Genomic DNA, 96,610 nt, shown 5'->3' on the forward strand with positions numbered 1-96,610 from the left:
AACACCCGCAGCAATGGCTGCGGGCACCCCAAGTCTACAGGTACGCGTATCTCGACTTCATGATGAAGACGAGGCCGATTCAGTTTGTCGGGTGAATCGCGACAACAGCACACGATCCAACAGCCACACCACCACCAGCGAAGCGCCCACCAGCGGAAACGCCACCGCCAGTGCGAACATGATCACCATCGCGGTTTTCCATTTCGGCAGGTCGTGACGCAGCGGCGGGACACCGAACTTGCCTTGCGGACGGCGCTTCCACCAGATCACCACGCCACTGACCGCACTGAGAAAAATCATCAGGCAGATCAGCAGGACAATGATCTGGTTGAGCGTGCCGAACATCTTGCCTTCGTGCAGCATTACGCCGATTTCCGTGGCGCGGGCGACGGCACCGTAGTGCTCGTAGCGTACGTCGGCAAGAACGTTACCGGTGTACTGATCGACATGCAGGGTGGCGTCGTTGCGCGGGTCATCGGCAAACACGGCGATGGTGAACACGCCGGTGTCCGTGGTCGGCAACGTGATGCTGTAGCCAGGCTCGACCTTGCGTTGCACAGCGATGTCCTGCACGTCCTGCAGGCTGATGGTCGGTGCGGCCGGGCCGGCTTGCGCTGCACCATGGGCCATGTGTTCGGCGTGATCGCCGGACATCGGCATCGGGGTATTTTCCATGGCCCACGGCACCGTCTGGCGGGTGGCACTGTTGAGGCTGCGCGCTTCGACGTCGGACTTGGGCACGTTGTCCCACATCGCCGCCGGAAAGACGTTCCAGACGGCGGCGTATTGCTGGCCCCAGAAACCGGTCCAGGTCATGCCGCTGAGCAGCATCACCAGCAGCAACGAAGCACCCCAGAAACCGGTGACGGCGTGCAGGTCACGCCACAACACACGGCCTCGACTGCTCAGGCGTGGCCAGAGAATGCCCGCGGCCTGACCGCGCGGCCACCACAGGAACACCCCGGACACCACCAGCACCACCCCCCAACCAGCGGCCAGTTCCACCAGTCGGTCGCCGACGGTGCCGATCATCAGCTCGCCGTGAATCGCCCGCGCGACCGCTTGCAGGTTTTTCTTGGCGTCTTGCTCGCCGAGGATGTCGCCGTGGTACGGGTCGACGAACACGTTCAGCTCGTTACCGCCGTTGAGCACGACAAACTGCGCGCTGCGCTCGGCGGTTACCGGCGGCAGGTATTGTTTGATCGTGCCTTGTGGATACGCGGCCTTGACCCGGTTGAGCAGGTCATCGGCCGGCACCGTGTGGTGCCCGGCAGGTACGTTGAGCAGGCTGCTGTACATCAGTGAGTCGAGTTGCGGTTTGAACAGATAAATGGTGCCGGTCAGGGCCAGCATCACCATGAATGGCGCAACGAACAATCCGGCATAGAAGTGCCAGCGCCAGGCCAGGTTGTAGAAATTCACTTTGGGCTGTTTCATCACGTGTGCTCCGCTTGGCTGAATCTTTTAGTTGTTTGTTTGCGGTTGCTGCGCAACCGATCGCGAGCAGGCTCGCTCCCACAGGGGAGCGGGCTGCTCGCGAAGCATCTAGAAACTCATATCCACCTTGGTCCAGAGCGTGCGCCCTGGTTCCTTGATGGCTTGCGGGTCATTGGCCGGGTAGCCGAAACCGGCGTTGCCGGCCAGGTTCAAGTGTTCGGCGTAGGCCTTACCGAACAGGTTGTCGACGCCGCTGCTGACCTTCCAGTGCTGGTTGATCCGATAGGCGCCGTTGAGCGAGAACACGGCAAAACCCGGGGTCTTGTCGAAGTCCTTGCCGACCACGTTGCCTTTGTTCTGGTCGATACGGTTTTGCGCGGCAACCACTCTCCACAGTGCGCCGGCGCTCCAGTTGTCTTCGCTGTAGGTCAGGCCGAAACGGGCGTCCAGCGGCGGCATTTGCGGCAAGGCATTGCCATCGCTGCTGTTCTTGCCCCAGGCGTAGGCCAGGGTGGCGTCGGCTTTCCAGCGTTCGGTGAGTTCGTAGGCGGCGCCCAGTTCGCCACCCATGATTCGCGCATCGATGTTCTGCGCTTGCGAAGTCATGCCCATCATGGCGGGCGTGTAGTTGAACAGGATGTAATCGCGTACCTGGCCGATGTATGCCGAGGCCCAGGCATCGAGGTCTGCGGACTTGTATTGCAGGCCGAAGTCGAGCTGGGTAGTTTTTTCGGGTTTGATCGAATCGAAGGCATTCACCGATCCGGCGGGGCCGGAATTGGGCGAAAACAGTTCCCAGTAATCCGGGAAACGCTGGGTGTGGCCCAGGCCCGCATACAGCGTGGTCGGGCTGTCGGCCAGGTCATGTTCGTAGCGGATGAAGCCACTGGGCAGGGTATCGGCACGGGTGTCGTCGGCGGTCGGGTTGGGGCGGGTCATCATCCCCGAACCGATGGTTTGCCGGTAATCCTTGGCCGAAGCGCGGTCCAGGCGTGCACCGCTGATGAGTCGGTCACGCTCGGCGGCGTACCAGGTCAGTTCGCTGAACACCCCGTAATTGTGGAAGTCGGCATCCTTGGTGTACGGCAGATCCTGGTAAGTGTCGATGCCCATGGCTCTGCGTTGGCGGTGTTCGTTGGTCTGCGCGTCAATGCCGCCGATCAACTGCACATCGGCCCAACGCCAGGTGGCCTTGACTCGCGCGCCAAGGGTGCGACGGTCGACGTTCGACGCCATCGGGCCAGCCATCATCCCAGTGCCGGACGGCGTGCGCAGCGTGTAGTTGTCCATCACATGGTCGGCGTAGTTGTAGTAGACCTGTGCCTCGAGCTTTTCCAGGACGTCGCTGATGTTGGACTTCTCGAAGCGAAGGCCCAGGCTCTCGCGCTTGAACTGCGAACCGTCCATGCCGCGCCCGGCGTAACGCGCCTCGCCGTCACCCTTGCCGGCGGTCAGCTCCAGCAGGGTATCGGCGTCCGGGGTCCAGCCGAGCGCGACGTCGCCGTTCCATTTGTCGTAGCGCGATGCCACGGTGTCGTTGTTGCCATCCTTGTAGTCGTCGGCCTGGGCGGTGTTGCCGATCACCCGCACATAGCCCAATGACCCGCCGGCGGCTGCGTCGACCAATTTATCAAACCGGCCGTTGGAGCCGGCCAGCACATTGGCGTTCACCCGCGTGCCGAGCTCACCGAAACGTTCCGGTTCGCGGTCGAAGAGGATGGTGCCGGCCGAGGCACCCGGTCCCCAGAGCACGGTTTGCGGACCTTTGATGACGGTCAATGTGTCGTAGGTTTCCGGCGAGATGTACGAGGTCGGTGCGTCCATCCGGCCGGGGCACGCGCCGAGCATCATGCCGCCGTTGGTGAGGATGTTCAGGCGCGAGCCGAACATGCCGCGCAGCACCGGGTCGCCGTTGGTGCCGCCATTGCGCACCTGGGCGAAACCCGGAATGGTTTTCAGATAGTCCGAACCGTCGCTGGCCGGCACGGGTTGGCGCGGCTCTTTGGGGTTGGTGACGATGGTCAGTGGCGAGCTGGGGGCAATGGCGGTGATGACCGTCGGGCTCAGCTCTTCACCATGATCTGCGTGTTCATCGGCCAGCGCGGACGGCGCCAGCAAGGCACCGCACAGGATGGCGGTGGCGTGCCTGAAGCGAATGCTGGATTCGTTCAGGGCAAGGGAAGCTTGGGCAGCGCTCAAGCAAGGGACAGCAGCAATCCTGGACATGACAATTTCCATCGAACAGTCGTAAACGACACGGTCGCTCCTACAGGACCGTGTGAAACCAGCAGTGGGTGTTTACGCGACGACGGGCGGGGCGCGGGTGCGGGCGCCAGGGAAGAAGGTTTGCCGGGCATGACCCAGGCGAGGGGATGGCGTGGTGTACGAGTTGGCGGGCGGGGTGTCAAACGCGGTGAATGCCCCGCCACCGGTGAGCGCCGGGCAATTGAACAGCAGGCTGCAATAGCCGCATTTTTCCCAGATTGCGTGATGCCCGGACGCTGGCGGGCAATGCTCGGCATCCGGTTGTGCGGCGTGGTCCGCGTGCTCCATCGCCGACATGTCCATGCTCATGTCCATCGACATGTTCATGGACATCGAGGCGCGCTGATCCATCGGCATCGACTGGGAAATCAGCGGGCCGATAAAGATCATCAACATGGCGAACAGGCTGATCCAGCTGCCGCGCGTCAGGCTCAATGGCTGACGACGGTGGGCGGATGACCTGGTGCCTGGCGGGCGCATGGGCGGCTTCAGCTCGGCGGATTACTGAACGTGCGCGTGCTTTTGCGTGGCCTCGGGCGCCTGCTTCTGCACCGCCACTTCGACCGTCACGTCACCGGACTTCTCGAAGTGCAGGGTCAGCGGGAAGCGTTTGCCATCGATGAGCAGGCCGCGGTCCTTCAGATTCAGCAGCATCACGTGATAGGCCATCGGCGCAAAAGTGACTTCGCCGCCAGCGGGGATTTCCACGTTCGGTACGTGCTGCATTTTCATTACGTCGTTTTGCATCAGATGCTCATGCAACTGGGCCTCGCCTGAAATCGGCGAATCGACGCTGAGCAGGCGGTCGGCGGTCTTGCCTGCGTTGTGGATCACGAAGTAGGCCGCGACGTTCGGCGCATTGGGCGGCAACTCCTGCGACCAGGGATGAGCGATTTCCAGCTCGCCGACTTTGTATTCGTGGGCATTGGCAAAGCAGGCAGGCAGCAGCAACGCGGCCAGAACGATGAGTCTGTTCAACATGGCAGTTCTCCAGGCGATTCAAAACGCAGATCAATTGCGAGAAACAATCACACCAGAGGGGAGGCACGGGGGTTGAGGCTGGGCCATTGCTGGCGGGGTGTCGGGGTATTGAATGCGGCGGGAGGCAGGCTTCGATTCGCTTCGAACTGCGTGTAATACAGTTGTGGCTCATGTGCGGGCAACGCCACCAATGGCGCGGAGCCGCTGCAGCACCAGCAATGCTGCATGTTGGAATGGTCGTCGCTTTGCGGGGCTTTCTGCTCGATATCGCCCAGGGAAATCGCCACCATCCTGGTGCCGCTGGACGAGCAGAAGCTGCCCCACAGCAATTGTTCGGCTGGCGACTTCGCCGTCTGCGCCATCGCTCCGGACATCGGCATGGCGAGCATGTTGAACAGCACTGCGAAGCAGGCGATCCAGGCAATTGCGAGCCGTTGTCGGGACATGGGACAAATCCGGTGGGTGGGCGATCAGGCGCGGCTATTTAGCCTGATCAGGGCCGATAAGTAAAAACACCGTGTGCGGTGTGGTGTCGCAGTGCAATCAATCAGCAATGGCATGCAAGCGCAGGCCCAAGGCTTTCATAACCTTCATGATAGTCGCGAATTCCGGATTGCCACTACTGCTCAGCGCTTTGTACAGACTCTCGCGTCCCAGGCCGGCATCACGGGCAATTTGTGTCATACCCTTTGCTCGGGCTATATCGTTCAGAGCTGCGCGTATCAGTACACCGTCGCCAGCATCCTCTTCAAAGCAGGCGTCCAGATAAGCCGCCATTTCTTCCGGCGTTTTGAGAAACTCGGCGGCGTCAAAACGGGTGAATCGTTCGGCCATGACTTACTCCTCATTACCGATGTTTTGTGCCATTTGAATAGCACGTTTGATATCTCGTTTTTGAGTCGATTTGTCGCCTCCGATCAACAGTAGGTAAATCACCTCATCTTTGCGAGTGAAGTACAGCCTGTAACCAGGACCGTAATGAACACGCATTTCATGAACAGCAGCGCCTACTGATTCACAATCACCAAAATTTCCATGTTCAGCGGCACGGAGCCTGGCGATTATTCGAGCTTTGCCGATGGTGTCCCTCAACGAGTTGAGCCAGTCGGCAAACACTCGTGATCGTTCAAACTCGATCATCTCGAATCGTATTCCTTGGGATACATTGTGGCAAGCAACACTTTTCTCCAGGCGAGGCCATTCACCTGTGGATGGTGGGTGTGCTTGATAGGATCAGGAGGGAGAGGACTATAGGGTTAGAGTCCTGGCGCGGACAGTCAGATCAGTCCGAGAGTGTTGTGAGCAAAGTCGCAGGGCTCAGCAGGTCTCAGGAATAGTCCGACTCCGCTAGGGCGTCCAGCAAATCTACCACCGACCCGAACTCTCGATCTGACGCCGGCAACTTCGGCCGCTTCAACACCAGTACCGGCACCCCACGCTCGCGCGCCACTTCCAGCTTCGGCTCGGTAGCCGTGCTGCCGCTGTTCTTGCTTATCAGCACATCGATCTGCCGACGTTCGAACAACTCGCGCTCATCAACGATCTGGAACGGTCCACGAGCGCCGATCACTTCGCAGCGGTCATTGCCGGGGTACACGTCCAGCGCGCGCAAGGTCCAGAATTGCTCGGGCGGAATTTCGTCCAGGTGTTGCAAGGGCTCGCGACCCAGTGTGAACAGCGGTCGACGGAAGGGTTTCAGGGCCTTGATCAACTCGGCCCAAACACTGACTTCGCGCCAGTCATCGCCGGGCTGTGGTTGCCATGCCGGACGTCGCAGCGCCCAGCAGGCGATGCCGCTCAAGCGAGCCGCCAGCGCGGCGTTGCGACTGATCTGGGCGGCGTAGGGATGAGTCGCATCCAGCAACAGATCAATCCGCTCATTGCGGATGAACTGCGCCAGGCCTTCGGCACCGCCGTAGCCACCCACGCGAACCTGGCAATTCAAGTCCGTCGGCACTCGACCGACACCCGCCAGGCTATAGATGTGTCGTGGGCCGAGGGTCCGGGCAATCGCCAGGGCCTCGGTCACGCCGCCCAGCAGCAGAATGCGCTTCATTGAAAAGCTCCCGCATGGCCGACAATCCCGCCCTGGCGATCGATGGCAAACACTTCAACCTGAACCTGCGCCGGCACCACGCTGCGGGCAAAGTCCAGGGCGTGTTGGCACACGGTATCGCCGAGGGCGATTCCTGCGGCGCTGGCCATCGCCAGGGCCTGTTGACTGGTGTTGGCTTCACGGATGCTTTGCTGCAGCGCCGTATCGGCGCCGACTGCGGCGGCCCATTCGGCCAGTTGCGGCAGATCGATGCTCGAATGCCGGCTGTGCAGGTCCATGTGCCCGGCGGCCAGTTTGCTGATCTTGCCGAAGCCGCCGCACAGGCTGAGTTTTTCCACCGGGACTTTGCGCAGGTGTTTGAGCACTGCACCGACGAAATCGCCCATTTCGATCAGGGCGATTTCCGGCAGGTTGTAGACCCTGCGCATGGTGTCTTCGCTGGCGTTACCGGTGCACGCGGCGATGTGCAGATAGCCGTTGGTCTTGGCCACGTCGATACCCTGGTGGATCGAGGCGATGTAGGCCGCGCAGGAAAACGGCCGGACAATGCCGCTGGTGCCGAGGATCGACAGGCCGCCGAGAATGCCCAGGCGCGGGTTCATGGTTTTCAACGCCAGGGCCTCACCGTTCTCGACATTCACCGTGACCTCGAAACCGCCGCGATAGTCGAGTTCTTCAGCGAGCAGCGCCAGGTGATCGCTGATCATCTTGCGCGGTACCGGATTGATCGCCGGCTCGCCGACGCCCAGCACCAGCCCCGGTCGAGTGACCGTGCCAACACCACGCCCGGCAATGAAACCTGTACCCGGCTCACTGCGCAGGCGCACCTGGGAGTAGAGCAGTGCACCGTGGGTCACGTCGGGATCGTCCCCGGCATCCTTGATCGTCCCGGCCTCGGCGCCGCCGTCGATCAATCGGCAGAATTCCAGGCGCATCTGCACCTGCTTGCCTTTGGGCAGGACGATTTGCACGGCGTCCGAACTTACACCGGCGAGCAGCAAGCGAGCCGCTGCCAGGCTGGTCGCGGTGGCGCAGCTGCCCGTGGTCAGGCCGCTGCGCAATGGGGCAGGTTGTTCGGCGGTTTCGTCACGCATCGAGGGGTTTGACCACGTCCAGCAAGGTAATCGGCAACGCCTGGCGCCAGGTGTCGAAGTCTCCCAGGGGTTGTGCCTGGGCGATATGAATACGCGTCAGCTCGCCGCCGTGCTGTTCGCGCCAGGCCATCAGGGTCATTTCACTTTGCAAAGTGACCGCATTGGCAATCAGGCGGCCGCCGGGTTTGAGCGCTGCCCAGCAAGCGTCGAGCACGCCTTCACGGGTGACCCCGCCGCCGATGAAAATCGCGTCTGGGCGTTCGAGTCCCGCCAGGGCTTGCGGTGCACTGCCGCGAATCAGTTGCAGGCCGGGCACGCCGAGTGCGTCGCGGTTGTGCTCGATCAACAGCTGCCGACCTTCATCGGCCTCGATGGCCAGCGCCCGGCAACCTGGATGAGCGCGCATCCATTCGATGCCAATGGAGCCGCTGCCAGCGCCGACATCCCATAACAGATCGCCGGGAACCGGTGCCAGTCGAGCGAGTGTGATCGCGCGCACATCGCGTTTGGTCAGTTGTCCGTCGTGCCTGAAGGCGGAGTCCGGCAGGCCGGCTAGTCGCGACAGGCGCGGTGTGTTGGGTTCTGCGATGCACTCGATGGCGATCAGGTTCAGGTCGGCGAGAGTCGGGTCGGCCCAGTCGTTGGCGGTACTGTCGATGCGTCGCTCGGCCTCACCACCCAAGTGTTCGAGCACGCTCAGGCGGCTCGGCCCGAACCCGCGTTCGCGCAACAGCGACGCGATCGCGGCAGGGCTTTGGCCGTCATTGCTCAGCACCAGTAGACGAACGCCACTGAACAAGTGCGCATTAAGTGCGGCAATGGGGCGGGCGACCACCGACAGCGTCACCACATCCTGCAGCGGCCAGCCCATCCGCGCGGCGGCGAGTGAACAGGACGATGGCGCGGGCAAGACCAGCATTTCATCGCTGGGCAATTGCCGGGCGAGGCTGGCGCCGACACCGAAGAACATCGGGTCGCCGCTGGCCAGCACGCAAACCGGTTCGCCGTGCCGTTCCAGCACCGGGGCCAGCGAAAACGGGCTGGGCCACAATTGCCGCTCGCCACGAATGCACACCGGCAGCAAATCCAGTTGCCGCTGACCGCCAATGATCCGCGAAGCGCCCAGCAGGGCGTGCCGAGCGTTCTTGCCCAGGCCCTTGAAGCCGTCTTCACCGATGCCTACCACTGTCAGCCAAGGGGGCATGCCATTCCTCTTCTATCGACCAAAGCCAAATCATCACCGCGCTCAAGTCCGTCTCGGCCGGCGCGGTTGCGCATCATAACGCGGTGTCGATTGTATTCGCCCGTCGTCAGTCGATGAAATCGCGGTCAAGGCCGATGGCTGCCCTGCAAAATGATGGGATTTATCCTGATTATCTTATGGGCTGTTTTTCAGAAGGTCGAATCTCTTCATTCTGATCTCGCGACGCTTTTTATCAATAAGCGTTCTTTTTGTTTCAAGTATTCTTTTATCCAGTTTGAGATAGGCCCGTTGCTGAATGATTGTGGCAGAGCGCTTTTCCGACTCGATGTACAGGAAGTTGCTTTCTTTTGTAGACGTTACCAATTCAAGATTGAATACTGCGATTTCAAGAAACCCCTTGGCGTCATAGCGGGCGGGGATAACCTGGAAGTGCCGCCCCAGCAGGCTTTCCTGGTCCAGGGAGAGCAGCGCCGGCTTGTCGGGTTTCAGTGCGTCGAGCGTGTCGATCATTGCGTTCCCCTGTCGGCTGTCGGGCATCTTTCCAGCGCTCTCGACCAGGAAATCCGCAACGCTCCTCAGGACGTCGTGACGGGTGCGGGTAAAGATTGCATCCTGGAAGACGGACCAGCCGAGGAAGCTCAGCGTCGTCACATATTCATTCAGCCACTTTGTCGAATCGACAAAGCGGCTGCAGGCCTTGTCGGCGGATTGGGTGGCGATCTGTGTGCAGTGGGTCAGGTCGTCATGATCCGCAAGTGACAAATCTTCTATGCACGAAAGCAGATTGGGGCCGGTCAATACGCCGGAGAAGTTGTTATTGTTCATATTCAGTCCTTGAATAAAGATAGTGTTGGGAGAAGTGGTTTTCCTGTTGGTGAAAGTACAACAGCCTGTTTGCGGTTGAAATGAAGTTGGCGTGAAGAACTGATACTTGCTGTTAAATGCACCGGGGTTCAGATTTCAGCAAAGCGACCATTGACCTTTGCGCGAGCGCGCTTCGTCGTCAATCCACTTGAGCTTTTTCATCCCGCCGGGCAAAGCAGGCATAATGCGCCCCTTCGTCCCGTTGCCGGTCATCCCTGTGAATTCACCCCAGACATCCAGTCCCTTGCGCCCATCGGCCTGTCCCGGGTTGTTGCGTGTCGTCCAGGCGCTGGATGGCGGCATTTGTCGAATCAAACTCGCCGGCGGGGCTATTCGTGCAGATCAGGCCGTGGCGGTGGCTGATGCCGCCGAACGCTATGCCGGGGGCGTGATCGAGGCGACCAACCGCGCCAATCTGCAAATTCGCGGAATTGGCCAGCAGTCCGCCGCGTTGATCGACAGTCTGCTGGCCGTCGGGTTGGGACCTGTCAACGTCGCAGGCGATGATGTGCGCAACCTGATGCTCAGCCCCAGCGCCGGCATTGACCGGCACATGCTGATCGACAGCGGGCCCTTGGCCCGGGAAATCCTCGACAGCTTGCAAACCCATGCGCGTTTCCATGAGTTGTCGGCCAAGTTCGCCGTGCAACTGGATGGGGGTGAAGCCTTGGCCATGCTCGAACATCCCCATGACCTCTGGCTGAGTGCGGTTGAGCGAAACGGCGAGCCAGTGCTGGCTTTCGGTCTGGCGGGGTGCCCCACCGAGACGCCGGTAGCAGCGGTATTGCTGCGCGACGGGCATGCCTTGGTGGTGGCGGTGTTGGAGTTGTTTCTCGAACTTGCACGGCCGGATCAGACCCGGATGCGACATCTGCTGGCTGAGCATTCGCTTGATTCGCTGCTGCAACGGCTGGCTGAGCGCGTGCCCTTGTTTGCCATCGAGCCATGGCCGCGCCCGACGGCCCCTGCGGGATTACACATCGGCTGTTATCCACAGCGTCAGGAAGGCCTGGTCTATGTCGGCGCCGTGCCACCTTTGGGGCGGCTGGACCCGACGATGCTCAGGGGGGCGGCTCATCTGGCCGAGGCGTTTGGTGATGCCAGCCTGCGCATGACGCCTTGGCAAAGCCTGTTGCTGCCCAATATTCGCGATGAGGATTCACCCGCCCTGCGCCAACAATTGCAGGCGTTGGGTTATCTGGTCGACGCCGACCAGACCCTGGCCCATCTGGTGGCCTGCACAGGATCGGCCGGTTGCGGCAAAGGCCTGGCGGATACCAAGGGCGACGCGCGGCAACTGGCCGAACGGCTGCATGATCAATCCGCGCAGGTGCAGGTTCACTTGTCGGGCTGCCCACGCTCATGCGCGTGCGCACACACGGCGCCCGTCACCTTGTTGGCGACGTGCCCTGGTCACTACGACCTCTATTTTCGCGATGCCGCGCAGCCGGGTTTCGGCGCGCTACACGCACGCAATCTTACTATCGACGCGGTCGCGGCCTTGCTCGACGCCCGCTCACGGAGCCCCCTTGATGCTTGATTACATCCGCGACGGTCAGGAGATCTATCGCAATTCCTTCGCGATCATTCGTGCCGAGGCCAACCTCGAGCGCATTCCGGCCGATCTGGAAAAACTCGCCGTCCGTGTGATCCACGCTTGCGGCATGGTCGATGCGATCGACGGCCTGCAGTTTTCCGCAGGCGCGGGCAAGGCCGGGCGCGATGCGCTGGCTGCCGGCGCGCCGATCCTGTGTGATGCGCGGATGGTGTCAGAGGGCATCACCCGCACGCGCTTGCCAGCGAACAATCCGGTCATCTGCACCCTGCGTGATGAAAGCGTTCCCGAGCTTGCCCGTGAATTGGGCAATACCCGTTCCGCCGCTGCGCTGGAGCTTTGGCGTCCGCATCTGGAAGGCAGTGTGGTAGTGATCGGCAACGCACCGACGGCATTGTTCTACCTCCTCGAAATGCTCGACGCTGGCGCCCCGAAACCGGCGCTGATCCTGGGCTTCCCGGTGGGCTTCGTTGGCGCCGCCGAATCCAAGGCAGCGCTGGCCGCCGACAGTCGCGGCGTGCCGTTCGTTATCATGCAAGGCCGGCTGGGCGGTAGCGCCATGGCCGCCGCCGCCGTCAATGCCCTCGCCACGGAGATCGAATGATGCAGCAACCTGGACGCTTGATCGGCCTTGGCGTGGGACCCGGTGATCCGGAACTGATTACCGTCAAGGCCCTGCGCTTGCTGCGTGAATCGCCGGTGGTGGCGTACTTCGTCGCCAAGGGTAAAAAGGGCAATGCTTTCGGCATCATCGAAGCGCATTTGCAGGACGCACAAACCTTGCTGCCACTGGTGTATCCGGTGACCACCGAGGCATTGCCGGCACCGCTGTCCTATGAGCAAGTGATCAGCGATTTCTACGATGCGGCCGGTGAAGAGCTGGCAGCGCATCTCGATGCGGGTCGTGACGTGGCAGTGATTTGCGAAGGCGATCCGTTTTTCTATGGTTCCTACATGTACCTGCACGATCGACTGGCGGAGCGTTACGAGGCTGAAGTGGTGCCGGGTGTCTGCTCTATGCTCGGTGGCGCTTCGGTGCTGGGTGCGCCGTTGGTGTATCGCAATCAGAGCTTGTCGGTGCTGTCCGGCGTGCTGCCTCACGATGATCTCAAGCGCCGTCTGGCCGACGCCGATGCGGCAGTGATCATGAAGCTGGGACGCAACTTCCCGAAAGTCCGTCAGGTGCTGGAAGAGCTCGGATTGGCCGAGCGTGCGCTGTACGTCGAACGCGCGACCATGGCCAACCAGAAGATCGTGCCGCTGGATCAGGTCGAGCCGATGTCATCGCCGTACTTCTCGCTGATCATCGTTCCCGGTGAAAGGTGGCAAGGCTGATGACTCGTCCAGCTCCGGCCATTGTCATTCTCGGCAATGGCAGCCTCGCGACCGCGCGCAGGATTCAACAGCTGTACCCCGGCGCCTTGATCCACGGCCTGGCCGAACGGGTCGTCGGTGCCGATCGCACGTACCACGAATTCGGTGCGACGTTGCGCGAGCTTTATCAACAAGACACGCCGATCATCGCCCTGTGCGCAGCCGGCATTGTCATTCGCACCCTCGCGCCGTTACTGCTGGAGAAGGGGGCTGAGCCGCCCGTGCTCGCCGTCGCCGAAGACGGTAGCGCCGTGGTGCCGCTGCTCGGTGGGTTGGCAGGCGTGAACGTGCTGGCGCGGGAGATTGCGGCCGGGCTGGACGTGTCGGCGGCGATCACCACCAGTGGCGAATTGCGTTTTGGCACCTGCCTGCTGAACCCGCCCAGCGGCTACGCCTTGGGTGATCTCGAGCTGGGTAAACGCTTCGTTTCCGATTTGCTCGCCGGTGAATCGGTGCGAATCGAAGGCGCGGCACCCTGGCTGGCGCAGGTGCAGTTACCGGAAAGCCCGCAAGCGCGGCTGGCCGTGCACGTCGGTCATGCCGAGCGTCCGCCGATAGCCAATGAACTGCTGATTTATCCACGCAACGTGTTGGTGGCTGTCAGTGCCAGCGTGGCCGATGTGCCAAGTGCGGTTCGCGAGGCTTTGCATCAGGCAAAAATCGCCGTGCAGTCGTTGGCCTGCCTGCTGGCCGCCGATAGTGAAATGTCCAGTGCGACGCTGCGTGAAGCGGCGCTTGAGCTGGGTGTGCCCCTGCGTTTTGCCAGTGATGTCGGCGCAGTCAGCCAACTGCTGCGTAACGCCATCGACCAGCCTGTTGTCATGTTCGGCGATGAGGCCGTTGCCATCGCTGTTGCCGAGCAGCCTCTGGACCCCTTGTCCATTGGCCGTCCTCGCGGTCGTCTGGCAGTGATTGGTCTTGGTCCTGGCGCTGCCGATCTGATGGTGCCCGCGGTCAAGGCGGAGCTGGCCCGTGCCAATGACGTTCTCGGTTACGAAACCTACGTGCGCATGGCGGGACCGTTCCGTGCGGATCAGGTCCTGCACTGCACCGACAACCGTGAAGAAATGCAGCGTGCACGCCACGCGTTTGAGCTCGCGGCGCAGGGCCGTTGCGTAGTGGTGGTCTCTTCCGGGGATCCCGGTGTATTTGCCATGGCCGCGGCGGTGCTCGAGGCACTGCATGAGTCCCGCGATCCAGCGTGGCACAACGTTGACCTTGAAATCCTGCCGGGCGTTTCGGCATCGCTGGCAACAGCTGCCCAAGCGGGTGCACCGTTGGGGCATGACTTCTGCGTACTGTCGCTATCGGACAATCTCAAACCGTGGGACATCATCGAGAAGCGTCTGGACCTGGCGGCGCAAGCCGACCTGGCGATGGCCTTCTATAACCCGATCTCGCGTTCCCGGCCTTGGCAGTTGGGGCGTGCGCTGGAAATCGTCGCCCTGCATCGGACTGCTGACACGCCGGTCGTATTGGGGCGTGATGTCGGGCGCCCGGGGCAGACGTTGCGGGTCACGACACTCGGCCAATTGACGCCGGATCAGGTCGACATGCGAACCATGGTGTTGATTGGCTCATCCACGACTCGGGTGTTTCCTCGGCCTCAAGGATCGTTGTGGGTGTACACGCCGCGTAGCTACGGTGACAAGTTGGTTGATATCAACTAGTCAAGTCGCAGTTCTATAGGTCGGATTATTCGGGTTGTTCTGCTCGAATAATTCGCCTGTTGGCGGGTTGGTGCAGGTTTTACATATATGGAAATTTAATTGGGTTTGTTGCTCGGTAAGGGGGTGGGTTAAATTCGGTTTTATGCCCAGGAGGGCTGTAGACGAATTTAAAGGAATGTTGGATATGGAAAGTTTTGAAAATTCAAGCACTCCCAAGGGTTGCACTGATTTGGGCAAGGCACGTCTTGCCAGGGCCAAGGAGCTGTTGGTTAATGTCCCTCGTGCAAGAGGTTTAGTGGATTCGGCTGCTTCGAGTCCTACCAAGGAACTGGATGCCTTGGTCTTGGGTAATTCACTCATCGGTTACGGCGATGGTATTTCGCTTGAAAACATGATGATTGTCGAAAACCTCATAAGTTTTTCGAAGCTGGAAGCCGATCACGAAACTAAAAATGATCCGAACCCTGCTGCCTGGCATCGAGCATTCATCAATTGCATGCTGGACATGGGGTGTGCTGTTCCCGTCCATGCGAGCGTGGAATACAACAAGCAGTCTGGGTCGGGGACGATGAAAAATGTCGTCACGTCTATTGTCCAGGCCGGTATTGCTGCAGCAAAAGCCGCCATTCCCGGTGCAACGGTGTTGAGTGCCGTGGCAGACACCACCTTGACTGCTTTGGAAAAAGAGCCTGAAACAGTCAAGCTGTTCAATTACGAAGTCGTGACTGCAAAAGGTGTGAAGCTGGCCATAATGCCATGCGAGCAAGCGAAGAATGGTCTTATTATTATTTCCTTTTCGTCTGTTAATCATGAAAGTAATAAGTTTGGCGGCGAAGTTCTGTTCTTTGATCTCAAAGTCACGAATGTTGATATTTATCAGGGTTCAAATTTTCTCACCTTCAATCCTTTTGCTTACGCTGAAGTAAAAGATGATATTGAATCTGTCCTTGGGCTGCGTCGCAAGGACGTGCGGGCCAAACGCTTTGCACGGCACAGGAAGTAAAAATAGTCAGACTGGGCCAGAGGTGTTTACCTCAGGTTTGAACGAAGGATATAGACCTATGGACTATTCGATTTACATCAATGGATGGTGCGTGCTGGCTGTATCAAAAGCGTTGTCGTCCGCCACTAAACAAGATGTGATTGATGCTTTGCTTTTTACTCAGCTTGCTGCTGATGAAGACTTCCCTGACGAACCGAACGGTCTGGATTGGTTCGAGGCTTACAAAAGTATCTTGTATGAGTGTGGCTGGGTCTACGACCGGCAAAACGTGACGACCGGTACCTTTACATCCATTGCCGAAAAGGCGTTCTCGTTGAAAGAGGCATTTGCGACGGTCCTTGAAAACAATCTGGATGGTGAGCAGGCGACTGTTTTACTGGCAGCGTTGGATAGAGTCGCCGAGTTGCCGGACAAGCTGAACGTGGAGCAGATCTTCCGTCAACAGGCAGCACTGAATGTGAAGGGGCTGAAGCGCATCAGGGCGTGCATTGGCGTGGTCAATGAATGTGGATTCTTGAGCAGCGCTTCGGTTTTTTTTGATACCCGCGGATCAGTCGGCAGGCTTTTAACGGGGCGTGAGTTTGCTTTTAGTGATCTGCATGGCGCGGTGAACGCCTATTTCTACACCGCTCGTTTCAATGCGGGCATCTATGGCGAGTACAGAGAGGATACCGTGCAGTGGCTAGGTGCACGGCGACAGTTTGAACCTCTGGAGATCGCCAGGCTGACGATTTAGCAGGTCCTGGCAGGTGCCTTGTGCAATCAGGGCACCAAATACCCCTTCACCCCGGTAAAGATAATCTGTGCCGCCAACGCACACACGAACAAGCCCATCAACCGGCTGACGATCTGCAAACCCTGATCGCCGAGAATGCGTTCGATACGGTTGGACAGGTACAGCACCACGCCGACGGTGAAGCTGGCCAGGGCAATACTGACAATGGCCGTGAGCTTGTCGTCCCAGTGCGGCTGACTCACGCCCATCACCAGCAGGGCGCCAATGGTGCCGGGCCCGACGGTCAGGGGGATGGTCAGCGGGACGATGGTCACGTCCTGCTGCACGTTATCGGTCTGCACTGCCGACTTGCCTTGCGCCATGCCCAGCGCCGAGATGAACAGCACGCTGCCGGCGCCGATGCGGAAGGCGTCCACGGTGATGCCGAAGACGCTGAAAATCACCCGCCCGAACAGGTACAGCAAGACGCTGGAGACCAGCGTGGCAATGGCCACTTTCCACGCCAGTCGACGTTGTTCCTTGCGCGAATAACCGCGGGTCAGGCTGATGAAGCAGGACAACACGAAGAACGGGCTATAGAGCACCAACATCTTCAGGTAAACGCTGAACAACACGTGGAGCATGGGGCAGGCTCACTGGTGAGGGAAGTCGAAGGGGAGTCTAACAGGCGTCGCGGAGTCTGTCGGCTCAGGGCGTTGGCGTCGTCGCGCGATTCTGCTGATCGCGCTGGGCAACCCAGTGTTCGATCAATTCGCGCAATTGCGAGAGTTCGACCGGTTTGGCCATGTGCCCATCCATGCCAGCCTGGCGTGCGCGCTCCTTATGCTCGGCGAGAATGTGCGCGGTCAACGCCACCACCGGGGTGCGAGTGCGCTGATTGCCGACTTCCCAGGCACGTAGCTGCTGGGTCGCCGAAAAACCGTCGAGGATCGGCATTTCACAATCCATCAGCACCAGGTCGTAGCGATTCGCTTTCATTGCCACCAAGGCTTCTTCGCCATTGCTGGCGGTGTCCGGTTGCAGATTGAGCTTGCCCAGCATGCCGCGGATGACCTTGGTCGAAATGCTGTTGTCCTCGGCCACCAGTATGCGGAAATCGCTGGGAACCTTGACCGGAAGGGGCGGGCCGGATGGCAGGTGCTGCGGCACCGCCAGCCCTTTGTTGCGCTGGGTCAGTTCGTCGGCCAGGGTGGTCTTGAGGGTATAGCCGGCCACCGGTTTGGCAAGGATGCGCTTGATGCCCGAGTTGCGCGCGATGATCTTGCTCGGCGCATTGCTGATACCGGTCAGCATGATCAGCAGGATGTCGTGGTTCAGGCTCGGGTCTTCCTTGATCTTGGCGGCCAGTTGCATGCCGGTCATTCCGGGCATGTTCTGGTCCAGCAGGACCACATCGAAGTAGTCACGCAGGTGCGCCTTGGTGCGCAAGAGCGCCAAGGCCTCCTTGCCCGAGGGCACCGCGCTCACGTTCAGGCCCCAGGCGCTGCACTGCTGCACCAGCACCTTGCGGCACGTGTCGTTGTCATCCACCACCAACACCCGTGCACCCTGCAGCGGGCTATCGAGGTCGCAGGTTGGATGCTCCAGGCGGTCCGGGTCCAGGGGTAAGGTCAGCCACAAGGTGCTGCCCTGGTTGTTGCCACTCTTGATGCCGAATTCACCCTGCATCAGGCGGATTAGCTGACGGGCGATCACCAGCCCCAGATTACCGCCCAGGTGGTTGGTCGAGAGGAAGTGCTTGCTGTGCAGTTCGGCGTGCATCAGCGCGTCGCGTTCTTCGGCGTCCATCGGTTCGCCGCTGTCCTGCACGGCGATGCGCAGGCGTGGATGGCTGCTGCGTTCGTCGAGGGCGACGACGATCAGGATCTCGCCTTCGTCGGTTTTCTTCAGGGCGTTTTCCAGCAGGCTGAGCAATGTCTGGCGCAGGCGCGTCGGGTCACCGCTGATGACACGCGGTACCTGTGGCTGAATGAAGCTGATCAGTTCGACGTTCTGCTGCTCGGCCTTGGCGCGGAAGATGCTCAGGCAGTCTTCGATCAGTGCGTTGAGGTCGAACTGCACATCGTCGAGTTCGATCTGTCCGGACTCGAGTTTGGAAATGTCGAGAATTTCGTTGATCAATGTCAGCAGTTCGTTGCCGGCGCTGTGGATGGTTTGCACATAGTCGCGCTGCTTGACCGACAGCGGCGTGCCCAGCAACAACTCGGTCATGCCCAGCACGCCATTCATCGGGGTGCGGATCTCATGGCTGATCTTTGCCAGGAACTCGGCCTTGGCATTGATCTCGGCGTTGCTGGCTGCCAGGTCACGACTGATGCTGAAACGCGCTTCGGTGATGCTGCGCTGGCGTTCGCTCAGGGCAATGCTCATCAACAGGCCGCTGATGCAGATGAACGCCAGCAGGGTGGTGATCAGGTCGTGGGGTTCGATCAGGGTCAGCCCCAGCAAGGCGGGCAGGATGATCAGGGTGCCAAGGTTGAACACCACCATGGCCGCCACGAAGAACCGCGCCGGGCGATAACCTTTTTGCCAGTGAAAGGTGCTGACGAACAACATGCTCAGGCCTGCCAGGGCGACCAGTGCATAGGTGATGATGTTGAGCGGCAGCGTGTTGACGAACAGCAGCAGCAGGCTGCAGATCATGATGAACAGGATATCGCCCACGATCAGCTTGTTCAGCGGATGAGGTCCCAGGGGCTTGAAGAAGCGATAGGCAAATATCAGCCCGCTGGGGGCCGTCAGCAGCAGGGCGAGGTAGGCGCCGGGCGTCTGCACGGCCTGCCAGTCCGGGATCCAGGGGCCCGCCAGGTTCAACAACAGCACCAGGCTGAGCATCAACAAGGCTTCGCACACTGCCAGCCAAAGACTGCTGGTCGAGCGGGTATAGGCATAGCGGATGAGGTTGTGCAGGATCAGCATGCAAATGCAGCCCAGCAGCAGACCGTAGATCAGTGTCTGGTTCTGGTTGGCCGCGGTGATGACCGCCGATTGCAAGGTGATGTAGGGTCGCAACTGGTGTTCGGAAACCAGTCGCAGGTAGACGTCCAGGGTCTTGTCGCTTTGCGGTAGCGGCAGCATGAAGTCGCTGCTGGGTAGGGGCCGGTCCGCCAGGGGCTGTTCATTGCCTGTCTGTGACTGGTCGATCAGCTTGTCGCCGTCCAGCACATACATGTTGAAGTGCAGCAGATCGGGCGCGAACACCCGCAGCAATTGTTCATGCTTGCCCGGTGCCAGCCGGAAACGCAGCCATAGCGCACCGTCGGGCTCGGCCGCCGTGAGGTGGTCGAGTTCGATGGGGCTGAATTGATTGGTGTAGCGGGCGGAGCGGATGTCGCTCAGCTGCAGGTCACCCTGTTCGTCGAGCAATACCGCCCAGCCACTGCCTTGCGCGGCCTGGGCCGGGAGCATGCAGAGCAAGGTCAGCAACGTGACGGTTAGACTTATGGCAATCCTGAGCCAGCGCACGGCGAAATCCCTTCGTAGGTTAATGCCAGAATATAACTATGCGCGGCGCCGGAATAGCCAGGCAAGGGTCGCAAGCCCCTGCCTGTCGAATTGTTGCCTTATTCCTGTTCGCCGCGCTCGCGGGCAATGGCACGGTAACCAATGTCCTTGCGATAGAAACAGCCTTCCCAATCGATGCTGGCCGCCAGTTTGTAAGCCTGCTGCTGGGCTGCATCGACGCTGGCGCCCATGGCCGTGGCGCAAAGCACTCGGCCACCGGCGGTCACGACTTGACCGTCCTTGAGTGCGGTGCCGGCATGAAAGACCTTGCCGTCCAGTGCTGCCGCTGCATCCAGGCCCTTGATGGCCGCACCCTTGGCGTAGTCACCAGGATAGCCGCCTGCCGCCAGGACGATGCCGACGCTCGGACGTGGATCCCATTGCGCTTCGACCTTGTCCAGTGCCTGCGCCAGGGCAGCTTCCACCAGCAGGACCAGGCTCGACTGCAAGCGCAGCATGACAGGTTGGGTTTCCGGGTCACCGAAACGGCAGTTGAATTCGATGACTTTCGGGTTGCCGGCCTTGTCGATCATCAGGCCCGCATACAGGAAGCCCGTGTAAACGTTGCCTTCCTCGGCCATGCCGCGCACGGTCGGCCAGATCACCAGGTCCATGACGCGCTTGTGGACTTCGCTGGTTACAACCGGGGCAGGGGAGTAGGCACCCATGCCGCCCGTGTTCGGGCCGGTGTCGCCGTCGCCGACGCGCTTGTGGTCCTGGCTGGTGGCCATCGGCAGGACGTTCTTGCCGTCGACCATCACGATGAAGCTGGCTTCTTCGCCGTCGAGGAACTCTTCGATCACCACGCGCGAGCCGGCATCGCCGAAGGCATTGCCTGCCAGCATGTCACGCACGGCGTCTTCGGCTTCGACCAGGGTCATGGCGACGATCACGCCTTTGCCGGCGGCCAGGCCATCGGCCTTGATCACGATCGGTGCGCCTTTTTCACGCAGATAAGCCAGGGCTGGCTCGATCTCGGTGAAGTTCTGGTAGTCGGCGGTCGGGATCTTGTGGCGAGCCAGGAAGTCCTTGGTAAATGCTTTCGAACCTTCCAGCTGAGCGGCGCCAGCTGTCGGACCAAAGCAGTCCAGGCCACGGGAGCGGAACAGGTCGACCACGCCGGCGACCAGCGGCACTTCCGGGCCGACGATGGTCAGGGAAACGTTTTTCTCGGCGAAGTCCGCGAGTTGCTCAAGGGCCAGCACGTCGATGGCGACGTTCTCGCATTTGGCTTCGATGGCGGTGCCGGCGTTACCGGGTGCCACGAACACTTTCTGCACGCGAGGATCCTGGGCCACTTTCCAGGCCAGGGCGTGTTCACGGCCACCGCTGCCAATGATCAAAACATTCATTTCAAAAACCTCGGATGACGCTAATTCTGTAGGGACTGATCGTTCCCACGCTCTGCGTGGGAATGCCTCTACGGACGCTCTGCGTCCGAGGGACGCGGAGCGTCCCGGGCTGCGTGCCCACGCAGAGCGTGGGTACGATCAAGCAAAGAAATCAGTGACGGAAGTGGCGCATGCCGGTGAACACCATGGCGATGCCGGCTTCATCGGCAGCAGCAATCACTTCAGCATCACGCATCGAGCCACCTGGCTGGATCACTGCAGTGATACCGGCCTTGGCCGCATTGTCCAGACCGTCGCGGAACGGGAAGAAGGCGTCGGAAGCCATCACCGAACCGGCTACCTGCAAGCCGGCATGCTCAGCCTTGATCGCGGCGATGCGCGCGGAGTTCACGCGGCTCATCTGGCCCGCGCCGACACCGATGGTCTGACGGTTCTTGGCGTAGACGATGGCGTTGGACTTGACGTACTTGGCGACTTTCCAGGCGAAGATCAGGTCATGGATTTCCTGTTCGGTCGGCGCACGCTTGGTCACGACCTTCAGGTCATCGGCGCTGATCATGCCGATGTCGCGGCTCTGCACCAGCAGACCACCGTTGACGCGTTTGTAGTCCCAGGCGGCGGCGCGATCAGCCGACCACTCGCCACAGGCCAACAGGCGCACATTGGCCTTGGCGGCGACGATGGCGCGGGCTTCTTCGCTGACGCTCGGGGCAATGATCACTTCGACGAACTGACGCTCGACGATGGCCTTGGCGGTCTCGGCGTCCAGTTCGCGGTTGAAGGCAATGATGCCGCCGAATGCCGATTCGGTGTCGGTGGCGTAGGCCAGGTCGTAGGCCTTGCGGATGCCGCCTTCGGCGTCCGGGCTGACGGCCACGCCGCACGGGTTGGCGTGCTTGACGATCACGCAGGCCGGCTTGACGAAGCTCTTCACGCATTCCAGCGCGGCATCGGTGTCAGCCACGTTGTTGTAGGAAAGCTCTTTGCCTTGCAGTTGGGTCGCGGTGGCGATGCCGACTTCGGCAGGCTTGGCTTCAACGTAGAACGCCGCGCTCTGGTGCGGGTTCTCGCCGTAGCGCATTTCTTGGGCCTTGACGAACTGGCTGTTGAAGGTGCGCGGGAATTCGCTGCGACCTTCAGTGCTGAGGGTGTCAGCGGCCTGGTTCACGGTGCCCATGTAGTTGGCGATCATGCCGTCGTACGCAGCAGTATGTTCGAAGGCCTTGAGCATCAGGTCGAAACGCTGGGCGTAGGTCAGGCCGCCGGCCTTGAGGTTTTCCAGGACGCTGGCGTAATCGCTGGCGTTGACCACGATGGCCACGTCCTTGTGGTTCTTGGCTGCCGAGCGAACCATGGTCGGGCCGCCGATGTCGATGTTCTCGATGGCGGTCGGCAGGTCGCAGCCAGGCTTGTTGATGGTGGCTTCGAACGGGTACAGGTTGACCGCTACCAGGTCGATCGGCTTGATGCCGTGCTCGTTCATGATGGCGTCGTCGATACCGCGACGACCGAGGATCCCGCCGTGGATTTTCGGGTGCAGGGTTTTCACCCGGCCGTCCATCATTTCGGCGAAGCCGGTGTAATCCGCGACTTCCACTGCGGCAACGCCGTTGTCCTGCAGCAGCTTGAACGTCCCGCCGGTGGAGAGGATCTCGACACCCAGGGCTTCAAGCTCCTTGGCGAACTCGAGGATCCCGGTCTTGTCGGAAACGCTGATCAGGGCGCGGCGGATCGGCAGGCGGGTAGTCTGGTCGGTCATCTCAATTTCCATCAAAAGCAAAGGAGTCAGCAAAAAAGGCGACCGGTCTTACGCGGGCGCCTTTCTGGTTTGATTGAATGCTTACAGCAAATCGTACTGCTTGAGTTTCTTGCGCAGCGTGCCCCGGTTCAATCCGAGCATCTCGCTGGCCTTGGTCTGGTTGCCCTTGACGTAGTTCATCACGCACTCGAGCAGGGGAGCCTCGACTTCGGAGAGCACCAGGTTGTACACGTCCGTGACGGCAGCGCCCTCAAGGTGGGCGAAATAATTGTGCAGCGCCTTCTCGACACTCCCGCGAAGGGTCTGGCCTTCTTCGCTTGGCGTATTGAGGTGCTGTTTCAAATTCACGTTGTCGCTCACGGGTGTTGTTCCACTCACTAAAGTCTCGGTCATCATCGTCATGCGGCCACCCACTCTCCGTCCCCTGTCAGGCTCTTGTAACGCCCGGCAAAGAACTCCCGAACGTTGGCGCATTGTGCTTCCGTACCATCCAAACGATTGAAGTGGGCGCGAAACTCCCTGGCGCCCGGCAAGGTTGCGAGATACCAGCCCACATGCTTTCGAGCAATGCGTACGCCCATCACGTCTCCATAGAAGACGTGCAGCGCAGCCAGATGCTCTAGCAGGATGCGTTCCACCTCGATCAGGTCCAGCGCCGGGAGCTTCTCGCCGGTACGCAGGAAATGGTCGATCTCGCGAAAAATCCATGGCCGCCCCTGGGCAGCCCGGCCCACCAACAGGCCATCGGCACCGGTCGCGTCGAGCACGTACCGGGCTTTTTCTGGCGAATCGATATCGCCATTGGCGAAGACCGGCATCGACACTGCCTGCTTGATCGCGGCAATGGTGTCGTACTCGGCTTCACCGGTGTACAGGTCGGCACGGGTGCGGCCATGCACCGCCAGCGCCGTAATGCCTGCCTGTTCAGCGATCTTCGCCACTGTCAGGCCGTTCTTGTTGTCCCGGTCCCAGCCGGTACGGATCTTCAGGGTAACCGGCACATCGACCGCGGCCACGACGGCCTGCAGGATCTCGGTTACCAATGCTTCATCTTTCAACAGCGCGGAGCCGGCGGCCTTGTTGCAGACCTTCTTGGCCGGACAGCCCATGTTGATATCAATAATCTGCGCACCCAGCTCGACGTTGGCCCGGGCTGCATCCGCCAGCATCTGTGCATCACCACCGGCGATCTGTACCGAGCGTGGCTCGGGATCACCTGCATGGATCATGCGCATGCGTGACTTGCGGGTGTTCCACAGACTCATGTCGCTGGTGACCATTTCCGAGACTACTAGCCCCGCGCCCAATCGCTTGCACAGCTGACGAAAGGGTTGGTCGGTGACACCCGCCATCGGGGCGAGAATCAAGCCGTTGTGTAATGTGTATGGACCGATGCGTACCGCCGACATAGGACTTCCCTGGTGTGGGGCCGGATCATGAGAGTTCGAAAAAGGGTTGGCATGATACCCGCTCTCGATGACTGGATAAAGGCTGAATTGAACAAAATCTGAACAGTTATTCTGTTATTGCCAGCGGTTTGGTCTCGGCGGGCAAAGTCATAAAGCCGTCGTCAATAGCCGATCAGTGAATCGTTTCACTCGGGCGAGTGGAAGCTCAGGCTGTAATTCACCGCCTTGGCGCCAGGGTCGAGGATGTCGAGGGCGATGTGGATGGGCGTTTGTGGAGGCATTTCCACCTTGCCTTCGAGGTCGCCGTTGAGGTACTCGCCGGGTTTGAAGCGGCGGCTGGCGATCAGGTGGCCGTTGAGGTCGGCAAAGCGCAGCTCCAGCAGCGGGAAGGGCTGCGAGAAGGGTGCGCGGTTGTAGATGATCGCATCGACCACCAGGGCGCCGCTGAACTCAGGGTGGCTGCGGACCACCAGGTTGCTGCTCTTGATTTTCGCGATGTCGACCTTGGAGGGCACCGTGCAGCCGATTTGCGGGCACAGTTGCTGGAACCAGGGACGGTACTGGTCCTGGCGCGCCAATTCATCGAAGTGGTAGGCGACGTATTGGCCGACGAGTGCGCCGGCTCCCAGCAGGATCAACAACAGCCAGAACAACCGCCGACCCCATGGCGAGCGACGTTTCTGCCAATCCAGTTGCAGTGGGTCGTCGGTCAGGTCCTGCAGCGCTTCGGCACGAACCCCTGCTTCGCTGCGCTCGCGACGCTTGCGCGGCAGTTCGATCGAAGGCAGGTCGTCGTCGATCTCGGCGGTCGCCGTCATGCGTTCGTGGTGCACTGGGGGAACGAGCGGATCGTTCAGGCGCAGTTGCGGAGCCTGCGGTTCATCGTCCAGGTCCACCGGTTCCAGTGATAGCGACGGTTCGGTGCGCGTGGGTTCGCTCGGTGGCGGCGGTGTGTCGAGCACATCGAGCACATCGAGTGCGTCAAGCGTGTCGGCCGCTTGGGCGCGATCGGCAGCTGACTCGCTGAACAGGCTGTCGGGCCACGGGGCTTCGTCGTGCTCGGCGCTGTCGCGGCGAGCGCTGAGCGTATCTTCTCGGTGCCGGCCGAATTCGGTGATTGGCTGGATTTCCCGCTGTTCAAGCCGGGCGAGCTCTTCGTCCAGGTCGAGACTGTCCAGGTCCAGCTCGGTGGCGCTCCATTGCTTTTGGCTGATGGCGCGCTGCTGCGGCGGTTCGACCGTCTCCCGAGGTGCCGGCGTCGGCACGGGTGCTTCCTTGCCGGCCTGCTCCAGCAGTTGCTTGGCGGCGTTGAACACCTGCAGGCATGAGCCACAACGAACGACCCCGCGCGCCACGCTCAACTGGGCATGGCTGACGCGGAAGCTGGTTTGGCAATGCGGGCACTGGGTGACGAAGCTGTCGGTCATGCGGCGATCCGGTAGATGCAGGCGTCCATTCTAGCGCCGACGGCCAGTGATGCGCACCCAGCCATCGCGATTGGCGATCGGGTCCAGATCGAAGTCCTTGGCATAGGCTGCGGCCACTTCATCGCCTTGCTCGGCGAGGATGCCCGACAGCGCCAGGCGACCGCCCGTCCTGACCAGGCCCGACAACTGCGGCGCCAGCGAAACCAGCGGGCCGGCGAGGATATTGGCTACCAGCACATCGGCCTGGACCTGCGGCAGATCTTCGGGCAGGTACAGCGGGAACAGTTCGTCGGCGATGCCGTTGCGCCCGGCGTTGTCACGGGAAGCTTCCAGCGCCTGCACATCGATATCGGTGCCCACGGCCTGTTTGGCGCCCAATAGCAGCGCGGCAATCGCCAGGATCCCCGAACCGCAGCCGAAGTCCAGTACGTTGCAGTCCTTCAGGTCCTGGCCGTCGAGCCATTCCAGGCACAAAGCGGTGGTCGGGTGCGTGCCGGTACCGAAGGCCAGGCCCGGATCCAGCAACAGGTTCACGGCGTCTGGCTCGGGCGCTGCGTGCCAGCTCGGCACGATCCACAGGCGCTGGCCGAAACGCATCGGCTGGAAGTTGTCCATCCAACTACGCTCCCAGTCCTGATCTTCGATCACTTCGCTGTGATGTTCAGGGAGAGGGCTGCCGGTCAGCAACTCAAGGTGGGCCAGGACCGGGCCTGGCTCGGTGCCGCCTTCGAACAGCGCCAGCAGGTGGGTGTGAGACCACAGCGGCGTGGTGTTGAGTTCGGGCTCGAAGATCGGCTGATCTTCGGCGTCCATGAAGGTCACCGACACGGCGCCCACTTCAAGGAAAGCGTCTTCGTAGGTTTCGGCTTGTTCTGGGCTGATGGCGAGACGGACTTGCAGCCAAGGCATGGCGGGCACCTTTGAAAAATATTGATTGCAGCCTAGCGGGCTGCGAGAAGCGCGCAAGTTTACGCGAGCGCGAGGAAGAAGACGACAGTAGCGACGTAGGAGCGAGGCTTGCCCGCGAAGAACGATGACGCGGTACTACTGATACACCGCGGCGTCTGGTTCGCCGGCAAGCCTGGCTCCTACGGGGGTGCGTGTAATGTTCAGAAACAACAAAGCCGCCCGAAGGCGGCTTTGTCATGTGCCGGTCGAAGCTTAGTGCTTCTCGCCAGCCAGCTTGTGCTCGAGGTAGTGAATGTTCACGCCCCCTTTGCAGAAGCCTTCGTCGCGGGTCAGGTCGCGGTGCAGCGGGATGTTGGTCTTGATCCCGTCGACAACGATCTCGTCCAGCGCATTGCGCATGCGCGCCATGGCTTCGTCACGGGTTGCGCCGTAGGTGATCAGCTTGCCGATCAACGAGTCGTAGTTCGGCGGAACGGCATAACCACTGTACAGGTGCGAATCGACGCGAACGCCGTTGCCGCCTGGTGCGTGGAAATGCTTGACCGTGCCCGGGCTCGGCATGAAGGTTTTCGGGTCTTCGGCGTTGATCCGGCATTCCAGCGCGTGACCGCGGATGACCACGTCATCCTGGGTGAACGACAGCTTGTTGCCGGCGGCGATGCTGAGCATCTCCTTGACGATGTCGATACCGGTGACCATTTCCGATACCGGGTGCTCTACCTGGACACGAGTGTTCATCTCGATGAAGTAGAAGCGGCCGTTCTCGTACAGGAACTCGAAAGTACCGGCGCCACGGTAGCCGATGTCGATGCACGCCTTGACGCAGCGGGCGAGGACTTCTTCACGCGCGTTTTCGTCGATGCCCGGTGCCGGCGCTTCTTCGAGAACTTTCTGGTGACGGCGTTGCAGCGAGCAGTCGCGGTCGCCCAGATGGATCGCCTGGCCCTGGCCATCGGACAGAACCTGAACTTCGACGTGGCGCGGGTTGGTCAGGAATTTTTCCAGATAGACCATCGGGTTGCCGAACGCTGCGCCCGCTTCGGAGCGGGTCAGTTTCGCCGAGGAGATCAGGTCTTCTTCCTTGTGCACCACACGCATGCCGCGACCACCACCGCCGCCAGCGGCCTTGATGATCACCGGGTAACCGACTTCGCGACCGATGCGCAGGGCGGTTTCTTCGTCTTCCGGCAGCGGGCCGTCGGAACCTGGAACGGTCGGTACGCCAGCGGCGATCATCGCGTGCTTGGCCGAAACCTTGTCGCCCATCAGGCGGATGGTTTCAGCTTTCGGGCCGATGAAGGCGAAGCCGGAGTTCTCGACCTGTTCGGCGAAGTCGGCGTTTTCCGCGAGGAAACCGTAGCCTGGGTGAATGGCGGTGGCGCCGGTCACTTCAGCCGCGGCAATGATTGCCGGGATGTGCAGGTAGGAGTGGGCGGCCGATGCCGGACCGATGCAGACGGACTCGTCTGCCAGGCCCAGGTGCATCAGTTCCTTGTCAGCCTTGGAATAAACGGCGACGGTCTTGATGCCCATCTCTTTGCAGGCGCGCAGAATCCGCAGTGCGATCTCACCGCGGTTGGCGATCAGAACTTTTTCCAACTTCGCAGTCATCAAAGGCTCTCCGCGGTTCAAACGATGGTGAACAGCGGTTGGTCGTACTCAACCGGCTGGCCGTCTTCGACGAGGATGGATTCGATCACACCGCTGGTTTCAGCTTCGATGTGGTTCATCATCTTCATGGCTTCAACGATGCACAGGGTGTCGCCTTTCTTCACGGTCTGGCCGACTTCAACGAAGGACGGCGAGGTTGGCGAAGACTTGCGGTAGAACGTACCGACCATCGGCGAACGGGCAACGGCGCCGTTCAGGGCTGGCGCGGCGGGAGCTGCAGGAGCGGCAGCGGCAGCCGGAGCGGCGGCAGCGGCAGGCGCGGCAACCGGAGCAGGCATCGGAGCTGGCGCGTAGTACTGCTGGGCCGGGGTCTTGCTATGACGGCTGATGCGTACGGACTCTTCGCCTTCCTTGATCTCGAGCTCGTCGATGCCGGACTCTTCCAGCAATTCGATCAGTTTCTTAACTTTACGGATATCCATGAATCATCAACTCCCAAGGGTCGGTCAGGGGCGTTTAGCTTGTTGTTCAAGCTGCTCTAGTGCGGCCTCCAGGGCCAGTCGATAACCGCTGGCGCCAAGGCCGCAGATCACTCCTACCGCTACGTCGGAGAAGTAAGAGTGATGGCGGAAAGGTTCGCGTTTGTGCACGTTAGACAAATGCACTTCGATGAATGGGATGCTCACCGCCAGCAGCGCGTCACGTAATGCGACACTTGTATGCGTAAAAGCTGCTGGGTTGATCAGAATGAAGTCCACGCCTTCGCTGCGGGCGGCATGGATGCGATCGATCAATTCGTACTCGGCATTGCTTTGCAGGTGCAGCAAATGGTGGCCGGCTTCACGGGCGCGGCGTTCCAGGTCCTGGTTGATCTGCGCCAGCGTCGTAGCGCCATAGGTGCCCGGTTCGCGGGTGCCAAGCAGGTTCAGGTTGGGTCCGTGCAGTACGAGTAGCGTCGCCATCGGCTGTTCCTATGTTATCTGTGTGCAATTGTCAGAACCCGGCGACTATGCCGCAAAGCCTTTATGACTGTCCAGTTCTCTGCAATAGCCAGCACGATGACCGATGTTTGCGCGAAATATATGACCGCCTGATTAAATCCGGTCATTAGCCTTGTCGACACGTTCGGCGAAGTCCCTGGCATTGATCTCGCCAATTACCCGCACATCGACGCGTTCGACGCCGTCCTTGCCGAAAAACATCAAGGCTGGAGGGCCGAACAGTTGGTAGCGGTCGAGCAGGGCACGTTGTTCGGCGTTGCTGGCGGTGATGTCGAAGCGGATAAGCCGATAGCCCTTGAGACGTTCGACGACGTTGGCATCATCGAGCACTTCATGTTCGATGACTTTGCAACTGATGCACCAGTCGGCGTACCAGTCGAGCAGCAGCGGGGTGCCGGACGAGCGGGCTTCGGCGAGCACGCGGTCGAGGTCTGCCGGGGTACTGACGGTTTGCCAGGCGCCGGGGTTTTGCACGGACTCGTTGCCAACCACCATGGGTGGCGGGCTGATCGGGTTGAACGGATCGGTCTGGCCGCTGAAGCCGCCGTACCAACAGGCCAGCGCATAAAACAGCAGGAATATCCCGAGCAATTGGCCCAGGCGTTTGCGCGGCGGTTTGTAGACGAACTCCAGTGCTCCCAGGAACAACCCGACACCAGCGGCCAGCAGGCCGATCAGCAGCAAGGTCACCTGCCCCGGCAGCACCCGGCTGAGCAAGGCGATCGCCAGGCCCAGCAGCAACACGCCGATCGCGTTTTTCACGTAGATCAGCCACGGTCCGCTTTTCGGCAACCAGGCGGCACCGCCGGTGGCCACCAGCAATAGCGGGGCACCCATGCCCAGGCCGAGCATGAACAGTTTCAGGCCACCGCCCAGTGCATCGCCGCTGGCGCTGATGTACAGCAGCGCACCGGCCAGCGGCGCCGAGACGCAGGGCGAAACCAGCAGGCTGGAAACCACGCCCAGTACAGCGGCTCCCCACAGTGAGCCGCCTTCAGTACGGCCGGCAATGCGGTCCAGGCGACTGCTGATGGCGTGGGGCAACTTGAGTTCGAAAACGCCGAACATCGCCAGGGCAAACAGCGCAAAGAACATCGCGAACGGCACCAGCACCCAGGCCGATTGCAGGCGTGCCTGCAGGTTGAGCTGGGCGCCGAACAGGCCCATGAGCGCACCCAGCAAGGCGAAACAGGCGGCCATCGGCAGCACATAGGCCAACGACAGATTGAAACCACGCCAGCCGCCCACTTGGCCGCGCAACACCACGCCGGAAAGGATCGGCAGCATGGGCAGCACGCACGGAGTGAAGGTCAGGCCCAGGCCCGCTAGGAAAAACAGCGCCAGTTCGCGCCAGTTCCAGGCGTAGGTTGTCGTCGGGCCGCTGCCGTCGATGCCCAGGCGCTCGGTTTCCGGTGGATAACACAGGCCTTTGTCGGCACAGCCCTGGTAGGTCACGGCCAGCGTGAAGGCGTGTTGATCGGTTCGCGGCAGTTCTACATCGAGTACGCCGTGGTAGACCTCGACATCGCCGAAGTACTCATCGTGCTTTTGTTCGCCCTTGGGCAGTTGTGCCTGGCCGAGGGTGACATCGGCCGGGTCGGCGCGGAACTGGAAGCGATGCCGGTAGAGGTAATAACCCTCGGTGGCGACGAAGCGCAGCTTGATCGATTGCGGCGTGCTTTCCACCAGGCTCAACTGAAAGGCTTCGCGCACCGGCAGGAAATCGGCACTGTTGTTGATCGAGCCCAGGGTCGAACTGGGGCGACTCTCCAGCAACCCGGCGGCGCTGGCCGGCAGGGCGAACACTAAAAGCAGCAGGCAAAGCAAACGGCGCATGACGATCTCGCGTATCGGAATTGGGGGGATGATAGCCGAGTGCGCGAGACAAGGTGATCGTTCCCATGCTCTGCGTGGGAACGCCTCAATGGACGCTCTGCGTCCGCTTTTGGGACGCGGAGCGTCCCGGGCTGCATTCCCACGCAGAGCGTGGGAACGATCAGGAGGGGGCGGTCAGACGCGGAAGGCCTGGACGGCTGTATGCAAACGCCCACCCAGCACCAGTAAATTCTCCCCTTGCTCACGCCCTTGGCCGATACGCAGCAAGTTATCCCCACCCAACTGGTGAATACGCTCGCTGTGGTCGCGGATTTCACTGACGGCACCGCTCTGCTGGGCGGTGACATCGGCGATGCGTACCGCGGTGTCGGAAATGGTCTGGATCGCCCCGACGATCTTATCCAGCGCACCGTCCGCCGCCTGCGCCTGGTTGGCGGTGGCTTCGGCGTGCTCGACCTGGGCGCGCATGCCTTCGACCGATTGGCGTGCCGCGGTCTGCAGCCCGGCGATCAGGGTCTGGATTTCGGCCGTGGCACCGGCGGTGCGTTGTGCCAGCGAGCGCACTTCTTCGGCCACCACGGCAAAGCCGCGGCCCATTTCCCCGGCCCGGGCCGCTTCGATGGCGGCGTTCAAGGCCAGCAGGTTCGTCTGGTCGGCAATCGAGCGGATCACCGTCAGCACGCCACCGATGGTCGCGGACTCTTCGGCCAGGTGTTCGATCATCTGCGCATTGCCTTGCACTTCGCCCACCAGCGCATGCAGGCCGGTAAGACTCAAGCCAATGACTTTCTGGCCATGTGCGACCGCCTGGCCGGCATGGCGACTGGCGTCGGCGGCCTGGCTGGCGTCGCCGGCCACTTGCTGGATGGTCGCTTCCAGTTCGCCGAGGGAGTCGCGGATCATTGCCGTGTCACCGGCCTGGTGTTCGGCGCCGCTGTGCAGGTCATTGCTCAGCTCGGCCAGGGTTCGACTGCTGCCGGCGACCTGTTCGGCATTGAGCCGAATGGTCCCCACCAGGTCCACCAGATAGGCGCGCAAGCGGTTGAGTGAGGCTTCGATATCATGCAGTTCGCGGTTGGTGTTACCCAGCTGGATGTCCCGGCTGAAGTCGCCTTCTGCCCAGGTCGACAAGGCCGGCGCGAGGTTGGTCAGGGTCCGGGCCAGGCGTCGTTGCAGGGTGTCGATCAGCAGGGCGATCAACAGAATCAAGCCGATCATCAGCCCTTGCATCAGCCGGACTTCACTCTGGATCTGTCCATGCTGGGCGCGCACCACCGGCTCCAGCCCAGCGATGGCTTGCTGCACGGCGGCGATTTTCAGGTGCGTCGCGGCACTGAGTTCGGCGCGTTTCTGGATCTGCTCGCGGGTGCGCGAAAGTTCCGCCGGGTAGCGGCCGAGCAGGCTGTTGAGCTCACGCTTGAAACCGACGCCGGCATCTTCGGCGGCGGTTTTTTCGGTGTTCTCCAGGCCCATCATCGCGGCGAAATCATCGGTATTCGATTCCGCGCTGGCGGTCACGCCCAATAACGGCAGGGCGTCCAGCTGCTCGGCCTGGCTACGGATGTTGTTGATTTCGCGCTCGACGTCGGCGGCCAGTTCGCTGCGGCCGCTGCTGACCAGTTTGTCCCGGGCCAGCGACAGCTTGCCCAAGTGTTGGGAGGCGGTGAGCAGCGGGGTCAGGTAGCTCGCGTTGCCACTGGCGTACTGGCTGAGTTGGTCAAGGCTGGCGCCCAACTCTCGTTCGGCTTGCAGGAGCAGGGCCTGCGGGTCGCCTGCGAGCTTGCCGGCGGCCAGCAGATCGGTTTTGCTGAATTCGTCCAGGTTCGTCAGGCTCGGACGCAAGGTCTCAGCCAGGGCTGGAGGCAACTCGCCGAGTTCATTGTGCAGTGTGTCGATGGCCTGGCTGGCGCTGCTCAAACGCAGTGCATCGCCGCTGGCGAGGTAATCCACAATGTTGCGTGCCACGTCATTCTGGAACTGCTGGGACAACCCCAGGTAGCGCTCCATCAATAGATAGGGGCGTTCGAGGGCTTTTTGCGACCACCAGAGTGTGGCGCCAAGGGCTACGCACACGGCAACTAAAAGAAGGGTGTTGAGATTGGTCAGCAGTTTCAGGCGCATCAATGACTACCAACGGCAGAATGGTAAGTGCCTGAAGTTATTGCGTTTCTGTTACAGGGTTATGACCGTATCGGTCTGTTCCGATGAAAAAGTGGCACTTTGCTTTGACGCTCGGACGGCCTGCACCCGGTTACGTCCCGCGCCTTTGGCACGGTACAGCGCCTCGTCCGCCTGGCTGGCCATCAACAGGCTGTCGGAGTGTTCGCTGAGGTCCACCACGCCGGCGCTGAACGTGCACCACAGATCCTGGGGTTGCGCGGGATAATGAATCTCGGCAAAACGCTTGCGGATGTCATCGAGCACTTTGACGGCCGATTCCAGGTCGGTATCGGGCATGACAATGGCGAACTCTTCACCACCGTAGCGGCCGATGAAGTCGGTCTTGCGCAGGCGCTGCTTGAGGAACAGTGCCAGGCTCTTGATCACCCGGTCGCCCATGGGGTGGCCGTGACTGTCGTTGACGCGCTTGAAGTGATCGATGTCGAGCATCGCAAAGCTCAGCGGCTTGCCCTCGCGGCGAGCGCGAAAGCTGCAGTCTTCGAGCAATTGCAGGATGTGTGTGTGGTTGTACAGGCCGGTGAGGCTGTCGCGCACCATCCGTGCCTTGAGATTGCGAGCCCGTGCCGCCCGGTTGCGCACGGTGGTGATCAGGTGCCGGGGCTTGATGGGTTTGGTCAGGAAGTCGTCGCCGCCCTCGCTCATGGCGTCGAGTTGCTTGTCGAGGTCGTCCTCGGCCGATAGGTAAATGATCGGCACGCTGACGTAGCGGTCGTTATGGCGGATCACCTTGGCCAGTTCCGTACCGGTGCAGGCCGGCATGTACATGTCGAGGATGATCAGGTCTGGTTGAAAATCCGCCAGCTCGGCCATGGCCTTGATCGGCTCAAGCAGGGTTCGGGTAATGATCCCGGCGCTGTTGAGCAGGCGCTCGGTGTGCAAGGCCTGGGCGCGCGAATCGTCGATGATCAGTACTTTATAAGGCTCGTACTGGGCGACGCAGGTCAGCACCTCGATTTTTTCCAGCAAGCTTGACGCTTCAAGGGTGCCGGTAAGGAACTCCTGGCCGCCGGCGCGCACGGCGGCGAGGCGGGTCGGGGTGTCGGTTTCATGCAGGCTGAAAAACAGCAGCGGCAAACGCTGGTCGAGACCTTCCTGGGCTTCGGCCGCCAGTTTCAGGCCTATGCCTGGGCCGCTGAAGTCAACGTCCATGACGATGGCTGCCGGCAGGCGCTCGACCATGGAGGAGCGGAATGCCGGCACGCTCTCCAAGGATTGGGCGCTGAGGCCGAAAAACTCAAGCTGCTTGGCCAGTCGCTCGGCACGGTCATGATCCTGCAGCATCACATAGACCGGTTTGCGCAAGGGCGGCAGGAATGTCTGGTCGAGCTGATCGCCATGGCGCAGGCCGGTGCGCGACAGGCGTTGCATCAACCGGTTGAGGTCGCTGATCAGGCCGCTGCTGAGGCGTCCGCGATTGGCGTCGACAGCCTCCAGGCATTGGCCGATCTGACGCGCCAGTTGCGTGTGTTCGGGTTGTTCGAAGCGTTCGGCGAAACGCAACAGGCGCAGGTTGGCCTCGCTCAGTTCCGCCAGTTCCTGGGTCGACCATTCATTGCGTTGCAGGCGTTGCCATATCTCAAGAATCTGACGTGCTTGATGAATTACCCGCTGGGCAAAGTGGTGCTTGAGGCGCTCGCGGCTGGGGTCTTCTGGCTCGGTCATATCCTGACTACTGGTTAGGGGGTACGCTGAGGTCGACTAATGGCTCTATGCTAGCATCTCTTTTCCGTTACATGAGTGTTGTACGTTAATAATCTGCGACCCCCATCCATTCAGTTTCTGACCAGTGAGTCGCCAATTGCCTGCCAGTTCTTGCGCAGGTCTGGCAATCCTTGGGCTTGGCCTGCATCGAGTGCAATTCTGAAGCTGCTTGCGTCCAGCACGCAGGGCTGCGATAGCCGTTTGTCCATTGCTGGAAAACGGCAGGTTCTCAGTCTTGGCGGGCTAAGGGATTCCCCTAGGGATAAAGAGATAAATTTCGCTGTAAAGCCAACGGCGGGTGCCGGGCAAAGGCACGTTGTTGTATGGTTGTGGTCGAATCGACGAACTCAAGTAATTGAAAGGATATCGCCATGCTGGACTGGAAGAACCGCGCCGGTAGCGCGCCTGAACGTGCCGCTGAACCGAAGTCGGCCACCCGCAGTTATCTGGGCGGCCTGGTGTTCAGCCGGGCGCTGGCCACGTTGATTGGCATCTACCTGCTGGTGACGATTGCTCTGGGTTGGTACTGGAGCGCGGAACCTGCCCTGTTTCCGGTACAGCAGAATGCGCAGTTGGCCGCTGAAAAAGACGGCAAGCAGATGGTGGTCGGCTACACCACGGTGGAAACCCTCAAGAGTGTCGCCGGTACCCTGCTGAACAAGCCGGGCGGCTACATTTCCAACGACCGCCTGCCGCCAGGCCTGTGGATGGACAACATGCCGAGCTGGGAATATGGCGTGCTGGTGCAGGTGCGCGATCTGAGCCGTGCGCTGCGTAAAGACTTTGCCCGCTCGCAATCGCAGTCCACTGAAGACGCCGACCTGGCCAAGGCCGAGCCGCGCTTCAACTTCGACAATAAGAGCTGGGTGCTGCCATCCAGTGAGTCCGAGTTCCAGGAAGGCATCAACTCCCTGACCCGCTACCAGACTCGCCTGTCCGATCCGAACCAGAAGAGCGCGCTGTTCTTTGCCCGTGCCGACAACCTGAACAACTGGCTGGGTGATGTCGGTACCCGCCTGGGTTCGCTGTCGCAACGCCTGTCGGCCAGCGTTGGCCGGGTCAAGCTCAACACGGCGCTGAAAACCGAAGTGGTGGCCCCTGGGCAAGTGCCGCAGGTCGATGAAGAGATCGTAGAAACCCCATGGCTGCAGATCGACAACGTGTTCTATGAAGCCCGTGGCCAGGCCTGGGCGTTGTCGCATTTGCTGCGCGCCATCGAGGTGGACTTCGCCGATGTGCTGGCCAAGAAGAACGCCACGGTCAGCGTGCGCCAGATCATTCGTGAACTGGAAGCCTCGCAAGAAGCGGTCTGGAGCCCGATGATCCTCAATGGCAGCGGTTTCGGCGTGCTGGCCAACCACTCGCTGGTGATGGCCAACTACATTTCCCGGGCCAACGCCGCGGTGATCGATTTGCGTCAATTGCTGAATCAGGGCTGAGCCATGGCCGATAGCTCCATCGATAACCAGCGCGAGGCCGCCCATCGGGCGGCCTCCGATGCCGAACAGATCGCCTGGGTCGACGAGCAGGACAACCTGCTCGGCGCCCTGGTGCGGTCCGACTTGCGCGAGCGCGGGCTGATCGGGCGCGGTACCTACATTATGTTGTTCAACTCCGCCGGCGAGCTTTGCGTACACCGGCGCACCCTGAGCAAGGCGATCTATCCGGGTTATTGGGACGTGGCGGCGGGCGGCATGGTGCTCGCCACTGAAACCTATGCCGAGTCGGCCGCCCGGGAACTTGAAGAGGAACTGGGGGTGAGCGGGGTGGAATTGACCGTTCATGACCACTTTTTCTTCGAGGACACTGGTAATCGCCTCTGGTGTTCGGCGTTTTCTGCTGTGTGGGACGGCCCGCTGATCCTGCAGCCGGAAGAGGTGCTGGAAGCGCGCTTCATGCCCATCGGGCAAGTGCTACGGGATATCGAGCAAAAGCCTTACTGCCCGGACTCTTTGGCGGCATTGAAACGCTATCTGAAGTCTCGCGGGCAAGACGTCGCAATACAGCTATAAATTGGCGCCGATTGGCTCTTAGCAATCGGCGTTTTTGCCGTTACACTGCGCGACCTTTTCAAACTGAGCCGGTATTGCCTGGCTCAGTAGCGCTGCCCCTGCCTGAGTGGGGCTTCGCGGTCGATGGCACCTGCCCAGGTTGCCGCGACCAGTCTTTGTCCTCCCAAGAGGATTGCCGGTGGCCAAAAAAGCCGCATCCTTCGCCGCCCTTGGTGGCCTGGTGTTTTCCACCGACGCAGGTCGTCATTGCCCGGAATGCAGTAAACCGGTGGACGCCTGCATCTGCAAACAGACCGTTATCCCTGCCGGCGACGGCATCGCTCGCGTGCGTCGCGAAAGCAAGGGCCGTGGCGGCAAGACGGTGACCACCATCACCGGCGTGCCCTTGGCCGAAGACGCGCTCAAGGAGCTGGCCACAACGTTGAAAAAACGCTGTGGTACCGGTGGGGCGTTGAAAGACGGGATCATTGAAATCCAGGGCGATCATGTCGAGCTACTCTTGGCTGAGCTGATCAAGCACGGTTTCAAGGCGAAGAAGTCCGGCGGCTAGCAGCCTCTGTGAAAACCACCCGCGACTTGATCCAGACCTGCCTGAGTGCAGGCCTGGCGTCGTCACCATGGTTTTCACAGAGCCTGTTCATGACCGGTTTCTAAACTCACTGCGGTCGACGAGGTCTATCCCTTCGTTGACGAACCGTCATTTTCATTCTTTAGACTGCGCCGGCCTGAATCCAGGCGACGCACTATGACTTCTTTATAGGGGACTTCAATGTCCGTACGACGCACACGCAAAGACGATGGCAGCCAATGGACAGTTGCGGACAGCCGCAGTGTTTACGGGATTCGCCATTGGGGGGCCGGGTATTTCGCGATCAATGACGCCGGTCGCGTCGAGGTTCGTCCGAACGGCCCGAGCAGTTCACCCATCGATCTGTTCGAGCAAGTCGAACAGCTGCGCGAAAGCGGCTTGTCCTTGCCGCTGCTGGTTCGTTTCCCGGACATCCTGCAAGACCGTGTGCGTCAGCTGACCGGTGCGTTCGACGCCAACATCGAGCGCCTGGAATACCAGAGCAAGTACACCGCGCTGTACCCGATCAAGGTGAACCAACAGGAAGCGGTGATCGAGAACATCATCGCCACCCAGAACGTGTCGATCGGCCTGGAAGCCGGCTCCAAGCCAGAGTTGCTGGCAGTGCTGGCGCTGGCGCCGAAGGGCGGCACCATCGTCTGCAACGGCTACAAGGACCGCGAGTTCATCCGCCTGGCGCTGATGGGTCAGAAGCTCGGCCACAACGTGTTCATCGTGATCGAGAAAGAATCCGAAGTCGGCCTGGTGATCGAAGAAGCCGCTTCGCTCAAGGTCAAGCCACAGGTTGGCCTGCGCGTGCGCCTGTCGTCCCTGGCGTCGAGCAAGTGGGCCGACACCGGTGGCGAGAAATCCAAGTTCGGCCTGTCGGCGGCGCAATTGCTGTCGGTGGTCGAGCGCTTCCGCGCCGCTGGCCTGGACCAGGGCATCCGCCTGCTGCACTTCCACATGGGTTCGCAGATCGCCAACCTGGCCGACTACCAGCACGGCTTCAAGGAAGCGATCCGTTACTACGGCGAGTTGCGCAACCTCGGCCTGCCGGTGGATCACATCGACGTTGGTGGCGGTTTGGGCGTGGATTACGACGGTACGCACTCGCGTAACGCCAGTTCGATCAACTACGACATGGACGATTACGCCGGTGTCGTGGTGGGCATGCTCAAGGAATTCTGCGACGCGCAGAGCCTGCCGCACCCGAACATCTTCTCCGAGAGCGGCCGCTCCCTGACCGCCCACCACGCCATGCTGGTGATCCAGGTGACCGACGTCGAGAAACACAACGACGACGTGCCACAGATCGAGAACAAGGAAGCGCTGCCGGAAACCGTGCAGTGGCTGGTGGACCTGCTGGGCCCGACCGACATCGAGATGGTCACCGAAACCTACTGGCGCGCCACGCACTACATGAGCGACGTCGCCGCCCAGTACGCCGACGGCAAGCTGACCCTGGCTGAAAAAGCCCTGGCCGAGCAATGCTACTTCGCCGTGTGCCGTCGCCTGCACAACTCGTTGAAGGCACGCCAGCGTTCCCATCGCCAGGTGCTCGACGAGCTCAACGACAAGCTGGCCGACAAGTACATCTGCAACTTCTCGGTATTCCAGAGCCTGCCGGACACCTGGGCGATCGACCAGGTGCTGCCGATCATCCCGCTGCACCGCCTGGACGAAGAGCCCCTGCGTCGTGCGGTACTGCAGGACCTGACCTGCGACTCCGACGGCAAGATCAACCAGTACGTCGACGAGCAGAGCATCGAAACCAGCCTGCCGGTGCACGCCCTGAACGAAGGCGAGGACTACCTGCTGGGCGTGTTCCTGGTCGGCGCCTATCAGGAAATCCTCGGCGACATGCACAACCTGTTCGGTGACACCGACTCGGTGAACATCTACCAGAACGCCGACGGCAGCGTGTACCACGCCGGTATCGAGACCCACGACACCATCGAAGACATGCTGCGCTACGTGCATCTGTCGCCGGAAGAACTGATGACCCACTACCGCGACAAGTGCGCCAGTGCCCGCATCAGTGCCAGCGAACGCACCCAATTCCTCGATGCCCTGCGTCTGGGCCTGACCCGTTCCTCTTACCTGTCTTCCTGAGGTAAGCACTGCGCTCACCGGGTTGTCTGAAAATTTACCTTTTGCTTCGGAAATTTCAGATGACCCGGTAGGGCAATTCTCTTTCTTCCAGCGAAAAAGACCGCGTCTTGGCCGTCCAAGGGATTTGGTCCTCTTTTCGCGTAGGTCTTTTCCTAAGTTGTATTTCGCCTCTCTACTCGGCCATGTCTCTCGGCGAGAATCCCCGGCTTTCCCTCCTGTAGAGAAACGCCCATGGTCGATCCAGTCAACGAGCCGTCATTTCGTCTGGACGTAGCAGGTCAGTCCAAAGCCTTCGAGGTTCTGTCCTTTGTCGGCAGAGAGTCCATCAGTGAGCCGTTCGTGTTCGACGTGGACCTGCTGATCGAAGACCCGACACTCGACCTCGCCAGCTTGCTGTACCGTTCGGCCTCCTTGCTGTTCGGGCCGGTGGCGAACGCCATCCACGGACAATTGCATGAACTGGTCCAGCGCGATCACGGCCTGGGGATCAGGCTCTGTCAGGTTCGGCTGGGGCCGAAACTTGCCTGTCTGGCCCAGCGCTTCAGCCAGCGCATTTTCAGCGGCCGCTCGGTGCCGCAAATCCTTGATCAGGTGCTCAGGGAGCACGGCATCGGCGATCAGGATCGGCGCTTTGAACTGGCTGGCGATTACCCGCCCCGTGATTTCTGCACGCAGTACCGGGAATCGGACCTGCAGTTTCTGCAGCGCTTGTGTGCCCAGGAGCGCCTGCACTACTACTTCGAACACCGCGCTGATGGGCATTGCGTGGTGTTCGGCGATGGGCCGGGGAATTTTCAGAGCGCTGAAGCAGCGGTCTTCCGTGCGGCGGGCGGGCAACCGGCAGTGCGTCGTTTCGAGGTCAAGCGCTGCACCGATGGCGCGGCGCGGCGCGTAAAGGGTGACACTGACCTGGCAATGCTGCGCAGCGGCCAGATCATGCCGCTGTCCGGGCATCCGGTTACCGAATGGAACCAATTGTGGTTGTTGACCCATATCGAGCATCAAGGCGCACAGGCAGCGAGCCAGACTTATAGCAACAAGGTGCGGGCGGAGCACTGGGTGTCGCCCCTTGAAACGCCGCATGTGGCGATGAAGCCACGGATGTACAGCCTGCAACGTGCCTGGGTGGTCGATGTCGATGAGCCGCAACCTGATCCATCCAGGCCAGTGGCGGTGCAATTTGACTGGGTTTATCAGGGGGAGGGCGCAGCATCCAGCTACTGCTGGTTGCCATTGGCTGCGCCATTGAACTCGGCGGGCAGCCTCCGGTTGGCTGAAGGCACTGAGGTGGTGGTGAGTTTCACCGAAGGTGATCCGGACCGACCGTTGATTACCGGGTTTCTGCACGGCCCCGCCGGTGCCGAAGCAGACGAGGTGCCTAATCCTGCCACCACGGGTCTCGAAGATTGCCCGCTCGACGGTGTGCAACAGTGGCTGTGTTCGGGCGAGCCCTTGATGCTGCTGTGCCTGCTGCCCGGTGGCGGCAGTTTCAATCATTGCGCACAGGCACCCTGCGTCTGCCGCGCGGCCACGCGCCTCGGCCAGAGCGGTGCGGCATGAGCGCGGCACAGGCGCCGGATGCGAACCCGCAATGGTTGTTACTGGACACGCCGGGCGCACCGCAGGCGGGTGTGACCCTGCAGGACACGTTTGCCGATGCCCGTCGGTTCAGGTTGTTTGAAGACACCGAGTGGCAGGCATTGCAGGAGCAGGGGCCGATACTCATTGATTTGCGCAGCTGCCCGGCAATGGTTGATCTGTACCGCGTCGACGGGCAACGCTGGCGTGGGTTGCTGATGTTCAGCGAGGCGCCGGCATCGACATTGCTGGAGCATTTGCGGCGCATGCTCAGCGTCTCGTTCAACCTGCATCACCGCGCCTTGTTGAGTTACTACAACCCGAACACCGCCAGTTATTTTTTTGATGCCTGCGATGCCGAGGAACTCAGTCGCTGGTTGGGACCCATCAGCCAGTTACGCTGGTTCGGCGGCACCTGGGCGGACCGCGCGCTGGGTTGTGTGGGTTGGCAGCAGTTGCTCAACCCGGGGCTTACCGTGCGCCCCTTGGCGGTCGATGAGGATCTGAGCCCCCGGCAGCGGGAAAAACTGCAGACCTGCCTGCTGGAGCACCATGCCTGGCGCTGGAATCGATCCACGGGCGCTGATTTCACGCGTTTGTGGGGCCATCTGGAGGAGGGGCTGGCATTGGGTTTCAGCGAACGCCCGGTGCTCGATGGCTGGATGTGGCTGCGCTTGCAGTACCCCGACGCCTGGCTGGTGCAGCCATTGTCGGGGGCTACCCAGCAGGAGCGCCTCGATAGCCTGCGCAATCTATGGCAGAACGACTCACCCTGAGCTGGCGCTGTAAACGACGCCGGCTCAGTGAGTGCGGGCGAACCAGCCATCGTTCTGGCGCAGGCGCCAGGCAATAAAGCCGAGCGTCAGGCTGCGCAGCAACATGAACAGCAGAAAGGTTATCCACAAGCCGTGGTTGCCGTATCCCTGCAGCGCCCAGGCGAACGGCAGCAGTAAAACCACCGTCAACAGCATGCCATTGCGCATCTCCCTGGCGCGGGTGGCGCCGATGAACAGGCCGTCGAGCAGGTAGCTCCAGACCGCGATCAGCGGCAGCACGGCAAGGTAGGGCAGGTACAGGAAGGCGGTGTCGCGCACGCTGGTTATGTCGGTCTGCATCTGGATGAACAGGTGTCCGCCAAACAGAAACAAGCCGGCAAAGCCCAGGCTCGCCAACAATGACCAGCCGCAGGCCACCACCAGGGAGCGGCGCAGGGCATCGCGGTCGCGGGCGCCGATGGCGTGCCCGCACAGGGCTTCCACGGCATGGGCCAGGCCGTCGAGCGCGTGGGCGGTCAGCAGCAAGCCGTTGAGCAGCAGGGCGTTGGCGGCAACGGTCGCATCGCCCAGCCGGGCGCCTTGCACGGTGATCAGGAAAAACACCGACTGCAGCGCCAGGCTGCGGATGAAAATGTCGCGGTTGACCGCCAGCAGCGGTCGCCAACTCTGCCAGAGCGCCAGGGCGGCCCAGACGATATGGCCTGGATAAGCGCGCAGGGCCTGGCGGGTCAGCGCCAGGCCGATCAGCGCACCGGTCCACTCGGCGATCACCGAAGCCCGGGCCGCCCCCACCACCCCCCATTCCAGGCCAAGGACAAACCACAGGTTAAGGGCAATGTTGACCAGGTTGGTGCTCAGCAGGATCACCAGCGGCGCGCGGGCGTTCTGCGTGCCGAGAAACCAGCCGACCAGCGCATAGCTGGCCAGGGCCGCCGGCAGGCCGAACAGGCGTGTGTGGAAAAACTCGCGGGTCATCTGGTCCAGTTCCGCCGACGGTTGCATGAAGTGCAGGGCAACCCCGCTCAACGGCACACCCAGGGCGCCCAGGACCACCGCCAGCCCCATGGCCAGCAGCAGGCCCTGCAACAGAATCTGCCGCAGCGCCGCGCCATCCCCGCGCCCCGCGGCCTGTGCAGCAAAACCGGTGGAGCCCATGCGCAGGAAACCCATGGCCCAGGCGAGGAAGGTATAGAGGCTGGCGCCGACCGCCACGGCCCCGAGTTGATGGGCGTGGGGCAGGTGGCCAATGACGGTGCTGTCGACCAGCGCCACCAGCGGTACGGAAATGTTCGAGAGAATCATCGGCGCAGCCAGCGCCCAGACCCGACGATGGGTTGGGCGGTCGCGCCAGTCGGCGATCAGGTTGGACATGCAGGCTCCTTGGGGAGCGGGCATTGTAGCGACACATTTGGAATCTGCCGCGATCCATTGTAGGAGCGAGCCTGTCGAATCGTCGCACCGTCGCGATGGACGTTAACGATGACACGGGAAGCCTGACACCCCACGGCGTTCTCGGGTTTTTCGCGAGCAGGCTCGCTCCCACAGTGGGTGGTGTCAGTGCATGATCCAGCTGAGCAACCACAACCCCAGCATCAACCAGATGATCCCCATGATGAACGCGGCGTTCATGAACGCGCGGATCGCCGACCACAACAGCACCAACCCGACGACCAGGGTGATGATGCTGATGATCGAGGTGTCCATGCCCAATGCCTGGGACAAGCCTTCGATAAAATGGCTGCTGGCGCGACTCACCAACTGGAACAGACCGCTGAGGCCATCAACGATGAAGCGGATGACTGAGCCGAGGACCTGGCCAAGCCATTCGAAAAAACCTTCTACCTGCATGAAATGAACGTCCTGTTTGTAGGAGCTGGCTTGCCAGCGAATTTTACAGGCGCCGCCGAGGCACGCCATCGAATGATTATGGTGCAAAGATCGACAACGCTGCCAGGCACTTGCCTTCCCCCGTCATCCCCCCGAAGCTATACGCCTTCAGGAGAGCCCGATGAACCTTGTTGAACTGACCGAACGCCTGCACGCCATCCGTGATCGCAATGACTGGCGGCAATTTCACAGCCCGAAAAACCTGGCCATGGCCGCGAGTGTCGAAATGTCCGAGCTGGTGGAGATTTTCCAGTGGCTGAGCGAAGACCAGTCACGGCAATTGCCCGCCGACAAGCTGGCCCATGCCGGGCAGGAAATCGGCGATATCGTGCTCTACCTCTTGTTGCTGTGCAGCGAACTGGGGCTGGACATGAATGAGGTTGTGCGCAGCAAGCTGGCGGACAGCGAGCGGAGGTTCGGCTGATGAGCGACCGTCATTTCGATCAACTGGCGACGCGTTTCGCCGAAAAAATCTACGGCGGCGCCAAAGGTGCGATTCGCCTCGCGGTGCTCCAGGCCGATCTGGCCGAAGCCCTGCCGGATCGGCCGTTGCGAGTGCTGGATATCGGCGCCGGCCTTGGCCACATGTCGTTGTGGCTGGCCCAGCGTGGCCATCAGGTGACCCTGGCGGAACCCGCCGAACCCATGCTCGAAGGCGCCCGCCAACGCTTTGCCGATGCGGGCCAGAGTGCGACCTTCATCCAGGCGCCCTGGCAGGAACTGCTCGGCCAGCTCACGGAGCCCTACGACCTGGTGCTGTGCCACGCCGTGCTGGAATGGCTGGCCGAGCCGCACGCCATCCTGCCGGTGCTGCATCAGCTGACCAAGGCTGACGGTTGGCTATCCCTGGCCTTCTACAACCGCGATGCACTGATTTACCGCAACTTGCTCAAGGGCCATTTCCGCAAGATGCGCAAGAACGACATGGCCGGCGAGAAGCAGAGCCTGACCCCGCAACAGCCGCTGGATCCACGGGAGTTGGCCGCGCAACTTGAGGGGCTGTGGCAGGTCGAAAGCCAGAGTGGCGTGCGGGTTTTTCACGATTACATGCCGGTGGAGTTCCAGGCGCGCGCCGAGCTGTCGGACTTGCTCGAAATGGAGCTGGCCCATCGTCGTCATCCAAGCTTTGCCGGGCTTGGACGTTATTTGCACTGGATCTGTCGGCCGGTCTGATCGGAGTTCGAAATGAAAAGTCGTTCCGGGTTGCTGTTGATCTGCCTGGCCCTGGCGGCCTGCCAGGGCAGCAATCCGTACGTGGCAAGTTCCAGGCCCTTGCCGCCAGCGCCGCCCCAGGCGGCCAGTACCTTTGATCGCAGCGCCTACCCGGCGCCACCGCGAGACTACGGGCGTTACCGCAGCTGGGCCTGGCTCAACGGGCAAATGCCGCCAGGCACCCCGTGGGCGGACTCGGCGCAGGTCGCCGAAGCCGTCAGCAGTGCGCTGGATCAACGTGGCCTGCGGCCTTTGCATGACAATCGGCCGGCGGACCTGTTCGTCAGCGCTGACCTGCGCCTGGAAACCCGCTTGCGTCAGGTCCAGGATGATTACGGCTACTACGGCGGTTATGGCGGCTACAACCGCTATGGTTATGGCCCGGGTTACGGCATGTACGGCAGCGTGCCGATTGTGCGCACTTATGAGGAACAGGTCGTGGTGGTTCACGTCGACCTGTTTGATGCGCAAAACGGTGAGCCGGTCTGGAGTTCCAGCGCTGAAACAAGCAACCGCGGCACTCAGGGCGAGCGAGTCGATGCCATACGGGAGGCTGTGGAAAAGGCAATGTCGGCGTATCCTCCTAGTTAGCTTCCTGTACTCAAGAAGCATTTCGCTGGTTCATGTCTTCTACCGGAGAACCATCATGTTCCGCCGTCTCGCTTTACTGGCCGTGGTCGTGCTGCTCAGTGCCTGCGCCGCCAACCAGGTCAATCATGACTTTGATGCCAGCCGCGACTTTGCCGCGTATCGCACGTGGAGCTGGAAAGAACCCGCGCTGCAATACCGTCCCGATGACCCCAGGATCAAGAGCGACCTGACCGAACAGCGCGTGCGCGAGTCGGTGGGCGAACAGCTCGAACAGCGTGGCCTGCGCCAGGCGGGCGCCGGTGCCAAGGGGGACGTGAATGTGCAGGCCTACCTGATTGTCGAGGATCGCCAGCAACAGGTGACCACCAACTACGGCGGCGGTTGGGGCTACCCTTGGTACGGCTACTATGGCGCGCCGATGTACAACGAAACGCGCCTGGTGTCCTATAAGGTCGCAACGATCCAGATCGACCTGCTCGACGGCAAGGACGGCAAGCTGGTGTGGCGCGGCAGTGACGAGCAGATGCTGAGCCGCACGCCGAACCCGACGGACCGCAGTAATGCGATCCACGAAACGGTCACGCGGATTTTGGCCAACTACCCACCCCATCGATAAAAACACCCACCCGGCGCTGCGGTATTTCCATAACACCGCGTCATCGTTCATCGCCCGTAGGAGCCAGGCTTGCCGGCGAAGAACGATGACGCGGTAGTGCAGGCACACCGCGGTGTCTGGTTCGCCGGCAAGCCTGGCTCCTACAGTGCCAGCAGTCGTGCCATCCCTTGTCTACACTGCCTTACACCCACGGAGGTCACGTTCGGCAGTGCGCCGGCAAAGGAGTGCGCGATGTCGCCTCGCATGCAGTTTCGCGGCCCTGCGCGACAAAAAGGGGCCATTGGCCTGATGGCGGCGGTGACGTTGGCGCTGGCGCTGGCGTTCATGCTGCTGGTGATCGACAGCGGCCGGCTCTATCTGGAAAAACGCAACCTGCAGCGCATCGCCGACATGGCCGCGCTCGAAGCCGCCACGCGGGGCGGTGATTGTTCCACGGGTGGCACCGCGACCAGCTATGCCACCGCCAGCGCCCAGCGCAACGGCTTCACCTTGCCCAGCGACGGTCGCGCACTGGCGGTCAGCTGCGGTGCGCTGACCCTGGATGCCAACAGCCTGCGGATATTTGCCGCCGACCCTGGCAAAAGTGAAGCGATCCAGGTCATCGCCAGCCACGTCGTACTGCAAAGTCTTGCTGGCGGCATCGGCGCACTGTTTGGCGGTGCACCTGCGGGCTCGACCCTGACCCTGAAGGCAAAGGCCGTCGCCGCGCTCCCGCCTCCGCTGGCGGCACTGACCATCCGCAGCACCGTGCTGACATTCGATACCAGCAAGGCAGCCATTACCAGTTTGCTGTTCGGTGGCTTGCTGGGAGGCAACGTGACGATCAATGCCGCAGGCTGGAATGGCCTGGTCAACAGCAACATCAGCCTGCTCAGCTACCTCAATCGCCTGAAAGTCGACCTCGGCCTGACCGCCGCAGGCTATGACCAGGTGCTGTCCAACAGCATCACCGTCAGCCAGTTGATCCAGGCTGCCATCAATGTCCTGGACCCCAATGGCACCTTGGCGGCGAGTGCCACGATCGTCAGCCTGAAGGCGCTCAAGCTGGCGGCCGGTACGACCAGCGTCGTACTGGGCGAGCTGTTGCACGTCGAAAGTGGCAGTGACATCTCGGCCCTGGCCGTGAACCTCAAAGCCTTCGACCTGATTGAAGGCGTCGTGCAATTGGCCAACAAGCAAAACGGCCTGGTGGCGACCTTGCCGATCAACCTCGCGGGGCTGGCGCAGATTACTGCGCGGGTGCAGGTGATGCAGCCACCGCAACTATCGGCCGTGGGTAATCCGAAAAAGGCCGCCCTGTCACCTTTGGGGCCTGACCGGATCTATGTTCGGACGGCCCAAGTCAAAACGTTGTTGTCGATCGAACTGCCGGTGCTGGACGCCTTCACGCCACTGGCCAATGCCGTGGTGAACCTGGTCGCGCCGCTAACCAGCACCCTCGAGGCACTGCTGCACCTGGACTTGGTGGGCGTTATCGGATCACTGACCTGCGCCTTGGGTGTCCCGTGTGACACACCGGAAATTAAACTGCTGTCGCCACCGATACGGCTCGATGTGGCGCTGGAAGCAGCCGGTGCCTGGAGCTACGTCACGGCCTACAGTTGTGTCAGTCCGACGAGCAAAAGCCTGACGACCAGCACTACCACCACGCTGATCGGATTGAAGGTCGGCGAGATGACCCCGATGGATGTATTTGGCGCTTCCACGGTCCCGCCGACCAATGTCGTCAAGCCGCTGGAGGTCATTGAAATCGGGGTGCAGACCTGCAAGCAACTGCTGTCCTTGTCGCTGCACTGTTATAACCATCGGCCCGGGATCGGTGGCGGCATCGACATCCTGGTCAATACCTCGGTCGCTCAGAACCCCAATATGACCCACGTGTATTCCGCACCCGCCGCCGCCAACCTTCCGGAAATCAACCAGGCACCGTTTTTCTACGCCTACACCACCAACAACATCGTCAACAGCCTGAGCACCACCGTCAGCAACCTCGGTGTGAACATGTATGGGCCGTCGGGCAGCATCGTCGGTGGCCTGGGAAGCATCTTGAACGACGTCACCACCGCGTTGGTCAATGCGATCAACACCGTGCTCAGCCCGCTGCTGGACACCCTGATCAATACGTTGCTGGCGAGCCTGGGCATCGACTTGAACAAGGTCGAAGTCGGCGCCAACCTCAGCTGTCACGCCGGGCGCGCGTCGCTGGTGATCTGATCGACGGGCACGATCGGCAGCTCGATGCAAAACCGCGCGCCCTCGGTCGAATTGCTGGCGCTGAGTGTTCCACCCATGCTCTGCACGATGCCATAGCTCACCGACAACCCCAGCCCTGTGCCCACGCCGACCGGCTTGGTGGTGAAGAAGGGTTCGAAGATCCGTTCCAGCAAGCGCGGGTCGATACCGCCGCCGTTGTCTTCAACCCACAGCCGCACCTTGCGTTCATCGCGCTCGGCGTACAGCGCGATCCACGGCTTGAATTGGCCGTCGGCCTCGCGCTTGCCGAGCAGCGCGTCCCGGGCGTTGACCATCAAGTTGATCAACACCTGTTCCAACTGATCGACATACCCGCGCACCTGTACCACGAAAGCGCTCTCGCTGACCCGCAGTTCCACCCCTTTGCCGCGCATCCCCTCGGCCAATAGCGACAACGTGCCTTCGATCGCCTGCGCCGGGTCGAACGGGTGCTGTTCGATGTCCGAGCGACGGCCGAACACGCGCATGTGGTCCACCACCCGCGCCGCGCGCTGGACCTGGGCGTCGATGCGGTTGAGCTTGTCGGTCAGGTAATCGATCTGGATGTCGCCATTGCCCAGGCGCTTGAGCACATTGGTGATCGCCATGCGCATCACGTTCAGCGGCTGGTTGATTTCATGGGCCAGGCCGGTGGCCATCTCGCCCAATGTGGCCATTTTCGCGCTTTGGGTCAGTTGTTGCTGGGCGCGCCGGACTTCGGTGTTGTCGCGGCCCACGGCCTGGACTTCCAGCAGGCGGCCTTGTTCGTCGAACACGCCGCGATCCGACCAGACCCACCAGGCATGTTCCCGGCCGGGCAACTGCAGGTTGATTTCCGCGGTGCTGACCGGGAACTCCGGGCTCAGTTGGCCCAGGCGCTGGAGGAAGGACTCGCGCTGCTGCGCCGACATCCAGCTGCCCAGGTTCACCCCCGGCAAGCCCTCGGGCGAACATTCCAGATAAGTCGCCAGCGGCCGGTTGCCGAAGGTCAGGGTCAGGTCCGGACGGTAGCGGCAGATCATGGCCGGCGAGTCCTCCACCAACATCCGGTAACGCTCCTCGCTTTGCTTGACGTGCTCGGCCGCCAGCGTCGCTTCGGTGACGTCCAGCCACAGGCCGACGGCTTCCACCGGCAATCCCAGGTCGTCGCGCAGCAACCTGGCTTCGTCGAGCAGCCAGTGGTAATCGCCTCGACTGTCGCGCAGCCGATAACGTGCACGTACCGAACCTTCGCGCAGCAGCAGGCGGGTGCGCTCGAAATAGCGCTCGCGATCCTCGGGGTGCACGCGATCGACCAACGCCGTACCGGCACAATCGGCCAGCGCCCAGCCCAGCAAGGGTTGCAGGCTGTCGCTGAAGAAGGTGGGTTGCAACGCACCTTCGACATAGCGCTGCACGTAAATCACCGCGGGTGAACTGGCGATCAGATTGTCCAGGCGCGCATGGGCGGCAGCGGCGAGTTGCTCCTGATTTTTGATGTCGCTGATGTCGAGCATGAATCCGACAAGACGCCTTTGGCTGCCCACGCCCAGGGCCTGGCCTTGCAAGCGATACCAGACCGTTGGAGCGTCGCTGTCGGCGCGGTGCAGGCGCACGCACAACAGCAATGGTGTGCCTTCGTGCTGCAAGTCTTGCAGGCGGCTGTGCAACTCTTCGCGATCGGCGGGGTGCACCTGGGCGAGCCAGTCCTGCAGCGGTAAACGTTCCTGGCCAAGGTTCAGGGCGCGGGTCAGGGAGGGGGCCAATTGCACTTCGCTGCTTTCGCTGAACATTTCCCACCAGCCGGTGCCGAGCAGCGCCTGCAACGACTCCAGGCGCTCCAGTTGCAGGTGGTGTCGATGTTCGCGCAAGCGTTCCAGCAAGGGGCCGGCGAGCGCGGCGGCGAACTGCAACCAGTCGCGCTCGCTGACGTCCGGGGCCTGTTGGTGGGCCGGGTAACAGCCACAGAGCAACCAGGCCACCACGCCTTGAGCGTCGTGATAGGGCACGGCGAAACCCTCGGCATTGCCAAAGGTGCCTTGCAGGCGCGGGTGTTCGGCCAGGTTCAGGTGGTACGGCGTGGAGCCGTTCAAGCTGTCGAGACCGGTACCCAGGCGCTGACCGTTATGCCACAGGCTGGGCACGTCGAAGTCGGCATAGTGCTGGTGAATCTGCCAACCCTGCTCCTGCTCATCGAGCAACGCCAGGGCGATGCAGGGAATGTGAAAGCGTTGGGCCAGCGATTGCAGTTGGTCGACCAGCACGTCGGGCAAGCGTGTCAGGCTGCACAGGCGCAACTGCTCACCGATCTGTGCCGCGAGCAACTGGCACTGCTCGCGCACGCGTGCTTGTCGGCGTTCAAGCAGCAGGTCGCCGATGTCCAGCAACTGCAGCAACCAGGCATCGGCCATTGGCTGGACCCAGCCACGCAGGTGCAGGGGCGGGCCACTGAGGCTGTAGAAATCCAGGTCCAGGTGTTGGCCCTGCCAATCGACGGGAGAGCCCTCGATGGCGAGGCTGCAATGGGGCAAGAGAAAGTCCAGTAGGTGCGCAAGCTGTGCTGTAGGGACCTGCTGGGACAGCAGATGCCGCAACGGGCCGCTCAGGTGCAACACTCGGCCTTGGGCATCGAGCTGTATCTGCAAGCCGACGCTGAGCACGCTCGGGGGCTGCGCGATTTCCGGGGGCGCGGGCGGGTGACGGTTGAGCAGGCGCCCGAAGAGTTTATCCCCGGCACTCAAAATTGCAGACTCGAACTGGCGGTGAGCGTGGCCGGTAAATTCGGTACGGGACCAATCCCCGGCAGGTTCAGAAACGGAATCACCGCATTCAACTTTTGCGAGGGATAGTGGATGACCACCTTCAACACGCCGCCCGTATAAGTGGTGGTGGTGTCGGTGGCGACATCGAAATTCAGCCCGGCGGGAATCCACGCCAACTGCCGAGTCAGTTCCTGCTTGACGATGTTTTTCAGCGCGGCCTCGTAACCGGGCGTGTTCGGGTCCAGGGCCACGCTACGACGCACGGCTTCGGCGGTCGACTGGTTGAACGACTGCATCAGCAGCAGCGGCAGGCTATAGGTGACAATCGCGTAGAACACGGCAAAAAAGATCACGAACACCAAGGCAAATTCAATCGCTACGGCACCTTTTTGCTTACGAGGGAGGTTGCTTTTCATGGGTGCGTCTACCCTGACATCACGAAGTAATGTCAGCATAGAATCATTCCGCTTGTGGCGAGGGGATTTATCCCCGCTGGGTCGCGAAGCGGCCCCTTGCGTCCATTCAGACTGACTGAGTTGTTCGGGTTTACGACTGCTTCGCAGCCGAACGGGGATAAATCCCCTCGCCACAAATGTGTGGCCTGCGCTTAAGTGAGCAGCGTTACACCATAAGGGACTTTTTACCGGATGCAGAGCTTTGTCCTACTGATCTGGCTGGCACTGTGCGCAGCCCAGGATGCCCGGCAACGGCACATCGCCAATCGCCTGACCCTGGGCGTCGGGGCGCTGGCCCTGGCGTATCTGCTATGGAGCGGAACCACCTGGATCGGCGCACCCGCCGAGGAGGGCGGCTGGGCCGCGTTGCTGGCCCTGGCCTTTACCTTGCCCGCCTACGCGATGCGTCGCCTGGGCGGCGCGGACGTCAAACTCATGACCGCCCTGGGGCTGGCGACCGATGGTCGGCATGTGTTGGGCGTATTCATCGGCGCCGGCCTGGCCAGTGTGTGTTGGCTGCTGCTGGCGCCAAGAGTCTGGCTTCATATCAGTCAAGGGCTTAGAAGTCGCCTGTGTTACCTGGAGCCCGGTCTGTCAAGGAAACAGCCCTTTGCCCCCTTCTTGCTGGTGGGGCTGTTGCTGACATTTGCCTGGCTCGGCTAGGCATCCGTTTTTGTACAGCGGCGAAAAGAGCGACTACTTTCATACAGGGGTTGTACAGCCCCAGGCATTCAGTAATAGGACGGTCAGTCCTTGGCCTTGCAGGGAGTTGCACGTGAACAAGCGTACTTCGGCAGTAAAAGTCCTTGTGGTCGACGATCAGCCCTTGATCGTTTCAGAACTTTGCGAATTTCTTGAGAGCAACGGCTACCGCTGCGTTCCCTGCGAATCCAGCCATCAGGCGATCGAACGTTTCCAGCACGACACGGACATCGGCCTGGTCCTCTGCGATTTACACATGCCTGGCCTGGACGGCATTCAAATGGTCCAGGAGCTGCAACGCCTGAGCGGCAAACACCGGGCCTTCGAAGCGATCATGCTCACCGGGCAGGCGGACAAGCAGGATGTGATCAAGGCATTGCGCGCCGGCGTTGCCGATTACTACCAGAAGCCGATCGATATGGGCGAGTTGCTCGAAGGCGTGCAGCGCCAGGAAGTGGCACTGCAGGAGCGGCACAAGGCGTTGCAGTTGGGGCATCTGAACCAGAAGCTGCAATACCTGTCCGAGTCGCTTGATGATCTGTATGACGACCTGGACAGGGTGCGTCGCACACCGCTTGCATCGGGAGCGGATGACGGCGCTGCCTCCGATACCGAGCGGGCCGAGATTCCGGCCATTTTCAATCAGCTATCACCACGCCAACTGGAGGTGGCGCGGTTGGTGGGCAAGGGCAAAACCAATTATCAGATTGCCTGCGAGTTGGGCATTACCGAGAACACGGTGAAGTTGTACGTGTCGCAGGTGTTGCGGTTGACGCATATGCATAACCGCACGCAATTGGCGTTGGCGATGACGCCGAATCATTCGGGGTTGCGGCATCGGGCGTCGACGAGCTGATCTGCGCTGGTGTACATATCCATTCCTGCGGTAACGGCCGCTTATGGTTTCGCCCTTACGGCGAGTCCCTTTTGGCAAACGCCCCAAAAGGAACCAAAAGGTCTTGCCCCAGCGTCCGGCCCCTCGCTTAGGCTCGGGGTTCCTTCGCTCCGGTATCCATCCGGGGACACTGCCCTCCGGTTGGCTTCGCTGGCACCTACATGCAGCGTGTTCGACTGCGTCGAACGGCGCTGCGCGCCACTCCCCGGATGAACACCTCCACTCAGCCTCCCGAAGGGGCCGGCAGATCAAGATCAAGATCAAGATCAAAAGCTGAAGGCGAGCTAACGCTCGGCCTGATGAGTGGTGAAGAGCGGAGGGTGTACACCGACCCACTGTGGGAGCGAGCTTGCCCGCGAAGACGGCCTGACAGCCGACCTGAATCTGGCGGATGTACTGGGTCCCCTGTAGGAGCGAGGCTTGCCCGCGAAGACGGCCTGACAGCCGACCTGAATCTGGCGGATGTACTGGATCCCCTGTAGGAGCGAGCCTGCTCGCGAAGGCGGCCTGACAGCCGACCTGCATCTGGCGGATGTACTGGATCTCCTGTAGGAGCGAGGCTTGCCCGCGAAGACGGTCTGTCAGACGCCAAAAAAATCAGTTTATTCCTGCGATCCGCTATTCACCGTTCCACCCTCATACTGGTCAAAGAACTCCGGAATCTCATGCTGAAAACTCTTCAGCCAACGCTGCATCGCCAGTTCACGCTCGGCTGCGCTGGCGGTTTGCGGCTTGGTGGAGGCGTTGGCATTGCTGCTTTGCAGTTGCAGCCAGCCTTCGGTTTCCTGTTGTTGTGCCGAGGAGGGGCCGGCGTCGATGGCGTGGGCGGCCAGTGGCAGGGTCAGCAGGCCGAGGCAATACAGGGTGGTCGGTTTCATCAGGGAGCTCCCTACTGAACGGCAGCGACTTGCGCGGCGACGGTCGATCCAGGCCTGGCTGGCCGCTTGAGTTTCTCGGCGCGGGCCTGGGCCTGGGTGACTTGGGCCGGTTTCAGGCCCAGGCGGCTGACCAGCTCGGCGGCGCGGTTCCAGTCGTCCTGGTAGATCAACAGGGTCACCAGGTTTACGGCGGCCAGTTGATCGCCCTGCTTGAGTTCGATGGCGGTGAGGAATTCGAATTTGGCGTCTTCGATGCGCAGTTGATTGAGGTACACCACGCCCAGGTCGTTGCGGATTTTTTCGTCGGTGGGCGCCAGGCGGGCGGCCCGTTGCAAGTGCGCCTGGGCCAGGCCATGGTCGCCCCGGGCGGCGGCGAGCTGGCCAAGACCGTGTTCGGCTTCGGCGGCCAGGCAGCCGCCGAGCAGGCTGCGGTACAGCGGCTCGGCTTCGTTGCGGTCCAGCAGTCGATACACCTTGGCCTTGCGCAGGCGCACGTCGGCCAGGTTATCGGGCAGGCTCTGCAGGTTGGCCAGGCTGGCGTGCAGCTTGCCGTCATTGGCCATGTCATCGGCCAGGTTCAGCGCCAGCTGTTGTTCGGCGTTCAACTTGCCGCAACTGGCGGTGCCGGTCATGGCACTCCAGGGTGTCTGGCCGTTGCTCGCGCAACCCCCCAGCATCAGCAGACACAAACCTGCAATTATTGCCTTCATCACGATTCCCCTAGGAAGCAAAAGCCCGGGCGAGGGCGGTGAAGCCCGGGCCCGCCAGAACGATCAATAACGCCGGGAAGAGGAACAGCATCATCACGACGGACATTTTTGCGGACATCTTGGAGATGTATTCCTGAAGGCGCGCCAGGCGCTTGTCATCGAGCAACAGCTTGAGCGCCAGCAGGGATTTCATCGCACCCCCGCCCTGATGGATCAGCTGTTGCAGGATCACGCAGGTGTCAGTGAATTCGTCGACCGCCAGCAGACGGGCGACCTTGTTCAGTTCATCGCCCAGTTCCAGGCCCGAGTCGACGCGAGCCAGCACCAGGCGCAACTCGTGGGTCAGCGTCGGCATCAGTTGTTTGCCTTCATTGCTCAAGACACGCAGCGATTGCTCCACGGCCATGCCCGATTCGAACAGGATGCGCAGCAGCGGAATGAAGGTGGAGATTTCCATTGCCAGTTTTTTCTGCCGGTGGTGCGCCGCGGCGGCCAGCAGGCGCTTGGGCAGCAGATAACCGATCCCCAGGGCGAACGCCGGGACCAGCCACGGGCGAGTGACCTGGGGGTAGAACAACCCCTGCACCAGTGCACTCAACGCCAGCGCCAGTACCGGGACGCCAACCTGCAAGGCGGCGAACAACGCCCGTTGCCGCGCGGTGCGCCAGCCCAGGCAATTGAGCAGCGTCTGGGTTTCGTTGTCGAGCTTGACCGACTGCTGGCCGACCCGGCTGGTGCCCAGCGCGTGCAGCCATTGGCTGAAGCGGCTTTCGCCCGGCGTTTTGCCGTCCAGGCGTTGCACCACTTGGCGCGCACGCCGACGCAGTTGCACCATGACGCCGATAAACAATCCCGAGGCCAGCAGGAAAAGCAGCGAGCTCAGCAGCATGGACGGGTTCATAGGCTGCGCAACATCCGCCACAGCGCCAGGCAGCCGAACACCTGGAGGGCGAGTGCTCCCATCAACATCGATTGCCCCGAACTGTCGTCCCACATGGTCATCAGGTACTTTGGATTGGACACCAGGAAGTAGCCGGCGACCCCGACCGGCATCAGCGCAAGGACCACCGCCGTGACCCGGGTTTCCCCGGTCATGGCGCTCAATTGGCGAGCCGCCTGTTCACGTTCGCGGATGATCTTGATCAGGTTTTCCAGCAGTTCACTGGCGTTGCCGCCGTAGCGGTGGTTGACCTTCAAGCCGAGGGCAAACAGGCGAAGTTCGTCTTTGTCGTAGAGTTCAGCGAAGTCCGAGGTGGCGTCCGGCAGGCTGATGCCCATGTGCACCTGGCGTTTCACCCGGCCCAAGGCATCTTTCAGCGGGTCTTCGGCGGCGTCGATGGCGCCCAGCACCGCATCGGCCAGGGTTCGCCCGGACTTCAGGCTGCGCACGCTGTGATCGAGCAGCGCCGGCAATTGTTCGATCATGCGCTTGAGCCGGCGCTGGTAACGCCAATCGACATACAGGCGCAGAATCAGGGGTGGCAACAGCAACAGGGCGAGCAAGCCCGGCCAACCGCCACCGATGAAGCCGAGCAGGACACTCGAGCCCCACAGCGTCAGCCACACTCCCAGGCGTTCGGTGGGCCGGCCGAGACCGGCGCGCAAGAAGGCGCGATCCAGTCCAGTCCAGGCTGTTTTGCGCGCCACCCGCTCCGGTTGCCCTTGGGCCAGGCGCTCCAGCACGCGCTGGGTGCCGGGTTCGCGCAAGCCGCGAACGAGCAAGCGGGCCGACAGCATGAGCAACGCCAGGCAAACGAGGATGAGCAGCAGCGGTTTGAGCATGCCGTGGCCTTTAATACACCGAGGGAGAGAGCGCCGATTCGCGGCGCAGTTTGTCACCGGCGGGGTTGACCGCCTCGCGCATGAAACCGAAACCGCTGCGGCGGTCGAGGCGGAACAGCGTATTGGTGACGTACACGTCTTCACGGATGCCGATCACCTCGACCACTTCGCTGACGCAGCGGCGGCCATCGGGCATGCGCGTCAACTGGATCACCACGTCCAGCGCTGCGCAGATCATCTGGCGCAAGGTTCGTTCGGCAATGCTGCGACCGGTCAGGCCAACCAGGGTTTCCAGGCGCAACAACGCATCCTGCGCGTTGTTGGCGTGCACGGTGCTCATGGAACCGTCGTGGCCGGTGTTCATCGCGGTCAGTACGTCGACCACTTCGACACCGCGGATTTCGCCGAGGATGATCCGGTCCGGGCGCATCCGCAGGGCGTTGCGAATCAGGTCGCTGGCTTTCACCTCGCCATGGCCTTCGGCATTCGGCGGCCGGGTTTCCAGGCGCACCACGTGGGGGTGGCCCAGTTGCAGTTCGGCGACGTCTTCGATGGTCACCAGCCGTTGGTGAGGGTCGATCAACTGGCTGAGAATGTTCAGCAGTGTGGTCTTGCCGGTGCCGGTGCCACCGCTGATCAGGATGTTGCAGCGCTTGCCCACGGCCTCTTGCAGGAATTCGTAGATCGCCTGGTCGATCGATTGCATGGCCACCAGGTCGGTGCTGTTGAGCATGTCCTGGCGGAATTTTCGAATCGACAGGCACGGGCCGTCGAGCGCAATCGGTGGAATGATCGCATTGACCCGGCTGCCATCGGGCAGGCGCGCGTCGACCATCGGCGAAGACTCATCGAGCCGCCGGCCCAGGGGCGCGAGAATGCGCTGGATGACGCGCTCGACATGGTGCGCATCGATGAACCGCAAATCGCTCTGATGCAGTACGCCATCGCGCTCGATGAACACGCGGTGCGGGCCGTTGACCAGGATTTCGGTGACGGCCGAATCACGCAGCAGCACTTCCAGCGGGCCGAAGCCTGTGAGTTCGTCGACGATCTCTTCGGCCAGGCGCTCCATCTCGTAGCGCGAAATCGCCAGGTGCAGGCGCGCGATGTATTCGGCGACTTTGTCGATGACGAACTGCGCCAGCACCTGGCGCGAGCCTTCGAGCAGGTTTTTCCCGGACTCCTCGATGGCGTCGATGATGTAGCGATGCAACACCAGTTTCAGGCCTTCGTGGTCGGTATTGCCGGCCACCCCGCGGTGCGTTGCGCCGAACAGTTTTTCGCTGCTCATGGCGTACCTCTCAAACGGCTGAACCAGGATTTGGGCTTGGCCAGGTTTTCGGAGCGTTTGGCCAGGCGTTCGCCGAGGTTGCGCAGGCTTTGGGTGAGTACTTCCCGTGGGGCCAGTTCGAACAGGGTCACGCCCTGGTTCTTGGCGTTCAATCGCACCTCGGGGCTGTAGGCGAGGGTGGCGATGATCTCCATGCCGAAGCTTTTGCTCAAGGCCTCGGAGTCTGGCGCGACGCTGCGCAGGTAGCGGTCCACCAGCAGCTTGGCGTGATCGAGCTTCATGCCTTTTTCGCGCCACAGGTTCAGGACCGCCAGGTTGCGGCGGCAGTCGAGCACGTTCTGGTCGGTGTACCACAGCAGCTTGTCGCAATGGCTGACGAAGGTGCGCAGGGCTTCGCTGTCAGGCTGGCCGGTGAGGTTCACGACGATGTGCTGGAAGTGCTGGCGCAAGGCGCTGAGCAGCATGTACAACTCGGCGGCGCTGGTGTGTTCCAGCGGTTCATCCTGGGTGGCGTAGGCGAGGATCCGCAACCCGACTTCGCAACGGGTGAAGGCGCTGTCGATCAACGTCGCGTCGAGGCGACGCAAGTTGCGCAGGGCATCACCGAAATGAAACGAACTCTCCAGGCCCAGCAGGGCCAGGCTGTCCCCCCGGGGCAGGCCGAGGTCGAGCAGCAGTGTTTGTTGACCGCTTTTTTGCACCACCTGCGCCATGTGGTTGGCCAGCAGTGCGCCGTCGGCGTTGCTCTGCACGCCGTACAGTACGGTCAGGCCGCCCAGGTGAGTATTGGGCACCACCGGTGGCAGGCGTTTGCTCTGGCGCCGCACCAGCCCGGCGACTTCACTGGAGCGCGAGCCGTAGGCCACGAAGTCCCGGGCCCCGGCGCGCATGGCGTTGAGTACCAGCTGGTTGTCCATGCCGTCGCCCAGCGCGACGATGGCCAGCCGTGGCTTGGCTTCCAGGGCGCCTTCGATCAGCGCGCACTGGGCCACGACATGTTCGCGGTCCAGGCCCACGAACACCAGGCCGGCCAGGGTCACGTCCACCAGCGCGAGCAGTTCGTCGAGGCTGCCGCCACCGGCGCTGACCACTTGGCCCAAGGGGGCGAGCGCGCCTTGCAGCCATTCAAGGTCAGTGCTGTTGCGCGTGATCGCGAGGAAGGTCTGGCTCAGGTTCTGGCTCATTGCGATAGCCCGCTGCGTTTATCGAAGTCGCCGTTTTCGAGGAAGTACAGGCGGTACCAGTTGGGGTCGTAATTGCGCAGTTTTTCCCCCGGCAGCGACGGCAGTTGCGCATTCACGGCCAGCGGCTGCACCAGGTGCGGTGTGACGATCATCAGCAGTTCCCGTTCTTCGCGATTGATCGAGGAGCTGCGAAAGAACGCGCCGAGTATCGGGATGTCGCCCAGCCCCGGAAACTTGTCCACCTGCGAGGTGTTTTGCGTGCTGATCAGGCCGCTGATGACGAAGCTTTCGCCATCGGCCAGGGAGATGCTGGTGTCGGTACGGCGAATGGTGAACGCCGGCACCGTGGTGCCGCCGATGGTCACGGCGTTGTTGTAATCCAGTTCGCTGACTTCGGGAGCGACCTTGAGGGCGATCTGGTCATTGCTGACCACCGTTGGCGTGAGCGTCAGGCGGATGCCGAATTCCTTGTATTCGATGGAGTAGCTGTTGCTGTTGGCGCTGGGAATCGGGATCGGAATTTCACCGCCCGCCAGGAAGCTTGCGCTTTGTCCGCTGATCGCCACCAGGCTCGGCCGCGCCAGGGTGTAGGCAAAGCCACTGCTTTCCATGGCATTGATGATGGCCAGGAAGTTGCCGCCGCCGGCGACGATGTTGTACATGTCGTTGGCCAGCGGAATGCTCGGCACGGCAATCCGTGGATCCAGGTTGCGCAACGGGAACACCCGCGGGGTCACCGCCGTGTTGGGCACGGTGCCGGGGGAGCCGAACAGAAAGTTCGAGGTTTTGCCGTAGATCGAAGTACTGGCTTCCTTGAGCTTGGTGCGACTGACTTCGACGAAGCGGATGTCGGTCTGCACCTGCGATGGCAGCAGCGGGTCATCGGAAGGTGACTGCCGGGCACTGGTCATGGCCGTCGTCGCACGGCCCTGGACGAATACCATGCTTTGGCGCGGTGCGCTGGCGCAGGCGGTCCAGACCATCAGGCTGGTGGCGCCGGAGCCCATGCCGGTGAGCAGGAACGCCTGGTCGCCATTGACTCGCACGTCGGCGATTTTCGGGTCGCCCACCGCGATCCGGGTGATTGCCACGGGCGATTGCACTTCCTGTTGCAGGCCTTCGCCCACTTCCAGCACCGCTGGCAAGGGGCCGAGCGCGGCACAATTGCCGTTGGCAGCGATGGCTGCCGTCAGCGGCATGCCGATCAGCAAGGTGGCCCAGATCAAGCCGTTGAACAACGGCGTACTACGTCTGCGCATTAAAGTGTTTCCTTGCTCGATTCAGGGGGACTTTTGCGTGGTTTCGTTGCCGCGGATGACTTCCACACCCGACCGGCGAGGCGCGGCTGCGCTACTGGCGACCATAGGCCTGGGCGGCGCGGTCATGGCTAGCTGGTTGAACTGGATCAAGTCGCGATTGGCGTTGGCGATGTTGGCCGTAGAATCGCGTTCACCGGCCCAGTAACGCGCCAGGCGTTTTTCCTCGGCGCTGCGCACGGCCAGGCGCAACACACCGGCCTGCGCTGCGAGCATCAAGCGGCTCACCAGGGGTTCGGGGACGGCGAGCAGCACGGTGCGGGCACTGGCGCGCTGTTGCTCCTGCCGGAGTTTTTCATCGTTGCCATGGGCCGGGCTGGTGGGCTGGCCATCGTTGGTCAGGCCCAATTGCTCGCCCACCCCCAGTACGCGCAAGGCCGGGACCGCAAGCTGGGCCGAGGCCTGGATGTTGTTGGCGTCCATGCGCAGGAACAGCAGCACATCGACATAGTCCCCGGGGGTCAGTTGCCCTCCGGCATTGATCACTTCATCCACGGCCACGGCAAGCGCTCGCTCATCAGGCCGGATCATCCGCGCCAGCTTGCCGCCGCCTTCAAAGCTCTCGTCGTTGAGCCAGCTACCGGCGGTCAGGGCGCGCCAGGGCGTACGGCCAATGGCTTGATCGAGTCGGGTCAGGCTGCCGGCCGGGACGGTCCGCAGTTTTTCCAGGGCCACATCGGCGGCGGTGATTTGCACGAACGGCGCGATGTCATGCAGCAACACCACGATCGGTTGGCGCGTGTCCTCTTCTGGTTGGGCAACCGGTGCGGCGCTGGTGGGTGTCGAAGGGGCGATCGCGGCTTGCGCGAGAGGCGTGGCGGTCGGATCACGGGTCAAGGTGAAGCCCCAGTAGCCGGCAATGACCGCGCCCGCCAGAGACAGCCCCGCTAGACCAAGGATGACACGACTGTTCATGACGGCGCTTCCTTTCTTTCCTGCTGCACAAAGAACTCGTTTTCCGCAACGAGACAACTACGCAATCAGGCAGCTATGAACATGGAACTATTTCGCTATTGGACGGTAGCGCAGCTAGAGCAAAACGCCATTACTCGGCAGGAAATTTCTAACGAAAAATCGAAGTTCAGCTCAAATCAAAGGTTTTTTGACGTCAACGAACCGATTAATACTTTCGTGTTAATGCGTTTTTACAGTTGTTTGGCGGGGGAATGCCGACAATGCTGGTGCTGGCACAGGGGAATCATGTTGCGTCGGTGCAACACTCGGTGTCCTCAAGGAGAACGTCATGTCTTTCGCCAAGCTGATCCAGAAGGTCAAATCCGAAATCGCTTTTTACAAAGGGCTGGCCAAGGATACCGAGGGGGCTTCGGGTATCGAGTACGCCATCGTAGCCGCCATGGTTGCGGTGGTGATTGCAACTTTGGGTACGGATATAGGAAACAATGTTAAGGCGGTTTTCGAAAAAATCAGGGACACCATGTGAGTGAATACGAGAACGCACATCGGTAACTTGCTAATGCATAAGGCGGGTTCTAATGTCAGCGCTTAGTCTATTCCAGGTGTTGCCTATGAACGCTCCCGCACTGCCGCGCCAACAACTGCTCCTGGTCGATGACGAGGAGGATGCGTTGCTTGAGTTGGCGGAGTTGCTGGAGGGTGAGGGTTTCAATTGTTTCACCGCGACCTCGGTCAAGCTGGCGCTGCAGCATCTGACGCGCAATCCGGATATCGCGCTGGTCATCACCGACCTGCGCATGCCGGAGGAGAGTGGCATGTCGTTGATCAAGCGCTTGCGCGAGCATACGGCGCGCCAGCATTTGCCGGTGATCGTGATGTCCGGGCATGCCGACATGGAGGATGTCAGTGACATGTTGCGGTTGCAGGTGCTGGACCTGTTTCGCAAGCCGATCTATCACGTGCGGTTGCTGGAGACGCTAAATAACCTGTTCCCGCAGCCGTTGGGGGAGTTTGCGAGGCGCTGAATTCTTCGGTGTCGGAACGGTCGGGTGAGGACCTTGTAGGAGCCAGGCTTGCCGGCGAAGGCGTCCGAAAGACCAACGGAGAGTTCAAGGACGCCTTCGCCGGCAAGCCGGACTCCTACAAAGCGAAGGCGTCCTAGAGACCTGTGCAGAACTCAAGGACGCCTTCGCCGGCAAGCCGGGCTCCTACAAGACGGTGTATGCCGTCCGATTTGTTTCAGGCAATCGGCCGCCAATGGCCCACCATGTGCTCCAGGTCACCGACTCCGACCAGTTGCAGATCCCCACTTGAACCTGCGGCGCTCGCCAGTAATGTCACCTCGCTGGGCAGGCGCACCGGCTTTTTGAATTGCACTGCGATCTCGATATTCGCGGCCGGCAGATGCTCGGCGAGGGCGGCCAGGGTGCGGGCCTTGTTCCATAGTCCATGGGCAATCGCCGAGGGAAAACCGAACATCCGGGCGCTGGCCGCACTCAGGTGAATCGGGTTGTAGTCGCCCGATACCTTGGCGTACCGCCGGCCGATGTCCGCGGGCGCTTTCCATTGGGCGACTTGCGTCAGTGCCAGTGTCGAGGTCAGCACCTCCTCGACGGGCTCGCCCTCAAGCTTCACCCCTCGGCACAACATCTGGCTTTGCGCCTCCCAGAGCGTTCCCAATTGATCATCCAGCGTGGTCACCAGATCGAATGTCGCACCCTTCGCATGGGGTTGCAGGTTCTCCACGCACACGCTGGCCCGCACTCGATGGACCCCGCCCATGGGCCGCAGCACGCGGATGCGATTGCTCAGGTGAATCAGCCCCAGCAGCGGAAATGGAAAGCCCCGGGCGGTGAGCAATTGCATCTGCAAGGCGAATGCAAGGATGTGCGGATAGGTGGGTGGCAGCAGGCTGTTGTCGGCGAAACCGCAGACCTTGCGATAGGCCGCCAGGCGCTTTGGATCGACATCGAGCCAGCAGCGCAAACCCGAATCGGGCAGGGTGGTACCGGTGATTTTGCGTCGCGTCGCGGCCTGCACATACAGCCCCGGCAGGCTGGGTTCGCGATTGAGAGTGTGCCAGTCGATGATCATGCCTAGGCCCCCAGCACGCTTTGCCCGCAGACACGCAATGCTTGCCCTGTGAACGCGCCCGTGCCCGGTTGCGCGAGCCAGGCCACGGCTTCGGCGACGTCTTGCGGCAGGCCACCCTGGCCCAATGAGCTCATGCGTCGTCCGGCTTCACGCAGGCCGAAGGGAATGTGTGCGGTCATCTGGGTTTCGATGAAACCCGGCGCCACGGCATTGATGCTGATGCCCCGCACATGCAACAGCGGCGCCCACGCCTGTGCCAGGCCAATCAGGCCGGCCTTGCTCGCCGCATAGTTGGTTTGTCCGCGATTGCCGGCGATGCCGCTGATCGACGCCAGCAGGACCACCCGGCCATCGTCGCGCAGGGTGCCACTGTCGAGCAGGGCCTTGGTCAGCACTTGCGGAGCATTGAGGTTGACCGCGAGCACCGCGTCCCAGAACTCCGGGGTCATGTTGGCCAGGGTTTTGTCCCGGGTGATGCCGGCGTTGTGCACCACGATGTCGATGCCTTCGGGCAACTGTTCCACCAACTCGGTGGCGGCATTCTCGGCGCAGATGTCCAGGGTGATGCCACGCCCGCCGAGGCGTGCGGCGAGGGCGTCGAGATCTGTCCTGGCGGGGGGCACGTCGAGCAGGATGACCTCGGCACCGTCACGGGCCAGGGTTTCGGCGATGGCCGCGCCGATGCCCCGCGCAGCGCCGGTGACCAGCGCCTTGCGCCCGGCCAGCGGGCGCGTCCAGTCCGCCACCTGAGTGGCGCAGGCCGCAAGGCCAATCACTTGCCCGGACACGAAGGCGCTTTTGGGTGAGAGGAAAAACCGCAGCGGTCCTTCCAGTTGATCCTCGGCACCCTCGCCCACATGGATCAGCTGCAAGGTGCCTCCGCTGCGCAGCTCCTTTGCCAGCGAGCGACTGAAACCTTCGAGGGCGCGCTGGGTGCTGGCGGCGAACGGGTCACTCAAGGTCCGCGGATCGCGCCCCAGGATCACCAGGTGCGCGCTGTGGTCGAGATTTTTCATCAGTGGCTGGAAGAACTCGCGCAGCTGCTTGAGCTGGCCGGCCTGCACCAGGTCACTGGCATCGAACACCACGGCCTTGAGTTTTGGGCCGTGTCCGGGAATCCACGCGGTCGCCATCGAGGGTTCGGTGCCGTAGGTGTAGATCGCGTCTGTCAGGCGGTTGGCGAAGGCGCTGACCTTTTCCGCCAGTGGTCCGCCGCCAATCAGCAAAGCGCCTTCGACAGGGCGCAATCGGCCCGCTTGCCAGCGTTCCAGGCGTACCGGTGAAGGCAGGCCCAAGGCCCCGACCAGTCGATGGCCGATGGACGAATTGGCGAAGTCGATATAGCGGTCGGACATGGAACGCGCTCCAGCAGATGAGGTTCAAAGTGTGGACCATGAATGGCAATCAGTCGTTCGATTCACTGGAAAAGGCCTACGCTTGCGGGTAGTGGCCTTCAAAGAATAGGAAGCTTTTCATGACTCAGCTGCGTCGCGTCGCGATCATCGGCGGTAACCGGATACCCTTCGCTCGCTCCAACGGGCCGTACGCCACCGCCAGTAACCAGGCCATGCTCACCGCCACGCTCGAAGGCTTGATCGAACGCTACAACCTGCATGGCCTGCGCATTGGCGAAGTGGTCACCGGGGCCGTCCTCAAGTTACCGCGGGACATGGCCCTCACACGCGAGTGTGTACTCGGTTCGCGGCTGTCGCCTGCTACCCCGGGCTATGACATCCAGCAGGCTTGTGGCACCGGGCTGGAAGCTGCGTTGCTGGTGGCGAACAAAATTGCCCTGGGCCAGATCGATTGCGCCATCGCCGGTGGCGTCGACACCACCTCGGACGCGCCGATCAGTGTCAGCGACGGGTTGCGCAAGATTCTGCTGCAAGCCTATCGCGCCAACACGACCATTGAAAAACTCAAGCCCTTCCTGCAGTTGCGCCCCCGGCATTTGATTCCCGAGTTCCCGCGCAATGGCGAGCCGCGCACCGGAATGTCCATGGGCGAGCATTGCGAGCTGATGGCGCAGACCTGGAACATTGCCCGTGAAGAGCAGGATCAATTTGCGCTCGAGAGCCATCAGAAACTGGCCGCGTCCTACGCCGAAGGTTGGCAGAACGACTTGATGACGCCGTTTCTCGGCCTCACCCGCGACAACAATTTGCGCCCGGACCTGACCCTGGAAAAACTCGCCTCGCTCAAACCCGTTTTCGACAAAAGCGCAAAAGGCACCCTGACCCCCGGCAACTCCACGCCGCTGACCGATGGCGCCTCGCTGGTACTGCTGGGCAGTGAAGAGTGGGCGAAGGCGCGTGGCTTGCCAATCCTGGCCTACCTGCGCGATGGCGAGGCAGCGGCGGTGGATTTCGTCAACGGCGCCGAGGGGCTGTTGATGGCGCCGGTATATGCCGTGCCGCGGTTGCTGGCGCGCAATGGCCTGACCCTGCAGGATTTCGATTACTACGAAATCCATGAAGCCTTCGCCGCGCAGGTGCTCTGCACCTTGAAGGCCTGGGAAGACCCCGAGTACTGCAAAACCCGCCTCGGACTCGACGCGCCGCTGGGCTCGATCGACCGCAGCCGGCTGAATGTCAAAGGCAGCTCGCTGGCGGCGGGGCATCCGTTTGCCGCCACGGGTGGGCGCATTGTTGCCAACCTGGCGAAGTTGCTGGATGCGGCGGGGAAGGGGCGTGGGCTTATCTCGATCTGCGCTGCGGGTGGTCAGGGGGTGACCGCCATCATCGAACGTTAACGATATTTGTAGGAGCCCGGCTTGCCGGCGAAGGCGTCCTGGAGACCAGCGTAGAATTCAAGGACGCCTTCGCTGGCAAGCCAGCTCCTACAAGGGGTGTCGGTGTTGAATAGATTTGTGACATGGCTTAGCGTCGGCTCATCAGCCGTCCCGCAACATAAGGCCATTCAATGCCGACCAATGGACAAATCTCCCTCGAACGCAGCATCCCGCCCCTCATAACACTGCCGCGTCCGCTGTACGCCCGGGTGGAGAGCCTCAATGCCGGCTCGTGGACGCCGTCCCATCGACACGATTGGGTGCAGTTTTCCTATGCCATCAGTGGCGTGCTCGGTGTGCACACCGCCGAGGGCAGTTTCTTCGCGCCACCCCAGTGGGGCATCTGGATTCCGGCGGATCTCGATCATCAGGTCGTGACCTCGATGCGCGCCGAGATGCGTAGCCTGTATGTGCGTCGCGAAGAGTGCGGGTGGGCGGACGGGCGTTGTCGGGTACTGGAAGTGACGCCGCTGGCCCGGGAGCTGATCAAGAGTTTTTGCCTGCTGCCAGTTGAATATCCACAGGGCGACAGCCCGCAAGCGCGGCTGGTGAGTGTACTGCTCGACCAGTTGGCGACGTTGCCGGAAGTCGGGTTTTCCCTGCCGTTGCCCCGCCATGAACGGTTGCTGGGGTTGTGCAACGAGCTGATCGAAAACCCCGAGCGCTATGTGACCTTGCACGAATGGGCCGAGCGCCTGGGTACCTCGGAGAAAACCCTGATGCGCCTGTTCCAGCGGGAAACCGGGTTGAGTTTTCGTGGCTGGCGCCAGCGTATGCGCTTGCTGTCGTCGTTGAGTCTGCTGGAGGAGGGCGACAGCGTGACCAATGCCGCGCTGGCCTGTGGGTATGAATCGACGTCGGCGTTTATTGCGGCGTTCAAGAGCCTGTTCGGGTTTACCCCGGGAGAATTGTTCCGACACTGATCGTTCCCACGCTCTGCGTGGGAATGCCTCAATGGACGCTCCGCGTCTGCTTCGACAGGGACGCGGAGCGTCCCGGGCTGCATTCCCACGCAGAGCGTGGGAACGATCACCTTAGGTACGGAACCGTCGCACCAACCCATCCAGCTCATTCGACAACCCGGCCAGGCTCTGGGAATCCAGCCGCGCCGAGTTCGCCAGTTCGGCCACCAATTGTGCATCGCCATGGATCTGGCTGATGTGCCGGTTGATGTCTTCGGCCACCTGATGCTGTTGCTCCGCCGCCGTGGCAATCTGGGTGTTCATGTCGCGGATCACGTCCACCGACTCGCGGATCTGCCCGAAGCTGTTGCGCGCTTCGCCGATGCGCGTCACCGATTGCTGGGACACCTCAAGGCTCGCATGCATCTGCTGGGTCACCTGGCTGGTGCGCTTGGCCAGGTTGCCCAGCAGCCCGTCGATTTCCGCGGTGGAATCGGCCGTGCGCTTGGCCAGTGCCCGCACTTCATCGGCCACCACCGCAAAACCACGACCCTGTTCACCGGCCCGCGCCGCTTCGATGGCCGCGTTCAGCGCCAGCAGGTTGGTCTGCTCGGCGATCGAGCGAATGGTCCCCAGGATCGACTGGATGTCATTGCTGTCGCGCTCGAGCTGTTGCATCGACTGGGCCGACTGTTCGATTTCCTGGCTCAGGCGATCGACGCTGCTGACAGCCGCGTCAATCTGTTGCTGGCCTTCGCGGGCCTGGCGCTGGCCGCTGTCGGCGGACTCGGCCGCCTGGCTGCAGGAGCGCGCCACTTCGTTGGCGGTGGCGACCATTTCGTGGAATGCCGTGGACACCATGTCCACCGCTTCACGCTGGCGTCCAGCGGCTTCGGCCATGTCGCTGGAGACCTGGGTCGAGCTCTTGGACGTGGCCAGGATGCTGGTCGCGGCGCCACCAATGCTCTGGATCAGGTTGCGAATCGCGGCCAGGAACTGGTTGAACCAGTTGGCCAGTTGCGCGGTTTCGTCGCTGCCGCGGATTTGCAGGCTCTTGGTCAGGTCGCCTTCACCCTGGGCAATGCCTTCCAGGCCATCGGCCACGCTGCGGATCGGCCGCACGATGACGCTGGCGAAACTGGCGCCGACGACGGCGAAGATGACCGCCAGTACCGCGGCGATGATGGCGATCAACCAGGTCAGTTGGGTGGCGGTGCTCATCACATCGCTCTGCTTGATCAGGCCGATGAAGGTCCAGCCCAGTTGCTCGGACGGCCAGACGTTGGCCATGTAGCGCTCGCCATTGAGTTCGACTTCGACCAGGCCTTTGCCGGCCTTGGCCAGTTGCGCATAACCTTCGCCGAGGCTGCCCAGGGCCTTGAAGTTGTGTTCCGGTTGCTTCGGATCGACCAGTACGGTGCCGGAGTTTTCCAGCAGCATCAGGTAGCCGGTTTCGCCGAGCTTGATCTGCTTGACCAGTTCGGTGAGCTGCTTGAGCGACACGTCGATGCTGACCACGCCGCCGTTGGTGCCCAGCTTGTTGTCGATGGTGCGTACGGTACTGACGTAGGACGTATCGTTTTCGGCCCAGTAATAGGCTTCGGTACGGAACGGCTTGCCCGGTTTGGCCTGGGCTGCCTTGTACCAGGGGCGCTGGCGCGGGTCGTAGTTGGCCAGTTTGGCGTCGTCCGGCCACGACACATAACCACCGGCCGCGGTGCCGAGGATGGCGTAGGCGTAAGACGGATGGGCGTTGCCCAGGTCCTGCAGGAAGCCGAAGACTTTCTTGTCCATTTCGCCCTGGGGAATGCTGGCGGCGTTGGCGTTCATGTAGGTCTTGAGGCTGTCGTCGGAGTTGGTGATCAGCGGTTGCCGGGCCAGGTACTCGACGTTCTGGCTGATGCCGTCGAAGAACAGTTGCATGGCATTGCTGACCTGACGGATCTCGCGACCGCTGTTGTCGACGAATTCGTCCTTGGCATCACTGCGCAAGTTCAGTACGACGAGGGTGGCGACCAGTACCACCGGCAAGCAGGCGATGATTGCAAACGCCCAGGTCAGTTTCTGTTTGATGTTCATCCGCGCTCCAGATTTTCTTGTAGGCCCACGCAGTGCAGATGACTCGCGGTTTATTGGCAGCCGTAAACGTTGTTGATCCCGGTTCCCTGGGTGCGGCATCGTTATTGTTGTAAAAACGATTGTCGGACAAATCACTTTGTCACTTAGGACTTCGGCTGTTGCCTGCGGAAATTGAGGGCTGTTTTGAAAAATCACCCGAACGGTACGTCGGCACCCCCTCCCCCGAATGGATGGATTGCCGTATAACGAATGACTTTCGCGTGTTTGGTAATAAAGGACCCACAATAAAAGCTGATGAAGACTCCAAAACGCATTGAACCCCTGATCGAGGACGGTCTGGTCGACGAGGTGCTGCGCCCACTCATGAGTGGTAAAGAAGCAGCTGTTTATGTGGTGCGCTGCGGCAACCAGTTACGTTGCGCGAAAGTCTACAAGGAGGCGAATAAACGCAGTTTTCGTCAGGCGGCCGAGTATCAGGAAGGCCGCAAGGTGCGCAACAGCCGCCAGGCCCGGGCCATGGCCAAGGGCTCCAAGTTTGGCCGCAAGGAAACCGAAGACGCTTGGCAGAATGCCGAAGTGGCGGCGTTGTTCCGCCTGGCCAATGCCGGTGTGCGGGTCCCCAAGCCGTATGACTTCCTTGAGGGCGTGCTGCTCATGGAGCTGGTGGCCGATGAGTACGGCGATGCGGCTCCGCGCCTGAATGACGTGGTACTGGAGCCGGATCAGGCGCGCGAATACCACGCGTTCCTGATTTCGCAGATCGTGCTGATGCTGTGTACCGGCCTGGTGCACGGTGACCTGTCCGAGTTCAACGTGCTGTTGACCCCGACCGGCCCGGTGATCATCGACTTGCCGCAAGCGGTTGACGCGGCGGGTAACAACCACGCGTTCAGCATGCTGGAGCGGGATGTGGGCAACATGGCGTCCTATTTCGGACGGTTTGCGCCAGAGTTGAAAAAGACCCGCTACGCCAAGGAGATGTGGGCCTTGTACGAGGCGGGTACTTTGCACCCGGCCAGCGTCCTGACCGGCGAATTCGACGAGCCGGAAGAGCTGGCTGACGTCGGCGGCATCATGCGCGAGATCGAGGCCGCACGCCTGGATGAAGAGCGCAAGCAAGCGGCGCGTGCCGCGGACGATGCGCCACCGGGCAAAACCGAAGAACCGCCTCCGCCCTGGATGCAGTGATCGGTTAATCAAAAACCCGGCTTCGGCCGGGTTTTTTGTGGGTGCAGTTGATCGTTCCCACGCTCTGCGTGGGAATGCCGCCAGGGACGCTCCGCGTTCCGCTTCTGAATGTGACGCAGAGCGTCACGGGATGCATTCCCACGCAGAGCGTGGGAACGATCGTGCGCGATACGGTGTGGGATGGAAGCTTAAATATTCGGCGGCTCTGCACAACACCCCGACTCAAGATTCTTCAGAATCGGACAATCCGGTCGATGATCCCCCTGACAATGCTCGACCAGGTCCTGCAACGTATCGCGCAGTTGTCCCAGCTCACGAATCTTCTGGTTCAACTCATCGATATGCTGCCGGGCCAGCGCCTTCACATCGGCACTGGCACGCTGGCGGTCCTGCCAGAGGGTCAGCAGCTTGCCGACCTCTTCCAGGGAAAACCCCAGGTCCCGGGACCGCTTGATGAACGCCAGCGTATGCAGGTCGTCATCGCTGTACACCCGGTAACCGCTGTCGGTGCGATGGGCCGCCTTGAGCAGGCCGATGGACTCGTAATAACGAATCATCTTCGCACTCAGGCCGCTGTGGCGGGCTGCTTGGCCGATGTTCATCGGTTGTCCTCCAGATCCTCGGGTTTCCAGGTTTTCAACAGTAGCGCATTGCTCACCACGCTCACACTCGACAACGCCATGGCCGCACCGGCGAGCACCGGGTTGAGGAAACCGAAGGCCGCCAGGGGTATGCCGATCAGGTTATAGACGAAGGCCCAGAACAGGTTCTGCCGGATCTTCGCGTAGGTCTTGCGGCTGATCTCCAGCGCCGCGGGCACCAATCGCGGATCGCCGCGCATCAGGGTGATCCCGGCGGCGTGCATGGCCACGTCGGTGCCGCCCCCCATGGCGATGCCGATATCCGCCGCGGCCAGTGCCGGCGCATCGTTGATGCCGTCGCCGACCATCGCCACCACACCGGTTTTCTTCAGCATGGCGACTTCGGCGGCTTTGTCCGCCGGCAGCACCTCGGCGTGCACGTCCTTGATGCCCAGTGCATCGGCGACCACTTTGGCGCTGCCACGGTTGTCGCCGGTCAGCAGGTGACTGCTGATATGGCGTGCGCTGAGTTGTTGCACGGCTTGCAGCGCGCCAGGCTTGAGCGTGTCACCAAAGGCGAACAATCCCAGTACTCGCGGTACAGGGCTTTGCTCGATCAACCAGGACAGGGTCCGGCCTTCGGTTTCCCAGGCCGTTGCCGAATCGGCCAATTCACCTGCGCCCAATCCGCTTTCTTCCAGTAGACGCCGATTACCCAGCGCCAGCCGACGACCATCAAGGCTGCCTGCAATGCCGCGCCCCGTCAGGGACTGGCTGTCGCTGACATCGGCCACGGTCAGGCCGCGTTGTGCGCACTCGTCCAGCACTGCCTTGGCCAGCGGATGCTCACTGCCGCGTTGCAAGGCGCCGGCCAGTTGCAGCAGGGTGCTTTCGTCACCCTCGACGGTACTCAAGTGGGCGATGCGTGGGGCGCCAGAGGTCAGGGTGCCGGTTTTGTCGAACACCACCGAACTGACTTCATGGGCGCGTTCCAGTGCTTCGGCGTCCTTGATCAGGATTCCATGACGCGCCGCCACCCCGGTGCCGGCCATGATCGCCGTCGGCGTGGCCAGGCCCAGTGCGCAAGGGCAGGCGATCACCAGCACAGCCACGGCATTGATCAGCGCGGCTTCCAGCGGCGCGCCATACAGCCACCAGCCGATCAAGGTCGCAAGTGCCAGCAGCAGGACCACCGGCACGAAGACCTGGCTGACTTTATCCACCAGTTTCTGGATCGGTGCCTTGGCCGCCTGAGCGTCCTCAACCAGGCGAATGATGCGCGCCAGCACCGTTTCCGCGCCGAGTGCCAGGGTACGCACCAGCAACCGGCCTTCACCATTGATCGCGCCGCCGGTGACTTGATCGCCGGGTTGCTTGGGCACCGGCAGGCTCTCGCCGCTGATCAACGCTTCGTCGGCATGGCTCTGGCCGTCGACCACTTCACCGTCCACCGGAAAGCGTTCGCCGGGTTTGACCAGCACCAGGTCATTGAGGCGCAGGGCGCTGATGGCGACCTCCTGCTCGCGGCCGTCGACCACCTGGATCGCCCGCTCCGGGCGCAGCGCTTCCAGGGCGCGAATGGCGCTGGCGGTCTGGCGCTTGGCGCGGCTTTCCAGGTACTTGCCCAACAACACCAGGGCAATCACCACGGCCGAGGCTTCGAAGTACAGGTGCGGCATGCGCCCGGCGGCGGTAGCCCATTCGTAGACACTCAAGCCATAACCGGCGCTGGTGCCCAGCGCGACCAGCAGGTCCATATTGCCAGCACCGGCACGCACGGCTTTCCAGGCGGCCACATAGAACCGCGCGCCGAAGATGAATTGCACCGGCGTGGCCAAGGCGAACTGCGCCCAGGCCGGGAGCATCCAGTGCACGCCGAACGGTTGCAGCAACATCGGCAAGACCAGCGGCAAGGCGAGGGTCATGGCCGCGATCAAGGCCCAGCGCTCGCGGTGCAGTCGGGTTTGCTGCGTGTCGATGTGTGGCTGATCGTCTTGCCAGACGCTGGCGGCGTAACCGGCCCTGGTCACGGCGCCGATCAGGGCTTGTGGATCGACCTGCCCGAGCAGCTCAAGATGGGCGCGTTCATTGGCCAGGTTGACGCTGACGCTCTTGACCCCCGGCACCTTGCTCAGAGCCCGTTCGACCCGGCCGGCGCAGGAGGCGCACGTCATGCCGTCGATGCTCAATTCCAAACGCTGCTGCGGCACGCTGTATCCGGCTTTTTGCACCGCCTCCATCAAGGCCGGCAGGCTGTCGGCCGGCGCTTGAACCCTGGCCTGCTCGGTGGCCAGGTTGACGCTGACGGCACTGGCGCCGATGACTTTGCTCAAGGCGCGCTCGACACGCCCGGCGCAGCTGGCGCAGGTCATGCCGGCAATCGGCAGATCGAAAGTAGTGGATTCGGACATCGGTCACGCTCCCTGTAGAAGATGCCTACAGGATCAACCTTGCCATGCTGGCAAGGTCAAGCGCAAAGATCGATATTGCTGGGGTGTACCCGCCGCACCGCGTTATCGTTCTGTGCTTTTGTAGGAGCCAGGCTTGCCGGCGAACCAGACGCCGCGGTTTACCTGCTGCACCGCGTTATCGTTCTTCGCGGGCAAGCCTCGCTCCTACAGGTCGGTACCGATCAGTAGCCGAGGCCGGCACGCTTGAGATACATCCCGTCCTGCGTCATCGCAATCCGGTACTTCAACACGTCACCGGCCTTGAGCTGAATGTCCTGCGAACCCGGCGCCAGCATGCCCGGGTTGCACCCCGGTGCCTGGCCCGGCAGCAGCTTCAGGCGCAGCGACACATTGCCTGGCGGCAAGTTGAACGAAGTGCTTTGCTCCTGGAACAGCCGCGCCGCCAACTGGTCCTGGATGTACACGCCGATCTCGCAGCTGGTGGCGACTTCCAGGCGCTCGCGGGAAATGATCAGCACGCCATAATCCTCCCCGGCGGCATTGACCGGGGTTGTGGCGGTGAAAAGGCTGAGCAGGCCAAACAGGCTGAAAGCTGACCAGCGCATGGCTGAATCTCCTGGGATCAAGTCGTAGATGAACGCAGCTTGGCCGAGCGCGAAGCCGATTGCCAGCCCGGCAGTTCACTTCAGAACTTGACCTTGCCATGGTGGCAAGCTCGAGACTGTAGTTCACCTCATCCAAATGCCACATTGAAGGAGTCATCCATGCAAGTGTTCAACGTTGAAGGCATGTCCTGCGGTCACTGCGTCAAGGCGATCACCCAGGCTGTGCAGGCCAGGGACCCGGCGGCGAGTGTGCGGGTCGACCTGGCAGCCAGGGAAGTCGGGGTCGAGAGTGCATTGAGCGCCGAGCAAGTGATCAAGCTCATCAGTGAAGAAGGCTACCGCGTGCAGCTGGCCTGACTTTTTAATAGTTAGCGAGCTAACTTAATGTTCAAGGCGTCCATGCGCGGCTAGACTGTCGGCCTGCCGACTTCTGTCCCATGGGATGCCTGATGAATTTTCGCACAATCCTGATTCTTGGCGCCTTGAGCGCTTTCGGTCCGCTGGCGATCGATTTCTATCTGCCGGCGTTCCCGGCGATGGCGCTCGCCTTCGGCACCGACGAAAAACACGTTCAGCTGACGTTGGCCGCGTATTTCCTCGGCTTGTCCATTGGTCAACTGGCCTACGGCCCGGTGGCTGACCGTTTCGGGCGACGCATTCCGTTGTTGATCGGCGTCGGGCTGTTTACCGCCGCGTCGTTGGCGTGCGCGTATGCGCCGAACCTGGACTGGCTGATCGGCGCGCGGTTCATCCAGGCACTGGGCGGTTGCGCAGGGATGGTGATCTCGCGGGCGGTGGTCAGCGATAAATGCGATGCGGTGGGCTCGGCGAAAGTCTTTTCGCAATTGATGCTGGTGATGGGCCTGGCGCCGATTCTTGCACCGATGCTCGGCGGCTTGCTGGTCAACACCACCGGTTGGCAGTCGATCTTCCTGGCACTCACCGGTTTCAGCGCCTTGGCAGGCCTGGCCGTGGCATTGGGCTTGCCGGAAAGCATGCCCGCCCATTTGCCCCGTCAACCCTTGGCCGGGGCGTTGCGTCAGTACGCACGTTTGCTCAAGGACCCGGTGTACCTCGGCCATGCCTTGACGGGCGGTATCGCCATCGCCGGCATGTTTTCCTACATCGCCGGGTCGCCGTTCATCTTCATCAAGCTGTATGGCGTCCCGGCCGAACATTTTGGCTGGTTCTTCGGTGCCAACGCGGCGGGGTTCATCCTGGTGGCCCAAGTCAATGCGCGACTGTTGGCCAAGCGTGGTCCGGCGTTCCTGCTGACTCGCACCGTGTGGATTTACCTCGGTGCCGGCCTGGCGTTGCTCGCCGTCAGTGCGCTGCACACCGCACAGCTGTGGCCGTTGCTGATTCCGTTGTTCGTCTGCATCGCCAGCCTCGGTTGCATCCTGCCCAACGCCTCGGCCTGCGCGATGAACGGCCAGGGCGCCCGCGCCGGCAGTGCCTCGGCCATGCTCGGATGCCTGCAATTCAGTGTCGCGGCAGGCGCCGCGGCGCTGGTCGGTGTCTTGCACGACGGCAGCGCCATGCCGATGGCCATGGTCATCAGCCTGTGCGGGATTCTGGTGGTGAGCGCGGCGCTGCTCACCCGGCGTTTGCAGAATGCCCGGGCGCTGGTGCAAGCCCAGGTTTGAGGGCGGACTCAGCCAACAGCGCGCTGTTGGCGGTCGGGTATCTGGTGCGGGGCGTGTAATCGCGCTTCAAGGGTATTGGTGAAGGCGCGGGCTTCGGCTTCGCTGCGGAAGGTGACGGCATGTTGATCCAGGCGGACCTGCCACTGGGACTTTGCCAATTCTTTTATCAGGATCTTCATTACTGACCTCCTCAAGTAAAAGATTGTCTCGCAGAGGCTTCGATTGTAGTCCTGAATACGAACGCTATTGTGACAAGGCACAACTCTCGGACTGACGGTTTGTAACAAAAAACATCGCAGTCCGAGGGCCGCTCCTGCAGACGCTTAAAACCCTTCCAGCACAATCTTGCCCTTGGATTTTCCGCTTTCCAGCAGTGCATGGGCACGCCGCAGGTTTGCCGCATTGATGGTGCCGAAGTGTTCGCCAACCGTGGTTTTGAGCGTGCCGGCGTCGATCAGCTCGGCGACCCGGTTGAGCAGTTTGTGCTGTTCGATCATGTCCGCGGTTTCGAACAGTGAGCGGGTGTACATGAACTCCCAGTGCAGCGACAGGCTCTTGCGCTTGAGCTTGGTCACGTCGAGGGTTTTCGGGTCGTCGATCAGGGCCAGCTTGCCTTGCGGTGCCAACGCCTCGACCAGTTGATCCAGGTGATGATCGGTCTGGGTCAGGCTGGCGACATGGGTCACCTGATCGATGCCGGCCTGTTTGAGGCCCTGGCTTAGAGGCTGGCTGTGGTCGATCACCTGATCGGCCCCCAGCGCCTTCACCCAGCTTTGGGTTTGCGGGCGCGAAGCGGTACCAATCACGTTCAGGCCCGTGAGCTGTTTGGCCAGTTGCGTGAGGATCGAGCCGACGCCACCGGCCGCACCGACGATCAGCAGGCTCTGGCCTTCATCGGTCTTGCCTTCGCGCACCTGCAGGCGCTCGAAAAGCAGCTCCCACGCGGTAATGGCGGTCAACGGCAGGGCAGCGGCTTCAGCGAAACCCAGGGTTTTCGGCATATGGCCGACGATTCGTTCATCCACCACGTGCAACTCGCTGTTACCCCCGGCGCGGGCGATGGAGCCGGCGTAGAAGACCTTGTCGCCGGCCTTGAACAGCGTCACTTCACTGCCAACCGACTTGACCACGCCGGCTACGTCCCAGCCCAGCACTTTGGCCACACCGGCTTCAGGCTGGACGTTCTGACGGACCTTGGTGTCCACCGGGTTGACCGAGATGGCCTTGACTTCCACCAGCAGGTCACGGGGACCAGCGACCGGCTCTGGCAGTTCGATGTCTTGCAGGGCGTTTTCATCGCTGATCGGCAGCGAGGCGTAATAGGCAACGGCTTTCATGGAAGACTCCCAAATAGCTATCTGAAGAAAGATTCGATGGGGCGGATGATTGGCTATTTCTATGCAAGATAAAACCCGCTAAAACAGCAGTCTCTTTCAATGTTTTTTTGATAATAAAGGCTTCACATGCTGCGATTCGATGATTTGCAGTTGTTTGTCCGGGCGGCGGACCTGGGCAGCCTGTCTGCGGCCGCACGGGGCATGGACATGTCGGCGGCGGTGGCGAGCGCGGCGTTGAAGCGCATCGAGCAGCAGCTGGGTGCCCGGCTGCTGGCCCGCTCGACCCGCAGCCTGCGCCTGACTGCTGAAGGCGAAGGTTTTCTAGAGTACGCCCGGGCGGCCTTGAGTCATCTCGACGAAGGCCGGCGTTTGTTGGCCAGTGGCCAGGATCAGGTCAGCGGCGTCCTGCAGCTGTCGGCACCGTCGGACTTTGGTCGCAACCTGCTGTTGCCCTGGCTGGACGAGTTTCAGCGCGAGCACCCGAAGCTGACCGTGCGCCTGCTGCTGGGCGACCGCATCGCCGATCTGTTCCGCCAGCCAGTGGACATCGCCCTGCGCTACGGCGAGCCGGAAGATTCCAGCCTGGTGGCGCTGCCCATCGCCCCGCACAATCGTCGCGTGCTGTGTGCCGCACCCGACTATCTCGCCCGGCGTGGCGAGCCGCGCCAACTGGAGCAACTGGCCCAACACAATTGCCTGCTGTTCATGCTGGGCAGCCGGGTGCACGACCACTGGAGTTTTCATGACGGCAAGCGTGAGGTCGGCCTGACTGTCAGTGGTGATCGTTTCAGTGACGATGCCGATGTCGTGCGCTTGTGGGCCCTGGCTGGGGCCGGAATCGCCTACAAATCCTGGCTCGACGTGGCCGCCGATGTGCTCGCGGGACGCTTGAAAGTGTTGATGCCGGAACTGCTCTGTGAGCGCGCACCGCTGAATCTGTTGTGCGCCCACCGCGCACAATTGAGCAAGCCGGTGAACCTTCTGCGGGAAATGCTTGCCAGCCGATGCGCCGGCTTGAGTAGTCATTTTCCAGGCTTATCAAGAATCGATCATTAGTCGCAGGCAAAAAGCGAAATTTCCCTCAGGAACTATCAGCATCGGCGGTTTGCAGAGGGCAGGATCTGGCGGTCAACCGGCCTATACTTACGCTTGCCTCGTGAACGCACCGTCGATCCAAAGGGCGAGCCCGGTTTATGGCAGTTTCCACGTTTGGCCGACGGCACATGACGGGTCAAGATATCTCTGAGCAGCAGGACGATACGATTCAACAGGGAGTGAGTACATGGAACATGCACCTTGCATCAGCCAGATAGCCACGTTGCTGGCTGACCCGAAGCGCAGCGCAATGATGTGGGCCTTGATGGACGGTTCGGCGCGACATACCGAAGAGTTGGCCTTGATGGCCGGCCTGTCACCGTCTTCGGCCAGTGCACACCTGGGGCGGTTGTTGGCCGGAGGCCTGTTGAAAGTAGAAGCCCGTGGGCGAAAGCGCTTCTTTCGCCTGACGGCGCCCGAAGTCGGTGTCGCGATCGAAGCCCTGGCCAGTGCCACGCTGGCCAGCACACCGCAGGATATCCCCGACATCTTCAAACGCACCGCCCCCTTGGCCAAACCTCAGCCGAGGGGTTCATCGTTGTTGCGCGCACGGCTTTGTGACGACCATCTGGGGGGCACCCTGGCCGCCGATCTGTACCAGCGCCTGCTGGAGGCGGGCTGGATTGAACAGTTCGATCAACGGGTCACGGTCACACTCAAGGGTTCGACACAGTTGGCGTCACGCGGTGTGTTCATTCAGGCGCTGGCCCATCGCAACGGCAAGGTTGCCTGTGCGTGTCCCGACTGGAGCGAAAGACGCCCGCACCTGGGCGGAGCCCTGGGCGCGGCGTTGCTGCAGCTGTTCATGCAGTCCGGTTGGTTGAGCTTGCCCGTGGATTCTCGTGCCCTGCAGCTTACCGCCGCCGGGCAGAAAGAAATTCACCGTTTCGCCAAGCAAACCGAGCTGGAAATGGCGTTGTAGGAGCTGGCTTGCCAGCGAAGGCGGGCTGACTGTCAACATCGATGTTGATAGTGATGGCCTCTTCGCTGGCAAGTCGGGTCGCCGCATCGCAGCTCCTACAAAAACCTCTATCAGGGTTTTACCAACCGGGCATCCAGGCTGTTCTGCGCCAGGCGTTTGGCCTGGTCCTGGGTCATGCCCAGATCGGTATACAAGGCATGGAAGTTTTCCGTGACGTAACCGCCGAAGTACGCCGGGTCATCGGAGTTCACGGTCACTTTCACGCCACGTTCGAGCATGTCGAGAATATTGTGCTGCGACATGTGATCGAACACACAGAGCTTGGTGTTGGACAGTGGGCACACGGTCAGCGGAATCTGCTCGTCGATGATGCGCTGCATCAAGCGTTCATCTTCGATGGCACGCACGCCATGGTCGATGCGCTGGATTTTCAGCAGGTCGAGGGCTTCCCAGATGTACTCGGGCGGGCCTTCTTCACCGGCGTGGGCGACCGTCAGGAAACCTTCGCCACGGGCGCGATCGAACACGCGCTGGAACTTGCTCGGTGGGTGCCCCATCTCGGAGCTGTCCAGACCCACGGCGACAAACGCATCGCGGAACGGCAGCGCCTGGTCGAGGGTTTTCTGCGCCTGCTCTTCGCTCAAGTGGCGCAGGAAACTCAGGATCAAACCGCTGGTGATACCCAGTTGCTGCTCACCATCTTTCAACGCAGCCGCGATGCCGTTGAGCACCACTTCGAATGGAATGCCACGGTCGGTGTGGGTCTGCGGGTCGAAGAACGGTTCGGTGTGAATCACGTTCTGCGCCTTGCAGCGCAACAGATAGGCCCAGGTCAGGTCGTAGAAATCCTGGGAGGTGCGCAGCACGTCGGCGCCCTGGTAGTACAGGTCGAGGAATTCCTGCAGGTTATTGAAGGCGTAGGCCTTGCGCAGGGTTTCGACATCGCTCCACGGCAGGGCGATCTTGTTGCGTTCGGCCAGGGCAAACAGCAGTTCAGGTTCCAGCGAGCCTTCCAGGTGCAGGTGCAGTTCTGCCTTGGGCAGGGCGTTCAGCCAGTCGTACATAATTCTGTTCTCATCAGGTGCAATGGCGCCATTCTACAGATGCTCACTGCAGTCATTGCTAAAACCTGACCAGGCGGTTCATTGCGTCGCCTCCTGTTCCCGTCGATAAGCGTAGGTATCGGCGAAGCGAGAGAGCAGGAACTGGGCGCAAGTGGTGGCCGGGTACTTCGCCGCCTGCAGCTTATCCTGACATCCGGGCAGGCATTCGATGCGGGTATCGGGGTGCGGCTCGGCAAAGAATGGCATCGAATAACGATCCACGCCCAACGGGCTGATCACCCGGTGCGGCGTCGACAGGTAACGGTCGTTGCTCCAGCGCGCCATCATGTCACCGAGGTTGACCACGAACGTCCCTTCGATCGGCGGGGCATCGATCCATTCGCCTTTTATGTTCCTGACCTGCAAGCCACCGGCGGCATCCTGGTAGAGCAGGGTGATGCAGCCGTAGTCGGTATGGGCTCCGGCGCCTTGCTGCTCCCGGGAGCTGGCGGTGTGACGCGGCGGGTAGTGAATCATCCGCAATACGCTGACCGGCTCACGAAAGCGCGTGTCGAAAAAGTCCCGCTCGATGCCGAGCGCCATTGTCATTGCCCGCAACAAGGTTTGCGCGAGCGCCTGCATGTCGACGTAGTGCTGCTCCATCAAGGCCTCCCAACCCGGCAGCGATGGATGGCGGTTGGGACCGCGCAACGGTTTTTCCGCGAGCACATCGGGATGGTCGAGCGGCAGGTGCAGGCCCATGTCGAAGGTTTCTTTCAGGTCGCTGGGTTTGCTCGGATCGAGTTGTTCGGTGGCGATGGCGCCATAGCCGCGATGATGGCGGGTTTGGGTGATGTCGATCTTGAGTTTTTCGGCGGTGGGTAGGGCGAAGAAACGCTGGGCGCTGTCGAGCACGGCATCAATGCGCGCGGCGGAAATCGGGTGACCCTTGATATAGAAAAAGCCCCATTCGCGGCAGGCATGGTCGATTTGTGTGGCGATGGATTGCCAGGCGGATGAGTCATCACGGTATAGCGGGGCGATGTCTATGATCGGAAGTTGGTTCATTCTGCTGACCTGTTGTAGACGAAAATGCCCTTGTAGGAGCTGGCTTGCCAGCGAAGGCGTAATATCATCCAGCATTGATGTTGAATTTGATCGCCTCTTCGCTGGCAAGCCAGCTCCTACAGGCTTTGTGTGGACTGGATTACTTCGGCATGTCAGCCTTCATGCCTTCCACGTAATAATTCATCGATGCCAGTTCCGTGTTCGTCGCGCTCACCCCCGCGGGGATTTTCTCGACCCCGGCCTGGTCCTTGATCGGCCCGGTAAACGGCTGCAGCGCGCCGCTCTTGATGTCGGCGATGATCTGCTCGGCTTCGGTTTTCACCGCCGCCGGCACCAGGTCGCTGATGGGCAGTTCAACGGTGCCTTCCTTCAGGCCACCCCAGTAATCCTGGGTTTTCCAGCTGTGGTCGATCACGCTTTGGGTCGCTTGCAGGTAATGCGGTGCCCAGTCGTTGACGATGGAGGTCAGCACCGCCTTGGGGCCGAAGTGCGCCATGTCCGAAGCGTAGCCCACTGCATACACGCCGCGACGTTCAGCGGCCTGGATCGGCGCCGGGCTGTCGGTGTGCTGGAACACCACGTCCACGCCCTGGTCGATCAGCGCGTTGGCGGCATCGGCTTCCTTGCCCGGATCGAACCAGGAGTTGACCCACACCACTTTGATTTCGGTGCCGGGGTTGTACTTGTTCAGGGCCAGTTGAATGGCGTTGATGTCGCGGATCACTTCCGGGATCGGGAACGAGGCGACGTAGCCGATCTTTTTGCTCCTGGTCATCTTCGCCGCGAGGAAACCGCCGACGTAGCGACCTTCATAAGTGCGCGCCAGGTAGGTGCCCAGGTTCTTGTCCTGCTTGTAGCCGGTGGCGTGTTCGAACGTCACATTGGGAAACTGCTTGGCGACCTTGAGTGTCGGGTTCATGTAGCCGAACGAGGTCGTGAAGATCAGGTCGTACTTGTCCTTGGCCATGTTGCGGATGACTCGTTCGGCGTCGGCGCCTTCGGCAACGTTTTCCACATAGTTGGTGGTGATCCGGTCGCCGAGTTTCTCCGCGAGTGCCTTGCGTCCCTGTTCATGCTGATACGTCCAGCCGTGGTCGCCGATCGGGCCAATGTAGACGAAGCCTACTTTCAGTGGGTCAGCGGCAGAGGCGCTCAGGCTGATCCCGAGGCCGATGGCGGCGCACAGCAGTTTGTGCAGTGGACGTATTTGCATGAATTCGAACTCCCTTTTGTTGTGGTTGGCAGGGGCAATGCAAATTGCTGACCAACAGGACAACAAACGACCTTAAACCGCAGCGCGCCCTTCGCGGGCAAGCCTCGCTCCTACAAGAGCGGCGCCGAACCGTAGGAGCGAGGCTTGCCCGCGAAGAGGCCAGCACGGCCAATAAAAGTGCATGACTCGAACCGGCTGCCATCCACTGGTGCGCTAAGGTGAAACGAAACGTTAGCGCCGCGCTGCAGTCAGTCGCATATCGCTCCTCCACGGCAAAAGGCCCGACATGCTCACCGTCCTCAAGCAAGAAACCTTTCTGCTGCTGGCCTTGATCGCTGCCCTCGTCGCGTTCCCGCTGGAGCACTGGTTGCTGCACAGCGGCCAGGCAGTCGCGCTGGCTGGCGGCCTGGTGTTGATCGCATTCATCGTCGCTGCCTCCATGCGTGTCGCCCATCAGGCCGAACTGCTCGCGGAAAAGGTCGGCGACCCCTACGGCACGATGATCCTGACCCTGGCCGCCGTGCTGGTGGAAGTGGTGATCCTGGCGATCATGATGAGCAACGAAGCGTCGGCCACGCTGGTGCGCGACACGATTTACTCAGCCGTCATGCTCGACATCAACGGCATCCTCGGCCTGGCGGCGTTGATGGGCGGGCTCAAGCATGGCGAACAGTCCTACAATGACGATTCGGCGCGCAGCTACAGCGTGATGATCCTGACCGCCATGGGCGTGTCGATGGTGGTGCCGGAGTTCATTCCCGAAGGCGACTGGAAGCTCTATTCGGCGTTCACCATTGGCGCGATGGTGGTGCTTTACGCCTTGTTCCTGCGGATGCAGGTCGGGCCGCACAGTTACTTTTTCAGCTACAGCTATCCGGAAAAACGCCGCAAGAAGGAACCGCTGGAGCAGGAGCCGGCACCCATCAGCCTGTCGTTGTCGATCGGCATCCTGGTGTTCGGTGTGGTGGTGATCGGCGCCTTGGCCGAAGTGATGTCCAAGACCCTTGACCTGGGGCTGGAAGGGACGGGCGCACCGCCGGTGATCACGGCGATCCTGGTGGCGGCCATCTCGGCCGCACCAGAGATTCTGACGGCATTGCGCGCGGCGCTGGCCAACCGCATGCAGTCGGTGGTCAACATCGCCTTGGGCGCGTCACTGTCGACGGTGATCCTGACGGTGCCGGTGATGGAGGCGATGGCGCTCTACACCGGGCAGCCGTTCCAGATGGCCATGACCCCGGTGCAGACCGTGATGATCTTCATCACCCTGATCGTCAGTGCGATCAACCTCAACGATGGCGAAACCAACGCCATCGAAGGGATGACTCACTTTGTGCTGTTTGCGACGTTCATCATGTTGTCGCTGCTGGGCCTGTAGGAGCGTGGCTTGCCCGCGAAGGCGTCCGATCAGACGCCCGCGATCAGCTGCCGAGCCGCCTGGCTGTGATCGGCAATTAACCCCTTCAGATCCAAGCCCTCGACCTGCCCGTCGATCACTCGCCACTTGCCGCCAACCATCACCCGGTCCGCACGGTCTGCGCCACACAACAGCAGCGCCGATACCGGATCGTGGCTGCCGGAGAAACGCAGCTCGTCGAGTTTGAACAGCGCCAGGTCAGCCTGCTTGCCCACCGCAATTTCACCGATGTCGCTGCGTCCGAGCAAACTGGCCGAGCCCTTGGTCGCCCAGCCCAGGACGCGCTCCGGAGTGATCTTCTCGGCGCCGTAGCGCAGACGCTGGATGTACAACGCCTGGCGGGTTTCGAGCATCATGTTCGACGCATCGTTGGAGGCAGAACCGTCCACGCCAAGACCGAGCAGCGCGCCGGCATCGGTCAGCTCGATGGTTGGGCAAATACCGGAAGCCAGGCGCATGTTCGAGCTTGGGCAATGGCAAATGCCGGTGCCGGCGGCGCCGAGGCGGGCGATTTCATCCGGGTTGAAGTGGATGCCGTGTGCCAGCCAGGTACGCGGACCGAGCCAGCCGACGCTGTCCAGATAATCGACGGTGCGCAGGCCAAAGCGCTGCAGGCAGAAATCTTCTTCGTCGAGGGTTTCGGCCAGGTGCGTGTGCAGGCGCACGTCGAGTTTGTTCGCCAGTTCGGCGCTGGCGGACATGATTTGCGGGGTGACGGAGAAAGGAGAGCAAGGCGCCAGGGCGATCTGGATTTGCGCACCTTCGCCCCGTTCGTGGTACTCGGCGATCAAGCGCTGGCTATCGGCCAGGATCACTTCACCTTCCTGTACGGTTTGCTGCGGCGGCAGGCCACCGTCCTTTTCACCCAGGCTCATGGAACCGCGCGTCAGCATGGCGCGCATGCCCAGTTCGCGTACGCTTTCGACCTGTACGTCGATCGCATTCTCCAGGCCTTCGGGGAACAGGTAGTGGTGGTCGGCGGCCGTGGTGCAACCGGATAACAGCAGTTCGGCCAGCGCGACTTTGGTGGCCAGGGCGAGTTTTTCCGGGGTCAGGCGTGCCCAGACCGGGTACAGGGTTTTCAGCCACGGAAACAACGGCTGGTTGACCACTGGTGCCCAGGCACGGGTCAGGGTTTGATAAAAATGATGGTGGGTGTTGATCAGCCCCGGCAGGATCACATGCTCGCGGGCGTCGAACACTTCATTGCACGGCGCGGAAGGCTGTTGACCGAGGCCAAGCACTTCGACGATCACACCGTCTTGCAGCACCAGGCCGCCACGGGCATCGAGGTCGTTGGCCGTGAAAATGGCGAGGGGATTTTTTAACCAGGTACGGGTCGCAGGCATGTTGGCCGGCTCCTCTGAAAGTTGGGTTCAGGGTTGCCAGCTCAGTGTTGCCCTGTCTGCTGATCCAGGGTCGCCGGGGAGGCGAGGTGCGAAGTGTCGATCAAAAGGGCTTCGCGGGCAAGCCTTCCCCGACAAAGGTGTGGTGGTGTTACCAGGGAATGGTTTCACCCCTGTAGTTGATGAAGTGATGCCCGCCCTTGCCGGCATACGCATTCACCTGGTCAACCAGCCCGCGGGTGCTGGTGTCCACATCGATGTCAGCGCCTTCACCGCCCATGTCGGTTTTCACCCAGCCCGGATGCAGCGACAGCACGGTGAGGCTGGTTTCGCCCAACTGGGTGACGAAGCTGTTGGTCATGGAATTGAGTGCAGCCTTGCTGGCCTTGTACAGCGCCAGTTCCGGCGCGTCAGGCATGGTCACGCTGCCCAATACCGAACTCATGAAGGCCAGCACGCCGCCGTCCGGGCGGATTTGCCCGACGAAGCGTTGCGCCAGGTTGATCGGCGCCACGGCGTTGGTGAAGAAAAGTTGCCCGACCTCGGCCAGGGTCGCGCCACCGTCTGGCGTCTGCACCTCAGGGCCTTTTACCCCGGCGTTGACGAACAGCAGGTCAAACACTTCGCCCTTGAGTTGCTGACTCAACATGATCACCGCTTGCTGATCGTCCATGTCGAGTTTCTCGATCCGCACCTGGCCCAATGCTTTCAGGGCCTCGGCGTTTTGCGGATTGCGCACGGTGGCGGTCACTTGCCAGCCGTCGGCAAGCAGGGTTTTCACCAGGCCGAGGCCAAGGCCGCGGGAGGCACCGATGATCAGTGCGGTTCTGGACATGTGTGGCTTCCTTGAAGTTCAGGGACGTGGATTCAATGGACAAGCTTGTCCAAGCCGTTGTTGCAACTCATCGCGCAATGCGCCCAGTTCGGCCATGCGCGCTTCGATCAGTTTGAGCTTGTCTTGCAGCAATCGTGTGACGGCACTGTCCGGATCGGGCGACTGCCAGATGGCCCCGACGCTGTGACCGATCTCACCGAGGGTAAAGCCCAGCCGTTGAGCGGTCTTGATGTACTGCACCAGTTGCACCATGTCGGCCGGATAGTCGCGGTAACCATTGGCGCTGCGTTGTGCGGCGATCAATCCGCGCTGCTCATAGAATCGCAGCGTGTCGCGGCTGACGGCGCTGGCCTGGGCTAACTCACCGATGCGCATCATCACGTCTCTTCGAGGGCTTGACCTTGGAGCATACTCCAGGCTTTAGCCTGGTTGCTCCCGGAAATTGATGGAGCAATGTCGATGTGGACTTCAACACAGTATCGCCGCCTGGTTCGCGGCAGTGCCTGGTATGACCTGATCGTGACGGCTGCGTTTGTCACGCCCTGGAGTTTTGCCGCCTTGCACGGGCTTTTGACGGGGGTGAGCAAGGCGTTGAGTTTGCCCGGTGAGTTGCCACCGTTCGAACCGGTGCACATGTTGATGGCGAATCTGCTGGGGTCGATTGTCTGCGTCTGGTCGGTGCTGCGGATTCGTGATCCGCAGCAGGTTTATGGGCGGTATGACGCCGTGGCCAGGTTTCTGTTTTCGGCTTGGCAGCTGTATGCCCTGGCCCATGGTGCAAGTTCATTGCTGGTGATTTTTCTGTTCTTTGAGTTGGCGTGGGGCATTGCTCAACTGTTGCCTGTGCGGGCCCCTTCGCGGGCAAGCCCGCTCCCACATAACCGCGTCCGCCGCAGTACCTGTGGGAGCGGGCTTGCCCGCGAAGAGGCCAGACCAGACAACCACTAATGCCCAGCCTGCCACGGCTGCCCCAACGAAACCGGCGCATACAAGCGCGTGCGCACCTTGTCCCGAGACAGCAGCACCAGCACCACAATGGTCGCCACATACGGCAGCATCGCCAGCAAACTCGATGGAATCGCCAGCCCCAGCCCCTGCGCCACCAGGTGCAGGATGCTGGCAAGTCCGAACAGATACGCCCCCAGCAGCAAGCGCCACACCCGCCAACTGGCGAACACCACCAGTGCCAGGGCAATCCAGCCGCGGCCTGCACTCATGTTTTCGGCCCACATCGGTGTGTAGGCCAGCGACAGGTACGCGCCGGCCAGTCCGGCCATCGCTCCGCCAAACAACACCGCCAATGCGCGCACGGCCAACACCGGCAAGCCCATGGCACTGGCGGCATCCGGGTTTTCGCCGACCGCCTGGATGATCAGCCCGACACGGGTTTTCAGGGTCACCCAGGCCACCAGCGCAAACAGTGCGAATGACAGGTACACCAGCAGATCCTGGGCGAACAGCATGCGTCCGATCAGCGGTATCTCGCTCAGGTAAGGCAGCGCCACCGGCTCGAAGCCCGTCAACGGTTTGCCGACCCACGCCGCGCCGACAAAGGTCGACAGTCCCACGCCGAAAATCGTCAGGGCCAGCCCGGTGGCCACCTGATTGGCGTTGAACACCAGCGCCACCAGGGCAAACAACGATGACAACAGCATCCCGGCGAGCATCGCCAGCAATACGCCCAGCCACAGGTTGCCGGTGCTGAACGCGATGATGAAACCCATCACCGCGCCAAACAGCATCATGCCTTCCTGGCCCAGGTTGAGTACGCCGCTTTTCTCGCAGACCAGTTCGCCCAGCGCCACCAGCAGCAGCGGCGTACCGCACCGAACCATGGCGTAGAAAATGTTGCTCAGCAGATCGATATCCATCAAAGCGCACCTACTTGTTGTACGACGGTGGCGGGTGCGCGGCGTGCCCAGCGCAGGTTCAAACGGGGTCGATAGAGAATCAGCACATCACAGGCCAGCAGGAAAAACAGCATCATCCCCTGGAACAATTGGCTGATCGCTTGCGGCAGGTTCAAGCTCATCTGCGCGCTCTCGCCACCGATGTACAGCAGCGCCATCAACAAGCTGGAAAACACAATGCCAATGGGGTTCAACCGCCCGAGAAACGCTACGGTGATCGCCGCATAGCCGTAACCCGGCGACACTTGCGGCACCAACTGCCCGATCGGCCCGGTCACCTCGCACGCACCCGCCAGGCCCGCGAGGCCACCGCTGATCAGCAGCGCCAGCCAGACCAGGCGCTTTTCGCGAAAGCCGACGAAACCGGCTGCGCGCTTGTCCAGACCCAGCACTTTGATCTGGAACCCGACGAAGCTTTTGTGCAACAACACCCACACCGCCACCAGGGCAAGCAGGGCGAAATACACGCCGGCGTGAACCCGGCCATCCTCCATCAGCAGCGGCAAACGGCTGGCGTCACCGAACATCGCCGACTGCGGAAAATTGAACCCTTCCGGATCTTTCAGCGGGCCGTGAACACAAAACAGCAGCAGGTTCAGGGCGATGTAATTGAGCATGATGCTGGTAAGGATTTCATTGGCGTTGAAGCGCGTGCGCAACCACGCCGTCAGCCCCGCCCACGCGGCGCCGGCCAGGGTCCCGGCAAGCAGGATCAGGACCAGGGCCCAGCGGCTTTGCATCTCGATGAAGTTCACCGCCAATGCACTGCCAGCCAAGGCGCCTAGCAGCAGTTGGCCTTCGGCGCCGATGTTCCAGATCCGCGCCTGGTAGGCAACAGCCAGGCCCAACGCACAGAGCAGGATTGGCAATGCCTTGACCAGCCACTCGGAGAGGCCATACAGGTCGCTGATCGGTGCGATCAACAGCGTATGCAACGTCAGCAACGGATCGTGACCCAATGCGACAAACAGCAAAGAGCCACAGCCCAGGGTCAGGACCGCCGCCAACAACGGCGAGCACCACAGCATCAGGCTCGATTGCTGGCCGCGGGGTTCAAGGGAAAGCAGCATGTGAGACTCCGTTAACGTGTTGCGCAGGCAGGCAGTTGAGGGGCATCGAACTGGCCGGCCATCCAGCCGCCGACATCGGTCAGGCGGGTGTCGACGGTAGCCTTGAGCGGCGATAGCCGGCCGCTGCACAAGGCGCCGAGGCGGTCGCTGATCTGGAACAGTTCGTCGAGGTCTTCGGAAATCACCAGGATTGCCGCGCCGGCATCGCGCAATGCAATCAGCGCACGGTGAATGGTTGCGGCTGCGCCGACATCCACGCCCCAGGTCGGGTGCGCGGCCACCAGCAATTTCGGTTGTTGAAGAATTTCCCGTCCCAGGATGAATTTCTGCAAGTTGCCACCGGACAGGCTGCGGGCCGGTGCCTGGGTGCCGGAAGCCTTGACCCCGAAGCGGTCAATGATTGCTTGCGCCAGCGTCTGGACCTTGCCGCGCTGGATCAGCCCCTTGCTCACCAGTCCTTGCTGGAATGCGCTGAGCAGGGCGTTGTCGGCCAGGCTCAGATCCGGCACGGCGCCATGCCCCAATCGTTCGGCCGGGACGAAGGCCAATCCGCGTTGGCGACGGGCATCGGCACGTAGATGCGCGATTGGTTCGCCAGCAAAACTGATGGTCGCAGCCTCATTGCGGCCCAGCCGTTCTTCGCCGCTGAGCAACGCCAGCAACTCATCCTGACCATTGCCGGCGACCCCGGCGATACCGACTATTTCACCGCTGCGCACGGCCAGGTCGATGGCCTTGAGCGAGCAACCGAACGGGTCCGGGTTGTGCCAGGACAAACCTTGTATGTGCAAGAAAACATCGGTGCCCGCCACCTTTGGGTAATCGGCGATCAATTCCGCCGCTTCGCCAACCATCAGGCGCGCCAGTTGCCGATCTGAGTAGTCGGCCGGTACGCAATGCCCGGCCACTCGCCCGCCGCGCAACACGGTCGCGCTGTGGCACAACGCGCGAACTTCGGCGAGTTTGTGGCTGATGAACAAAATGCTGCAGCCCTCGGCGGCCAGTCGACGCAGGGTCACGAACAAGTCCTCGGCCTCTTGCGGGGTCAACACCGAGGTCGGTTCGTCGAGAATCAGCAGGCGGATGTCCTGCATCAGGCAGCGGATGATTTCCACCCGTTGCCGTTCGCCGATGGACAGGCTGTGGACCAGCCGCTGCGGCTCCAGCGCCATGCCGTAACGTTGCGACACTTCACTTATCTTGCGTTCAAGCTGATTGGCCGAGCCTGCCGCCGGCCCCATGGCCAGTGCGATGTTCTGCGCGACACTCAGGGTTTCGAACAGCGAGAAATGCTGGAACACCATGCCGATCCCCAGGTCGCGAGCCTGGGCCGGGTTGCGCAGGTTCACGGGCTGGCCATGCCAGAACATCTCGCCAGCGTCGGTGTGCACGACGCCGTAGATGATTTTCATCAGGGTACTTTTGCCCGCACCGTTTTCGCCGAGCAGCGCGTGGATCTCACCAGACGCGATAGTCAGATCGATGGCATCGTTGGCCAGGCAGCCGGGGTAGCGTTTACTGATGTTGCTCAGTTGCAAACGGGGCGTTGGATCGGCGGTGGGCATGAAAGGCTCGATTCGATTGAATGGATGCCTGTGGATAAAGCAATTTTCTGGCCATCAGGTCAGGAAATATTCCTGGCGCCCGTGTGACACGGCATAAAGTTCTCTACCGGGTGGGAAGTTATCGCAAGCCAGGCACCACATAAGTGCAACGCCGTTGATCTGCTCCCGTTTCGCGCGCGGTATGTTGATCAAAAAATGAGCACTCGACTGCAACCCATGCCCGATATGCAACCGCGCCAGCCATGAACGGGTTATCCACAGATTGCTCCACAGTATTTGTGCGCAAGCTCAAGGGACGGGCATAAGCGTAGGGCGGCTTTCTTCTAAAAGTGCTAAACCACCCTAACTGATTGTTTTTATTTGGATTTAGCTATTTTAGAGATGAAATGGACGAAAAATGAACAAAGCCCGCAAAGCCGCATGACAGAAGGGTTACAGCGGTATGTGCTCAGGTTATCCACAGCCGGGTGCACAGCAGATGTGGGCAACTATGGAATATGGGAAAAAGTGCAGCGCCCCAAAAGATCGCAGCCTGCGGCAGCTCCTACAGGTTGATCTTTCAGCGCTCCAACACAATGCGCCCACGACTCAAATCAGCCAACTGAGATTGCAACGTCTGGATCTGCCCGGCGCCCACCGCCAGTTGCAGTTCAACGCCATTGGCCGTGAAGTCCTCCTGCACCACCAGTCCACCGAGCTCCGCGACCCGCAGCTTGACCAACGCCAGCTCACCGAACGCACAAGCGCATCGCACCGGTACGCGACTGATCAACTCAACCTTCGGTGCCGCTTGCAGGCATTTGTTGGCGCCGCCGCCATAGGCTCGGGCCAGCCCACCGGTACCCAGCTGGATGCCGCCATACCAGCGAATCACCAGCACGACGACCTGATCGCAATCTTGTGCTTCGATGGCCGCCAGGATCGGCCGGCCGGCCGTGCCGCCCGGCTCGCCGTCGTCGGTGCTGCGGTATTGATCGCCGAGCTTCCACGCCCAGCAATTGTGCGTGGCGTTCGGATCGCTGTGTTGGGCGATGAAGGCCTGGGCTTCGGCGGGGCTGGCGATCGGCGCGGCGAAGGTGATGAAGCGGCTTTTGCGAATCTCTTCGCGGTATTCGCAAAAGTCGCTGAGGGTAAAAGGCATAGGGCTCTTAGAGGGAAGGTGTCAGGCCGCAGCCTTTGAGAATGATACGGATCAGGTTGTTGCCGGCGTCTTCCATGTCCTGCTTGGTCAGCTTGCTGCGTCCGCTGACCCGGCAGATCTGCGTGGCGAAGTCGGCGTAATGCTGGGTGCTGCCCCACAACAGGAAAATCAGGTGCACCGGGTCGACCGGGTCCATTTTGCCAGCGTCAATCCATGCCTGGAATACCGCGGCACGGCCCTGGAACCAGGCGCGATAGTCCTGGTTGAAATATTCCGTCAGGCATTCGCCGCCACTGATGACCTCCATGGCGAAGATTCGAGACGCCTGCGGCTGGCGCCGGGAAAACTCCATCTTGGCGCGGATGTAGCGGGTCAGGGCTTCGGCGGGGTCGTCCTGGGCGGTCAGGGTATTGAAGGTGCTGTCCCACAACTCGATGATGTTGCTCAGCACCGCCACATACAAACCGAGTTTGTTGGTGAAGTAATAATGCAGGTTCGCCTTGGGCAAGCCGGCATTCAGGGCAATGGTGTTCATGCTGGTGCCCTTGAACCCGTGACGGGCGAACTCGTCCTCGGCGGCCTTGATGATGGTCTCTTCGTTTTTCTGACGAATACGGCTGGCGGGTTTGCCGCTGTGAGCTGGGACTTCAAAGGTCATGGGCACTTCCGATCAAGTGGGGTTGCGGGCCATGACGTTGATAGCGCACCCACAGGTTCCAGACAAGTCCCGGTTCGATAAAACCCCCGGTCAGCGCGTCGCGGCCAGGCTTTCCAGGAAGCTTTCCAGCACCAGGTGCGGGCGACGTCCCTTGCGGGTCACGGAGGCCAGGCTCAAGTCATAAAACCGCGTGTTCGGTTTCAATGCGCGTAAGCGGCCTTGCTGCACCCAGAGGCTCGCATAATGGTCTGGCAGGTAGCCGATGTAGCGCCCGGTCAGGATCAGGAACGCCATGCCTTCGCGGTCCGACGCGCTCGCGGTGCAGTTGAGCGCCTGATAATGCGCCTGGATATCCGCCGGCAAACGAAAGGTCGGGGCGATGGCGTCCTGGCTGTTCAGGCGCCCGTCCTCCAGCTGCTTGTCGTCGACATAAAACAGCGGATGGCCCACTGCGCAATACAGCAACGAACGTTCGCTGTAGAGCGGCTGATATTCCAGCCCCGACAACGCGCTGGCCTGGGGCACCACGCCGACATGCAGGCGCCCGTCGAGTACGCCTTGTTCGACTTCGTTGGGCGCGATCATGCGAATCTGGATCTGCACATCCGGGCCGCGTTCCTTCAGTTGCGCCAGGGCGTGGGTGATGCGCATGTGCGGCAGGGTTACCAGGTTGTCGGTCAGCCCGATGGTCAACTCGCCGCGCAGATGCTGGTGCAGGCCGTTGACCTCGGTGCGAAAACTTTCCAGTGCACTGAGTAGCTGCAACGCCGATTGATAAACCTCGCGACCTTCTTCGGTCAGGGAAAACCCGGCGCGACCGCGTTGGCAGAGACGCAAGCCCAGGCGCTGTTCCAGGTCGCTCATCTGCTGGCTAATCGCCGAGCGACCGATGCCAAGCACGCTTTCAGTCGCGGAGAAGCCGCCGCATTCAACCACGCTACGAAAGATCCGCAGCAGGCGAATGTCGAAGTCGCTGACTTGCGCCAGTGGATCGGGGCGGCGGCTGCTCATGTTCTTACTCGATAGTTTAGTGAGTGGCTGACTGAAGGTTACAAAAGTTGGATTTCACCGACTTTATCCCCGTGGCAACTTAGCTGCAACAACGGTTTTTTAACCCCTACGCCGCTTATTGCCTTGCGAGGTTTCGCCCATGAACTTGCCCGAGAACGCTCCGACATCCCTGGCCAGCCAGCTCAAGCTCGACGCTCACTGGATGCCGTACACCGCCAACCGTAACTTCCAGCGCGATCCACGCCTGATCGTTGGCGCAGAAGGCAGCTGGCTGATCGACGACAAGGGCCGCAAAGTCTATGACTCGCTGTCCGGGCTGTGGACCTGCGGCGCGGGCCATACTCGCAAGGAAATCCAGGAAGCGGTCGCCAAGCAACTGGGCACTCTCGATTACTCGCCAGGCTTCCAGTACGGCCATCCGCTGTCCTTCCAGCTGGCGGAAAAAATCACCGATCTGACGCCAGGCAACCTGAATCACGTGTTCTTCACTGACTCGGGTTCCGAGTGCGCCGACACAGCGGTGAAAATGGTGCGTGCCTACTGGCGCCTCAAGGGCCAGTCGACCAAGACCAAGATGATCGGTCGTGCCCGTGGCTACCACGGCGTGAACATCGCCGGCACCAGCCTCGGTGGCGTGAACGGCAACCGCAAGCTGTTCGGCCAGGCGATGATGGACGTCGACCACCTGCCGCACACTTTGCTGGCAAGCAACGCTTACTCCCGTGGCATGCCGGAGCAGGGTGGTATCGCCCTGGCTGACGAACTGCTGAAGCTGATCGAACTGCACGATGCGTCGAACATCGCGGCAGTATTCGTCGAGCCATTGGCCGGTTCCGCTGGCGTGCTGGTTCCGCCACAGGGTTACCTCAAGCGTCTGCGTGAAATCTGTGACCAGCACAACATCCTGCTGGTGTTCGACGAAGTGATTACCGGTTTCGGCCGTACCGGCACCATGTTCGGCGCCACCACCTTCGGCGTGACCCCGGACCTGATGTGCATCGCCAAGCAAGTCACCAACGGCGCGATCCCGATGGGCGCGGTGATTGCCAGCTCCGAGATCTACCAGACCTTCATGAATCAGCCGACGCCTGAATACGCGGTGGAATTCCCCCACGGCTACACCTATTCCGCACACCCGGTGGCGTGCGCCGCCGGCCTGGCAGCACTCGACCTGCTGCAAAAGGAAAACCTGGTACAGAGCGTCGCCGAAGTCGCACCGCATTTCGAAAATGCGCTGCATGGTCTCAAGGGCACCAAGAACATCATCGACATCCGTAACTATGGCCTGGCGGGTGCGATTCAGATCGCGCCACGTGACGGCGACGCCATCGTGCGCCCGTTCGAAGCGGGCATGGCCTTGTGGAAAGCCGGTTTCTACGTGCGCTTCGGCGGCGACACCCTGCAGTTCGGCCCAACGTTCAACAGCAAGCCGCAGGACCTGGATCGTCTGTTCGACGCGGTCGGCGAAGTGCTGGGCAAGATCGACTGATTTCTCCTTCTATATACCTACAAACAACGGGCGTGCCGATCGGGCGCGCCTGTGGACAACTTTTCAGGAGCTTCCATGAGCGTTATTCCGCATTTGATCAATGGCGAACTGGTGACCGAGAACGGTCGCGCGGTTGATGTGTTCAACCCGTCCACCGGCCAGGCTATCCACAAGTTGCCGCTGGCGACCCGCGAAACCATCCAGAGCGCCATCGATGCCGGCAAGGCTGCATTCCCGGCCTGGCGCAACACGCCACCGGCCAAGCGTGCCCAGGTCATGTTCCGCTTCAAGCAACTGCTGGAGCAGAACGAAGCGCGTATTGCTCAACTGATCAGCGAAGAGCACGGCAAGACGCTGGAAGACGCTGCGGGTGAATTGAAGCGCGGTATCGAGAACGTCGAGTTCGCTTGCGCGGCGCCGGAAATCCTCAAGGGCGAATACAGCCGCAACGTTGGCCCGAACATCGATGCATGGTCGGACTTCCAGCCGTTGGGCGTAGTGGCCGGTATCACGCCGTTCAACTTCCCGGCCATGGTGCCGCTGTGGATGTACCCGCTGGCGATCGTTTGCGGCAACTGCTTCATCCTCAAGCCGTCCGAGCGTGACCCGAGCTCGACGCTGCTGATCGCCCAGTTGCTGCTGGAAGCCGGCCTGCCTAAAGGCGTGCTGAGCGTGGTGCACGGTGACAAGACTGCGGTGGACGCGTTGATCGAGGCGCCGGAAGTCAAAGCGCTGAGCTTCGTGGGTTCGACGCCGATTGCCGAATACATCTATAGCGAAGGCACCAAGCGCGGCAAACGCGTGCAGGCTCTGGGCGGGGCGAAGAACCACGCCGTGCTGATGCCGGACGCGGACCTGGACAACGCCGTAAGCGCACTGATGGGCGCGGCCTACGGTTCGTGCGGCGAGCGCTGCATGGCTATCTCGGTTGCCGTGTGCGTTGGTGACCAGGTGGCGGATGCACTGGTGGCCAAGCTGGTACCACAGATCCAGGCGCTGAAAATCGGTGCCGGTACTTCCTGCGGTCTGGACATGGGCCCACTGGTGACTGGCCAGGCACGTGACAAGGTCAGCGGTTATGTCGAAGACGGCGTAGCCGCCGGCGCGACACTGGTGGTCGATGGCCGTGGCCTGACCGTTGCTGGTCACGAGGAAGGCTTCTTCCTGGGTGGCTGCCTGTTCGATAACGTCACGCCGGAAATGCGCATCTATAAGGAAGAGATCTTCGGGCCGGTGCTGTGCGTCGTCCGGGTCAACAGCCTGGAAGAGGCGATGCAACTGATCAACGATCACGAGTATGGCAACGGCACCTGCATCTTCACCCGTGACGGGGAAGCGGCGCGCTTGTTCTGCGACGAGATCGAAGTCGGCATGGTCGGCGTCAACGTACCGCTGCCGGTGCCGGTGGCTTACCACAGCTTCGGTGGCTGGAAACGTTCGCTGTTCGGCGACCTGCATGCCTATGGCCCGGATGGCGTGCGTTTCTACACCCGCCGCAAGGCCATCACCCAGCGCTGGCCGCAGCGTGCGAGCCATGAAGCTTCGCAGTTCGCTTTCCCTAGCTTGTAAGTAGAAGGGTAAAGAAGGCCGACCCATGGGGTCGGCCTTTTGTTTTTGGGGCTTTTTCAGCTATATGACAGTTTTATGAAAATAGCGGTTGACGGCAGATTCTGGAGGCCTATAATTCGCCCCACTTCCGGCGCAGTCGAAACGGAAAACTCCTTGGTAAACAATGAGTTACGCAGTTTCCGGCAGCAGGTTGCTTCAGTTCATCGAAGCGCGAAGGAAGTTGAAAAAGAGGTGTTGAC

General features: G+C 61.5%; 89 protein-coding genes. 32 read left to right on the forward strand and 57 right to left on the reverse strand.

Annotation, left to right across the window (positions count from 1 at the left end; genetic code table 11):
• Positions 1-57: 57 nt before the first annotated feature.
• From HFK74_RS14400 to HFK74_RS14450, 11 genes are all read right to left on the reverse strand, one after another.
• On the reverse strand, positions 58-1,437 hold the full coding sequence (locus HFK74_RS14400) for a PepSY domain-containing protein (protein ID WP_180204069.1): 1,380 nt from the start codon (positions 1,435-1,437) through the stop codon (positions 58-60).
• Positions 1,438-1,545: 108 nt separating this feature from the next.
• Positions 1,546-3,663 carry a TonB-dependent copper receptor gene (locus tag HFK74_RS14405; RefSeq protein ID WP_180204070.1) on the reverse strand — a complete coding sequence of 706 codons (2,118 nt, stop codon included), beginning with the start codon at positions 3,661-3,663 and terminating at the stop codon, positions 1,546-1,548.
• 72 nt (positions 3,664-3,735) lie between these two features.
• Positions 3,736-4,182, reverse strand: a complete 447-nt coding sequence (locus HFK74_RS14410) for a DUF2946 domain-containing protein (protein WP_180204071.1) — start codon at positions 4,180-4,182, stop codon at positions 3,736-3,738.
• Positions 4,183-4,203: 21 nt separating this feature from the next.
• Positions 4,204-4,683 (reverse strand): copper chaperone PCu(A)C, encoded by a 480-nt coding sequence (locus HFK74_RS14415; protein ID WP_180204072.1) that lies wholly within the window; start codon positions 4,681-4,683, stop codon positions 4,204-4,206.
• A 47-nt stretch (positions 4,684-4,730) separates the two neighbouring features.
• Positions 4,731-5,129, reverse strand: a complete 399-nt coding sequence (locus tag HFK74_RS14420; protein WP_180204073.1) for a DUF2946 domain-containing protein — start codon at positions 5,127-5,129, stop codon at positions 4,731-4,733.
• 97 nt (positions 5,130-5,226) lie between these two features.
• Positions 5,227-5,517, reverse strand: coding sequence for an addiction module antidote protein (locus HFK74_RS14425; RefSeq protein ID WP_008058866.1), 291 nt, complete (start codon positions 5,515-5,517; stop codon positions 5,227-5,229).
• Between the two features lie 3 nt (positions 5,518-5,520).
• Positions 5,521-5,823: a type II toxin-antitoxin system RelE/ParE family toxin gene (locus HFK74_RS14430; protein ID WP_180204074.1), complete on the reverse strand. Its 303-nt coding sequence runs from the start codon at positions 5,821-5,823 to the stop codon at positions 5,521-5,523.
• A gap of 187 nt (positions 5,824-6,010) precedes the next feature.
• A complete protein-coding gene (locus tag HFK74_RS14435) occupies positions 6,011-6,739 on the reverse strand; it encodes a cobalt-precorrin-6A reductase (RefSeq protein ID WP_180204075.1) in 729 nt (242 codons plus the stop codon).
• Positions 6,736-7,833 carry a cobalt-precorrin-5B (C(1))-methyltransferase gene (locus HFK74_RS14440; protein WP_180204076.1) on the reverse strand — a complete coding sequence of 366 codons (1,098 nt, stop codon included), beginning with the start codon at positions 7,831-7,833 and terminating at the stop codon, positions 6,736-6,738. Before HFK74_RS14440 ends, HFK74_RS14435 begins: the two co-directional genes overlap by 4 nt.
• A complete protein-coding gene (cbiE, locus tag HFK74_RS14445) occupies positions 7,826-9,037 on the reverse strand; it encodes a precorrin-6y C5,15-methyltransferase (decarboxylating) subunit CbiE (RefSeq protein ID WP_180204077.1) in 1,212 nt (403 codons plus the stop codon). The genes HFK74_RS14440 and cbiE overlap by 8 nt, the downstream gene beginning before the upstream one ends.
• Before the next feature lie 174 nt (positions 9,038-9,211).
• The gene (locus HFK74_RS14450) at positions 9,212-9,862 is read right to left on the reverse strand and encodes a hypothetical protein (RefSeq protein ID WP_180204078.1); all 651 of its coding nucleotides are present in this window, start codon (positions 9,860-9,862) and stop codon (positions 9,212-9,214) included.
• Between the two features lie 223 nt (positions 9,863-10,085).
• On the opposite strand from HFK74_RS14450, the gene cobG reads away from it, so the two are divergent.
• The 6 genes from cobG to HFK74_RS14480 all read left to right on the forward strand — a co-directional run bounded on the left by cobG (position 10,086) and on the right by HFK74_RS14480 (position 16,239).
• Positions 10,086-11,441: a precorrin-3B synthase gene (cobG, locus tag HFK74_RS14455; RefSeq protein ID WP_180204079.1), complete on the forward strand. Its 1,356-nt coding sequence runs from the start codon at positions 10,086-10,088 to the stop codon at positions 11,439-11,441.
• Positions 11,434-12,060 carry a precorrin-8X methylmutase gene (locus HFK74_RS14460; RefSeq protein ID WP_008058850.1) on the forward strand — a complete coding sequence of 209 codons (627 nt, stop codon included), beginning with the start codon at positions 11,434-11,436 and terminating at the stop codon, positions 12,058-12,060. Before cobG ends, HFK74_RS14460 begins: the two co-directional genes overlap by 8 nt.
• Positions 12,060-12,791: a precorrin-2 C(20)-methyltransferase gene (locus tag HFK74_RS14465; RefSeq protein ID WP_017336332.1), complete on the forward strand. Its 732-nt coding sequence runs from the start codon at positions 12,060-12,062 to the stop codon at positions 12,789-12,791. Before HFK74_RS14460 ends, HFK74_RS14465 begins: the two co-directional genes overlap by 1 nt.
• Positions 12,791-14,500, forward strand: a complete 1,710-nt coding sequence (cobJ, locus tag HFK74_RS14470) for a precorrin-3B C(17)-methyltransferase (RefSeq protein WP_180204080.1) — start codon at positions 12,791-12,793, stop codon at positions 14,498-14,500. The genes HFK74_RS14465 and cobJ overlap by 1 nt, the downstream gene beginning before the upstream one ends.
• Before the next feature lie 184 nt (positions 14,501-14,684).
• A complete protein-coding gene (locus tag HFK74_RS14475) occupies positions 14,685-15,503 on the forward strand; it encodes a hypothetical protein (RefSeq protein WP_180204081.1) in 819 nt (272 codons plus the stop codon).
• A gap of 58 nt (positions 15,504-15,561) precedes the next feature.
• A complete protein-coding gene (locus HFK74_RS14480) occupies positions 15,562-16,239 on the forward strand; it encodes a hypothetical protein (protein WP_180204082.1) in 678 nt (225 codons plus the stop codon).
• A gap of 26 nt (positions 16,240-16,265) precedes the next feature.
• Here the strand turns inward: HFK74_RS14480 and HFK74_RS14485 are convergent, their stop codons facing one another.
• The 14 genes from HFK74_RS14485 to HFK74_RS14550 all read right to left on the reverse strand — a co-directional run bounded on the left by HFK74_RS14485 (position 16,266) and on the right by HFK74_RS14550 (position 34,890).
• Positions 16,266-16,862, reverse strand: a complete 597-nt coding sequence (locus HFK74_RS14485; protein ID WP_008058841.1) for a MarC family protein — start codon at positions 16,860-16,862, stop codon at positions 16,266-16,268.
• Between the two features lie 64 nt (positions 16,863-16,926).
• A complete protein-coding gene (locus HFK74_RS14490) occupies positions 16,927-19,704 on the reverse strand; it encodes a hybrid sensor histidine kinase/response regulator (protein WP_180204083.1) in 2,778 nt (925 codons plus the stop codon).
• 98 nt (positions 19,705-19,802) lie between these two features.
• Positions 19,803-21,095, reverse strand: a complete 1,293-nt coding sequence (gene purD / locus HFK74_RS14495; RefSeq protein ID WP_180204084.1) for a phosphoribosylamine--glycine ligase — start codon at positions 21,093-21,095, stop codon at positions 19,803-19,805.
• A 151-nt stretch (positions 21,096-21,246) separates the two neighbouring features.
• Positions 21,247-22,854 (reverse strand): bifunctional phosphoribosylaminoimidazolecarboxamide formyltransferase/IMP cyclohydrolase, encoded by a 1,608-nt coding sequence (gene purH / locus HFK74_RS14500; protein WP_180204085.1) that lies wholly within the window; start codon positions 22,852-22,854, stop codon positions 21,247-21,249.
• An 81-nt stretch (positions 22,855-22,935) separates the two neighbouring features.
• Entirely contained in the window at positions 22,936-23,256 is a 321-nt protein-coding gene (fis, locus tag HFK74_RS14505) for a DNA-binding transcriptional regulator Fis (RefSeq protein WP_015093301.1), read from the reverse strand.
• On the reverse strand, positions 23,253-24,263 hold the full coding sequence (gene dusB, locus HFK74_RS14510; RefSeq protein ID WP_180204086.1) for a tRNA dihydrouridine synthase DusB: 1,011 nt from the start codon (positions 24,261-24,263) through the stop codon (positions 23,253-23,255). Before dusB ends, fis begins: the two co-directional genes overlap by 4 nt.
• Positions 24,264-24,448: 185 nt before the next feature.
• Positions 24,449-25,690, reverse strand: coding sequence for a DUF3426 domain-containing protein (locus tag HFK74_RS14515; protein WP_180204087.1), 1,242 nt, complete (start codon positions 25,688-25,690; stop codon positions 24,449-24,451).
• 30 nt (positions 25,691-25,720) lie between these two features.
• Positions 25,721-26,599, reverse strand: a complete 879-nt coding sequence (gene prmA, locus HFK74_RS14520) for a 50S ribosomal protein L11 methyltransferase (RefSeq protein WP_180204088.1) — start codon at positions 26,597-26,599, stop codon at positions 25,721-25,723.
• Positions 26,600-26,851: 252 nt separating this feature from the next.
• The gene (accC, locus tag HFK74_RS14525; protein WP_008053950.1) at positions 26,852-28,210 is read right to left on the reverse strand and encodes an acetyl-CoA carboxylase biotin carboxylase subunit; all 1,359 of its coding nucleotides are present in this window, start codon (positions 28,208-28,210) and stop codon (positions 26,852-26,854) included.
• A 17-nt stretch (positions 28,211-28,227) separates the two neighbouring features.
• Positions 28,228-28,692 carry an acetyl-CoA carboxylase biotin carboxyl carrier protein gene (gene accB, locus HFK74_RS14530; protein WP_008058828.1) on the reverse strand — a complete coding sequence of 155 codons (465 nt, stop codon included), beginning with the start codon at positions 28,690-28,692 and terminating at the stop codon, positions 28,228-28,230.
• A 24-nt stretch (positions 28,693-28,716) separates the two neighbouring features.
• Positions 28,717-29,172 carry a type II 3-dehydroquinate dehydratase gene (gene aroQ, locus HFK74_RS14535; RefSeq protein WP_008058809.1) on the reverse strand — a complete coding sequence of 152 codons (456 nt, stop codon included), beginning with the start codon at positions 29,170-29,172 and terminating at the stop codon, positions 28,717-28,719.
• A gap of 132 nt (positions 29,173-29,304) precedes the next feature.
• The gene (locus HFK74_RS14540) at positions 29,305-31,047 is read right to left on the reverse strand and encodes a protein-disulfide reductase DsbD (protein WP_180204089.1); all 1,743 of its coding nucleotides are present in this window, start codon (positions 31,045-31,047) and stop codon (positions 29,305-29,307) included.
• A gap of 174 nt (positions 31,048-31,221) precedes the next feature.
• Positions 31,222-33,168, reverse strand: a complete 1,947-nt coding sequence (locus tag HFK74_RS14545) for a methyl-accepting chemotaxis protein (RefSeq protein WP_180204090.1) — start codon at positions 33,166-33,168, stop codon at positions 31,222-31,224.
• 51 nt (positions 33,169-33,219) lie between these two features.
• Positions 33,220-34,890: a PleD family two-component system response regulator gene (locus HFK74_RS14550; protein WP_180204091.1), complete on the reverse strand. Its 1,671-nt coding sequence runs from the start codon at positions 34,888-34,890 to the stop codon at positions 33,220-33,222.
• A gap of 410 nt (positions 34,891-35,300) precedes the next feature.
• Between HFK74_RS14550 and HFK74_RS14555 the strand changes: the two genes are divergently transcribed.
• The 6 genes from HFK74_RS14555 to HFK74_RS14580 all read left to right on the forward strand — a co-directional run bounded on the left by HFK74_RS14555 (position 35,301) and on the right by HFK74_RS14580 (position 41,978).
• Entirely contained in the window at positions 35,301-36,368 is a 1,068-nt protein-coding gene (locus HFK74_RS14555; protein WP_180204092.1) for a DUF2333 family protein, read from the forward strand.
• 3 nt (positions 36,369-36,371) lie between these two features.
• Positions 36,372-36,941 (forward strand): NUDIX hydrolase, encoded by a 570-nt coding sequence (locus HFK74_RS14560; protein ID WP_180204093.1) that lies wholly within the window; start codon positions 36,372-36,374, stop codon positions 36,939-36,941.
• A 178-nt stretch (positions 36,942-37,119) separates the two neighbouring features.
• Positions 37,120-37,491 carry a translation initiation factor Sui1 gene (locus HFK74_RS14565; protein WP_007914613.1) on the forward strand — a complete coding sequence of 124 codons (372 nt, stop codon included), beginning with the start codon at positions 37,120-37,122 and terminating at the stop codon, positions 37,489-37,491.
• Between the two features lie 219 nt (positions 37,492-37,710).
• Complete coding sequence (gene speA, locus HFK74_RS14570) at positions 37,711-39,624, forward strand: arginine decarboxylase (RefSeq protein ID WP_008058799.1); 1,914 nt, start codon at positions 37,711-37,713, stop codon at positions 39,622-39,624.
• Between the two features lie 231 nt (positions 39,625-39,855).
• Entirely contained in the window at positions 39,856-41,184 is a 1,329-nt protein-coding gene (locus tag HFK74_RS14575) for a type VI secretion system Vgr family protein (RefSeq protein ID WP_180204094.1), read from the forward strand.
• Positions 41,181-41,978, forward strand: a complete 798-nt coding sequence (locus HFK74_RS14580) for a DUF4123 domain-containing protein (protein ID WP_180204095.1) — start codon at positions 41,181-41,183, stop codon at positions 41,976-41,978. The genes HFK74_RS14575 and HFK74_RS14580 overlap by 4 nt, the downstream gene beginning before the upstream one ends.
• A gap of 24 nt (positions 41,979-42,002) precedes the next feature.
• On the opposite strand, the gene HFK74_RS14585 is transcribed toward HFK74_RS14580, so the two are convergent.
• Positions 42,003-43,349: an MATE family efflux transporter gene (locus tag HFK74_RS14585; protein ID WP_180204096.1), complete on the reverse strand. Its 1,347-nt coding sequence runs from the start codon at positions 43,347-43,349 to the stop codon at positions 42,003-42,005.
• A 183-nt stretch (positions 43,350-43,532) separates the two neighbouring features.
• Positions 43,533-43,826, reverse strand: coding sequence for a hypothetical protein (locus HFK74_RS14590; RefSeq protein WP_180204097.1), 294 nt, complete (start codon positions 43,824-43,826; stop codon positions 43,533-43,535).
• A 160-nt stretch (positions 43,827-43,986) separates the two neighbouring features.
• Between HFK74_RS14590 and HFK74_RS14595 the strand changes: the two genes are divergently transcribed.
• From HFK74_RS14595 to HFK74_RS14615, 5 genes are all read left to right on the forward strand, one after another.
• Complete coding sequence (locus HFK74_RS14595) at positions 43,987-44,289, forward strand: MazG-like family protein (RefSeq protein ID WP_180204098.1); 303 nt, start codon at positions 43,987-43,989, stop codon at positions 44,287-44,289.
• The gene (locus HFK74_RS14600) at positions 44,289-45,038 is read left to right on the forward strand and encodes a methyltransferase domain-containing protein (protein ID WP_180204099.1); all 750 of its coding nucleotides are present in this window, start codon (positions 44,289-44,291) and stop codon (positions 45,036-45,038) included. Before HFK74_RS14595 ends, HFK74_RS14600 begins: the two co-directional genes overlap by 1 nt.
• Before the next feature lie 12 nt (positions 45,039-45,050).
• On the forward strand, positions 45,051-45,668 hold the full coding sequence (locus tag HFK74_RS14605; protein ID WP_180204100.1) for a DUF4136 domain-containing protein: 618 nt from the start codon (positions 45,051-45,053) through the stop codon (positions 45,666-45,668).
• 55 nt (positions 45,669-45,723) lie between these two features.
• Positions 45,724-46,284: a DUF4136 domain-containing protein gene (locus HFK74_RS14610; RefSeq protein ID WP_180204101.1), complete on the forward strand. Its 561-nt coding sequence runs from the start codon at positions 45,724-45,726 to the stop codon at positions 46,282-46,284.
• Positions 46,285-46,515: 231 nt separating this feature from the next.
• A complete protein-coding gene (locus HFK74_RS14615) occupies positions 46,516-48,498 on the forward strand; it encodes a pilus assembly protein TadG-related protein (protein WP_180204102.1) in 1,983 nt (660 codons plus the stop codon).
• Here HFK74_RS14615 and HFK74_RS14620 read toward each other — a convergent pair.
• The gene (locus tag HFK74_RS14620) at positions 48,468-51,236 is read right to left on the reverse strand and encodes an ATP-binding protein (RefSeq protein ID WP_180204103.1); all 2,769 of its coding nucleotides are present in this window, start codon (positions 51,234-51,236) and stop codon (positions 48,468-48,470) included. The genes HFK74_RS14615 and HFK74_RS14620 overlap by 31 nt on opposite strands.
• The gene (locus HFK74_RS14625) at positions 51,233-51,673 is read right to left on the reverse strand and encodes a TadE/TadG family type IV pilus assembly protein (RefSeq protein WP_180204104.1); all 441 of its coding nucleotides are present in this window, start codon (positions 51,671-51,673) and stop codon (positions 51,233-51,235) included. Before HFK74_RS14625 ends, HFK74_RS14620 begins: the two co-directional genes overlap by 4 nt.
• A 231-nt stretch (positions 51,674-51,904) precedes the next feature.
• Here HFK74_RS14625 and HFK74_RS14630 point away from each other — a divergent pair, with 231 nt between their 5' ends.
• Together HFK74_RS14630 and HFK74_RS14635 are read left to right on the forward strand one after the other, a co-directional pair.
• A complete protein-coding gene (locus HFK74_RS14630; RefSeq protein WP_180204105.1) occupies positions 51,905-52,375 on the forward strand; it encodes an A24 family peptidase in 471 nt (156 codons plus the stop codon).
• A gap of 112 nt (positions 52,376-52,487) precedes the next feature.
• Positions 52,488-53,270, forward strand: a complete 783-nt coding sequence (locus HFK74_RS14635; protein ID WP_180204106.1) for a response regulator transcription factor — start codon at positions 52,488-52,490, stop codon at positions 53,268-53,270.
• Positions 53,271-53,911: 641 nt separating this feature from the next.
• Here the strand turns inward: HFK74_RS14635 and HFK74_RS14640 are convergent.
• Genes HFK74_RS14640 through cpaB form a run of 8 tightly spaced genes read right to left on the reverse strand, consistent with a single transcriptional unit; the run spans position 53,912 to position 61,385 of the window.
• Entirely contained in the window at positions 53,912-54,187 is a 276-nt protein-coding gene (locus HFK74_RS14640) for a DUF3613 domain-containing protein (RefSeq protein ID WP_180204107.1), read from the reverse strand.
• An 11-nt stretch (positions 54,188-54,198) separates the two neighbouring features.
• A complete protein-coding gene (locus tag HFK74_RS14645; RefSeq protein ID WP_180204108.1) occupies positions 54,199-54,897 on the reverse strand; it encodes a tetratricopeptide repeat protein in 699 nt (232 codons plus the stop codon).
• Positions 54,898-54,907: 10 nt separating this feature from the next.
• Positions 54,908-55,798 carry a type II secretion system F family protein gene (locus HFK74_RS14650; RefSeq protein ID WP_180204109.1) on the reverse strand — a complete coding sequence of 297 codons (891 nt, stop codon included), beginning with the start codon at positions 55,796-55,798 and terminating at the stop codon, positions 54,908-54,910.
• Positions 55,795-56,679, reverse strand: a complete 885-nt coding sequence (locus HFK74_RS14655) for a type II secretion system F family protein (protein WP_180204110.1) — start codon at positions 56,677-56,679, stop codon at positions 55,795-55,797. Before HFK74_RS14655 ends, HFK74_RS14650 begins: the two co-directional genes overlap by 4 nt.
• Positions 56,680-56,689: 10 nt before the next feature.
• A complete protein-coding gene (locus tag HFK74_RS14660; RefSeq protein ID WP_180204111.1) occupies positions 56,690-57,970 on the reverse strand; it encodes a CpaF family protein in 1,281 nt (426 codons plus the stop codon).
• A complete protein-coding gene (locus HFK74_RS14665) occupies positions 57,967-59,154 on the reverse strand; it encodes a pilus assembly protein (RefSeq protein WP_180204112.1) in 1,188 nt (395 codons plus the stop codon). The genes HFK74_RS14660 and HFK74_RS14665 overlap by 4 nt, the downstream gene beginning before the upstream one ends.
• Positions 59,151-60,413, reverse strand: a complete 1,263-nt coding sequence (locus tag HFK74_RS14670) for a type II and III secretion system protein family protein (protein ID WP_180204113.1) — start codon at positions 60,411-60,413, stop codon at positions 59,151-59,153. The genes HFK74_RS14665 and HFK74_RS14670 overlap by 4 nt, the downstream gene beginning before the upstream one ends.
• A gap of 21 nt (positions 60,414-60,434) precedes the next feature.
• Positions 60,435-61,385, reverse strand: a complete 951-nt coding sequence (cpaB, locus tag HFK74_RS14675) for a Flp pilus assembly protein CpaB (protein WP_180204114.1) — start codon at positions 61,383-61,385, stop codon at positions 60,435-60,437.
• Positions 61,386-61,713: 328 nt separating this feature from the next.
• On the opposite strand from cpaB, the gene HFK74_RS14680 reads away from it, so the two are divergent.
• Positions 61,714-61,911, forward strand: coding sequence for a Flp family type IVb pilin (locus HFK74_RS14680; protein WP_180204115.1), 198 nt, complete (start codon positions 61,714-61,716; stop codon positions 61,909-61,911).
• 85 nt (positions 61,912-61,996) lie between these two features.
• Positions 61,997-62,410: a response regulator gene (locus HFK74_RS14685; RefSeq protein WP_180204116.1), complete on the forward strand. Its 414-nt coding sequence runs from the start codon at positions 61,997-61,999 to the stop codon at positions 62,408-62,410.
• A gap of 214 nt (positions 62,411-62,624) precedes the next feature.
• On the opposite strand, the gene HFK74_RS14690 is transcribed toward HFK74_RS14685, so the two are convergent.
• Positions 62,625-63,479: a MaoC family dehydratase gene (locus HFK74_RS14690; RefSeq protein ID WP_180204117.1), complete on the reverse strand. Its 855-nt coding sequence runs from the start codon at positions 63,477-63,479 to the stop codon at positions 62,625-62,627.
• Positions 63,480-63,481: 2 nt separating this feature from the next.
• Complete coding sequence (locus HFK74_RS14695) at positions 63,482-64,834, reverse strand: 3-oxoacyl-ACP reductase (protein WP_180204118.1); 1,353 nt, start codon at positions 64,832-64,834, stop codon at positions 63,482-63,484.
• Positions 64,835-64,953: 119 nt separating this feature from the next.
• Here HFK74_RS14695 and HFK74_RS14700 point away from each other — a divergent pair, with 119 nt between their 5' ends.
• Positions 64,954-66,231 carry an acetyl-CoA C-acetyltransferase gene (locus HFK74_RS14700; protein WP_180204119.1) on the forward strand — a complete coding sequence of 426 codons (1,278 nt, stop codon included), beginning with the start codon at positions 64,954-64,956 and terminating at the stop codon, positions 66,229-66,231.
• A gap of 170 nt (positions 66,232-66,401) precedes the next feature.
• A complete protein-coding gene (locus tag HFK74_RS14705) occupies positions 66,402-67,193 on the forward strand; it encodes a helix-turn-helix transcriptional regulator (protein WP_180204120.1) in 792 nt (263 codons plus the stop codon).
• A gap of 111 nt (positions 67,194-67,304) precedes the next feature.
• On the opposite strand, the gene HFK74_RS14710 is transcribed toward HFK74_RS14705, so the two are convergent.
• Positions 67,305-69,251, reverse strand: coding sequence for a methyl-accepting chemotaxis protein (locus HFK74_RS14710; RefSeq protein ID WP_180204121.1), 1,947 nt, complete (start codon positions 69,249-69,251; stop codon positions 67,305-67,307).
• Between the two features lie 294 nt (positions 69,252-69,545).
• On the opposite strand from HFK74_RS14710, the gene HFK74_RS14715 reads away from it, so the two are divergent.
• Positions 69,546-70,439, forward strand: coding sequence for a PA4780 family RIO1-like protein kinase (locus tag HFK74_RS14715; protein ID WP_008066229.1), 894 nt, complete (start codon positions 69,546-69,548; stop codon positions 70,437-70,439).
• 188 nt (positions 70,440-70,627) lie between these two features.
• Here HFK74_RS14715 and cueR read toward each other — a convergent pair whose 3' ends face one another.
• From cueR to HFK74_RS14730, 3 genes are all read right to left on the reverse strand, one after another.
• Positions 70,628-71,041 carry a Cu(I)-responsive transcriptional regulator gene (cueR, locus tag HFK74_RS14720; protein ID WP_180204122.1) on the reverse strand — a complete coding sequence of 138 codons (414 nt, stop codon included), beginning with the start codon at positions 71,039-71,041 and terminating at the stop codon, positions 70,628-70,630.
• Positions 71,038-73,431 carry a heavy metal translocating P-type ATPase gene (locus HFK74_RS14725; protein ID WP_180204123.1) on the reverse strand — a complete coding sequence of 798 codons (2,394 nt, stop codon included), beginning with the start codon at positions 73,429-73,431 and terminating at the stop codon, positions 71,038-71,040. The genes cueR and HFK74_RS14725 overlap by 4 nt, the downstream gene beginning before the upstream one ends.
• A gap of 221 nt (positions 73,432-73,652) precedes the next feature.
• Positions 73,653-74,036 (reverse strand): hypothetical protein, encoded by a 384-nt coding sequence (locus HFK74_RS14730; protein ID WP_180204124.1) that lies wholly within the window; start codon positions 74,034-74,036, stop codon positions 73,653-73,655.
• 159 nt (positions 74,037-74,195) lie between these two features.
• Between HFK74_RS14730 and HFK74_RS14735 the strand changes: the two genes are divergently transcribed.
• Together HFK74_RS14735 and HFK74_RS14740 are read left to right on the forward strand one after the other, a co-directional pair.
• Positions 74,196-74,393 carry a heavy-metal-associated domain-containing protein gene (locus HFK74_RS14735; protein ID WP_180204125.1) on the forward strand — a complete coding sequence of 66 codons (198 nt, stop codon included), beginning with the start codon at positions 74,196-74,198 and terminating at the stop codon, positions 74,391-74,393.
• A 92-nt stretch (positions 74,394-74,485) separates the two neighbouring features.
• Positions 74,486-75,682, forward strand: coding sequence for a multidrug effflux MFS transporter (locus HFK74_RS14740; RefSeq protein WP_180204126.1), 1,197 nt, complete (start codon positions 74,486-74,488; stop codon positions 75,680-75,682).
• Between the two features lie 8 nt (positions 75,683-75,690).
• Here HFK74_RS14740 and HFK74_RS14745 read toward each other — a convergent pair whose 3' ends face one another.
• Together HFK74_RS14745 and HFK74_RS14750 are read right to left on the reverse strand one after the other, a co-directional pair.
• Complete coding sequence (locus HFK74_RS14745; RefSeq protein ID WP_008066222.1) at positions 75,691-75,861, reverse strand: hypothetical protein; 171 nt, start codon at positions 75,859-75,861, stop codon at positions 75,691-75,693.
• A gap of 144 nt (positions 75,862-76,005) precedes the next feature.
• Entirely contained in the window at positions 76,006-77,019 is a 1,014-nt protein-coding gene (locus HFK74_RS14750) for a zinc-binding alcohol dehydrogenase family protein (RefSeq protein ID WP_180204127.1), read from the reverse strand.
• A 126-nt stretch (positions 77,020-77,145) separates the two neighbouring features.
• On the opposite strand from HFK74_RS14750, the gene HFK74_RS14755 reads away from it, so the two are divergent.
• Both HFK74_RS14755 and HFK74_RS14760 read left to right on the forward strand, forming a co-directional pair.
• Positions 77,146-78,075, forward strand: coding sequence for a LysR family transcriptional regulator (locus HFK74_RS14755; protein ID WP_180204128.1), 930 nt, complete (start codon positions 77,146-77,148; stop codon positions 78,073-78,075).
• A 226-nt stretch (positions 78,076-78,301) separates the two neighbouring features.
• The gene (locus HFK74_RS14760) at positions 78,302-79,036 is read left to right on the forward strand and encodes a helix-turn-helix transcriptional regulator (protein ID WP_180204129.1); all 735 of its coding nucleotides are present in this window, start codon (positions 78,302-78,304) and stop codon (positions 79,034-79,036) included.
• 110 nt (positions 79,037-79,146) lie between these two features.
• Here the strand turns inward: HFK74_RS14760 and HFK74_RS14765 are convergent, their stop codons facing one another.
• From HFK74_RS14765 to HFK74_RS14775, 3 genes are all read right to left on the reverse strand, one after another.
• On the reverse strand, positions 79,147-80,100 hold the full coding sequence (locus HFK74_RS14765; RefSeq protein WP_020796340.1) for an adenosine deaminase: 954 nt from the start codon (positions 80,098-80,100) through the stop codon (positions 79,147-79,149).
• A 78-nt stretch (positions 80,101-80,178) separates the two neighbouring features.
• Complete coding sequence (locus HFK74_RS14770; protein WP_180204130.1) at positions 80,179-81,147, reverse strand: 2-oxoglutarate and iron-dependent oxygenase domain-containing protein; 969 nt, start codon at positions 81,145-81,147, stop codon at positions 80,179-80,181.
• Between the two features lie 139 nt (positions 81,148-81,286).
• The gene (locus HFK74_RS14775) at positions 81,287-82,360 is read right to left on the reverse strand and encodes a BMP family ABC transporter substrate-binding protein (protein ID WP_180204131.1); all 1,074 of its coding nucleotides are present in this window, start codon (positions 82,358-82,360) and stop codon (positions 81,287-81,289) included.
• A gap of 286 nt (positions 82,361-82,646) precedes the next feature.
• On the opposite strand from HFK74_RS14775, the gene HFK74_RS14780 reads away from it, so the two are divergent.
• Complete coding sequence (locus HFK74_RS14780) at positions 82,647-83,738, forward strand: calcium:proton antiporter (RefSeq protein ID WP_180204132.1); 1,092 nt, start codon at positions 82,647-82,649, stop codon at positions 83,736-83,738.
• A 29-nt stretch (positions 83,739-83,767) separates the two neighbouring features.
• Here the strand turns inward: HFK74_RS14780 and HFK74_RS14785 are convergent, their stop codons facing one another.
• From HFK74_RS14785 to HFK74_RS14795, 3 genes are all read right to left on the reverse strand, one after another.
• A complete protein-coding gene (locus tag HFK74_RS14785) occupies positions 83,768-85,126 on the reverse strand; it encodes an 8-oxoguanine deaminase (RefSeq protein WP_180204133.1) in 1,359 nt (452 codons plus the stop codon).
• 148 nt (positions 85,127-85,274) lie between these two features.
• On the reverse strand, positions 85,275-85,958 hold the full coding sequence (locus HFK74_RS14790) for an SDR family oxidoreductase (RefSeq protein ID WP_180204134.1): 684 nt from the start codon (positions 85,956-85,958) through the stop codon (positions 85,275-85,277).
• Positions 85,959-85,976: 18 nt separating this feature from the next.
• Positions 85,977-86,333, reverse strand: coding sequence for a MerR family transcriptional regulator (locus tag HFK74_RS14795; RefSeq protein WP_180204150.1), 357 nt, complete (start codon positions 86,331-86,333; stop codon positions 85,977-85,979).
• 84 nt (positions 86,334-86,417) lie between these two features.
• On the opposite strand from HFK74_RS14795, the gene HFK74_RS14800 reads away from it, so the two are divergent.
• Positions 86,418-86,906, forward strand: coding sequence for a hypothetical protein (locus HFK74_RS14800; RefSeq protein WP_180204135.1), 489 nt, complete (start codon positions 86,418-86,420; stop codon positions 86,904-86,906).
• On the opposite strand, the gene HFK74_RS14805 is transcribed toward HFK74_RS14800, so the two are convergent.
• From HFK74_RS14805 to HFK74_RS14830, 6 genes are all read right to left on the reverse strand, one after another.
• Positions 86,903-87,829, reverse strand: a complete 927-nt coding sequence (locus HFK74_RS14805) for an ABC transporter permease (RefSeq protein ID WP_180204136.1) — start codon at positions 87,827-87,829, stop codon at positions 86,903-86,905. The two genes, HFK74_RS14800 and HFK74_RS14805, sit on opposite strands and share 4 nt — an antisense overlap.
• Positions 87,829-88,938: an ABC transporter permease gene (locus tag HFK74_RS14810; protein WP_180204137.1), complete on the reverse strand. Its 1,110-nt coding sequence runs from the start codon at positions 88,936-88,938 to the stop codon at positions 87,829-87,831. Before HFK74_RS14810 ends, HFK74_RS14805 begins: the two co-directional genes overlap by 1 nt.
• Positions 88,939-88,949: 11 nt before the next feature.
• The gene (locus HFK74_RS14815) at positions 88,950-90,503 is read right to left on the reverse strand and encodes an ABC transporter ATP-binding protein (protein ID WP_180204138.1); all 1,554 of its coding nucleotides are present in this window, start codon (positions 90,501-90,503) and stop codon (positions 88,950-88,952) included.
• 559 nt (positions 90,504-91,062) lie between these two features.
• Positions 91,063-91,644 (reverse strand): YigZ family protein, encoded by a 582-nt coding sequence (locus HFK74_RS14820; protein WP_008063927.1) that lies wholly within the window; start codon positions 91,642-91,644, stop codon positions 91,063-91,065.
• Between the two features lie 7 nt (positions 91,645-91,651).
• Positions 91,652-92,302: a TetR/AcrR family transcriptional regulator gene (locus tag HFK74_RS14825; RefSeq protein WP_008063926.1), complete on the reverse strand. Its 651-nt coding sequence runs from the start codon at positions 92,300-92,302 to the stop codon at positions 91,652-91,654.
• A gap of 90 nt (positions 92,303-92,392) precedes the next feature.
• The gene (locus HFK74_RS14830; RefSeq protein WP_180204139.1) at positions 92,393-93,313 is read right to left on the reverse strand and encodes a LysR family transcriptional regulator; all 921 of its coding nucleotides are present in this window, start codon (positions 93,311-93,313) and stop codon (positions 92,393-92,395) included.
• A 139-nt stretch (positions 93,314-93,452) separates the two neighbouring features.
• Here HFK74_RS14830 and HFK74_RS14835 point away from each other — a divergent pair, with 139 nt between their 5' ends.
• Both HFK74_RS14835 and HFK74_RS14840 read left to right on the forward strand, forming a co-directional pair.
• Positions 93,453-94,802 carry an aspartate aminotransferase family protein gene (locus HFK74_RS14835; protein WP_008063922.1) on the forward strand — a complete coding sequence of 450 codons (1,350 nt, stop codon included), beginning with the start codon at positions 93,453-93,455 and terminating at the stop codon, positions 94,800-94,802.
• Positions 94,803-94,877: 75 nt separating this feature from the next.
• Complete coding sequence (locus HFK74_RS14840) at positions 94,878-96,371, forward strand: CoA-acylating methylmalonate-semialdehyde dehydrogenase (protein ID WP_008063919.1); 1,494 nt, start codon at positions 94,878-94,880, stop codon at positions 96,369-96,371.
• Positions 96,372-96,610 lie beyond the last annotated feature (239 nt).

It is taken from the genome of Pseudomonas sp. SbOxS1, from assembly GCF_013416725.1.
Taxonomy (GTDB): Bacteria; Pseudomonadota; Gammaproteobacteria; order Pseudomonadales; family Pseudomonadaceae; genus Aquipseudomonas.

Coding starts and splice junctions, on each gene's coding strand:
- dusB (WP_180204086.1), bottom strand. CDS start 24,263: ATGTCGGCGGTACGCATCGGTCCATACACATTACACAACGGCTTGATT.
- HFK74_RS14655 (WP_180204110.1), bottom strand. CDS start 56,679: ATGCTCAAACCGCTGCTGCTCATCCTCGTTTGCCTGGCGTTGCTCATG.
- HFK74_RS14750 (WP_180204127.1), bottom strand. CDS start 77,019: ATGAAAGCCGTTGCCTATTACGCCTCGCTGCCGATCAGCGATGAAAAC.
- HFK74_RS14705 (WP_180204120.1), top strand. CDS start 66,402: ATGCCGACCAATGGACAAATCTCCCTCGAACGCAGCATCCCGCCCCTC.
- HFK74_RS14590 (WP_180204097.1), bottom strand. CDS start 43,826: ATGCAGGTAGAAGGTTTTTTCGAATGGCTTGGCCAGGTCCTCGGCTCA.
- HFK74_RS14430 (WP_180204074.1), bottom strand. CDS start 5,823: ATGATCGAGTTTGAACGATCACGAGTGTTTGCCGACTGGCTCAACTCG.
- HFK74_RS14805 (WP_180204136.1), bottom strand. CDS start 87,829: ATGGATATCGATCTGCTGAGCAACATTTTCTACGCCATGGTTCGGTGC.
- HFK74_RS14630 (WP_180204105.1), top strand. CDS start 51,905: ATGCAGAGCTTTGTCCTACTGATCTGGCTGGCACTGTGCGCAGCCCAG.
- HFK74_RS14425 (WP_008058866.1), bottom strand. CDS start 5,517: ATGGCCGAACGATTCACCCGTTTTGACGCCGCCGAGTTTCTCAAAACG.
- HFK74_RS14575 (WP_180204094.1), top strand. CDS start 39,856: ATGGTCGATCCAGTCAACGAGCCGTCATTTCGTCTGGACGTAGCAGGT.
- HFK74_RS14440 (WP_180204076.1), bottom strand. CDS start 7,833: ATGCGTGACGAAACCGCCGAACAACCTGCCCCATTGCGCAGCGGCCTG.
- purH (WP_180204085.1), bottom strand. CDS start 22,854: ATGACCGACCAGACTACCCGCCTGCCGATCCGCCGCGCCCTGATCAGC.
- HFK74_RS14740 (WP_180204126.1), top strand. CDS start 74,486: ATGAATTTTCGCACAATCCTGATTCTTGGCGCCTTGAGCGCTTTCGGT.
- HFK74_RS14475 (WP_180204081.1), top strand. CDS start 14,685: ATGGAAAGTTTTGAAAATTCAAGCACTCCCAAGGGTTGCACTGATTTG.
- HFK74_RS14480 (WP_180204082.1), top strand. CDS start 15,562: ATGGACTATTCGATTTACATCAATGGATGGTGCGTGCTGGCTGTATCA.
- HFK74_RS14585 (WP_180204096.1), bottom strand. CDS start 43,349: ATGTCCAACCTGATCGCCGACTGGCGCGACCGCCCAACCCATCGTCGG.
- HFK74_RS14690 (WP_180204117.1), bottom strand. CDS start 63,479: ATGATCATCGACTGGCACACTCTCAATCGCGAACCCAGCCTGCCGGGG.
- HFK74_RS14545 (WP_180204090.1), bottom strand. CDS start 33,168: ATGCGCCTGAAACTGCTGACCAATCTCAACACCCTTCTTTTAGTTGCC.
- HFK74_RS14650 (WP_180204109.1), bottom strand. CDS start 55,798: ATGAACCCGTCCATGCTGCTGAGCTCGCTGCTTTTCCTGCTGGCCTCG.
- HFK74_RS14460 (WP_008058850.1), top strand. CDS start 11,434: ATGCTTGATTACATCCGCGACGGTCAGGAGATCTATCGCAATTCCTTC.
- HFK74_RS14580 (WP_180204095.1), top strand. CDS start 41,181: ATGAGCGCGGCACAGGCGCCGGATGCGAACCCGCAATGGTTGTTACTG.
- HFK74_RS14660 (WP_180204111.1), bottom strand. CDS start 57,970: ATGAGCAGCGAAAAACTGTTCGGCGCAACGCACCGCGGGGTGGCCGGC.
- HFK74_RS14465 (WP_017336332.1), top strand. CDS start 12,060: ATGCAGCAACCTGGACGCTTGATCGGCCTTGGCGTGGGACCCGGTGAT.
- HFK74_RS14405 (WP_180204070.1), bottom strand. CDS start 3,663: ATGTCCAGGATTGCTGCTGTCCCTTGCTTGAGCGCTGCCCAAGCTTCC.
- HFK74_RS14415 (WP_180204072.1), bottom strand. CDS start 4,683: ATGTTGAACAGACTCATCGTTCTGGCCGCGTTGCTGCTGCCTGCCTGC.
- HFK74_RS14775 (WP_180204131.1), bottom strand. CDS start 82,360: ATGCAAATACGTCCACTGCACAAACTGCTGTGCGCCGCCATCGGCCTC.
- accC (WP_008053950.1), bottom strand. CDS start 28,210: ATGACTGCGAAGTTGGAAAAAGTTCTGATCGCCAACCGCGGTGAGATC.
- HFK74_RS14555 (WP_180204092.1), top strand. CDS start 35,301: ATGCTGGACTGGAAGAACCGCGCCGGTAGCGCGCCTGAACGTGCCGCT.
- HFK74_RS14830 (WP_180204139.1), bottom strand. CDS start 93,313: ATGAGCAGCCGCCGCCCCGATCCACTGGCGCAAGTCAGCGACTTCGAC.
- cpaB (WP_180204114.1), bottom strand. CDS start 61,385: ATGAACAGTCGTGTCATCCTTGGTCTAGCGGGGCTGTCTCTGGCGGGC.
- HFK74_RS14605 (WP_180204100.1), top strand. CDS start 45,051: ATGAAAAGTCGTTCCGGGTTGCTGTTGATCTGCCTGGCCCTGGCGGCC.
- HFK74_RS14595 (WP_180204098.1), top strand. CDS start 43,987: ATGAACCTTGTTGAACTGACCGAACGCCTGCACGCCATCCGTGATCGC.
- HFK74_RS14795 (WP_180204150.1), bottom strand. CDS start 86,333: ATGCGCATCGGTGAGTTAGCCCAGGCCAGCGCCGTCAGCCGCGACACG.
- HFK74_RS14715 (WP_008066229.1), top strand. CDS start 69,546: ATGAAGACTCCAAAACGCATTGAACCCCTGATCGAGGACGGTCTGGTC.
- HFK74_RS14815 (WP_180204138.1), bottom strand. CDS start 90,503: ATGCCCACCGCCGATCCAACGCCCCGTTTGCAACTGAGCAACATCAGT.
- purD (WP_180204084.1), bottom strand. CDS start 21,095: ATGAATGTTTTGATCATTGGCAGCGGTGGCCGTGAACACGCCCTGGCC.
- HFK74_RS14840 (WP_008063919.1), top strand. CDS start 94,878: ATGAGCGTTATTCCGCATTTGATCAATGGCGAACTGGTGACCGAGAAC.
- HFK74_RS14420 (WP_180204073.1), bottom strand. CDS start 5,129: ATGTCCCGACAACGGCTCGCAATTGCCTGGATCGCCTGCTTCGCAGTG.
- HFK74_RS14485 (WP_008058841.1), bottom strand. CDS start 16,862: ATGCTCCACGTGTTGTTCAGCGTTTACCTGAAGATGTTGGTGCTCTAT.
- cobJ (WP_180204080.1), top strand. CDS start 12,791: ATGACTCGTCCAGCTCCGGCCATTGTCATTCTCGGCAATGGCAGCCTC.
- HFK74_RS14450 (WP_180204078.1), bottom strand. CDS start 9,862: ATGAACAATAACAACTTCTCCGGCGTATTGACCGGCCCCAATCTGCTT.
- HFK74_RS14670 (WP_180204113.1), bottom strand. CDS start 60,413: ATGCGCAGACGTAGTACGCCGTTGTTCAACGGCTTGATCTGGGCCACC.
- HFK74_RS14615 (WP_180204102.1), top strand. CDS start 46,516: ATGTCGCCTCGCATGCAGTTTCGCGGCCCTGCGCGACAAAAAGGGGCC.
- HFK74_RS14835 (WP_008063922.1), top strand. CDS start 93,453: ATGAACTTGCCCGAGAACGCTCCGACATCCCTGGCCAGCCAGCTCAAG.
- HFK74_RS14760 (WP_180204129.1), top strand. CDS start 78,302: ATGGAACATGCACCTTGCATCAGCCAGATAGCCACGTTGCTGGCTGAC.
- aroQ (WP_008058809.1), bottom strand. CDS start 29,172: ATGGCGACGCTACTCGTACTGCACGGACCCAACCTGAACCTGCTTGGC.
- HFK74_RS14745 (WP_008066222.1), bottom strand. CDS start 75,861: ATGAAGATCCTGATAAAAGAATTGGCAAAGTCCCAGTGGCAGGTCCGC.
- HFK74_RS14820 (WP_008063927.1), bottom strand. CDS start 91,644: ATGCCTTTTACCCTCAGCGACTTTTGCGAATACCGCGAAGAGATTCGC.
- HFK74_RS14515 (WP_180204087.1), bottom strand. CDS start 25,690: ATGACCGACAGCTTCGTCACCCAGTGCCCGCATTGCCAAACCAGCTTC.
- cbiE (WP_180204077.1), bottom strand. CDS start 9,037: ATGCCCCCTTGGCTGACAGTGGTAGGCATCGGTGAAGACGGCTTCAAG.
- HFK74_RS14645 (WP_180204108.1), bottom strand. CDS start 54,897: ATGAAGGCAATAATTGCAGGTTTGTGTCTGCTGATGCTGGGGGGTTGC.
- HFK74_RS14785 (WP_180204133.1), bottom strand. CDS start 85,126: ATGCCTGCGACCCGTACCTGGTTAAAAAATCCCCTCGCCATTTTCACG.
- cobG (WP_180204079.1), top strand. CDS start 10,086: ATGCGCCCCTTCGTCCCGTTGCCGGTCATCCCTGTGAATTCACCCCAG.
- accB (WP_008058828.1), bottom strand. CDS start 28,692: ATGGATATCCGTAAAGTTAAGAAACTGATCGAATTGCTGGAAGAGTCC.
- HFK74_RS14765 (WP_020796340.1), bottom strand. CDS start 80,100: ATGTACGACTGGCTGAACGCCCTGCCCAAGGCAGAACTGCACCTGCAC.
- HFK74_RS14610 (WP_180204101.1), top strand. CDS start 45,724: ATGTTCCGCCGTCTCGCTTTACTGGCCGTGGTCGTGCTGCTCAGTGCC.
- HFK74_RS14730 (WP_180204124.1), bottom strand. CDS start 74,036: ATGCGCTGGTCAGCTTTCAGCCTGTTTGGCCTGCTCAGCCTTTTCACC.
- HFK74_RS14600 (WP_180204099.1), top strand. CDS start 44,289: ATGAGCGACCGTCATTTCGATCAACTGGCGACGCGTTTCGCCGAAAAA.
- HFK74_RS14800 (WP_180204135.1), top strand. CDS start 86,418: ATGTGGACTTCAACACAGTATCGCCGCCTGGTTCGCGGCAGTGCCTGG.
- HFK74_RS14735 (WP_180204125.1), top strand. CDS start 74,196: ATGCAAGTGTTCAACGTTGAAGGCATGTCCTGCGGTCACTGCGTCAAG.
- fis (WP_015093301.1), bottom strand. CDS start 23,256: ATGACGATGATGACCGAGACTTTAGTGAGTGGAACAACACCCGTGAGC.
- HFK74_RS14790 (WP_180204134.1), bottom strand. CDS start 85,958: ATGTCCAGAACCGCACTGATCATCGGTGCCTCCCGCGGCCTTGGCCTC.
- HFK74_RS14400 (WP_180204069.1), bottom strand. CDS start 1,437: ATGAAACAGCCCAAAGTGAATTTCTACAACCTGGCCTGGCGCTGGCAC.
- prmA (WP_180204088.1), bottom strand. CDS start 26,599: ATGCCTTGGCTGCAAGTCCGTCTCGCCATCAGCCCAGAACAAGCCGAA.
- HFK74_RS14825 (WP_008063926.1), bottom strand. CDS start 92,302: ATGACCTTTGAAGTCCCAGCTCACAGCGGCAAACCCGCCAGCCGTATT.
- cueR (WP_180204122.1), bottom strand. CDS start 71,041: ATGAACATCGGCCAAGCAGCCCGCCACAGCGGCCTGAGTGCGAAGATG.
- HFK74_RS14780 (WP_180204132.1), top strand. CDS start 82,647: ATGCTCACCGTCCTCAAGCAAGAAACCTTTCTGCTGCTGGCCTTGATC.
- HFK74_RS14625 (WP_180204104.1), bottom strand. CDS start 51,673: ATGAAAAGCAACCTCCCTCGTAAGCAAAAAGGTGCCGTAGCGATTGAA.
- HFK74_RS14435 (WP_180204075.1), bottom strand. CDS start 6,739: ATGAAGCGCATTCTGCTGCTGGGCGGCGTGACCGAGGCCCTGGCGATT.
- HFK74_RS14755 (WP_180204128.1), top strand. CDS start 77,146: ATGCTGCGATTCGATGATTTGCAGTTGTTTGTCCGGGCGGCGGACCTG.
- HFK74_RS14550 (WP_180204091.1), bottom strand. CDS start 34,890: ATGACCGAGCCAGAAGACCCCAGCCGCGAGCGCCTCAAGCACCACTTT.
- HFK74_RS14560 (WP_180204093.1), top strand. CDS start 36,372: ATGGCCGATAGCTCCATCGATAACCAGCGCGAGGCCGCCCATCGGGCG.
- HFK74_RS14725 (WP_180204123.1), bottom strand. CDS start 73,431: ATGTCCGAATCCACTACTTTCGATCTGCCGATTGCCGGCATGACCTGC.
- HFK74_RS14540 (WP_180204089.1), bottom strand. CDS start 31,047: ATGCGCCGTTTGCTTTGCCTGCTGCTTTTAGTGTTCGCCCTGCCGGCC.
- HFK74_RS14695 (WP_180204118.1), bottom strand. CDS start 64,834: ATGTCCGACCGCTATATCGACTTCGCCAATTCGTCCATCGGCCATCGA.
- HFK74_RS14770 (WP_180204130.1), bottom strand. CDS start 81,147: ATGAACCAACTTCCGATCATAGACATCGCCCCGCTATACCGTGATGAC.
- HFK74_RS14410 (WP_180204071.1), bottom strand. CDS start 4,182: ATGCGCCCGCCAGGCACCAGGTCATCCGCCCACCGTCGTCAGCCATTG.
- HFK74_RS14810 (WP_180204137.1), bottom strand. CDS start 88,938: ATGCTGCTTTCCCTTGAACCCCGCGGCCAGCAATCGAGCCTGATGCTG.
- HFK74_RS14680 (WP_180204115.1), top strand. CDS start 61,714: ATGTCTTTCGCCAAGCTGATCCAGAAGGTCAAATCCGAAATCGCTTTT.
- speA (WP_008058799.1), top strand. CDS start 37,711: ATGTCCGTACGACGCACACGCAAAGACGATGGCAGCCAATGGACAGTT.
- HFK74_RS14640 (WP_180204107.1), bottom strand. CDS start 54,187: ATGAAACCGACCACCCTGTATTGCCTCGGCCTGCTGACCCTGCCACTG.
- HFK74_RS14710 (WP_180204121.1), bottom strand. CDS start 69,251: ATGAACATCAAACAGAAACTGACCTGGGCGTTTGCAATCATCGCCTGC.
- HFK74_RS14665 (WP_180204112.1), bottom strand. CDS start 59,154: ATGAGCCAGAACCTGAGCCAGACCTTCCTCGCGATCACGCGCAACAGC.
- HFK74_RS14700 (WP_180204119.1), top strand. CDS start 64,954: ATGACTCAGCTGCGTCGCGTCGCGATCATCGGCGGTAACCGGATACCC.
- HFK74_RS14685 (WP_180204116.1), top strand. CDS start 61,997: ATGAACGCTCCCGCACTGCCGCGCCAACAACTGCTCCTGGTCGATGAC.